This is a genomic window from Muricoccus roseus (assembly GCF_900141905.1).
In the GTDB taxonomy this organism is placed as follows: domain Bacteria; phylum Pseudomonadota; class Alphaproteobacteria; order Acetobacterales; family Acetobacteraceae; genus Roseomonas; species Roseomonas rosea.
On the sequence record NZ_FQZF01000015.1, the window covers coordinates 1 to 109,752 of the forward strand.

Sequence of the window (109,752 nt, forward strand, 5' to 3'; positions counted from 1 at the left end):
CGGCTCCGGCCCGCACCTACCTCGTCTTCTTCGACTTCGACCGCGCCGACCTGACGGACCGCGCCCGCCAGATCATCGCGGACGCCGCCCAGGCCGTGACGTCGACCGGCACGACCCGCATCGAGGTGGCCGGCCATGCCGACCGCTCGGGCACCCCGCAGTACAACCAGCGCCTCTCCATGCGCCGCGCCGAGGCGGTCGCCGCCGAGCTGTCGCGCCGTGGCATCGCCCGCAACCAGATGTCGATCCAGGCCTTCGGCGAGAGCCGTCCGCTGGTCCCGACCGCCGATGGCGTGCGTGAGCCGCAGAACCGCCGCGTCGAGATCGTCCTGCGCTAATCCCGCAGGGCCTCTCGCGAGGAACTTGAAGGGGCGGAGCCGCAGGGCTCCGCCCCTTCTTCTTTTCTTCACCGCAAGAAGTTTGACGGCAGCCCGCCTGCCGCGTTCTCCTCCCCGGCCAATGACGAGCCGAGAGGAGGGTCCGGCCCCTGCGCATCCTGATCGCCCTGCTCGCCCTGCTCGCCCTGGCCGGCTGCGCGGCTCCGGCCGCACCGCGAGAGCCGAGCCTGGCCGGCTATCTCCACATCTTCCAGGCCGCGCGCGACGCCCGCCAGGCCTGTGCCGGCCTCACCCCGGACTGCCCCGGCCCGGTCCAGGAGGATCTCGCCCGCGCCGAGGCCCAGACCCCGCCTGAACTCCTCCTTCCGCCGCAGCGTGCCGCCCCTGAGCGCCGCCTCGCCGAGGCCGCCCTCCAGGCCGCCCATGCGGATTGCCGCGCCCGCGGCATCCGCCCAGGCACCCTTCGGTGGGACAGCTGCCGGGTCGATCGCGGGATCGAGCGGCTGAACGAGGTCGCCGGCCTGCGCTGAACCCCACCCCTCCAAGCAGAACGGCTCCGGGGAGAGGTGGACCTCTCCCCGGAGCCGCGATCAGGCCCGGAAACAAAGAAGGGCGCCTTGCGGCGCCCTTCGTAAGCTCGAAACCCCGGCGGGTTCAGCGCGCGTTGGTCGAGACCCGGCGGATGGCCGTGCGGCGCTCCGTCCGCTCCGGCGCCGTGCGGGCGGCCGGGGTGGTGGCCGCGCCGCACTCGCTGCGGCCATGCGGGTTGGAGAGGTTGTTCGCCACGGCCAGATTGGCCAGCCCCTCGGTCGTCTTCGGGGCCGCCATGGCGGCGGTGAAGAGCGAGGAGACGTTCTGGCAGAAATGCGAGCCCTGGCGGCCGCTGTCCATCTGCTGGACATTGGCGAGCTCGGTCACGAAGTTGTCGCGCAGGCGCACGCCGACGGCGCCATTGGCGCGGCGGTAATGGGTGGACATGCCCTCCCAAGCCGAGGCGAGCGGGCTCTGGAACTGCCGCACGAAGGCGTTGTACTGCTCGTCCTGCTTGCAGAGCAGGGCGGCGACCATCAGCTGGCTCTGCAGCGAACGCACCTCGAAGGCGGCCTTCTCGGCCGGGCGAAGGCAGGTCTGGGCAATGGCGGGGGTCGCGGCAACGGCGGCCACGAGGCCGGCGGCAAAGAGGCGAATCGGCGACATCTGAACCGGGGTCTCCCGAGGCGTTAGGGGCGGCACCTCCGCCCTGGCGAACATCTATTCCTTCACTGCCCCGGATGCACGCGGCATTTTGTGGGCAGGAGGTCGAGCGCGGTCAGAGGCTTAGGGGGCGTGGCGGAAATGCCATGGCAAGGCCGCCGGGCGCCTTCGCCGCGCCCTGCCAGCCAGCCTGCGGAAGGCCGGGCTTGTGGGCTCAGGCCGCCGCGGGGCGCTTCCGGCGCTGCATCCGGGCAAGGCCCGCCAGCCGCCTGTCAAGGAAATCCAGCGCTGCCGGAACACCTCCCGGCTCCCGCAGCCAGTAGGCCAGGGTCGCGGCATAGATCCCGGCCAGCGTGGCGCGGCGCGTGTACCAGGAGAGATCGGCGGAGCTGTCCCCGGCCGCCGCCCAGATCGCATCCGCCGTGCGCGCCAGCGTCCGTGCGCCCACCGCGGCGTTCCAGGGCAGGGCGAGCACGGCCAGCGCCCGGCGCACCGCCTCCCGTTGCGGCTCCAGCCCCTCCAGCCGGAGGGCGATCAGCCGCCGGATGCGCTGCGGCGTGCGCAGGGCCGCCAGGTCCTCCCGCGCGGCCGCCTCCTCCATCCGCCGGTCGGAGAGGTCGATCCAGGCCTCAACGGCCCCCACGGGCCCGCGGGGAAAGAGCCAGCGATGGGCCGCCGGCTCCTCGCCGAGGCTCCGCAGCCCGGCCTCCATCGCCGCCACGGTCCAGCCCAGCCGTGCCACATGCGGCAGGGTCGCCAGGATGGCCGCGTCCCGCTCCGGGCTGCGCTCGATCACCGCGCCTCCTCCTTCCCGGCCTGGGCCTGGTGGCGCGCCAGCTCCTCGACAAAGCCCAGCCGCGAGAGATCCGTCATCCGCATGGGATAGAGCAGCCCTTCCAGGTGGTCGTATTCATGCTGCATCACCCGGGCCGCCATTCCCTCCGCCTCACCGGAGACGGCCCGCCCCTCGGCATCCAGCCCCTTCCAGGCGATCCGCGCCGCCCGCCCGACCTCGCCGCGCAGGCCGGGAATGGAGAGGCAGCCCTCCCAGCCCGCCTCGCGCTCCTCGCCAAGGGGCGTGATCTCCGGGTTGAACAGGGCGAAGACCTGCGGGCCGTCCCGCATGACGAAGATCCGCAGCGGCACATGCACCTGCGGCGCCGCCAGCCCCAGCCCATTCGCATCCAGCATCGTCTCGGCCATGTCGGTCGCCAGCCGGCGCATCTCGGGGGAAGTCGGGTCCGCCACGGGCTCTGCCCGGCGTAGCAGCACCGGATGGCCGAGCCGCGCGATCTTCAGAATGGCCATTCGGGTTCCAGCAAGGCATTAGGGGCAACCGCGCCCCGGCTGATATGTTGGGGCATGGGCCGGATTCGTCACCAGGCCCCGCCCCTCGGCGTTTCGGGCTTCCACGACGAGGCCCGTCCATGTTAAACGGCCGGGCTTTCGCTGGATGGATTCGTCCATCCGGCCGTTTACCCATCTCTAACCCCCACCCTTGGCAAGGAGGACGTTGCCGCGTGCAAGTCGTCGTTCGGGACAACAACATCGACCAGGCGCTGAAGGCGCTCAAGAAGAAGCTGCAGCGCGAAGGCGTCTTCCGCGAGATGAAGCTGCGCCGGCACTTTGAGAAGCCCTCCGAGCGCCGCGCCCGCGAGGCCGCCGAGGCCGTTCGCCGCGCCCGCAAGGTCGAGCGCAAGCGCCTGGAGCGCGAGGGCTTCTGAGCCCCGCCCTCCCCTTCACGGGGAGGCGCACCGAAGACGTCTGAGGCCGCGGCGCGGGGGCAAGCCCCTGCGAACCGCGGCTTTGGCGCGTCTTCAGCCCTGCTTGCTCAGGTTCCAGAAAGTCGCGAAGCTCGGAATCACGTCGCGCAACGTGTTCCGGTAGGCCGTCGCCTGGAAATACTGTCCCAGCGGCGCGAAGGGCACCGTCTCGAAGGCCCGGCGCTGCATCCGCCCCGCGACTGTCTTCTGCACCTGCAAGTCCGGCGCATCAAACCATTCGCCCCGCAGGGTCTCGATCTCTGGGTCATCCGGCCAGCCGAACCAGCCGGCCTGGCCATTGGCCCGAAGCTGCGTGTTGGCGGCGGGGGTCGCATTGTCCGCTCCCGCGCTGAAGGTCACGAAGGCGCTCCAGCCCCCCTGCCCCGGCGCCGCCTTGCTGCCCCGCCGGGTCAGCACCGTGCCCCAGTCCACCGCCTGGTAGTCCACGTTCATGCCCATTTTGCGAAGGGTGTCTGCCATGACCTCGCTCATGGCATTCACATGCGGCAGGTCGGTCGGCACGAGGAAGACGACCGGCTCGCCCCTGTAGCCCGCCGCCGCCAGCTCCCGCTTCGAGAGCTCCAGGTCGCGCGGCCCGGTCAGCACATCCATGGCGATGTCATTCGCCAGCGGGCTCCCTGGCGTGAACACCCCGGCGGGCACCCGCCACATCGCGGGGTCGTTGCCGGCGCAGGCGATCATCAGATCCGTCTGGTTCACCGCCCCCAGCACGGCCCGCCGCACCAGCGGGTTGTCGAAGGGCGGGTGCAGGTGGTTCATCCGGAAGCTGGCGCAGTATCCCGCCTTGTCCAGCACGCCCACTGTGAGGTTCCTGTTCCGCCGCAGCAGCGGCAGCAGGTCCGGCGTGGCGAAATCCCACCAGTCCACCTCCCCGGCCATCAGCGCATTGGCCGCGGTGGCGGGGTCCGGGGTGGTCAGCCACTCCACCCGGTCCAGATGCACCAGCTTCGGCCCGGCCGTGCCGCTCGGCGCGCCGCCCGGGGCCGGGACATAGCGCTCGTTCCGCGCATAGACGGCGCGTGCGCCGGAGATCCGCTCATCCGCCAGGAAGCGGAAGGGGCCGGAGCCCACCATTTCCGTCACCTGCGTCGTGCCGGGGGTGCGCGCCAGCCGCTCCGGCATCATCGCGGGCATGTAGACGCCGAACTTGCCCAGCGCGTTCGGCAGCATCGGGAAGGGCTTCTTCAGCCGGAAGAGGAGCCGCCGGTCATCCGGGGCGGAGAGTTCCTCGGTCGCCGCCATCAGCGTGGCCCCGAAGCCGTCCCGGCTGGCCCAGCGGCGGATGGAGGCCACGCAGTCCCGCGCCAGCACGGGCTCGCCATCATGCCAGCGCAGCCCCTCGCGCAGCGTCAGCGTCCAGCGCCGGCCGTCCTCCTCGACAACATGGCCCTCCACCATCTGCGGCCGGGGCGCATACTCCGCATCCGTGCCGTAGAGCGTGTCGAACACCATGAAGCCGTGGTTGCGGGTGACGTAGGCGGTGTTCCAATGGGGATCGAGGGTGGAGAGATCCGCCTGCGGGATGAACTTCAGTACCCGCGCGCCCGCCGCCCCCTGGGCGGCGCCGAGGCGCGGAGCCGCGAGCCCCGCCGCCGCCATTCCCGCGCCCGAGAGGAGTTGCCGTCTGCGCATCGCGTCCGCCCTGCCGATTCGCCCTCATCGCAGCACGCTCCATGCCAGCCGTCACGCAGGGATGGCACCGCAGCCCTCGCCCGGCCCACGCGTTCCTCCCCGTGATGCCCCGCCTCACCCATGATCTGATCGCTCAGGCCGTCCGCCCGCCCCCACCCGGCCCCGCCGCCCCCCAACCCGACGAACCGCGCCTGCGCGCCGAGATGCAGGTCTTCCTGCATGGCCGGGACCCGAAGCTTGGTGTCTGGGTCTTCGCCTATGGCGCCCTGATGTGGAACCACGATGCGGCCGGCCCGAACATCGTCACCCCTGCCCGCCTGCCCGGCTTCGCCCGCCGCTACACGCTGCGCGATGTCCAGGACCGCGGCACCCCCGCCTCGCCCGGCTTGACCCTGGGGTTGGAGGAGGCGCCCGCCCTGGCCTGCCCCGGGCTCCTCCTCCACCTGCCCGGACCCGACGTGGAGGAACGCCTGTGGCCCATCTGGAAGCAGGAGATGGGGCCGGGCTTCTACACACCCCACTGGGTCGAAGTGACCATGCACGCCAGCCGCGACCCGGGCGGCGCGCCCATCCGCGCCCTGTGCTTCGTCACCCGGCCGGACAGCCCGCACTGCTGCGGCGAGAAGCCGGTGCGGGAGGTGGCGGACTGCCTTGCCCGCAGCATCGGGCCCAATGGCGCGGCCGCGGCCTATCTGCTCGACGCGGCGGACACCCTGCGGAAGAACGGGATGCGGGACGCGACGCTGGAAAGCCTGGAGGCGGAGGTGGCACAGCGCCTTGCCGACGTGAGGCCTGTCTGAACGCCGTTTGATGGTGCGGGAAGCCGGTTCTGCGCTGACGGTCTGTCCCCCTCAGTCAGAGACCCCTTGGATCCGGGGTATCCACGGCAGTCAGACGGGATTCCAAGGGCCTCAGGCCCTTGGCGGGTGAGGGCGGAGCCCTCTCTCCGAAGCTCTGGTTCCTTCGAGGCGCCGGATCAGACCCGCTCATACACCGTGCAGATGAACTCGCCCTCGCGCTGCTGGTCCAGGACACGGAAGCCTGTCCGCTCCGCCAGCACCCGCGGGCTGTCGCCCATGGGGAAGAAGACGTGGAAGCGGGTATGGGCGTAGAGCCAGTCGTGGCAGGGCGAGGCGTGGGCCATGCGCGCGCCCGGGCGCAGCACGCTGTGGAAGAAACGGAAGTCGGCCAGCGGATCGACCATGTGCTCGATCACGTTGTTCGAGAACAGCGCCCCGAAGACGGGGGAGATCGCGCCCCGCGCGCCCACGATGAAGCTGCCGTCCTCCGGCGGCGCGGCCGGCTCGTAGCCCCAGGCGTCGTGCCCCCCTGCCCGCAAGGTGGGGATGCTGCGGCTCCAGCGGCCGCAACCCCAGTTCAGCACCGGGCCGGAGAAGGCGCCGAGCATCCCGAAGGCCCGCAGCTCGGATTGCGTCCCGTCGGATTCGCGGTAGTCCTCGTAGAGCAGGGTGTAGTCCGCGTTCAGCAGCGCCTCTGGCGCCTCCATCACCTTGGTCGGGCCGAAGCCGCAGCCGCACCCCGCGCAGATGTAGCGCTCCAGCCGCCCGCCGCCGAACATGTCCCGATCCACGCGGATCTCGAGGCTGTCGCGCGGCGCCACGCGCTCACAGACCGGGCAGCGCAGCGGCCGACCGGGCGGCAGCAGCGCCTCCACCCGGTCGAGCGAGGCCCAGTGCGCCGGCATCACCGCCGCCCGCAGGTCGCGCAGCTGCCGCTCCATCGCGGCGAGCCGCGCCTCCAAGGGATCGGCGAGCCGCGTCTGCGCCGTGGCGGCCGGGCCTTCGCCCGCCACGGGCTCTGTCGCGCCCAAGCTACTTCTGCAGCGCCTGGACGATCTGCTGGGTGACCTTCTTCGCGTCACCGAACAGCATCATCGTGTTGTCGCGGAAGAAGAGTTCGTTCTCCACGCCCGCATAGCCGGAGGACATGCCGCGCTTCACGAAGAAGACCGTCTTCGCCCTGTCCACGTCGAGGATGGGCATGCCGTAGATGGGGGAGGTCTTGTCAGTCTTCGCCGCCGGGTTCGTCACGTCGTTCGCGCCGATCACATAGGCCACGTCCGCCTCGGCGAATTCGGGGTTGATCTCCTCCAGCTCGTGCACGTCGTCATAGGGAACGTTGGCCTCGGCCAGCAGCACGTTCATATGGCCGGGCATGCGGCCAGCGACGGGGTGGATAGCGTATTCCACCGTCGCGCCTTCCTTCTTCAGCAGGTCCGCCATTTCCCGCACCACCTGCTGCGCCTGGGCCACCGCCATGCCGTAGCCGGGCACGATGATGACCTTGCCGGCATTCTTCATGATGTAGGCCGCATCCTCCGGGCTGCCGGACTTCACCGGCCGCGCGGGCTGCGCCGGGCCACCGGCCGCCGCCGCCCCGCCCGCCTCGGCCCCGAAGCCGCCGAGCAGCACGTTGAGGATGGAACGGTTCATCCCCTTGCACATGATGTAGGACAGGATGGCGCCCGAGGCGCCCACCAGCGCGCCGGTGACGATCAGCAGCAGGTTGCCGATGGTGAAGCCGATGCCCGCCGCCGCCCAGCCGGAGTAGCTGTTTAGCATCGAGACGACGACCGGCATGTCCGCGCCACCGATCGGGATGATGAGCAGGAAGCCGAGCGCGAAGGAGAGAATGGCGATCAGCCAGAACAGCCCGGTCGGCCCGCCGGTTGCCACGAAGATGCCGATCAGCACCAGCAGCAGCACGCCCAGGGCGGCGTTCAGCAGGTGCTGGCCCTTGAACAGGATCGGCGCGCCGGACATGCGGCCATCCAGCTTGGCGAAGGCGATGACCGAGCCCGAGAAGGTGATGGCGCCGATGGCCAGGCCCAGCGACATCTCCACCAGCGACTGCCCATGGATGTTGCCGGGCGTGCCGATGCCGAAGCTCTGCGGCGCATAGAGCGCCGCCGCCGCCACGAACACCGCGGCAAGCCCCACCAGCGAGTGGAAGGCCGCGACGAGCTGCGGCAGCGAGGTCATCTGGATCCGGTTGGCGATGACGGCGCCGATCCCGCCGCCGATCGCCAGCCCCGCGATGATCAGCCCGATCCCGCCGGCGCGCATGCCGGGCGTGGCCAGCGTCGCGAGGATCGCGATCGCCATGCCGATCATGCCCATGAGGTTGCCGCGCCGGCTGGTGGAGGGGTGGGAGAGCCCCTTCAGCGCCAGAATGAAAAGAACCGAGGAGACGAGATAGGCCAGTGTCGAAAGGGTATGGGACACGGTCTCAGCCCTTCCGCTGGAACATGGCGAGCATTCGCCGGGTCACGAGGAAGCCGCCGAAGATGTTCACCGCGGCCAGGGTCACGGCCAGGAAGCCGAAGGCCTGGGCCAGCCAGGACTCCCCGAGCCCCGTAGCAAGCATGGCGCCCACCACGATCACGGAGGAAATGGCGTTGGTCACGCCCATCAGCGGGGAGTGCAGCGCGGGCGTCACGCTCCACACCACGTGGTAGCCGACGAAGCAGGCCAGCAGGAAAATGGTGAGCAGCAGCAGGAAGGGCTCGGCCGCGGCCGCCCCGTGCTCGATGGCGGGCATGGCCTCTCCGGCCGCGGCGCGTGCCTCCATGGCCAGGGCCATGGCGCGTTCGGCCATGGCCTGGGCGCGGAGGGCGAGTTCCTCAGCATTCATCGGTTCGATTCCCTCAGCCGGCCACGAAATTCGGATGCACCACCTGGCCGCCGCGCGTCAGCATCACGCCGCGCACCAGCTCGTCCTCCGCCGGTAGCACCGGCTTCGAGGAATCCTTGTCCCAGAAGGTGGTCAGGAAGGTCAGGAGGTTGCGCGTATAGAGGCTGCTGGCCGCCGCCGGGATGCGCGCGGGCCAGTTGCGGTAGCCCAGGATGACCACGCCATTCGGGGTCACCACCTTCTCTCCGGGCTGCGTCAGCGCGCAGTTGCCGCCGGCGTCGGAGGCGATGTCCACGATCACCGAGCCCGGCTTCATGGAGGCCACCATGGCCTCCGTCACCAGCGTCGGCGCGCGCCGGCCCTGGACGAGCGCGGTGCAGACCACGATGTCCATCTTCGCGATCGCACCGGCCACCACCTCGGCCTGCTTGGCGAGGAATTCGGGGCTCATCGCCTTGGCGTAGCCGCCCGAGGTCTGGGCCGCCTTCGATTCCTCGTCCTCGTAGCCCACGAAGCTGGCGCCGAGGGACTTGATCTCCTCCTTCGCCGCCGGGCGCACGTCCGTCGCGGAGACACGCCCGCCCAGCCGGCGTGCCGTGGCAATGGCCTGCAGCCCGGCCACGCCCGCCCCCATCACGAGCACATTTGCGGCCGGGATGGTGCCGGCGGCCGTCATCAGCATGGGAAAGGCGCGGTCGAAGGCACCTGCCGCCTCCACCACCGCGCGGTAGCCGGCGAGATTGGCCTGGGAGGAGAGCACGTCCATGCTCTGCGCCCGCGTGATTCGCGGCAGCATCTCCATCGCGGCCGCATCGACGCCCGCCGCCGCGTACCGGCCGGCAGCATCCTTGTCGGCGCCCATCGTCCCGATCACCAGCGCACCGCGGGGGATCAGCGCCAGCTCGTCCAGGGTCCCCTCCCCGGCCGCCAGCGGCGCGCGGACCTTCAGCACGATGGCGGCGCCGGCCAGCGCCGCGCCCGCATCCGGCGCCAGCTCGGCGCCTGCCTCGGCATAGGCGGCGTCAGGATAGCCGGCGGACAGGCCGGCCCCGCTCTCTACCGCCACCTGGCAGCCCATCGCGATCAGCTTCTTAGCCGTCTCCGGCGTCGCGGCCACGCGGGCTTCATCCGCCCGGCGCTCCTTCAAAACGGCAAGCCGCATCATTGTTTCCGTCGTCCCTCGTCCGGGCGCGAGGATTGCGGCAGGTTCAGAATGGCGCAAGCCTCATCCGATTGCGTGCGCCGCGCGCCCGGCGCAATCCAGCCCTGCTCCGGCGCCGCCACCCGCAAGAAAATGGCGCAGGGCGAGACCGCCACCCACAGGGCACTTCCGCGTTATCCCGGCATGATCCTGCGCGACCCGGAGGATGGCGCGCGCCTCCTCATCCCCCAGCCCGCCCATGCGCTGCTCTCGGGCCAGATGCTGGCTGCCTGGGGCGCCCCGGGCTTCGCCGGCCCGGAGCCCGCGCCTGAGGTCATCCTCGCTGCGTCCCAGCACGACATCGCCTGGATGCCCTGGGAAGCCGCGCCAACCCTCGATCCGGAAACCGGCCTGCCCCACAGCTTCATGGCGCTCGGCGCGGCCACCCACGCGCCGATGTGGGCCCGCGGGGTCGAGCTCGCCCGTGCCGCCTGGGGCCACTGGCCGGCCCTGCTCATCTCCCGCCACGGCACGCTCATCTACACGCGCTACGCCAATCCCGACCGCGAAACCGCAGCCGACCGGACGGCCACGGAGCACTACCAGGCGGAGCAATCCACCCTGCAGACCGCCTGGGCCGAGGCGCTGGGTGCCGATCCGGCCCTGGTGGAGTCCAATTCCGCCCTCATCGCCGCAACGGACGCGCTCTCCCTCGCCCTCTGCTTCGGCCGCCCACTCTTCGCCCCGGAAGCTCCGACGATCGACGGCGGCCGGGCCCGGCTGGAGCTGGCCCGCAGCGGCGAAGGCCCGTGGTCCCTCTCTCCCTGGCCCTTCCGGGAGGACAGTCTCACCCTGCGCTGCGAGGCCATCCGTATTCCCGCGGCACAGCGCTGGACGGAGGAGGAAACCATGCGCCACGACCTCCGCAACGCGCCCCGAACCACTCTGACCGAAACCCTCCACCCCGGCTGAGATGCCTTGGCTGGGCGGGGCCTCCCGGAGAGGGCTCCGCCCTCTCCGGACCTCACCCGCCAAGGGCCTGAGGCCCTTGGAACCCCGTCTGACTGCCGTGGATACCGTTGACCGGCGGGGTCTTTGGTTTCGAGGTGCCCTTCCTGCCTTTGCAGTCGCCTGAGGTCTGAGACCTCAGGCGCACCGGCAGCCGAGTGATTCCAAACTTCCAAAAGAAGGTGATGGTCGAAGGCACTGCCTTCGACGGGTCCGGGGAGAGGAAGAATTCCTTCTTCCTCTCCCCGGGACAGACCACCAGCCCAGAACAAGCCCGGAAGGTATCAGACCGCCGGCGTCTCCGTCGGCGGCACGCCCGCATCGGCCAGCGCGGCCGCCTGGCGCGCGGCGAGGTCCGCCTCGCGGTAGTCGTCGATGAGTTCGTGGAACAGGTTGTGCCAGTTCATCTCGGCCTTGAGGCGGAGGAACACGCTGCCCAGCCCCACCGCCGCGCGGTCCATCAGCACGAATTCCCGCGGGGGCCGCACGCCTCCCACGCGCTTCAACCCGGCATGAACCTCCTCGGCCACCTTGCGCCCGAATTGCGGGTCGTTGGTCTCCTGCACAGGCCGCACCCGGTCTTCCAGCAACGGCTCGTAGAGGAAGCGTGCCCAGCGCAGCAGCACCTCCATCGTCTCGCGCTTGAGATCCTTGAAGCCCCAGAGCTCAAAGGCATGGGCCGCCTTGTCCCGGTCCTCGTCGCGCACCGCCTCGTAGAGGGTGAGCGTTCCGGTGATGAAGCGCGGCGGGAAGACGCGGATCGCGCCGAAGTCGAGGAGATTGATCCCGCCTTCCCCGTCAGGCCCGGGCTGGCGCACCTGGTAGTTCCCCAGATGCGGGTCGCCATGGATGACGCCGTAGCGATAGAGCGGGACGTACCAGGCGTGGAACAGCGCCTTGGCATAGGCGTTCCGCTCTTCCAGCGACGGGTTCTCCTCCAGCCGCGCGAGGATGGAGCGCCCCTCCAGCCAGGTCATGGTGAGCAGCCGCTTCGTCGTCAGCGCCTGGACCGGCGAGGGAACATGCACCTGCGCCACGTCGCGCAGCATGATGCCGTACATCCGCATCTGCGCGGCCTCGCGCTCGTAGTCCAGCTCCTCGCGCAGCCGCTCGCGCAGCTCCTCATAAACGTCGTCGTGCTGGATGGTGTTGTCCATCCGCGCATAGAGGCCCATCGCCATCCGGAGCTGGCGAAGGTCCGCTTCCACCACGCTTGGCATGTCCGGGTACTGCAGCTTGCAGGCCACGCGGGTGCCATCCGGCAGCAGGGCGCGATGCACCTGTCCCAGCGAGGCCGCGGCCGCCGCCTCGCGGCCGAACTCCTTGAAATTGGTTTCCCAGGCTGGGCCAAGCTCCGTGCCCATGCGCCGGCGCACGAAGGCCCAGCCCATGGGCGGCGCATTGGCCTGCAGCGAGGCGAGCTGCTGCGCATATTCCTCCGGCAGCGCGTTCGGCACGGTGGAGAGGAACTGCGCCACCTTCATCAGCGGGCCCTTCAGCCCGCCGAGGATGGATTTGAGGTCCTCCGCATGGGCCGCCTTGTCGGTCTTGATGCCGAGGAAACGCTCTCCCGCCACCCGCGCCGCGATCCCGCCCACCGCGCCCGAGGTGCGCGCCATCCGGCGGATCTCGCCGAACAGCGTGTTCTCCCGCTCAGCCATCGGCGCGCCCCGGTGCGGCTTCGAGCTCGTCGATGAAGCCCGCGATCACGTCCAGCCCGCGCTTCCAGAAGCGGGGGTCGGAGGCATCCAGGCCGAAGGGCGCCAGCAGCTCCTTGTGCCGCAGCGTCCCGCCCGCGCGCAGGAGGTCGAGATACTTGGCCTCGAAGTTCGGCACCTGCCCGTCCTGGTACACCCCGTACAGCGCGTTCACCAGGCAATCCCCGAAGGCATAGGCGTACACGTAGAAGGGCGTATGGATGAAATGCGGGATGTAGGACCAGTACACCCCGTAATCCGGCGTGAAGTCGAAGGCAGGGCCCAGGCTCTCGCGCTGCACCTGCATCCAGATCTCGGCGATCCGGTCGGAGGAGAGCTCGCCCTGCCGCCGCTCGTCATGCAGCAGCGTCTCAAAGCGGTAGAAGGCGATCTGCCGCACCACCGTGTTCAGCATGTCCTCCACCTTGGAGGCCAGCATCAGCCGCCGCCGCGCCGGGTCCGTCTCGGCGTTCAGCATCGCGCGGAAGGTCAGCATCTCGCCAAAGACGCTCGCCGTCTCCGCCAGGGTCAGCGGCGTGCCGGACATCAGGTAGCCCTGCTTCGCCGCCAGCCGCTGGTGCACGCCATGGCCCAGCTCATGCGCCAGCGTCATCACGTCCCGCGCCTTGCCGTGGTAGTTCACCAGCAGATACGGATGGGCCGAGGGCACCGTGGGGTGGGCGAAGGCGCCGCTCGCCTTGCCCGGGCGCAGCGCGGCGTCGATCCAGGGCTTCTCGAAGAAATCCCGCCCCAGCGCGGCCAGATCCGGGCTGAAAGCGTGATAGGCGGCCAGCACCTGCTCCCGCGCATCGCTCCAGGGGATGCTGCGGTCCACGTCACCCGGCAGCGGCGCGTTGCGGTCCCAGTGCTTCATGCGGTCCAGCCCGAGCCACTTGGCCTTCATGGCGTAGTAGCGGTGCGACAGGCGCGGGAAGCTCTCGACGACAGCCGAGACGAGCGCATCGACCACCTCGTCCTCGACCATGTTGGCGCGGTTGCGGGAGGTGCCGGGCCGCGGGTAGTTCCGCCAGCCGTCGATGATCTCCTTGTCCTTGGCCAGTGTGTTGGTGATGAGGGAGAAGAGCCGGACATTCTCGCCGAAGGCCTTCGAGATGCCTGCCGCCGCCGCTTCGCGAGTCGCTCGGTGGGGGTTCGAGAGGAGATTGAGCGCCGCGGAGACGGTCAGCTCCTCCGCCTTGCCCTCGCGCGCGACCGACACGCGCATATGGGCGATCGTCTCATCGAACAGCCGGTTCCAGGCCGAGCGGCCGGTCACCTCCTTCTCGTGCAGCAGCTTCTCCGCCTCGTCGGACAGCTGGTGCGGGCGGAACACCCGAAGGTCCCGCAGCCAGGGCCGCCAGCGCGCCAGGGCGGCGGAGGAGGCGATCCGCCCCTCCAGCAGCGTGTCGTCCAGCCGGTTCAGCTCCAGGGTGAAGAACAGCAGGTGGCTGCCGATGACCGTCACCCGCTCCTGCATGGTCTGGTAGAAGCGGCCGTTGTCGGCATTCTGCGCATCGCCGCTGAACAGCAGCTGCGCATAGGACATCACCCGCCCCAGCACCTCCTCGATCCGCTCGTATTCGCGGAGCGCCGCCTCCAGCGCGTCGCCGGAGAGGGAGGCGAGCTTGCCCGAATAGCTCCCCTCGAAGGCCCGAGCGGAGGCCTCGGCCGCATCCAGGTCGCCCAGCAGCTTCGGGTCGTCCGGGCGGGCATAGAGGTCCCGCAGATCCCATTCCGGAAGCGCCTCTCCCGCCGGGATGCCCCCGATCCGGGCCTCGGTGTCACGCAGGGGCAGCGGCTGGGTCAGTGTCATTCGGACGAAGTGCCTTGTGGAATCGGGATTCGCCCTCCCGATATAAGCCCCTGAGAGGGCGAGCCAAGGCCGCCCCGGGGCGGATGGCGCAAAGCGGGCGCAAGGGAGCGGAATGAACGAGGACACGGCACGCTGGAGCAGTCTGCCGGGGATGATGCTGGGCCTGGCGGCCCGCAACCCCGACCAGCCCATGATCCGCCACTGGCAGGGCGGTGCCTGGCGACGCACCACGTGGCGGGATTTCGCGCTGGCGGTCGCGAATGTCGCCGCCGGGCTGAGGGCCCAGGGCGTCTCCCCCGGGGACCGGGTGGTGCTGGTCAGCGACAGCCGGCCGGAATTCCTCGTCGCCGACACCGCCATCATGGCCGTCGGCGCCGTCACGGTGCCCACCTACACCACCAACACGGTCTCCGATCACGCCCATATCCTGCGCGACAGCGGCGCCCGCGCCGCGATCGCCAGCACGGCGCGGCTCGCCGAACGCCTGCACGAGGCCGCGGGCCCGGATGGCCTCGATCTACTGATCTGCATGGAGGAGGCCAAGGGAACCATCCCCTGGCCCAGCCTCGCCGCCACGCCCGGAGACCTCGCCATGCTGGTCGCCGAGGTGCAGCACATCCCGGAGGGGCGGCTCGCCTGCCTCATCTACACCTCGGGCACGGGCGGCCTGCCCAAGGGCGTGATGCTTCCGCATCGCGCCATGCTGGCGAATACGGAAGGGGTGCGCCCCTTCCTCCGCCGCCTCGGGCTGGAGTGGTCGGGGGCCTGCTATCTCTCCTTCCTGCCTCTCTCCCATGCCTATGAGCACACGGTCGGCGGCTTCCTCTTCCCGGCCTGCGGCATCGAGGTGGTCTTCTCCCGCGGCGCCGAGCGGCTGGCGGCGGAGTTCCAGGAGATCGGGCCTTCCATCATCACCGCGGTGCCCCGCCTGTTCGAGGTGCTGCGTGGCCGCATCCTGGCCGGGCTGGAGAAGGAGAAACCCTGGAAACGCAAGCTCTTCGAGCGCGCCGTCACGCTCGGCCTCCGCAAGATGGACGGCCCGCCCCTGGGCCTGCTGGAGCGCTTGGAGGATGCGGTGCTGGAGCGGCTGGTCCGCGCAAAGGTCCGCGCCCGCTTCGGCCCGAGGCTCGTCGCCATGGTCTCCGGCGGCGCGCGGCTGGATCCGGACCTCTCCGGCTTCTTCCTGGCGCTCGGGGTCACGGTGCTGCAGGGCTACGGGCAGACCGAGGCCGGGCCTGTGGTCTCGGTCAACCTGCCCTGGGACAATCACCGCCGCACGGTGGGCGCCCCGGTGAAGGGGGTGCAGGCCCGCATCGCCGAGGATGGCGAGCTCCTCCTCCGCGGCCCTCTGGTGATGGACGGCTACTGGGCCGATCCGGACTCCACCGCGCGCGCCCTCAGCACCCCACCCGGCGAGAGCGAGCCCTGGCTGCACACCGGCGATGTCGGCCGCATCGACGAAGCCGGCCGTATCACCATCACCGACCGGAAGAAGGACTTCATCAAGACCCTGGGCGGTGACATGGTCAGCCCCGCCCGGATCGAGACGCTCCTGATGGCGGAGCCCGAGATCGCTCAGGCCGTCGTGGCCGGAGAGGGCAGGCCGGGCATCGTCGCCCTGGTGGTACCCGCCGAGGGCGCCTCGGCCGAAAAGGCCGTCCAGCGCATCAACGGCAAGCTCTCCGGCCCGGAGCGCATCCGCAAATGGGCCACCGTGCCGCCCTTCACAGTAGAGGACGGCACCCTCACCCCCACGATGAAGGTCAAGCGCCGCATCGTCCTCGAGCGCAATGCGGCGGCGATCGACGACCTGTATTGAGCACGCCGCGTCCGATCGGGCGGCGGGGAAGGAGCCCCGCCGCGCCGGGCTGGACGCTAGCTCGCCTTCAGCCCGGAATTGGTGATGGTGATCGTGCTGGCGACGCAGACATTGATGCCGCGAAGCTCGGCGGCGCGGCCATTCCCCCAGACGACCCGGAAATCATAGGCGCCCTGGTTCGCGGCCTGATAGGAGGTCGCCCGGCCCGGCGGCAGCACGTTTCGCCCGAGCTGGTCGTTGCCCCAGCTCCCGAGCGAGGAGGAGCTGAAATAGAGCTGCTCGACCGTGTAGGAGGACTGGTTCACGACATTGAAGCGCGTGTCGCATCCGACGCGTGGAGCGGCCTGGACATACACGACCTGCGGCTCGGGCTGCACGCAGCCCCCGAGCGCGAGCAGGGCAACACACGGAAAGAGACGGCGAAGCATGGCATTCCTTCTCGACTGACGCCGAAAAAGCGCCACGCGGAAGGCTAGGGCGCGTGGGATTCAGCCACAACGCCCACGCCACCGATCATTCTATTCTGGAATCCGGCAATCGCGTCCGGCCCGTCACACCTCGCGGAGGCTCCAGGCGAGCCATGGGTGCACCGCAAGGGCGCATCATGGCCGGCACGGGATCCTAGCCGCGTGGCGGCGGCAGGGACGGATCCTCCTGGCAGCGCGAGAGCGGCAGCGGCTCGGCGGAGATGAGCCGCCGCACGCGCCGCCCGGTCCGGTCCGCCTCCACCACCAGGCAGGCGCAGCCATAGCCATAGGCGCCATTGGTCGCCACCCAGCCGCGGACGGTCATGTCGGGGATGCTGTCCATCCCCGGCACGGCCACCGCCCCCATCGCGGAGAGGACCCAGCGGCCGTCGCGGTCCTCCAGCCAGAAATTCCCGGGGGTCGGGTTCCACAGCCAGCCGCAGCGGCGCTCCGCCGCCCCGGCCGCCCCGGCCAGGATGACCAGGGCAGGCAGCGCCAACAGGGCCGCGCGGCCGGCCAAGCGCCTCACATCCCCAGGGCGCGGCGATAGAGGTCGAGCAGCGTCTCCTGCTCCTCCACCTCGGCCGGCTCCTGCTTGCGGATGCGGATGATCTGGCGGATCACCTTCACGTCGAAGCCGGCGCTCTTCCCCTCGGCGAAGATGTCCTTGATGTCGTCGGCCAAGGCCTTGCGCTCCTCTTCCAGACGCTCAACGCGCTCGATGATCGAGCGGAGGCGATCGGCCGCGATTCCGCCCACATCCGGGTCCGGATCGGCCTCTTGCCTGGCGCGGCTCGCGGCAGCCTCATCGTCGATGTCGAAGGGTACGTCGGACATGGATCTCTCGGTGCGTAGGGTCGGAAGTCGATGAAGGGGTGCGGCGGCGGGCATGCGGCACGGCAGGCCCGCGATGTCCCGGTCCTCCGCTCGTCACCCCTGCCCCCCTCGGGCGGAGCCGCGGGTCATACCCCTTCCGCCCTGCCCGCCTCAATGCCTTGACGCGTGAGGGGAGAACCCCTCAGGAACGGCGTGGCCGTCATGCCACGGGGCCGTCGGCGCCCCGATGCAGCAGATGGGTCATGGCCGCCGTGCCCAGCACGGGCACCAGCAGGTTGGCCAACGGCACCAGGGCGAGAAGCGCCATCACGCCCCCCACCGCGAGAACCGAGAACTCCCGCCGCTTCCGCAGCAGCCGGGCCTGGGCGACGCCCATCCGCCGCTGCGCCACCCCCTCGAACAGCCCATGCCCGAGGGAGACCGCGGCCACCATCCAGAGCAGCGCGCCGCCGAGAAGGGGCAGGAGCAGCGCCACCGGCAGCAGCACGAGATTCAGCCCCAGCACCTTCAGCGCCAGGGTGACGTTGAACACGCCCTGCGCGGCCAGCGAGGCGCCCTGAGCGGGCGGCAGGCCGGGATAATGCCGCCGCTCCACCGCCGCGGCCGTCTCGTCCAGGAACAGCCCAGCGATGGCCAGGGCGAAGGGTACGAAGAGCCAGAAGGCCGCGAAGAGCCCCGCGACGCCTCCCAGCACGCCAGCCGCGGTCGCCAGCCACCCCGTGCCCCCGGCCAGCGCGTCCATCGCCCAGCCGGCCAGCGCGATCAGCCCGGCAAGCGACAGCAGCGCCCCGAGCATCCCCTTGAGCAGCGGGCCCCGGAAGCCCCGGTCGAACACCTGGTCCAGCGGCAGGAACAGGCTGGCGATCACGGCGGACACGCGCGCTCAGTGCCCCGGATTGGCCGCGGCGAAGGCCGCCTTTTGCTCCGGCGCCGCCTCGCGCTGGTGCTTCGCCTGCCACTCCTTGTAGGGCATGCCATAGATGATCTCCCGCGCCTCCGCGTCCGGCAGCGCGATGCCCTGCGCCTCCGCCTCCTCGCGGTACCAGCGGCTCAGGCAGTTCCGGCAGAAGCCGGCCAGGTTCATCATGTCGATGTTCTGCACGTCGGTCCGCTCGCGCAGGTGCTGCACCAGCCGGCGGAAGGCCGCTGCCTCCAGCTCCGTGCGGGTCTTGTCGTCGATCTCGGTCATGGGGCCCCTTCCCTCAGCGGGTTGAACGAACGGATGCCCAAGATGGTGGCACCGGCCGCGCCGCGCCATCCCGGGGGGGGGCGGGCCGGTGTTCGAACCTGTCGGTCTGTCCCCGGGGAGAGGAAGAAGGAATTCTTCCTCTCCCCGGGACAAACCAGCAGATCAGAACCAAAGCGCCAGGGGATCACCGCCTAATCTGCATAGACTCCGGCGGACTGGATGATCGGCCGCCAGCGCGCGACCTCCGCCGCCAGGTGCCGGCGGTGCGCCGCCGGCGTCGCCTGCTCCGCCGTCGCCACCTCCGTCACCAGGTCGGCGAAGCGCGCCCGCAGCCGCTCCTCCCGCAGCGCCGCGCGGATCGCCGTCGCCAGCCGCTCCTGCACCGCCTCGGGTGTGCCGGCGGGGGCATAGACCCCGTGCCAGGTGCTCATCGCAATCCCCGGCGCGCCCGCCTCGGCGGTGGTCGGCAGGTTCAGCCCCTCCACCCGCCGGTCCAGCGTCACGGCATAGGCCTTGATGCGGTTGTCCCGGATGAAGGGCGCGGTGTTGGTGGCTTGGTCGCAGAACACGTCGATGCGGCCCGCCATCATCTCCTGGAGCGCGGGCGCCGAGCCGCGGAACACCACGGTGGTCAGTGCGCGGCCGGCCGCCTGTTGCACCAGCATGCCGCAGAGCTGGTTCGCGCCGCCCAGCCCCGAATGCGCCAGGTTCAGCCCGTCGCCCTGTGCCTTCAGCGCGGCGATGAAGGCGGGCAGGTCGGCCGCGGGAAAGTCCGGCCGCGCGACGATCGTCATCGCCGCGTCGGAGACGAGGCCGAGCGGCGCGAGGGAGGTCTCGACGTTGTACGGAAGCTGCCGGTACAGCGTGGCGGCGGTGGCATGGCCGATATGGTGCACGAGCAGCATATGCCCATCCGGCCGGGCCTGCGCCACGCGCGCGGCGGCGATGGTGCCGCCGGCGCCGGTGACGTTCTCCACCACCACGGGCTGGCCAAGGTCCTTCGCCATGCCCTCCGCGACCAGCCGCGCGATCACATCGGTCGGCCCGCCCGCCGCGAAGGGCACCACCACCGTCAAGGGGCGGCTCGGGAAGGGTTGCGCCATGGCGGGCGCGGCGGAGACGGCAAGGGCGGCCGCGAGGATCGCGCGGCGGAACAGCTTGGACATGGGACGTTTCCTCCTTTTGTTGGGTTCAGCCTCGCACGGAATTCAGGCCGGCGCGTTCGCTCCCTCGATCGCGGCGATCACCGCGCGCGTCACGGTTTCGGTATCGGCCGTGCCGCCGAGATCGGCGGTGAACACGCCATCCGCGCAAACCTGCTCCACCGCGCGCATCAGCGCCTTCGCCGCCGCGTCCTCGCCCAGCTGCTCCAGCATCATCGCCCCGGTCCAGAAGGTGGCCACCGGATTGGCGATGCCCTTGCCCATGATGTCGAAGGCCGAGCCATGGATCGGCTCGAACATGGAGGGCGCGCGGCGCGAGGGATCGAGATTGGCCGTCGGCGCGACACCGAGCGAGCCCGCCACCGCCCCGGCCAGGTCCGACAGGATGTCCGCGTGCAGGTTGGTCGCCACCACCGTGTCGATGCTCGCGGGCTTCCTCACCATCCGCGCGGCCATGGCATCGACCAGCTCCTTCTCCACGGTCACGTCCGGGTAGTTCTTCGCCACCTCGGCCGCGATGTCGTCCCACATGACCATGCCGTGCTTCTGCGCATTGGACTTCGTCACCACCGTCAGCAGCTTGCGCGGGCGGCTCCGTGCGATGTCGAAGGCCACCCGCATGATCCGCTCCACGCCGGCGCGGGTGAAGATGGAGGTCTCGGTCGCCACCTCCTCCGGATGGCCGCGATGGGCGCGGCCGCCATGACCGGCATACTCGCCCTCGGAGTTCTCGCGCACGATCACCCAGTCGATGTCGCCGGGCTCCACCTGCCGCAGCGGGCTCGTCAGCCCCGGCAGCACGCGCGTCGGGCGGATATTCGCGTACTGGTCGAAGCCCTGGCAGATCTTCAGCCGAAGGCCCCAGAGCGTGACGCTGTCGGGCAGGTCCGGGTCGCCCACCGCGCCGAAATAGATGGCGTCGAAGCCGCGCAGCGTCTCCAGCCCGTCCTCGGGCATCATCACGCCGGTCTGGCGGTAGTAGTCGCTGCCCCAGGGCAGCGTCTCGACATCCAGCGCGAAGCCCCCGTCGCGTCGGGCGAGCGCTTCCAGCACCCGCAGCCCGGCGGGAATGACCTCCTTGCCGACGCCGTCGGCGGGAATGGCGGCGATGCGATGGCGGCGCATGGTTGTAGGGACTCGTCCTTGCCTGTTGGAAAATCGGGCGCCGGCTGGCATGCCGGGCCCGATGAGTGACGACCCGGACGCGACCCCGCGCACGAGCCTCGGTGAATCCGCCTATCGTGCCCTGCGCGCGCGGCTGCTCGAGATGACCCTGCCGCCCGGCCACCAGGCCAGCGAAGGCGAGCTCGCGTCCCAGCTCGGCATGAGCCGCACGCCGGTGCATGAAGCCGTGCTGCGCCTGCAGTCCGAGGGGTTCCTGGAAGTGCAGCCGCGCCGCGGCGTCCGCGTGCGGCCCATCGACCCGACGGGGATGGCCGAGACCTATGAAATCCTGATCGCGCTGGAGGGCGCGGCCGCCGCGCGGCTCGCCCACCATCCCAACCCGGAAGCCGTCGCGGCTATGACGGAGGCGACAGAGGCCATGCGGGCCGCCCTCGGTGACGGCGACCGCCAGGCCTGGGCGGCCGCGGATGACCGGTTCCACCGTGCGCTGATCCAGGGCTGCGGCAATGCGCGCCTCTCCCGCTTGGCACAGGAGGCAGCCGACCTCGCCCAGCGCGCGCGTTTGGCCACGGCCGCGCTCCGGCCGGAGCCGAAGGGATCGGCGGAGGAGCATGCCCGCATCCTCGGCGCGATCGCCACGGGCGATGCGGAAGCCGCCCGCGCCGCTCTGTCGGCGCATCGCCAGCGGGCGAGCGCGGAAATCCTCCGCACCCTTGCCCTGCCCTTCATGCGCCTCGGCGGCTGAGAGCATGCGTCCCGCCTCCCCGGCTCCCTCCAGCTTATGTTCCATACCAGCTTCCATACCACAAGCCGGAAATGGCGCCGTCCCGTCTTGCCGGCCGGGGCGCAGCGGGCATGATGCGGCCGAACCGGGAGGGCCGAGATTGAGCCATTGGGATGATGCGCGTGCCCGCGCCGCGCTGCGCCGCCTGTTCGATGCCGCCGTCCGCAGCGCCGACCCGCGGGCCATCCTGGCCGACCACCTGCCCGAGCCCCCGGCCCCTTCCAGCGGGGGCCGCGTCGTCGTGGTCGGCGCGGGCAAGTCGGCCGCCGTCATGGCCGCGGCGGTGGAAGCCGCCTGGGCTGGGGTGCCGATGCAGGGGCTGGTCGTCACCCGCTACGGCCATGCCGTGCCGACCACACGGATCGAGGTGGTGGAGGCCTCCCATCCCGTCCCGGACGCCGCGGGCGAGCGTGCCGCCGCACGGATCCTCCAGGCGGTCCAGGGCCTGACGGAGCATGACCTCGTCCTCGCCCTCATCTCCGGCGGGGGCTCCGCCCTCATGCCCCTCGCCGCCCCCGGGCTGACGCTGGCCGACAAGCAGGCGGTCAACCGCGCGCTCCTCGCCTGCGGCGCCACCATCAACGAGATGAATGTCCTCCGGCGGCACCTCTCGGCCATCAAGGGCGGGCGCCTCGCGGCCGCGGCCCATCCGGCGCGCGTCGTCACCCTCGCCATCTCCGACGTGCCGGGGGACGACCCCGCCGCCATCGCCTCGGGCCCCACCGTGCCGGACCCGAGCAGCTTCCAGGAGGCACGCGCGATCGTGGCGCGCTACGGCATCGACCTGCCGCCCGCCGTGCGCGCCCATCTGGACGCCGCCGAGGACGAGTCCCCCAAGCCCGGGGACCCGCGCCTGGCCCGCGCGGAATACCGGATGATCGCCACCCCGCTGATGGCCCTGCGCGCGGCGGCGCGGGAAGCGGAGGCCATGGGTCTCACCCCCCTGATCCTGGGTGACGCGCTGGAGGGCGAGGCGCGGGAGGTGGGCACGCTGCTCGCGGGGATCGCCCGTTCGGTGGCCGCGCATGGCGTGCCGGTGCCCAGGCCCGCCGTGCTCCTCTCCGGCGGGGAAACCACGGTGACGCTGGGCGGGGCGCAGGGCGCGGGCGGGCGGAATGGCGAGTGTCTGCTCGGCCTGGCCGCGTCGCTGGCGGCCCATCCCGGGATCTGGGGCCTGATGGCGGATACGGACGGCATCGACGGTGCGGGCAGCAATGCCGGCGCCCTCGCCACCTCGGACACGCTGGCCAGCAGCCGCGACATGGGGGTGGACCCGATTGCGGCACTCGCAGGCCACCGAAGCCATGACGTGTTCCAGGCGTTGGGGGATCTGGTGATTACGGGCCCGACCCTGACCAATGTGAACGACTTCCGAGCCATCCTGATCGCTTAATAAATTTAAGTCAGAAATCCCTCGAAAGCTTAACTTAGATCTCCTAAGTAAGTGCCATGCGCGACAAGGCCCTCGAGACCCTCCTCACCCAACGCGGCGCCGTGACCCGGATCGCGACCGGGCTCGGCATCTCCACCGCCGCCGTCTCCCAATGGCGCCGCATCCCGCCCGAGCGCGTGGAGGAGGTGGCGCGCATCATGGACGTCCCGCCCGAGACGCTCTTCCAGCCCGATCCCAAGCCTGCAGGAGCGCCCCGCATGGCGAACCGCATCCCCATCCGCCGCCGCCGGCGCACGAAGATCATCGCAACCCTCGGCCCGGCCAGCGCGGACCCGCAGGTGATCGAGCGCCTGTTCCGCGGGGGTGCCGACATCTTCCGCCTCAACTTCTCCCACGGCTCCCATGAGGACCATGCGGCCCGGATCGTGACGATCCGCGAGATCGAGCGCCGCACGGGCCGCCCCATTGGCATCCTGGCGGATGTCCAGGGCCCGAAGCTGCGCGTCGGCAAGTTCGCGGGCGGCCGCGTGCAGCTCCAGTCCGGCCAGCCCTTCCGCCTGGACCTCTCCCCCGTCCCCGGCGATGTCCGCCGCGTCCAGCTGCCGCATCCCGAGATCATCCACGCCGCCCGCATCGGCACCACGCTGCTGCTGGATGACGGCAAGCTCCGCCTCGGCGTCACCCGCCAGCGGGACGACCACCTGGAGACCGAGGTCCTCGTCGGCGGCCCCCTTTCCGACCGCAAGGGCGTGAACGTGCCCGATGTCGCCCTTCCCATCCCGGCCCTGACCGAGAAGGACCGCGCCGACCTCGCCTTCGCCCTGGATCAGGGCGTCGAGTTCATCGGCCTCTCCTTCGTCCAGCGCCCGGAGGACGTGGCGGAGGCGAAGGCCATCGCCGATGGCCGCGCCTGGATCATGGTGAAGATGGAGAAGCCCCAGGCGGTCGAGCAGATGGACGCCATCCTCGACCTCGCCGATGCCGTCATGGTCGCGCGCGGCGACCTGGGCGTGGAATGCCCGCCCGAGGAGGTGCCGCTGATCCAGAAGCGCATCATCCGCGGTGCCCGCACCCGCGGCATCCCCGTGGTCGTGGCCACCCAGATGCTGGAGAGCATGATCTCCGCCCCCACCCCCACCCGCGCCGAGGCGTCGGACGTGGCCACGGCGGTCTTCGACGGCGCGGATGCCGTCATGCTCTCCGCCGAAACCGCCGCCGGGAGCTATCCCTTCGAGGCGGTGAACATCATGGACCGCATCGTCGCCCGCACGGAGCAGGATCCGGGCTGGCGCGCCATCACCGACAACAACCGGCCGGAGCCGCGCCACCGCGCCTCCGACGCCATCGCGACCGCCGCCCGCCAAGTCGCCACCACCATCGAGGCCGAGGCGATCGCCGCCTTCACCTCCACCGGCTCCACCGTGCTGCGCGTCGCGCGTGAGCGCCCCTCCGCGCCCATCATCGGCATGACCGCGAGCGAACGCACTGCCCGCCGGCTGGCCCTGGTCTGGGGCGTGCACCCGGTGCAGAGCAAGGAACCGGCGAGCATGACGGACATGGTGGCCAAGGGCGTCCGCGCCGCCGCCGCCGAGGGCTTCGCGACCTCGGGCGACGAGGTGGTCGTCGTCGCCGGCGTGCCCTTCGGCACGCCCGGCACCACCAACGCCCTCCGCGTCGCCGTCGTCGAGTAGAAACGCCAGGGGCTCGCGCCCATTCACAGCGGGCGCCACCGGGCGGAGAATGGGCCCGCGCGCGCCCCGGCGCAGCATGAGGACGCGGCATGAGGATGATGATGAAGCGTATCGCGATGGCCGCCCTGGCGGCGGCGGGCCTGGCCCTTTCCCACGCACCGGCCGAGGCCCAGCGCAACGGGCTCTATGAGGTCACCGGCACCAACCCCGACGGCTCGGCCTATACCGGGAACATGATCGTCCAGCAGGTCGGCCTCGCCTCCTGGCGCGTGGCCTGGCAGGTCGGCGAGAACCGGTTCGAGGGCTATGCCATGTCCGCGGGTCCCGTCTTCTCCGTCGGCTTCACCCTCGGCCAGGCTCCCGGCATCGCCATCTACCAGGTGAGCCCGGACGGCAGCATGACCGGCCAGTGGACCCTCATCGGCAGCAGCGCCATCGGCACCGAGAACCTGACCCCGCGCGAGCCCCCGGCGCGCGACGCCCCGGCCGCCCGGCCCACCCCGCCGCCCGCCGCGGCGCCCTCCCGGCCGCGCCCGTAGCGGGTTCGCGCCCGGCCCGGGGAAGGCGCCGCTACTTCGCGGCGGCCTCTTCCCGCGCCAGCAGCGCCGCCTTGCGCTCTATCCCCCAGCGATAGCCGCGCAGCCCACCATCGCGGCCGATCACACGGTGGCAGGGCACGGCCAGCGCCACGCCGTTGCCCGCGCAGGCCCGCGCCACCGCCCGGGCCCCACGCGGCAGGCCGAGCCGGGCGGCGAGGGCCGCGTAATCCACCGTGCCGCCAGCAGGGATGGCCCGCAGCGCCTCCCAGACCCGCTTCTGGAAGGCAGTGCCGCGCAGGTCCAACGGCAGGTCCAGCGCCCCGCGCGGCTCCTCCACCCAGGCCAGCACCCGGGCCACCGCCTCCCGCGCCGGCGCATCAGCCGGCTCGACCCGGGCCTGCGGGAAGCGCGCCTGGACCGCTCGCAGCAGTGCCGCCTCATCCGCACCGAATTCGATCGCGCAGACGCCGCGCGCCGTCATGCCCACCATCACCGGGCCCAGCGCGCTTTCTCCGAAGGCGGTGCGAATCACCTCCCCCGCCCCGCCTCGCCGGGCGGCACCAGGGGTCATGCCGAGCATCCGCGCCCCATCCTCGTAAACCCGGCTTTCGCTCGAAAAACCGGCCCCGGCCACCGCATCCGCCACGCGCTCGCCCTCCGCCAACGCTTCGCCCAATCGCCGCGCCCGCAGCGCCGCCGCATAGGCATGGGGCGTCACCCCCGCCACCTCCCGAAACAGGCGGAGGAAGTGATGGCGCGCATATCCCGCCCGCCCGGCCAGCGCCGCGAGGGAGGGCACCTCCTCACCCCGCGCCACCGCCGCCTCCATGGCGGCGCAGGCCTCCCGCACGGCCTCCGCATGAATCGCCGCCCTCGCGCCATCCGGGTCGCAGCGCCGGCAGGGCCGGAAGCCCGCCGCCACCGCCTGCGGCATGCCTGAGAAGAAGCGCACATGCCGCCGCAGCGGGGGCCGGGCCGGGCAGCCCAGCCGGCAGACAATGCCCTGGCTCGTCACGCCATAGAACCAGCCCGGCAAGGCCTCTCGCCCCAGCAGCGCCTGCCAGAGCGCCTCCTCGTCCAGGGTCGGCTCGGTGAGTTCAGCGGTATCTCGCATGCCGCCATCCTTGCCTGTCCGGGGCGGGGGCAGCCATCCGGCCGTTGCGGTGGAATGCTCGGTCCACCTTCTCCGCTGTCGGTCTGTCCCGGGGAGAGAAAGAAGGAATCCTTCCTCTCCGCGGACCCCTCTCCATTATCTTCTTTTAGCAGTTTGGAATCACTCGACGGACGGTGCGCCTGAGGTCCATGACCTCAGGCGACTGCAAAGGCAGGATCAATCGCATTCAACCAGAGACCCCGTCGATCAGGGTATCCACGGCAGTCAGACGGGGCTCCAAGGGCCTCAGGCCCTTGGCGGGGTGAGGGCGGAGCCCTCACCAGGAACGCATCAAGCCTTTCGCAAAACCCGGATGGGCCTTGGCGCTCAGGTCGCGTCACCCCGGGCCCGCCGCACCAGTTCTCGCCGTCGCTGCGCTCCCCCGGGGAGCCGCGGATGGATCTTCAGTGCCGCCTCGAGGCTCCGCAGGGCCCCGGCGGCATCGCCCGCATCCTCCTGCAACTCGGCGAGCGCGAGCAGCGCGCCGAAATGCCGGGGCTCCAGCCGCAGGGCCTCTCGCAGATCCGCCGCCGCCGCCTTGCGGTCCCCGGCCGCCGCCTGGGCCTGGGCTCGCAGCACCCACGATTCCGGGAAGTCGGGCTGCAGGGTGATGGCGGCGTCCAGATCCTCCACCGCCTCGTCCACGGCATTCGCTTCCATGGCGCGCAACCCCTTGCGGAGCAGCAGCCCCACGGCAGGCGTCCCACCCTCCGCCCAGAGCTGCTGGATGCGCGCCTGCACCGGGGCGGCCGCGGCCTCGTCCGGCGCCTGAGCGAGCGCATCGAGCAGCCGGTCCAGCTCCGCCCGCCGCTGCTCGGCGGCGCCGGCGCGTGGCAGGGGCACGGCGGGGGGCGGGATGGCCGGCGCCACGCCCCCTCCGCCCGGGATGGGCAGCACCTGCGCGAAGGCGGGGCCCGAGAGCATGAGCAGAAGCCCTGTCATCCCCGCCAAGCGCCGCATCGCGTCCTCCGTCCTCGAAGTGCCGATAAAACCGGGGCCTAACCCGCCGCCAGGGCCTCCTGCCGCGCGCGGGCCGCCATCACGGCCGCCGGCGCGGGGCCGCCCGCCATCCAGTCCAGCAACTCCACCGTATGCGCCACCGGCAGGCCGCCACCACCCAATTGCGTGAGGCAGCCGATATTGCCGGAGGCCACGATGTCCGCCCCGGTGCGGTGGAGGAAGCCGAGCTTCCTCTCCCGCAGCCGCCCGGCGATCTCGGGCTGGAGGATGTTGTAGGTGCCCGCGCTGCCGCAGCAGAGATGCGCCTCCGCCGGCACCCGCACCTCGAACCCGGCCTGCTCCAGCAGGGATTTCGGCACGGCCGTGATCTGCTGGCCGTGCTGCAGCGAACAGGCCGCGTGATAGGCGACGGCGATGCCGGGCGGCTCGCGCACCGGCTCGTAGCGGAAGGCGGCCAGCACCTCGGAGACGTCCTTCGCCAGCTCGGCCACGCGGGCGGCGCGGTCGCGCAGGCCCGGCTCGGCCTCGCGGAACATGTGGCCGTAATCCTTCACCGTGGTGCCACAGCCCGAGGCGTTGATGACGATCGCGTCCAGCCCCTCGCCCTCCGCCTCGCGCACCCAGGCCTCGATGTTGCGGCGGGCCAGGGCGTGGGAGGAATCCTGCCGCCCCATATGGTGCGTCAGCGCGCCGCAGCACCCCTGCCCCGCCGTCACCACCACCTCGATCCCCATGCGGGTGAGAAGCCGGATCGTTGCGTCGTTGATCGAGGGCGCCAGCACCGTCTGCGCGCAGCCCGTCAGCAGCGCGACGCGGCCGCGCCGGGCGCCCTCGGCGGGGTAGACCATCGGCCGCGCGGACTCGCCCGGCAGTGGTACGACCGGCGGCGCCAGTTCCAGCATGGCCCGCAGCCGCTTCACGGTCATCGAACTGCCCGTGAGCAGCGCCTTCACCGGCTGCGCCAGCCGCGCGCCGGCCAGCGCCGCGCGGAACAGCGCCGGGCGCGGCAGCACGAAGGCCAGCGTTGCGCGGATCAGGCGCTCCATCAGCGGGCGGCTGTAGGTCTCCTCGATGTGATGCCGAGCGTGATCGACGAGATGCATGTAGTGCACGCCGCTTGGGCAGGTGGTCATGCAGGAGAGGCAGGAGAGGCAGCGATCCACATGCACCACCTCCTCCTTCGAGGCGGCGCGGCCGGATTCCAGCATGTCCTTGATGAGGTAGATGCGCCCGCGCGGGCTATCCAACTCGTCGCCCAGCAGCACGAAGGTGGGGCATGTGGCGGTGCAGAAGCCGCAATGCACGCAGGTCCGCAGGATCTGGTTGGACTCGCGGATATCCGGATCGGCCAGCTGCGCTTCGGTAAATTCCGTCTTCATCCGCTTCCTCCGTTGCAAGGCAGCGTTGCAAGCGCAACCCGGAACAAGAACGCCCGTTCCCCTCCAGTAGACCACGCCCCCGGAGGGCCAGAAAGAACAACCCGAGGACACCGGAACGCGATGCCCATTCTTCCCATCCAGCACGCCAAGCCGCTACGGCCCGACGTCACGCGCCTGGGCCCGGAGGAGGCACGGCGCCAGGAGGCGCTTCTCGCCACCCCGGCGCAGCAGGGGCCGCGCTTCCCCGGAGATGGCGGGCGCAGCCTGCCCCGCGGCGGCAGCCCCGCCCTGCGCAGCGGCCACCGCATGGCCGCCCCGGTCTGGAACCGCGACGAGGGCTAGTGCCCCCGCTCGGAACCGATGCGATGGCCGGGGCCAGGCCCCGCGCCGTTCAGCCCGCGAACGGATCCGTCACCGTGATGGTGTCGTCCCGTTCCGGGCTCGTGGAAAGCAGCGTCACCGGTGCTTCCACCAGCTCCTCGATGCGGCGCACATACTTGATGGCCTGGGCCGGCAGTTCCGCCCAGCTCCGCGCCCCGCGCGTGCTGCCCGACCAGCCCTCGACGGTCTCATAGACCGGCTTCGCCGCAGCCTGCGCCGCCATGGCGGCGGGAAGGCGGCGCATCACCTCGCCGTTGATCTCGTAGCCCGTGCAGATCTTCAGCTCCGGCAGGCCGTCGAGCACGTCGAGCTTCGTCAGCACGAGGCCCTGCACGCCGCCGACCTTCACCGCCTGGCGCACAAGGCAGGCATCGAACCAGCCGCAGCGGCGCGGGCGGCCTGTGACGGTGCCGAACTCATGCCCGCGCTCGCCCAGCAGCTTGCCCGTGTCGTCGAACAGCTCGGTCGGGAAAGGGCCGGAGCCGACGCGGGTGGTGTAGGCCTTGGCGATGCCGAGCACGTTGCCCACCGCATGCGGCCCGACGCCGGCGCCCGCCGCCGCGTTGCCGGCCACCGTGTTGCTGCTGGTGACATAGGGGAAGGTGCCGTGGTCGACGTCGAGCATCACGGCCTGCGCCCCCTCGAACAGCACGCGCTTGCCTTCCAGCCGCGCGGCATCCAGGCGCTCCCACACCGCTTCCATGAAGGGCAGCAGCTTCGGCGCCCAGCCGAGCAGCTTGTCCATCAGGGCCTGCTTCTCGAACTCGGGCGCGCCGAGGCCGCGCAGCAGCGAGTTGTGGTGCAGCAGCAGCTCGTCGAGCTTCTTTGACAGCGTCTCGGGCTCGGCGAGGTCGCAGAGGCGGATGGAGCGGCGGCCGACCTTGTCCTCATAGGCCGGGCCGATGCCGCGGCCCGTCGTACCGATCTTGTCCCCGCCGCGCGCGGCCTCGCGCGCCTTGTCCAGCGCGGGGTGGAGCGGGAGGATCAGCGGCGTGTTCTCGGCGATGCGCAGGTTCTCGGGGCTGACCTTCAGCCCCTGCGCCGTCACCTTCGCGATCTCGGAGAGCAGCGCGTCGGGGTCGAGCACCACGCCGTTGCCGATGATGCCGAGCTTCCCGCGCACGACGCCCGAGGGCAGCAGGCTCAGCTTGTAGGTCTGGTTGCCCACCACCAGCGTGTGGCCGGCATTGTGGCCACCCTGGAAGCGCACGACGATATCGGCGCGGCTGGCGAGCCAGTCCACCACCTTGCCCTTGCCCTCGTCGCCCCACTGGGCGCCGATGATGGCGACATTGGCCATGAACTACTCCTTGCTCAGCGGCACGGCCTGCGTGCCGCGCAATTCATGGGTGCAGCCCAGCCCCTGCGCGTCGTCGGCGGGGGAAAGGGCGGCGATCGTGACGAAGCCCGCGCGCCGCAACGAGGCGGCGGCGGAGGGATCATGCCCAGCGGGCAGGAAGACGCGCCGGGGCTCGGCCGGGACCGGCGAAGCGCGCAGCGCCGCATCGGGGTAGAGGCTGAGACCTGTCGCCGCCTCCTCGCCGCTGCGGTAGCGCCCACCGCGGCCCAGCTCGCCTGTCCGGCCGGGGCCGTAGAGGGTGAAGGCGGCGCCCGTGTGGTAGCGGAAGCCACGGAACTCCACCGGGTCCAGCGTGATGCGCAGGCCCGGCAGACGGCGGCGCAACGCGGCCACCACCTCCGCCGCGTTGTCCGCGATGCGCCGCGGCTCCTCAGGCAGCGGCGCGGCGCGGAGCGCGGCGAGCGCGCCATCGGCCGGCCCGGCGGCGGCCAGCAGCTCGGTCAGGAAGATGGCGGGCGGGCCGGCCATCTCGGCCAGCCGGGCCACCTCGGCGGCATCCTTGCGGTCCAGCGCGCGGGCCAGGCGGTGGCGGGCGGCGCCTTCGAGCCCGGCGGCGTCCAGCAGGGCGGGCGACATGGCCGGCAGGGTGATGTCCAGCGCCACATCGGCGATGCCGACGGCGGCCAGGGCCTCCACGCCCAGCGCGGCCACCTCGGCATCCGCCTCGGCACTGTCCACGCCGATCAGCTCCACCCCGAGCTGGGGCAGCTGCCGCCCAGGGGCAATCTGCGTTCCGCGCACGCGCAGCACCTGGCCGGCATAGGAAAGCCGCAGCGGCCGGGGCGCGCCGCGCAACCGCGTGGCCGCGATGCGGGCCACCTGGGGCGTGGTGTCGGCGCGCAGGCCCATCATGCGCTGGCTGACGGGGTCCATCAGGCGGAAGGTCTGCTCCGCCAGGGCGGCGCCGGAGCCGGTGAGCAGCCCCTCCTCGAATTCCAGGAGCGGCGGCTTCACCCGCTCATAGCCATGGCTGGCAAACACGGCCATCATGGCCTCGACCAGCGCCGCTTCGCGTGCCGCCTCGGGCGGCAGCAGGTCGGACAGGCCGGCGGGCAGAAGGGCCGGGTTAGCCGGATCGAGGAGATCGTCGGTCATCGGGGGAAAGGGGGACGCTCGCGGCTTTTTCGCGGGGTGAATGGCAGCAGGGGCCCGGCACCGCAACCCCGCATGCCGAAATCAGCCGCCCCGTGCCGTCATGGCCGCCCCGCACCCTTCCCCGGCCTCCCCGCCTTGGCCCGCCCGCCCCATCAGTCACCCTACGGATCCCATGATGAAGCGCCTCCTCCTCACCCTTCCCCTGCTCCTCGCTGCCTGCGGCGGCGGCGCCACGAATTTCGGGGAGCTGTCCAGCCGCATCGGCCTCTCCGACCCGCTGCGCGACCCTGCCCGCACCGCGGCCTTCGAATTCGGCCAGACCGAACGCCTCGCCGGCCGCCCGCGCGAAGGCGCCCGCGCCGCGGCCGAGATCGAGGCCTTCGCCTATGCGGCCGAGACGGACCCGGCCTGGACCCATCCGCGCGACGCCGCCCTGCTGCCCAAGCTGCAGATCGCCCGGCGTGAGTTCCGCACGGTGCTCGGCCTGCCCGCCTCCCTGCCGCCGCAGGTGGCGATCCGCGCCTTCGCCACGGCGGTGGACGCGCTGGACCGGTACGACAACGCCGCCGCCGTCGCCGCCCTCGGCCCGGTCGGCGGCGCGGCCACGCTGGAAAGGCTGGGCAACCTGCCCCGCATGCCGCGGGTGGAGGATGCCGTGCAGGCCGTCGCCATCGAGGTGAACACGCCGCAGCTGGGCAACTGATACCGCCGGGCTCTTGTTCTGAGCTGTTGGGCTGTCCCGGGAGAGGAAGAAGGAATTCTTCCTCTCCCGGGACCCCTCACCATCATCTTTTTCTGGAAGTTTGGAATCACTCGGCTGCCGGTGCGCCTGAGGTCCAGGACCTCAGGCGACTGCAAACGCAGGAACGCCACCCTTGACCCGAGACCCGACCGAGCCGGGGTATCCACGGCAGTCAGACGGGGTTCCAAGGGCCTCAGGCCCCTGGCGGGTGGAGGGCAGAGCCCTCCCCGGAACCCCCTGCCAGAACTGTGACCCCATCGAGCGCCCGGCCGTCCCAGCCGCGCCTTCACCACCCCTTCACCCTTTCGACAGCAACATCCCCTTCCGCCAGGATGGTCGGAGGGATCGCCTTGCACGCCCAGAGTCACGCCATCACCCCGCCCCCTCCGACGGGGCTCGCCGAGGGCCCGGACGTCCTCACCGCTCGTGCGCTGGCGCTCCACCGGGCCGGGCAGTTGGGGGAGGCCGAGCCCCTTTACCGTGCCGTGCTGGCGGTCCAGCCGCGCCATTTCCAGGCCCTGCACCTGCTCGGCTTGCTCCGTGCCATGGCGGGCGACCCGGACGGCGCCGTGCCGCTGCTGCGCCGCGCCCTCGCGGAGGACCCGCGGCACGGCTTCGTCCACAACAACCTCGGCAACGCGCTGGTGGAACTCGGCCAGGCGGAGGAAGGGCTGGCCGCCTTCGAGCGCGCGATCGCACTGCAGCCCGAGCTGGTGGAGGCCCGGGTCGGCCGCGGCAACGCCCTGCACGCACTGGGCCGCTACGCCGAATCCATCATCGCCCACAATTCCGCCCGCGCCCTGGGCGCCGACATGCCGGAGCTGCACAACAACCGCGGCAACGCCCTGCGCGCGCTCAACCGCCCCGCCGAGGCGCTGGAAGCCTATGACGCCGCCCTGGCCCGCCAGCCCGGCTATGCCGCCGCCCATGCCAACCGCGCCACCGCTCTGCTCGACCTGAACCGGGGGCCGGAGGCGCTGGCCAGCATCGCCATCGGCCTGCTGCTGCGTGAGGACGATCCCGGCTTCCTCAACACACAGGGCATCATCCTCCGCGCCCTCGCCCGGCCGGAGGAGGCGCTGGCGAGTTTCGACCGTGCCATCGCCCTCGCCCCCGCCCTGCCGGACGCGCATCTGAACCGTGTCGCGGCGCTTTGCGACCTCAGCCGGCACGAGGAGGCGCTGGCCAGCGCCGATGCCGCGCTGGCCCTGGCCGAAAGCGCCGGTGGCCACCGGAACCGCGCGGCCACCCTCGCCTTGCTCGGCCGCCATGCGGAAGCCGAGGCGGCCGACGGCGCCGCCCTGCGCACCGACCCCGCCTCCTGCGAGGCCTGGAACGGCCGGGGCAACGCACTGGTCGAACTCGGCCGGTTCGAGGAGGCGCTGGAATGCTTCGCCCGAGCCGAGGCCCTGCATCCCGGTAACCGCAGCATCACCTATAACCGCGGCAACGCCTTCCGCGGCCTCGGCCGCCATGAGGAGGCCATCGCCGCCTTCCGCGAGGCCCTGGCGCTGGATCCGGGCTTCGCCGATGCCGAATGGAATGCCGCCCTCAGCCTGCTCGCCCTCGGCGATTTGGAGGCGGGCTTCGCCGGCTATGAGGCGCGCTGGCGGCGCCGCGCCCACCCGATCCCCCGCCATGCGGACAGCCCGCTCTGGCGCGGCGAGCCCCTCGCGGGCGGCACGCTGCTCCTCCATGCCGAGCAAGGGCTCGGCGACACGATCCAGATGGCCCGCTACGCGCCCCTCGCCGCCGCCCGGGGCGCGCGGGTGGTGATGGAAGCTCAGCGCCCCCTTCTGCCGCTGCTGCAGGGCCTCCCCGGCGTCCATCAACTCGTCGCCTGGGGCGAGCCCGTGCCGCCGCATGACGCGCAGTGCCCGCTGCTCAGCCTGCCGCTGGCCCTCGGCACGCGGCTGGACAGCATCCCGCCCCCCCTTGCCTTCCCCGGAATCGACCCCGCCCGGATCGCGGCCTGGGACCGTGACCTGCCGCGCGGGCCGCTCCGCCTCGGCGTGGCATGCTCGGGCAACCCCGCCCATCGGGGCGACCGCCACCGCTCGATCCCGCTGGAGCGTTTCGCGCCGCTCTTCGGGCCGGGCGTCGAAGCCTTCCTCATCCAGACCGAACTGCGCGCGGAGGACGAGGCCTTCCTGGCCGCGACGCCGAACCTCACCGACCTGCGCCCGCGCCTGAGCAGCTTTATCGAAACCGCCGCTGCACTCTGCGCCATGGATGCCGTGGTCTGCGTGGATACCAGCGTCGCGCATCTCGCCGGCACGCTGGGCCGGCCCACCCACCTGTTGCTGCCGCCGCTGCCGGATTGGCGCTGGATGCTCCACCGCCAGGACAGCCCTTGGTACCCCTCTCTGCGCTTGCACCGCCGCGCGCGGGAGGAGGACTGGGGCACGGTGATCCGCCGGGTGGCCGACCTGCTCAGCCACTGATGAGTCTGTTCTGATCTGTCGGTTTGTCCCGGGGAGAGAAAGAAGGAATTCTTCCTCTCCCCGGATCCCTCACCTTCTTCTTTTTCTTCGAGTTTGAAATCATGGGGCTGCCGGCGCACCTGAGGTCTCAGACCTCAGGCGACTGCAAAGGCGGAATCAGCACCCTCCAACCCGAGACCCCTTCGATCCGGGTTATCCACGGCAGTCAGACGGGGTTCCAAGGGCCTCAGGCCCTTGGCGGGTTGAGGGCGGAGCCCTCAACATCAAGAAGCCCCACCACAACGCGCCGATCCGGCCCCTGCCGAGGCGCGCTTGGTGCCGGAGCTAGAGCATCCGCACCGGCGGTGCCGGCAGGAACTCGTCCGTATAGGCCTGCTCGGGGGTCGGCCGGCTCGGCAGCTTGAAGGTGTCCACCGTCGCGTCGATCTGCCGCTTCATCCGCGCGGGCTCCACGAAGGAGAGTCCGTGCTGCCTCACCGTGTCGGAGAGGAGCATCTGGTCGAAGGCGAGCTTCTGCCGCTCGGCTTCAATCGCGGCATCCGTCAGCGCCTCGCGCGCCTTCAGATGCGTGACGGCCTCGGCGGGGTTGCGATAGGCCCAGACCATGCCCTCGGTCAGCGCGCCCACCGCGGCGCGGATGGCCTCCGGCTTGTCGCGCAGCACGGCGCGCGTGGTCACCAGCCCCGAGCCGTAGAAGTCGAGCCCGGCGTCCCGGTAGTAGAAGATCCGCTGCTGCGGCAGGTCCATCCCCAGGGCCTTCAGAGAGAGCGCGGTGGAGGTGACGAAGCCGGTGATGCCGTCGGCCCGGCGCTGGACCAGCATCGGCTCCCGCAGCTCGGGCGAGACGCTCATCCAATTGATGGAGCCGAGGTCGATCCCGACCGCCTGGGCAAAGACGGGGAAGATCTGCCGCCCGCCATCGAATTCCGGCGCGGCCAGGGTCTTGCCGGCCAGCTGCTTCGGCTCGCGGATCGGCCCATCGGCGCGAACGGTGGCCGAGAGGGGCGAGCGGTCATAGAGGATGGCGACGCAGACCAGCCCGCGATCGGGGTTCTCGGCCATGAAGCGCAGCTGGGGCGTCAGGTCGCCGAACCCCAGCTCATAGGTGCCGGCCGCGATGTCGATCGGCACGCGGCCGGAGCCGTAGCCGCGGTTGATCGGCATTTCGAGGTTGTACTTGCGGAACAGCCCGTTCCGCTCGGCGGCGATGGCGAAGGAGTAGCCGCCGTGGATCGCCCAATCGAGAGTGAACTTCACCCGGTGCGGCGCCTGCGCGAGGGAAAGACGGGGCGCGGCGAGAAGCCCGGCGCCGAGGCCCAGCGCCGCACGCCGGCCGATGGTCTGCGTCATGTTCCAACCCCTGGCTGAAGGGCGGGTCTCCGCCCGATCAGCCTGGGATCGCAAGAAACGGGCCGCCTCAGGCGGCCCGTTCCTCGCTCGCACTCAGCTTCCTGCCGTGGAGGCGCCCAAAAATGGGGCGCCCGCCTTCAGGGGAAGGTGACGTTCGCCACGCTGCAGAGATCGACCCCGCGCCGCTCCTCCGCCGCCCGGTCCTCGTACTCCACCCGGATGTCGTAGTTGCACTCGCCCGCCGGCAGGCGGATGGCGAAGGTGCCGCCCGGGGGAACGACGGCATTGCCCAGCCGGTCCTCGCCCCAGCTGCTGTCGGAGCTGGGCGAGGCGCGCAGGACCTGGATGGTCTTGTTGGTGCGATTCACCAGGTTGAAGGAGGGGTTGCCCGAGCGGCTGCCCTGCACGGCGCCCCGCTTGCCCGAGCCGCCCGGCGCGGCCTGCTGGTTGCCGAAGACCACCTCGTTCACCCGGCAGGTGTCGATGGCCCGCCGCTCCTCGGAGCGCCCGCCCTCATAGACCACGCGGATGTCGTTGGAGCACTGGCCCGTGGGCAGCCGGACCGCGAAGGAACGGCCATTGCCCAGCACGTTCTGCCCCAGCAGGTCCTGCCCCCAGGTGTTCACCTGGGCGGAGGAGACGTAGAGTTCCTGGATCGTCTGGCCGGAACGGTTGACCAGGTTGAAGCTTGGGTCGCCCTGCGCCAGCGCCGGCGCAAGCCCGGCCAGAAGGAGCGTCATTGCAAGCAGGCCTCGGCGCAACAAGGACAACCGCATATCTTTATCTCTCCGTGTGATTCGCGGGGGCGGAGTTTGGCCGCGCCGCCGCGGAGAAGACAAACAGCAATGCGTGATGATTGTGTTGAGCGCTACGCCTCAGCCGCCCGCCCGCATCCGGCCCGGATTCAGCCGCCCCGCGGGGTCCAGGGCGGCCTTGACCCGGGCGGAAAGCGCCGCCAGCGCCGGGGGCTCCGGCGGAATCACCGCCACCGCCGCCCGCAGCGGATCGGGCGCGCGGAACAGGGTGAAGGTGCCTCCCACCGCCCCGGCGGCGGCCATCACCGCCGCATGCGCCTCGGCGCTCGCCGGGCCCGCGACCCAGACTAGCCCGCCGCCCCAGTCCAGCATCACCCGCGCGCCGATCCCGTCGCGCAGGGCCGCCACCATGCCGGCCGCGCGCGAGGGTCGGACGGAAACCCGCCACACCGCCTCCTCCTGGCCTGGGGCCAGCGGCGCCACGTCGCGGATCGCGCGCCACAGCGCGCGGGAGGCCTCGGCCTCGATCACCCGGCCGGCCGGCAGGAGCTGCTGCAGCCGCGCCATGCGGTAGGTGACGGAGGCTTCCACATCTTCCAGCCGAAGCAGCGCGGCCGGGCCAGCCACGCCGCCGTCCACACCATTGGCCGAGGCGCCGGCGGGCAGCATCGCCGCGCCCGTCACCCCATAGGGGCTGGTCAGCGCCGCCGAGAGTGCCGCGACCCCGGCCGCCTCGTCGGCCACGGGCAGCACCAGCGTGGCGGTCCGCTCGGCGGCAGGGCCGACTTTCAGCGTCACCTCCGTGATCACGCCCAGCGTCCCATGGCTGCCCGCGAGCAGCTTGCAGAGGTCGAGGCCCGTGACGTTCTTGTGGACCCGGCCGCCGGAGCGCAGCACCTCGCCCGCGCCGTTGACGAAGCGGATGCCCAGCACCGCATCCCGCAGGGCGAAGCCGGTGATGCGCCGGGGGCCGGAGAGGTTGGCCGCGACCAGCCCGCCGATGGTGGGCGGCGGAGCGTCCGGCACGCCCATCAGCCCGCGCAAATCGGGCGGCTCGGGCACGAGGACCTGGTTGCCCTCCGCCAGCGCCGCATCGATCTCGGCCAGCGTGGTGCCCGCGCGGGCGGAGACCACCATTTCCTGCGGCCGCAGCAGGGTGATGCCGGTGAGGTTGCGGGTGGAGAGGGTGCGGGCCGCCTGCACCGGCCGCAGCATGCCCAGCAAGGTGCCGCTGCCCTCGATGGCGAGCGGCGCCGCCGCGTTGCGCAGCGCGGTCGCGACCTCTTCCTCCGTGCGTGGCGCGAGGTCCGGGACCGCGCTCATGCCGCGAGGAGGGGATTGTCGGTGAGCGGGAAGACCTTGGCGGGGTTCAGCAGCCAGTCCGGATCGAAGGCGGACTTCACCCGCCGCTGCTGCGCCAGCTCGGCCGGGTTGAACTGCACCGGCATCAGGTCCCGCTTCTCTACGCCCACCCCGTGCTCGCCCGTGAGGCAGCCGCCGACCTCGACGCAGAGCCTGAGGATATCGGCACCGAAGGCCTCAGCCTTGCGGAAGCTCTCGGGGTCGTTCGCGTCGAACATGATCAGCGGGTGCAGGTTGCCGTCGCCGGCATGGAACACATTGGCCACGCCCAGCCCATAGGCCTCACTCATCTCGCCGATCCGCCGCAGCACATGAGGCAGCTCGCCGGTGGGGATGGTGCCGTCCATGCAGAGGTAATCCGGGCTGATCCGCCCCACCGCGCCGAAGGCGCCCTTGCGGCCCTTCCAGATAGCGAGCGATTCCTCCGCGCTGGTGGCGACGCGCATGGAGATGGGGTCGAAGCGCGCGCAGATGTCGCGGATGCGCGCCAGCAGCGCGTCCTGCTCCTCCAGGCTGCCCTCCACCTCAATGATGAGCATCGCCTCCGCATCCAGCGGGTAGCCGGCCTTGGCGAAGGCCTCGCAGGCCTGGATGCAGGGGCGGTCCATGAATTCCAGCGCCACGGGAATCACGCCGCTGGCCATGATGGCATCCACCGCGGCGCCCGCCACCTCCGTGCTGCCAAAGGCCGCCAGCATCGCGCGCTGCCCTTCGGCCGCGCGCAGGATCCGAACCGTCACCTCAGTGACGATGCCGAGCTGGCCCTCGCTGCCCGTGATGATGCCGAGCCAGTCATAGCCCGCGGCATCCAGGTGCCCGCCGCCGATCTCGATCACCTCGCCGGTGATGGTGACGAACTTCACGCCGAGCAGGTTGTTCGCGGTGACGCCGTATTTGAGGCAATGCGCGCCGCCGGAATTCATCATCACGTTGCCGCCGATCATGCAGGCGAGCTGCGAGGACGGGTCGGGCGCGTAGAAGAACCCCTCCCCCTCCACGGCCTTGGTGATGCCAAGATTCGTCACCCCCGCCTCCACTACGGCCAGCCGGTCCGTGAAGGAGACGTCCAGGATGCGGTTCATCCGCATCAGTCCGATCACAACCGAATCGGCCAGGGGCAGCGCTCCGCCGGAAAGGCTCGTCCCGGCTCCGCGCGGCACCACCCGCACCCCGTTCTCGTGGCAGAAGCGCAGGGTGGCAGCCACCTGCTCGGTGGAGGTCGGCAGCACCACGGCCATGGGCGGCTGGCGATAGGCCGAGAGCCCGTCGGTCTCATAGGGGCGCAGCCGCAGGGGCTCGGTGATCACGCCATCCCCGGGCACCAGGGCGCGCAGCCCGGCCAGGATCTCGTCGCGCCGGGCGAGGACATCGGCTTTGGGCGCGGGAAGCGGGATCATCGGGCGGTCCTCCGGCTTTGCCGCGCAGGATGGGATCGCCGGCCCGGCGCGGCAAGCACGGGCTTCCCACGCGGTGCGAACGCGGAAAGCCGCCGGGGCGGAACCCTCGGCGGCTTCACGTCGCATCCGCGCCCATACGGGCGAACGGGCGGGGGCGGAGCCCCGCCCGCGCGATCAGCCCTGGCGGGCCTTCAGGCGCGGGTTCTTCTTGTTCAGCACGTACAGACGGCCACGGCGGCGCACCACCACGCAGTTCTTGTCGCGCGTCTTTGCGGTCTTGAGGGAGTTGCGGATCTTCATCGGTCAGCCTGGCCACACGTCGAGGGGCGGGGCGACGTGAGCCGTCCCCCGGGGAGGCGGCGGTATATGGGTCACAGGCCCCGGGGTCAACCTCGCTGCCCCCAAACCGCTGCGGATCGGTGACGTTCCGTTCACCAACCGCACCGCAACATGGCCCTATCCCGGCAGGAGCAAGCCCGCCATGGTCGCCCGAATCATTGCAAGACTGCGCCTCATCCTGGCCCGTTGGACGGCCCGCAACACCTACCGCCCGGAGCGCCGCTACATGCGGGGAAGCCGAAGCACCCGCTGAACCGCCGCCGGCCCTGGCGAGGCCGGGCCTACCCTGGCGGATGAGAGCGTCAACACCATCGCGCTGCTCCTTCTCGCCAGCGCCGTTCCCTCCTACCTCGCCATCTTCGCCTATGGGCTGGTCTGATCCCGCCCCATCAGCGCCAGTCCCTCGGCCACCGAGACGAATTCGCCACCGCCGAAGATCCGCTCCTCCCCGAAGCGCCGGGTGAAGATGCTCCGCACGGCGGGCACCAGGGAGGTGCCGCCGGTGAGGAAGACCCGGTCCACCCCGGCGGCCTCCAGCCCGGCATCCGCCAGCGCGGCCTCCACCGCCGCCTCCATCCGCGCCAGGTCCGGGGCGATCCAGGCCTCGAAATCGGCCCGCGCGATCGGGGCCTCGATCTCGAAATCCTCGTGCCGGAAGCGAAGGACCGCCGCCTCCTCGGCGGAGAGGGCGGCCTTGGCGGAGGAGACGGCGCGGTAGAGGGCGTAGCCCGCCTCGTCCTCGATCAGCCGGACCAGCTGGTGCAGCATTTCGGGATGGTCCGCCGTGCGGGCCACCTCGGCGATGTCGCGCAGCGTCTTCGGCCCGCGCATCAGCGGCAGCTGGTGCCAGCGGGCGAAGCTGGCATACCAGGCGGGCGGGATGGGCAGCGGCTTGCCCATCACCCTGTATTCCCCGCCCTTACCGAGCCGGGGCGAGACCACATGGTCGATGATCCGCGTGTCGAAGGCGTCCCCCGCCAGCCCCACGCCCGCATGGCCGAGCGCGGTCACCTTCAGGGGCGGCCCGGGGTCGAAGCGCAGCACGGAGAAGTCGCTCGTGCCGCCGCCGAAGTCCCCCACGAGCACGGTCGCGGGCCGGTCGATCTCGCCGGCGAATCGCTGCCCGGCCGCCGCGGGCTCCAGCGCCACGGAAACCTCGGGCAGGCCGGCCTGGGCGAAGGCGGCGCGGAGCCGCGCCTCGCCGAGGTCGTCCTCGGCCCGGTCTCCCACGAAGCGCACGGGGCGCCCCACCACCACCCGCGCGCCGGCCATCTCGGCCCCGAAGGGCGCCAGCAGCTCCCGCAGGAACAGCGCGATCAGCGCCTCCAGCGTCCAGCGGCGCCCGAAGATCCTTGTCTCCGTGAAGCTGCGCTGGGCCAGGTAGCTCTTCATCGACATGACGAGCCGGCTGGCCAGCGGTTCGTCCAGATAGGCCTCGATCCCCGCGGGCCCGGCGGCATGGCGCAGCGCGCCGCCCCTGGGGTCCGACCAGAAGCACAGGACGGAGCGGAACACCTCCCCCATCTCGTGCCGGAGCGTCACCGCCCGCCCATCCGGCCGCAGCGCCGTGACCACGCTGTTCGTGGTGCCGAAATCGATGCCGATGACAGGTTGCATGGCGCTGCTCCGCGGGGCCGCGGGTTCAAGCCCGGCCGCGCGGCGCTGGCAAGCCCCGGGCGGGCGGTGCCGCCCTCAGGTCACCAGCGAATAGATCATCCGCACCGCCGTGATCCCGAGGAACACGGCGAAGGCGCGCTTGAGCGCGAGCGGCGGGATGGTGTGCGCCAGATGCACCCCCCAGGGCGTCGCCAGCATGGAGGTGGGCACGATCAGCAGGCAGCCGATCAGGTTGACATAGCCGAGGCTGGCGGGCGGCAGCAGCGGATTGCCCCAGCCCGCATAGACGAAGCCGATGGCCGCCGGGATGGAGATGACGATGCCGAAGGCCGAGGCTGTGGCGACGGCGGAGCGGATCGGCGTGCCGAACATGTTCAGCAGGGGCACGCCCACCGTGCCACCCCCAATGCCCATCATGGCGGAGATGCCGCCGATAAAGACGCCGAGCAGCTGCCGCAGGATGCCGGTTGGGAAGGTCTCGCGCAGGCGCGCATCCACGCCGGTGAAGCCCATGTTCAGCGCCACCAGCAGCGCGATGGCGGCGAAGACGGCCGTCAGCGTCGCGCCCTTCACCCAAATGGCGATGACGGTACCGACCAGCACGCCCACGATCAGGGAGGGGATCATCGCCTTCAGCAGCGGCACGTCCATCGCGCCCTTCGCGCGGTGCTTGCGGGCGGACTGGATGGAGGTGGGAATGATGGTGGCGAGCGAGGTGCCCACCGCCAGCTTCATCTGCACTGCCTCGGGGATGCCAAGGAAGGGAAAGACGTTGAAGAGCACCGGGACGATCACGATGCCGCCACCGACGCCGAGCAACCCCGCCAGCGTGCCCGAAACCAGCCCCGTCGCCGCCATCACCGCGGCCAGCGCGGCGATCCAGACGGGGTCCTGCATATGCTCCATGGGTCGATCCTGGCCGGTTTGGCGGCCATTCCCGCCGCCCTCCAGGCTCTAGGCCGGAACGCCGCCCCTGTCAGGGGGGTGCTGGCGCGGGTCTGCCGCCCGGCGCATCATCGCCCCGTGCCGCTCATCGCCGACCCCTGGTTCTACGCCCTCGCCATCCCGGCCTTCCTCCTCAACGGGATCAGCAAGGGCAGTTTCGCCTCGGGGGCCGGCAATCTCTCCGTGCCCGTGATGGCGATGGTGATCCCGGCGCCCCAGGCGGTGGGGATCGCCCTGCCCGTTCTCTGCGTGATGGACGTGGCGGGGCTGCGGGCCTGGTGGGGGCGGTGGAGCACGCGGGAGATGCGGGCCATCCTTCCGGCCGGGCTGCTCGGCATCGTCATCGGCACCCTCACCTTCGGGCTGTTCTCCGCGCGCGGCATCAGCCTGATGTTAGGCATCCTCACCCTGGGCTTCCTGGCCCGCGCGCTCTGGCAGCGCGCCAGCGGCCGGGTGCCGCCGCCGGCCGCGCCGAACCGGCTCAAGGCCTGGTTCTTCGGCACGGCCTCGGGCTTCACCAGCACCCTCGCGCATACAGGGGGGCCGCCGCTGGCCATGTATCTCTATCCGCTGAAGCTGGACCGGCAGACGCTGGCGGCCACCACCACCGTCGTCTTCGGCGTGGTGAACTACGCGAAGATCCTGCCCTTCTGGGGGCTGGGGCTGCTGGACTGGACCAACATCCTCACCAGCCTCGTGCTGATGCCAGTCGCGCCCATCGGCGTGCATCTCGGCATCGCCCTGCAGAAGCGGATCAGCGACCGCAGCTTCTACAACTTCGTCTATGTGCTGCTCGGCATCACGGGCGCGAAGCTGGTGTGGGACGGGCTGGGCTGAGGGCGCGCGCGGCGCCTATACAAGGGCGTTCCGAGCGGAGAAGGGCGATGGAAGAGCGGATCCTGGGCGTCCTCGGCGGCATGGGCCCGCTGGCCAGCGCCGAGTTCATGCGCCAGCTCACCCTGCTGACGCCGGCCGAGCGGGACCAGGACCACATCCCCGCGATCCTCTGGTCCGACCCCCGCGTGCCGGACCGCACGGCCGCGCGCCAGGGGCGCGGGCCCGATCCCCTGCCCGCGCTGCTGCGGGGCATCCGTGGCCTGGAGGTCGCCGGCTGCGGCGCCATCGCTATCCCCTGCAACACGGCCCATGGCTGGATCGAGGGCATGCGCGCGGCGACGCGCCTTCCGATCCTTCATATCGTCGAGGCCGCCGCCGAGGCCCTGCGCGCGGCCGGCATCGGCCCGGGCCCGGTCGGCGTCATGGGCACCGCCGCCACCCTGGCCATGGGGCTGTACCAGGAGGGGCTGCGCGCCGGTGGCTGGGAGGTGCTGGTGCCGGACGAGGCCGAGATGGCCCGCTGGGTGAGCCCGGGAATCGCGCTGGTGAAGGCCAACCGCGTGGCCGAATCCCACGCGCCGCTGGCCGAGGCCGCCCGTGCCCTGGCGGCGCGCGGCGCGCGGGCGGTGGTGCTCGGCTGCACCGAGATCCCGCTGGGGATCGCGGCCGGGCCCGCCCTTCCCTTCCCGGTCATCGACACGATCGAGGCCCTGGCCCGCGCCTCCATCCGCTGGGCGCGGGGTGCGGCGGACGCGGCCAAGGCCGCCTGACGCCACTCGCCCTCAGACGGGCGGCAGCATCACGATTCCATGCCGCAGCCCGGCAGAGACGACGCGCGAGAAGTTGCAGGACGAGGCCGGCGGCACGGCCCAATAGGCCACGGGTTCGCCGGCATCGAGGAAGAAGCCCTCCTGCGCACGCCCCGGCATGGAGATGCTCAGCATCCGGCTCAGCCGCCCGCCTACCTGGCGGAAGCCATGGGGCGCGTCGGCCGGGATGGGGATGAAGTCGCCCTCGCCGCGCCGCAGCGTCTCGCGCCCGATGGTGAACTCCACCTCGCCCTCGAGGATGAGGAAGGACTCGGTATCGGCGTGCCGGTGCAGCGGCATGCCCGCGCCGCGGTTCATCGCCAGCTCGGAAAGGGAGAAGGCACCGCCCGTCTCGGCGGAGGTGGCCTTGAAGGTCACCAGCATGCCCAGCAGGTGAACCATCCGCCCGGGTTCCGCCCCGGTGGGGGCTAGGGGAACCCGGACAGAGGCCTGCGCCGGCTGAGGGAGGTCGGCGGTCCGGGCGGCCGACATGAGGGTCTCGATCACGTCACTCATGCGCATCTCCTCTCGGCCGCAGCGGGGGAACCGGCCGGATGATGGCGCCTTGGTCACGGATCGTGTCGGGCGCCTGGACGCAGGGCTTCTAGAGACCTCGCCGGGGCCCGCCCCCATCCATTTGGATGGGATGTGGAGATTTCCACATCAGCGATGCCGCTTGACCTGTTTATTTTATCCAATCTACGTTCCGCTTGCCGCGCAGGAGTGACCCATGGCGAAGAAGATCGGCTGGCAGGGCGTTTTCCCCGCCGTCACCACCCAGTTCCGCAAGGATTTCAGCCTGGACATCCAGGCCACCCACAAGGTGATCGAGAACCTGGTGCGCGACGGCGTCTCCGGCCTGATCGTCTGCGGCACCGTGGGCGAGAACACCGCCCTCTCCCTGAAGGAGAAGGTGCAGGTGATGGAGGCGGCCAAGGATGCCGCGCGCGGCCGCGTGCCCGTCATCGCCGGCATCGCCGAATTCACCACCGCCTTCGCCTGCGACACGGCGCGCGAGGCCGCGCGCATCGGCGTGGACGGGGTGATGGTGATGCCCGCCCTCGTCTATTCCGCGAAGCCGCACGAGACGGCCGCGCATTTCCGCGGCGTGGCCACCGCCACCGACCTGCCGGTGATGGTCTACAACAACCCGCCCATCTACAAGAACGACGTCACGCCCGACATCCTGGCGATGCTCGCCGATGTCGAGACGATCGTCTGCTTCAAGGAATCCTCGGGCGACACGCGCCGCTTCATTGATCTCCGCAACCTGGTCGGTGACCGCTTCACCTTGTTCGCGGGCCTGGACGACGTGGTGGTCGAGAGCGTGCTGATGGGCGCCGAGGGATGGGTGTCCGGCATGTCGAACGCGTTCCCCGTGGAGGGCGAGACGCTGTTCCGCCTGGCACGCCAGGGCCGGATGGCCGAGCTGATGCCGATCTACGAGTGGTTCATGCCGCTGCTGCACCTCGATGCGCGGCCGGACCTCGTTCAATGCATCAAGCTCTGCGAGGCCATCATGGGCCGCGGCTCCTCCATCACCCGTCCGCCCCGCCTGGCCCTTCCGGAAAAGGAGCGCGCGGAGGTGCAGGCCATGATGAAGGCCGCGCTCGCGAAGCGCCCCAAGCTGCCGGATGTCGGCCTGCCGCAGGCCGCCTGACCCGACGACAAGGAGCGGCCGGACACGGCCGCTCCCAAGCAAGCAAGACAGCATCGCTGGGGGCGCCATCCCCGCCGTTCCGGAGGGGCGCACGGCATCCAACGCGTAAGAGGATCGACCGATGAGCCTGACCCGCCGCCACCTTCTTGCCGGAGGCGCCGCCCTCGCGGCAGCCCCATCTCTTGGGGGGATGCCCTATATCGGCCCCGCCCGCGCGCAATCCGCGGCGCCGCTGCGCTTCATCCCCTCGACGCCCCTGCCCTCGCTCGATCCGATCGTCGCGACCAGCTACGTCATCCGCAACCATGGCTACCTCATCTACGACACGCTCTTTGCGACGGATGAGAACTTCCAGATCAAGCCGCAGATGGTGCAGCACTGGGAAAGCGCGCCGGACGGTCTGAAATGGACCTTCCAGCTGCGCGACGGTCTGATGTTCCACGACAACACCCCCGTCCGCGCGCAGGACTGCATCGCCTCCATCCGCCGCTGGTCCGCCCGCGACGCCTTCGGCCAGACCTTCGCCACCTTCGTGGACGGCTATGACGCGGTGGACGCCCGCACCTTCGCGGTGCGGCTGAAGAAGCCCTTCCCGCAGATCACCGCAGCCCTTGGCAAGCTCTCCTCCAACGTGCCCTTCATCATGCCCGAACGCGTGGCGATGACGGAGCCCACGCGCAACATCACCGAGGCCATCGGCTCCGGCCCCTGGCGCTTCCAGACGACGCAATGGGTGCCCGGCCAGAACGCGATCTACGAACGCTTCGCCGGCTACAAGCCGCGCGAGGAGGCGCCCTCCTGGGCCGCCGGCGGCAAGGTCGCGAAGATCGACCGGATCGAATGGGTCGGCCTCACCGAGCCCTCCGCCGCCGTGGGCGCGTTGATCCAGGGTGAGGTGGACTGGTACGAGCAGCCGCCGGTGGACCTGCTGCCCGTGCTGAAGCGGGACCGCAACATCACCATCCAGAACGTGCCGCTCGGCCTCATCCTGCTGATGCGCTTCAACCACACCCAGGCGCCCTTCAACAATCCGAAGATCCGCCAGGCCGTGATGATGGCAATGAAGCAGGAGGACTACATGCAGGCGGTGGTCGGCAGCCCCGACTACTACCAGGAGGCCAAGACCTTCTTCACGCCGGGCTCGCCCATGTCCACCGGCGCGGGCGGGGCCGAGGCGATGCGCGCGGACATCAACCGTGCGAAGGCGATGCTGCGCGAGGCGGGCTACGCGAACGAGAAGGTCGTCCTCCTCGCCCCGGCGGACCAGCCGATCGCCTACAACCAGTCGCTTGTCACGCAGCAGCTGCTGACCAATCTCGGGATGAATGTGGAGCTGATCTCCACGGACTGGGCGAGCTTCATCGGCCGCCGCGCCAATCGCGGGGCGCCCGACGCCGGTGGATGGTCTGTGTTCCACACGCTGTGGTCGGGTGCGGACGTGCTGAACCCCGCCCTGCACCCGCTGATCCGAAGCAACGGCGCCGCGGCCTGGTTCGGATGGCCGAACGATCCGCAGATCGAGACACTGCGCGATCAGTGGATCGCGAGCGACGACCTGAACACGCAGAAGACGCTGGCCGCCCAGATCGAGCGCCGCGCCTTCGAGACCGTGCCCTACGCCCCGGCGGGCAAGGTCGAGCAGCCCATGGCCTATCGCAAGAACCTCACGGGCATGGTGCTCTCCCCCGTTCAGTTCTTCTGGAACATGGAGAAGAAGTAGCCCTGGCCGGCGGGGCGGCACCGCATCGTGACGCCGCCCCATTTGCCGGGATGATCCGTCCGATCCTTGCAGGACCAAAGCGATGCATCGCCTCCTCGCCCTTCTCCTGCTTCTCGGCATGACCCCCGGCTGCTCGGCGCAGCTGGATTAGGAAGGCTTCGGCAAGTCGGTCGCGATCGCCGCGCTCAACGTCCTGGCGGCTCAGACGGGCGGCCAGACCTATGACTGCGCCTATCCCGACAAATGGGAAGCCCGGCGGGTCAGCCAATACTAGGACCTGGCGGAGGAGCGAAGGACGGAGCCGCGCATCTGCGCGGCCCCGCCCGGTTCCAAGATACCCGCTACTTCGCGCTCGCCGGCGCCCCCCGTTCGCCGCAGGCCCAACCATGCGAGTGGACCAATCCATCATCATGGTCGACCACCGCAGCAGGGCTTTCCGGCGCATCGTCATGGAACTGCGCGGCCTCGGTGGAATGGGCGAGCGCCGTGGTCGAGGAGCGGCCGCCGCTCGCGGCCGTGGCCACCGCGTCGAAATACCCCACCCCCACCTCGCGCTGGTGCCGCGTGGCCGTGTAGCCATCGGCTTCCGAGGCGAACTCGGCCTGTTGCAGCTCGGAATAGGCGGCCATGCCGCGCTCGCGGTAACCCTTGGCCAGGGTGAACATCGAATGGTTCAGGCTGTGGAAGCCGGCCAGGGTGATGAACTGGAACTTGTAGCCCATCGCCGCGATCTCGCGCTGAAACTGGGCCGCGGCCGCCTCGCCCATCTTGCGCTTCCAGTTGAAGCTGGGTGAGCAGTTGTAGGCCAGCAGCTTGCCCGGGAATTCCCGGTGGATCGCCTCGGCGAAGCGCCGCGCATCCTCCAGGTCCGGGTCGCTCGTCTCCCACCAGAGCAGGTCGGCATAGGGCGCATAGGCCAGGCCGCGGGCGATGGCGTAGTCCTTGCCGACACCGGGCTTGATGCGGAAGAAGCCCTCCGGCGTGCGCTCTCCGCTGATGAAGGGGTGGTCGCGCTCATCCACGTCGCTCGTCAGCAGCTGCGCGCTCTCGGCATCCGTCCGGCACAGCAGCACGGTCGACACGCCCTCCACATCGGCCGCCAGCCGCGCCGCGTTCAGCGTGCGGATGTGCTGGCTGATCGGCACCAGCACCTTGCCGCCGAGATGCCCGCACTTCTTCTCGCTCGCCAGCTGGTCCTCGAAATGCACGCCGGCGGCGCCGGCCTCGATCATGGCGCGCATCAGCTCATAGGCGTTCAGCGGCCCGCCGAACCCAGCCTCGGCATCGGCGACGATGGGCGCCATCCAACGCGTGCCGTCGCCGCCGCCTTCCTGCACCGCGATCTGGTCCGCGCGCCGCAGCGCGGCGTTGATGCGCCGGACCACCTTCGGCACGGAATCCACCGAGTAGAGGGACTGGTCCGGGTACATCTCGCCGTTCGAGTTGGCGTCAGCCGCCACCTGCCATCCGGAGAGGTAGATGGCCTTCAGCCCGGCCTTCACCTGCTGCAGCGCCTGGTTGCCCGTCAGCGCGCCCAGCGTGTTCACATAGTCCTCGCTGTGCAGCAGCCGCCACAGCCGATCCGCGCCCATTTCCGCCAGCGTGTGGCGGATGCGGAAGGAGCCGGAAAGCCGCGCCACGTCCTCCGACGTGTAGTCGCGGCGGATGCCGTCGAAGCGGCCGGGCGAGGCGGGAGCGCCACTGCCGGAGCCGTCGGGTGAGAAGTTCGGGGTGATCATCGGGTGCATCGCGCTGTCCTCCTGCGATGCGTAAAGGATTGACATCCACGCCGGAAAAGCGAGCCATATCAGGCGTTCAGAGCCCGCAAACCTGTGAAGCCCTTCACCGGACCGGGCGAAAATCCGTAAAGGTTGTCAATCATGGCGCGTCCCATGATCGGCCGGGTCGTCCGGCGCCTCCGCGTCGAACGCGGCATCACCCAGGCGGCGCTGGCCACGCGCCTGGGCATCTCCGCCAGCTACATGAACCTCATCGAGGCCGACCAGCGTGCCGTCACGGCCAGCCTCGTCTTCAAGCTCGCCGATGCGCTCGGCGTCGATCTCGCGCTGCTCTCGGGCCAGGCGGAGGGCCGGCTGGAAGCCGGGCTGCACGAGGTGTTCCGCGACCCGCTGCTCGGCGCGGAATCCGTGCCCGAGGGGCAGGCTGCCACCCTCGCCTCCGCCGCGCCGGATGCCGCCCGCGCCGTGCTCGCGCTCTGGCGCGCCTGGCGTGTCGCACGCGAGGATTCGGCCGGGCTTTCGCTTCCCTCCGGCCGTTTGCTGCGCCTGCCCAGCGAGGAGGCGCGGGACGCGTTCCACGACGCGGCCAACCACTTCCCCGCGCTGGAGAAGGCCGCGGAGGCCCTCCGCGCCGCGCTCGACGATCCCTCGCCCCATGCGCTCGACCATGCGCTCGCCCAGCGCCTGCGCGCGCATCACGGGCTGGCCGTCACCATCGGCCCGCTCGGCGGCACGGCGCTGCGCCGCTACGACGCGGCCGCCGCGCAGCTCGCGCTCAGCGAAACCCTGCCGCGCGAAAGCCGCACTTTCCACCTCGCCTTCACCCTCGCCCTGCTGGAAGCGCGCGACGCGGTGGAGCGCGCCATCGCCGTCATCGGGCCGAGCAGCGACGAAGCGGCCTCCATGCTCCGCATCGGCCTGCTCAACTACATCGCCGCCGCGGTGATGATGCCTTACGCGCCCTTCCAGGCCGCCGCCCGCGCGCTGCGCCACGACCTCGACGCCCTCTCCGCCCGCTTCGCCACCTCCTTCGAGCAGAGCTGCCACCGGCTCTCCACCCTGCAGCGCGAGGGCGCGCGCGGCGTGCCCTTCTTCTTCCTGCGCGTGGACCCCGCCGGCAACGTCTCGAAACGCTTCTCCGCGGCCGGCTTCCCCTTCGCGCGCGGCGGCGGCTCCTGCCCGCGCTGGATCCCGCACGCGGCTTTCGCGACGCCCGGACGCATCGCGGTGCAGATCGCGGAACTGCCGGACGGTGCCAGCTTCCTCTGCTTCGCCCGCACGGTCGAACGCCCGGCCCCGCGCTGGGGCGAACCCACGCCCGTGCAGGTCGTCGCCATGGGATGCGACCTCGGCCACGCGGCGGAGGTCTGCTACGCGGACGGACTCGACCTCGCTCAGGCGCGCATCGGCATCGGCCTCTCCTGCCGCCTCTGCGACCGGCCGGACTGCCGCTCCCGCGCCTTCCCGCCGCTCGAACACCGACTCATCCTCGACCCCGCCCAGGCCGGCGCGCCCTATCGCTTCGCCCCCGCATCTTGACATCCGGTGGCTTGCTTCGAGGGCTCCGCCCTCGCCCGCCAAGGGCCTGAAGCCCCTGGAACCCCGTCTGGCTGCCCTGGATACCCCGGATTGGTGGGTCTCTGGTTGCTCGGCGCCGGTTCTGCCTTTGCCGTCTCCTGAGGTCATCGACCTGAGGCGCACCGTCAGTGATTCCAAACTTGAAGAAAAAGATGATGGGTCGAAGGCACTGCCTTCGACGGGTCCGGGGAGAGGAAGAATTCCTTCTTCCTCTCCCCGGGCCAGACCGTCAGCAAGAACCGCAAGAGCATCGTCCCCGCGCGCTCCAGACCTCCGCCTCGGTCCAGCCCAGCTCGCCGAACTCGCCCGCCCGCAGCCCCGCTTCCTCCGCCGCGAAGAACTCGTCGAGTTGTGGCGGCGAAATCGAGGTGCCGCTCAGCATCGCATGTGCCTGGCCGCGGTGATGCACCTGGTGCTGGAAGAGATGCAGCAGCAACCGGTCCATCCGTTCCCGTTGCACGCGCGTGCCACGATGCACCGCCACGCTTCGCGCGAGCCCCGCGGCATCCAGTGCGGCCAAGAGCGAGATTAAGCGGCGGTCCACGGCCGCTTGTGCTTCCCGCAGGGCCGGCACGGTGGCGCAGGGCTCGGGGTCGGCCCAGGCGACGGGGCCGAGCGTGCCGCCTTCCATGGCGTCCACGTAGAAGTGGTCGATGACCAGGATATAGTTCAGCGTAGCGCGCAGGCTGGGGAAGAAGCCGGTTCGGTGGGCCGTGAACTCCTCCGGCCCGAGGCCCGCGCAGGCGGTGAGCAGCCGGTGGTTCGCCCAGGCATTGTTGTAGGCCATGGCGCGAAAGGGAAGCAGCGCGTCCATCCTGGAACCGGGCGCGAGCGGCGCCGCGGCCTCCTCCTGTTCCCCGCCGAGGCTAGCGGAGCGGAGGAGGCGACTGCCAGCCTAACTGCCGGAGCTGAGCTTCAGCCCGACAAGCCCGGCGAGGATCAAGGCCGCGCTGAACAGCCGCATCGGGGTCGCCGCCTCACCCAGAACCAGGATGCCGACGAGGAAGGCGCCCAGCGCCCCGATTCCCGTCCAGATGGCATAGGCCGTCCCGAGCGGCAGGCTTCGCATGGCGAGGGCAAGCAGCCCGACGCTCGCCAGCATGGCGATGAGCGTGACGACGCTCCATCCCAGGCGCGAGAAACCGTCCGAGGCCTTCATGCCAAAGGCCCAGACGACCTCGAGCAGCCCCGCGAGAAGGAGAAGAATCCAGGCCATGTCACGGCCCCCATAACCGGGGCCGGGTCGTCCCGGCATAAGGGGATCAGGCCGGGGTCGTCCCCGGCCAGTCAGGGCGCTGAAGCGTCAGTCGCAGTCGCAGCCCGGAGTCGGGCCGGGATCGACGCGCACCACATGGTGGTCGATCCACTCCGCGACGAGCCGCCGCGCCTCGGTGACCGTCGCTTCCGGATGGTGGATCCGGTAGAGCGAGGTGCAGGCTCCGAAGGCGCTGAAATCATTGGTGCCGACGTCGCGCAACTCGCGATAGGCGGTCACCACGGCGCGCTCGCAATTGCGGGCGATGTAGCTGTAGTCGTGCCCCATCCGGTCGAACCCCATGTCCCGTGTTGCGATGTTGTTGAGAATAACTCGCAACACCTGATCGTTTTATACCGACACATGAACAAGCGTTCAAGTGTTGATTGATGCACCGCATCCCCGCCCGCGGCGCCGTCGCCCCGGCCATCACAGGCCGGGCGTGGGACGCGCGAATGCTAACCCCGCGCCACCACCTCGGCCAGCGCCTTGCCGACATCGACCGTGCCGGCATTGCCGCCCAGGTCGCGCGTGCGCGGTCCACCCTCGGCGAGCAGCGATTCGATCGCCTGGGTCACGGCGGCAGCCGCCTCCGCCTCGCCCAGATGCTCCAGCATCAGCGCGCCGGACCAGATCTGCGCGATGGGATTCGCGATCCCCTTCCCCGCGATATCCGGCGCGCTGCCATGCACCGGCTCGAACATGGAGGGGTGGTTCCGCTCCGGGTTGATGTTGGCGGAGGGCGCGATGCCGATGGAGCCGGCCACCGCCGGGCCGAGGTCGCTCAGGATGTCGCCGAACAGGTTGGAGGCCACCACCACGTCGAACCAGTCCGGGTGCTGCACGAAATGCGCGCAGAGGATGTCGACGTGGAACTGGTCGGTTTTGATGTCCGGGTAGCCCTTCGCCATCTCCGCGAAGCGCTCGTCCCAGAAGGGCATGGTGAAGGTGATGCCGTTCGACTTGGTGGCGGAGGTCAGCTTCTTCCGTGGCCGCTTCATGGCCAGTTCGAACGCATACTTCATCACACGGTCGCAGCCCTGGCGCGTGAAGACGCTTTCCTGCGTCACGAATTCCCGCTCGGTGCCGCGGAACATCCGCCCGCCCGAGGAGGAATACTCGCCCTCCGTGTTCTCGCGCACCACGACGAAGTCGATGTCCTCCGGCATGCGGTCCGCCAGCGGCGAGCGCACGCCCGGCATCAGCCGGCAGGGGCGGAGGGAGATGTACTGGTCGAAATCCCGGCGCATCGGGATCAGCAGGCCCCAGAGGGAGACGTTGTCCGGCACGCCCGGCCAGCCCACGGCGCCGAGGAACACGCTGTCATGTGCGCGCAGCTGCTCCAGCCCATCGTCGGGCATCATCTTGCCCGTCTGCGCATAGGTCTCGCAGGACCAGCCGTAATGCGTCAGCTCCAGCTCGAAGCCGAAGCGCCGCGCCGCGGCGTCCAGCACGCGTAGCCCCTCCGGCGTCGTCTCCTTGCCGATCCCGTCGCCGGGGATCACCGCGATCCGATGCTTGCGCGCCATGGGGGCTTCCTTCCGCGTTCCGCCCGCGGTGGTGCCTCCGAAGACCGCGCCCCGCAAGCCCCGCCCTGCGAGCCGCCGCCTTCAACCTTGGGCCGCTCAGCGCTCCAGCCCGGCCCGCGGCACCTCCAGCTGCATCACGAGGCCCTCCGGGCGCCAGTCATGCACCATTCGGCCCTGCACCTGCCCGGCCAGGCTGCGCGCGGCCAGCATGGTGCCGAAGCCGCGGCGGGTCGGTGGCCCGCCCAGGCGCGGCCCGCCCGTCTCCCGCCACTCCAGCCGCAGCACCCCATCCTCCAGCCGGGTGGTGATCCTCACCCGCCCGGCGGGTGCGGAAAGCGCTCCGTATTTCACGGCATTGGTCGCCTGCTCGTGCAGCACCAGGGCCAGCGCATTGGCGGCCGCATAGCCCACAGGGCAGTCCGCTCCCTCCACCCCTACGCGCTCTCCATCGGCATAGGGCTCCAGCAGCGCCTGCAGCAGCCCATGCAAGGTCAGCCCCCGAAGGCTCAGCGGCCCGCCCCCGGCCTCCGGAACCTCGGGCCGCACGAGGTCATGCGCCAGGGAGAGTGCCCGCAGCCGTGCCTGCAGCCGCGCCGCGAAGGCCTCCGCCGCCGCGTCCCCGCGCGCGCTCAGCGCGGCCAGCCCCCCGGTCACCATGAAGATGTTCTTGATCCGGTGCGACAGCTCGCGCGCGAGAAGGTCCCGCGCCTCCTCGGCCCGCCGCCGGTCGCCGATGTCGAGCACCGAGCCGATGAAGCCGGCGAAGCGCCCCTCCTCGCCCAGGCGCGGCGCGGCCGCGTCGATCATCCAGACATAGGCGCCATCGGCCCGCCGCAGCCGGTACTCGATCTGAAACTCCGAAGCCGTCGCCGTGGCCCGCGCGAAGACCGCCTTCGCATGCGCCCGGTCCTCCGGATGCACCGCATCCAGCCAGCCATCGCCCAGCCCCGTCTCCGGCGTCTGGCCCGTGAAGGCGTACCAGCGCTGGCTGAGATAGACGCAGCGCCCGTCCGGCTCCGTCATCCACACCAGCACCGGGGCATGGTCGGCCATGTTGCGGAACCGGGCCTCGCTCTCGCGCAGCCGCGCCGCCGCGCGACGCTCCTCCTCCTGTTGCCGCAGCCGGGTGATCGCCAGGGAGATCTGCCCCGCCACGAGGCCGAGATAGCTGCCGTACTCCCCCTCGACGCGAAGGTTCGGGTTCAGCCCGGCCAGGAACACGCCGGCCACCTCGGCGCCTGCCATGAGCGGCAGGGCGAGCCCGCCAGGGACCACGCGCGCCACGCCCGCCCGCAGCACCGCCGCTTGCACGTCGGCCAGGTCGCCCTCCGGCGCGGCCCCGTGGGAGGCGACGGTGGAAAGCCCGGCTTCCCCGTCCAGCAGGATGCGGCCCCAGGGCAGGTCCGCAGGGTTTTCCGCCGCCATGGCGGATAGGGCGGCCGCGCAGGCCTCCTCCACCCGCCCCGCATTCGCCAGGCTCAGCCCGGTGGCCCGCAGCCCGCGCAGCCGCCGGTCCGCCAGAACCCGCCCCGTCGTCTCGGCAACTACGCAGACGATGCCGGCGACGGCGCCATCCTCATGCACCGCCGAATAGGAGATGTCGAAGAACACCTCCTCCAGATATCCGTGCCGGTCGATGAGGAAGCGGGCATCATGCGCATGCAGCGTCTCGCCCGTCTCGCGCACCCCGTCGAGCAGTGGGCCCAGCACGTCCCAGAGCTCGCCCCAGCTCTCCCGCGCCGGCCGCCCCATGGCGCGCGGATGCTTGGTCCCGATGGAGGGCGCGTAGGCTTCGTTGTAGAGGGCCACATAGTCCAGCCCCCAGAACACCGCGATCTGCGCCCTTGAGGGCAGGACGATGCCCATCACGCAGCGCAGCGTCGCCGACCACCCTTCCGCCAGCCCCAGTGGGCTGTTCGTCCCGTCCAGCGCCTGGATCAGCGCCCCGGCTTCCCCGGCCCCATGGAGAAAGCCGAGGCCGGGGGCGGTCGGTCCGCTGGGCGGGCTGGAGGACGGGTCTTGTCTTTCGCCCCGCAAGGCAGCGTCCCTCCGCAGGCATCGTGGGCGCGGTGCGATATCACAACTCGCAGAGGCGGGAACAAAAATGTTTTTTCCGCCGGAACGCCACTGGAAACGGCGCAGGGGCGATGAGGCGTTAGCGAGGCATCGCCGCCGATCCGCCGGGCAGGACGTGGCGCCGCAAACCCGCCCGGCGGGCGCTCTATGATACCCCCCTGTCCCGCAGCGCCGCCGAGGCCGCCGCCCTACCCTCCCCAGGCCGCCGCGACGGCCGCGCCGACCTCCGCCAGCGCCGCGTCGCGCACGGCGCCATCCGCCGCGCCCTCGGTCAGATAAGCAGCCACCAGCACTGGCGCCGCGTCGCCGGGCGGCCAGAGCAGCCCCACATCGTTGCTCGTCCCATGGGCGCTCGTCCCGGTCTTCTCGCCTGCTTGCCAGCCCGCAGGCAGCCGCGCCCGCAGGCGCGCATCCCCCGTCCGGTTGCCCCGGAGCCAACCGATCAGCTGCGCCCGCGCCGCCTCCGACAGGGCATTCCCGACCGTCACCGCCCGCAGGCTCGCCAGCATGGCGGCGGGGCTGGTCGTGTCGCGCTCGTCCCCCGGCCGCGCCTCGTTCAGCGCCGTCTCCCACCGGTCCAGCCGCGTCACCCCGTCGCCCAACCCGCGCAGCCAGGCGGTCAGCCCCTCGGGGCCGCCCACCACCCGCAGCAGCAGGTTCCCGGCCGTGTTGTCGCTCGTCACCATCGTGGCCTCGCACAGGGCGGCCAGCGTCATCCCCTCCCCGCCGACGGCCCTTTGCGTCACCGGCGAATAGGTCACGAGATCCTCGCGCGTGAAGCGGATGCGACGCTCCATGCTCTCCCGCCCCGCATCCGCGCGGGCCAGCACCGCGGCCGCGACCAGCAGCTTGAAAGTGCTGCCGAGCGGGAAGCGCTCCGCCGCCCGGTACCCCGCGCCGCGCCCGCTCCCCGCGTCCAGCACGGCGACGCCCAGCCGCCCGCCCCGCGCCGCCTCGATCCGGCGGAAAGCCTCCGGCAGGTTGCCGAAGCCGCCCTGCGCCCGCGCCGGGCCGCTGGCCCCCAGGGCCGCCACGGCCCCGCCCATCACCCCACGCCGTCCGATCATCGATGCCTCCCCTTGCTGGCCGGCCGAAACTGGCCTCCGCACGGGCCGGGAGACAAACGATCATCCTTCGCGAGAGCCCCGAGAAAAACTAATCCGACCGCATGGCCCTATCGAACCTTCCCCTGAACGCCCTCCGCGCCTTCGAAGCGGCCGCGCGCCATCTGAGCTTCACCCGTGCGGGGCTGGAGCTGCGCGTCACCCAGGCGGCCGTCAGCCACCAGGTGAAGGCGCTTGAGGAAATCTTGGGCACGCCGCTCTTCCGCCGCCTTCCCCGCGGCTTGGCGCTGACGGAGGAGGGCGAGGCCCTCCTCCCCGTCCTGAGCGATGCCTTCCGGCGGATCGCCGGCACGCTGGACCGGTTCGAGGGCGGCCGCCTGCGCGAGGTCCTCACCCTGGGCGCGGTGGGCACCTTCGTCACGGGCTGGCTCCTGCCGCGCCTGCCGGATTTCCGCGCGAACCACCCCTTCGTGGACCTGCGCCTGATGACCAACAACAACCGCGTGGACCTGGCGGGCGAAGGGCTGGACCTGGCCATCCGCTTCGGCGACGGCGCCTGGCACGGCACGGAGGCCACCCCCCTCCTCACCGCCCCGCTCTCCCCCCTCTGCGCCCCGGCCCTCGGCCGCCGCCTGCGACAGCCGGCGGACCTGCTGCGGGAAACCCTCCTCCGCTCCTATCGGGCCGATGAATGGCCACGCTGGTTCGCCAGCGCCGAACTCCCCGCCCCGGCCATCCGCGGCTTCGTCTTCGATTCCTCCCTCGCCATGGCCGAGGCGGCGGAGCAGGGTGCCGGCATCGCCCTGCTCCCTGCCCGGATGTTCGAGCAGCACCTCCGGCAGGGCCGCCTCGCCCGCCCCTTCGCCGCCGAGGTCACGCTCGGCGCCTATTGGCTCACCCGCCTGAAGTCCCGGCAGGAAAGCGGCGCGATGGCCGCCTTCCGCCGCTGGCTGGTCGCCCAGGCCGAAAGCGGCGGGGAGCGGGGCTGAGGCGCGGGCGAACGGGCGGGAAGCCTACCCGCCCCCGAGAAAGCGCGCCCGCACCGCCGCCGCCACGCGCCCGCTCTCATCCAGCACCGCGCGCGGCGGCGCCTCGGGGAAGTCGTCGAGCGGCCTGGCCAGCCCCGCGGCGAAAAGCGAGTCCCGCAGGGCCCGGTGGCGCGGGGCATCGGGGGGCGCACCGGCGACGAAGACCGACGCGGAGGTCGCCAGCGCCTCGGACAGCATTGAGACGGAATCCCCCGTCACCACCACGGCATCCGCCGCCGCCAGGAAGCCGAGATAGGGGTTCGGCCCGCCAGCCCCCCAGCGATGCACCGCGCCCGGCAGCCCCTGCATCCGGGCCGCCAGCGCCGCCCCGGCCGCATCGCCCGTGCGCCGGCTGGTCGTCGCCAGCACGCTGCCGGCCCGTGGCTGCACCCTCTCCAGGATCGCCAGCGCCTCGGCCGGCGCCATGCCCTCGCCGCGCACGGCACCGCCCAGCATCACCGCCACACGCGGGCGAGGCAGGTCCAGCAGCGCCGCCCATTCCGCCCGCGCGGCGGCCAGGGCGGCGGGCGAAACCCGGTGCGTCGCCCCGGTGATGGTTATCAGGTTCGGTGCCGGGTCAGGGCGGTCGTGCCGCCCCACCACCAGCAGGTCGAAGTCCCGGGCGCCGAAGCCCGGCCGCATGCAGTGAACCAGACGCGCCCCGCGCCGCCCGAGCCAGCGTGCCACCGGCGCCGATCTCCGCCCCGCCGAGATCACCAGCCCCGGCCAGTTCCCCGCCAGGCGCGGCTTCACCCCGGGCGGGAAGCGTGACCAGCCCGGCTCCAGCGCCGCGCACCGCAGCGCCTCGCGCGAGGCAGGGCGGAGCCCCATCAGGCTCGGCCAGGGGATGGGCCAGCCCGCCGCGGGGCCCCATTCCAGGGGAAGGGTCCGGAAGGGCTCGCTCAGCCGCTCCGCGATGCCCAGCGCCTGGGCGGCCGTCCCCGCCCGCGGGTCGGCCAGCACCCAGATTCGCGGCGTCCCCGTCATGGCCCCGCCCATGCGGCGGCCCGTGCGCCGGCCCACGCCCCGACCCCGGCGCCAGCCACGCATTTACGCCGCCGCGCCGTGCGGCTAGGGAAACGCCATCCTTCCGCGCCGCCGCCAAGCATCGAGAGAAAGATCATGGCCCTCCAGCACGCCTCCGAATGGGACCGCGACGCGGCGCTCACCACGGCCCGCATCCTTCTCGAGATCAAGGCGGTGAACTTCCGTCCGGAAGAGCCCTACACCTTCACCTCGGGCTGGAAGAGCCCCGTCTATATCGATTGCCGGCGGATCATCTACTTCCCCCGCGCCCGCAAGACGATCTGCGACCTGGCGGCGGAGAAGATCGGCCGCCACATCGGCTATGAGACGATCGAGGCCGTGGTCGGCGGCGAGACGGCGGGCATTCCCTTCGCCGCCTGGATCGCGGACCGGATGATGGCGCCCATGGCCTATGTCCGGAAGAAGCCCAAGGGCTTCGGCCGCAACGCGCAGATCGAGGGCGACGTGCCCGAGGGCAAGCGCACCCTGCTGGTGGAGGACCTGACCACCGATGGCGGCTCCAAGATCCGCTTCGCCCAGGTGCTGCGCGATGCGGGCGCGATCTGCGACGACACCTTCGTCGTCTTCTTCTACGGCGTCTTCCCCGGCGCCTTCGACACGATGAAGACGATGAACCTCAACCTGCTCCATCTCTGCACCTGGTGGGACGTGCTCGAAGTCTGCCGCGAACGCCCCTACTTCTCCGAGGAGGCGCTGCGCGAGGTGCGCCGCTTCCTGGAGGACCCGATGAGCTGGTCCAAGGCACGCGGCGGGATCGGCAGCGCCGAGGAGGCGATCAGCAAGGGTATCACGGCGGGTTAGAGCCGACCGGAGCCGGGCCGGGCGGGCCGAGGCCCGCCCGGCCAACCCATCAACGCGCTGGTGCCCCGCCCGGAGCGGCACCCGGTGCCCCACCCGGCGCCCCCGGCATGCCGGCCGGCGCCTGCATGGTCTGGTAGCCCTGCGGCACGGTGAAGCGCGACGCCTCCGGCGCGCCGTAGCGCACCTCGGTCGCCTCCATGCGCATCGTCCCGCCCTGCGGAAGGCCGGGGCGCGCCGCCATCTCGGTCAGCGCGCGCAGCAGCACGCCGTCCCCGGTCAGGCAGACCGTGCTCTTACCCTGCGGGGTCGTCGTCTCCCACAGGTTGCAGGCCTGGCCCGCCACGCGGTCCGTGCCCTTGGCGGTGAAGGCCGTCCCGGCCGGCGGGTCCTGCGTCATCGCTCCCACCGTGGCGGGCGGCATCTGCATCACCATGCGCTGCGCATCCATCACCATCACGGCGGTGTTGGCCTTGCGGTCCACCAGCATCCAGCCCTGGCCACCCGGCGGATCCACGCGCTGGCGATTGTTCGACACGTCCCACGCCATCCGCATCTCCTGCGGCTGCGGCATGCCGCCGCCTTCCATGCGATAGGTGACGGAAACGTCCCGGGTCGGCCGCAGATGGGCCGGCGCGTTCTGCGCCAACGCATCGGGGACCAGGGCAGGCAGAGCGATTATCGCGGCGGCGGCGGTCAGGATCGGCTTGAGCATAGGCATTCCTTGTCCGTGTGACGCCTAAGGTCTGGGGCTGCGAAGGCGAGGATGCATCCGGGAACATCACACGTTCACGCGATTCCGAGACGCGGAACAGAAGCCGCTTGCGGCGCGGCAACCCCTCCGCTACCTACGAACAAGTGATTGAAAAATCAAAACAATACGTCGACACGTCACGATGTGAACAGCTGTTCATGCGTCGTGCGTGTCGGGACCGGAAAGGATAACGATGCCGCGCGACGAGGTTCTCGCCCCTCCGCTCGACCAAACCCCCAGCCTGCCCGAGGTCAATCGCAGCATCGCGGTGCCGAATGCCGGCAGCTGGCTGCGCCGCCTCATGGCGTTCATCGGCCCCGGCTATCTCGTGGCGGTGGGCTACATGGACCCGGGCAACTGGGCCACCGCCCTCGCCGGCGGATCGGCCTTCGGCTACACGCTGCTGACCGTCGCGTTGCTCTCCTCGCTCATGGCCATCCTGCTCCAGGCCCTCTGCGCGCGCATCGGCCTCGCGACGGGGCGGGACCTCGCCCAGCTCTGCCGGGACCGATTCCCGCGCTGGGTCGGCATCCCCCTCTGGTTCCTCGCCGAGATCGCGATCTGCGCGACGGACCTGGCCGAGCTCATCGGGACGGCCATCGCGCTCCAGCTCCTGTTCGGCATCCCGCTGCTCCTCGGCGTGCTGCTCACCGCGCTCGACGCCTTCCTCATCCTTTGGCTGCAGAACAAGGGAATGCGCTGGCTCGAAGCCTTCATCATGGGGATGATCGCGCTCATCGCCGGCTGCTTCGTCGTGCAGCTCGTGATGGCGGACCCCAACTGGGGCGAGGTGCTGCGCGGCTATCTTCCCTCCAGCTCGGTCGTGACGAACCAGACCCAGCTCTACATCGCGCTCGGCATCCTCGGCGCCACGGTGATGCCGCACAACCTCTACCTGCACACCGCCGTCATCCAGTCCCGCGACATCCGCCGCGACGAGGAGGGCAAGCGCGAGGCCATCCGCTTCGCCACCATCGACAGCACGGTCGCCCTCGGCCTCGCCCTGCTGATCAACTCCTCCATCCTCATCCTCGCCGCCGCCGCCTTCCACGCGAACGGTCAGACCGAGGTGGCGGAAATCCAGGACGCGCATGAGCTGCTGGCGCCGCTGCTCGGCACCTCCGCGCCCTATCTCTTCGCCATCGCGCTGCTGGCCTGCGGCCTCAACTCCACCGTCACCGCCACCCTCGCGGGCCAGGTGGTGATGGAGGGCTTCCTGCATATCCGCCTCAGCCCCGTGGTGCGGCGCCTGCTCACGCGCCTCGTCGCCATCATCCCCGCGGTCGCCGTCACCGCGCTTTATGGCGAGAGCGGCACGGCGCAGATGCTCGTGCTCTCCCAGGTGATCCTCTCGCTGCAGCTTCCCTTCGCGGTCATTCCGCTGATGCTCTTCGCGGGGGACCGCAAGCGCCTGGGCAGCCTTTCCGCCCCGGCCTGGCAGCTCACCCTGGGCTGGGCCTCGGCGGCGCTGATCGTGGTGCTCAACATGAAGCTGCTGCTGGACTTCGCGCTGGGCGACTGAAGGCCACACCCGGCCGGGGCCGCTGTCGGAAATACTGACAGCCCACCGGCCCCGGCCGGGAAACTTTTTGCAAGTTGTTGAATCGAAACGTCTTTACGGCTGGCACACCGATTGCGCTTAGCCCTCCGCCACACGCGGAGACGTCCCATGTTCCAACACATGAAGCCCCTGGTCGCGGGCGCGTTCATCGCCACCTCCCTGGCAGCAGCCGGCGGCCCGGCCTCGGCGGCGCCGAGCCTCCAGTTCGATATCGCCGGCGCCCCCACCTCCTCGGTCTCGGCCAATGTCACCCCGGTCGCCTGCCTCGGCTGCAGCGTGCAGACCACGCTCTCCGCCGGGCTGGACAGCGAGGTGTTCTCGCTCGAGGAAGGCGAGAGCCGCAGCTTCGACTTCTTCACCATCAAGGTAGCCGGCCTTGGCGTCGCGACGGCCACCGTGGCCGCCACCCTCGCCTTCGACCTGCCCACCGGCCTTTCCGTGCCGGGCAGCGGCGACGGCGGCTATGTCACCGTCCTCGGGGTCGTAAGCGCCGGCTACCTCCTTTGGAACAACCTGCCGACCACCGTGATCCTCTCGGACGGCTCGGTCCTCGGTATCGCCTTCTCCGACATCCTCTCCTTCGGCCTCGGCAACAGCGCCACGGTCCAGGCCACCATCAGCGCCCTGGAGGTGGTGGCCGTGCCGGAGCCCGCGAGCCTCGCCCTGCTGGGCGCCGGCCTGCTCGGCCTCGGCTTCATCCGGCGGCGGAACCCGGCCCTGCCCGCCATGGCATGAGGCGGGGCTGAACCGCCCCACCCCAACCGCGGCGCCGCTCCCCCCTTAGGCGGCGTCGCGGCGTCCCCGGCGGGTTCGTGCACCCCCGCGAACCCGCCGGGGCTACCCCCCAGGGGGGAAGCCCCCCATGATCGGGCGGATGATCGAAGCGATGCCCTGGCGCGCGGCCACCCTGGCCCTCGCCCTCCTCGCCGCTCCTGCCGGCGGCGCCGCGGCCCAGGGCCACGACACCCTCACCATCGGCCTCTCCCAGGCCACGGGCACCTTCCACCCGAATATCGAGAGCATGCTGGCGAAGTCCTACATCCTGGGCTTCGCGCGCCGCCCCCTCACCGGCCATGGCCCGGACTGGCGCCCCACCTGCTTCGCCTGCGAGAGCATCCCCACGCTGGAGAACGGGCAGGTCGCGCTGGAGAACACGCCGGACGGCAAGCCCGGGATGCGCGTCACCTGGCGCCTGCGGGCAGACCTCCGCTGGGGCGACGGCCGGCCCGTGACCGCCGAGGACCTGCGCTTCGCCTGGGAAGCCGGACGCGCCTTCGAGACCGGCTTTGGCGGCGCCGAGTTCTACCGCCAAGCCTATGAGTTCCTCTCCGACGGCCCGCGCAGCGTCACCCTCCGCTTCGACCGCGTGAGCTTCGACGCGGGCAGCGCGGGCGGCTTCGAGCCCCTGCCCGCGCATATCGACCGCGCCATCTGGGAGGCCGATCGCCGCAACTACCGCTCCCGCACCGCCTATGACACGAACACGACGAATCCGGGCCTCTGGAACGGCCCCTATCGCATCACCGCCGTCCAGCCCGGCGCGGGCGTGACGCTGGAGCGCAACGACGCCTGGGCCGGCCCCGCCCCGGCCTTCCGCCGCATCAACATCCGCGTGGTGGAGAATTCCGCCGCCCTGGAAGCCCAGCTCCTCGCGGGGCAGCTGGACATGATCGCGGGCGAGCTTGGCCTCTCCCTCGACCAGGCCATCGCGCTGGAGCGCCGCGCGCGGGGGCGCTTCCGCTTCGAATACCGTCCTGGCCTCGTCTGGGAACATCTCGACCTCAGGCTGGACAACCCGGTCCTGCGGGATGTCCGTGTCCGCCAGGCGCTGATGCTCGCCATCGACCGCCCGCGCATCGTGCAGAGCCTGTTCGACAACCGCCAGCCCGTGGCCGCCACCGCGATCCATCCGGACGACCCGATGCTCGACCGGTCGCTCGCTCCCTGGCCGCACGACCCCGCCCGCGCCGCCGCCCTGCTGGAGGAAGCCGGCTGGCGCCCGGGCCCTGACGGCATCCGCCGCAACGCCACCGGCGAACGCCTGGCGATCGACCTGCAGACCACCGCCGGCAACCGCTCCCGCGAGACGGTGCTGCAGGTCATCCAGGGGCAGTGGCGCGCGGCAGGCATCGAGGGCCGCATCGCCAACCAGCCGCCGCGCGTCCTCTTCGGCGAAACCCTCTCGAAGCGGCAGTTCAACGGCGCGGTCCTCTTCGCCTGGATCAGCAGCCCGGAGAACGTGCCCCGCACCACCCTGCATTCCGACGAGATCCCCCGCGCCGCCCGCAACTGGTCCGGCCAGAACTATCCCGGCTATTCCAACCCGGAGATGGACGCCCTGCTCGAAGCCCTGCCCCAGGAGCTGGACGCGGAGAAGCGCCGCCCCCTCTGGGCGCGCCTGCAGGCCATGACCCATCGGGACCTCCCCGCCCTTCCCCTGTGGCACCGGGCGGAGCCGCATGTCTGGCCGCAATGGCTGGAGGGCATCCGCCCCACCGGCAACATGTCCCCCTCCTCCCTCTGGGTGACGGACTGGCGGGTGCGGTGATGCTCCGCATCGTCGCCTGGCGCATTCCCCAGATCGCGGCCACGCTGCTGCTGCTCTCGCTCGCCGCCTATCTCGCCATCGGCGCCATGCCGGGCGATCCGATCGCCCTGGCGATGATGGCCGATCCCCGCCTGGGCCCGGCGGATATCGAGCGGATGCGGGCCCTGCATGGGCTCGACCAGCCGCTTCTCGCGCGTTGGTGGGCCTGGCTCAGCGGCGTGCTGCGCGGGGAGTTCGGCTATTCCCGCCTTTTCGCCCGCCCTGCCGCCGAGATCCTCTGGCCCGCCCTGCGCGGCAGCCTCGTCCTCCTCGGCACGGCGCTCGGCCTCGCCGCCCTCCTCGGTATCGCGGCCGGCAGCCTCGCCGCCCTGCGCCCGCGCTGGCGCGGCGCGGTGGACGCCCTCGCCCTCGTCTCCCAGGCGCTGCCCGCCTTCTGGCTCGGCATCCTCATGATCATCCTCTTCGCCGTCACCCTGGGGTGGCTGCCGGCCGGCGGCGCGCCGGATGCGCCCGGCATGCTGGAGGCGCTGCGCTATATCATCCTTCCCGTCGCCACCCTCGCCATCGCGCATCTCGCCGCCTATGCGCGCCATACCGCCGCCAGCATGGCCGAGGTGCTGCGCGCCCCCTGGATCACCGCTGCCCGCGCCCGTGGCGCGCCCGAGCGCCGGATCGCCCTCGTCCACGCCCTGCCCAACGCCGCCGTGCCGCTCCTCTCCCTGCTCGCGCTCGATGCCGGCGCCCTCGTCTCCGGCGCGCTGATCACCGAGACGGTCTTCGCGCGCCCCGGCATGGGCAAGCTGCTGACCGATGCCGTGATGGGCAACGACCACAACCTCGCCCTGCTGGCGCTGCTGCTCGTCGCCACCACCACCCTCCTCGCCACCCTGGCCGCCGACCTCGCCCAGCGCGCGCTGGACCCGCGGCTGGCGGAGCGGCGCGCATGACCCGCCTGCGCCTCGGCTTGGCCATCCTCGCCTGCCTCGCGCTGGGCGCCCTCGCCGCGCCCTGGGTGGCGGGCTGGCTCGGCCTGGACCCGGATGTCCCCGACCTCCTGGCCCGCCAGGCCGGCCCCAGCCCCGAGCACCCGCTGGGCACCGACGAACTCGGCCGCGACATCCTTCTCCGGCTGCTCTACGGCGCCCGCATCTCCCTCGCGGTCGGCCTCGCCGCCGCCATCGCCTCCAGCCTCATCGGCCTCGCCGCGGGCCTCCTCTCGGCTTGGCGCGGGGGGTGGGTGGATGCGCTGCTCATGCGGCTAGCGGACTTCCTCCTCGCCCTGCCGGCCCTGCCGCTGCTCGTCCTGCTCGCGGCCATGGACCCCGCCGCCATCGGCCTGCCCCGCGGCAGCGCCTGGGGCGATGTCGGGCGCATCACCCTCATCCTCGCCCTCTTCGGCTGGGTGGGCGTCGCCCGCCTCTGCCGCGCCGCCGCCCTCTCCACCCTCGCGCGGGACCATATCCGCGCCGCGCGCGCCCTGGGCGTCAGCGAGGCCCGCCTCCTCCGCCGCCACGTCGCCCCGGCGCTGGCCGCGCCGCTCACCGTGGCGGGCTCCCTCGCCGTCGCAGGCGCCATCCTGGCTGAGAGCACGCTCTCCTTCCTCGGCCTCGGCATCCAGCCGCCGGCCTCCTCCTGGGGGAACATGCTCGCCAACGCGCAGGACCTGGTCTTCAGCGCCCCCATGGCGGCGCTCTGGCCCGGCCTCGCCATCGCCCTCGCGGTCGCGGGGGCCATGCTGGTGGCGGATGGGCTGCGGGGACAGGACAGGTGACGGCGCAATGCCCCGCGGAGGTTCTGGCCTGTTCAGGGCTTCCCACTGAGGGCTCCGCCCTCGACCCGCCAAGGGCCTGAGGCCCTTGGAACCCCGTCTGACTGCCGTGGATACCGTTGACCGGCGGGGTCTCTGGTTTCGAGGTGCCCTTCCTGCCTTTGCAGTCGCCTGAGGTCTGAGACCTCAGGCGCACCGGCAGCCGAGTGATTCCAAACTTCTAAAAGAAGGTGATGGTCGAAGGCACTGCCTTCGACGGGTCCGGGGAGAGGAAGAATTCCTTCTTCCTCTCCCCGGGACAAACCGACAGACCAGAACGGAGCCCTACCCCCCGATCATCCCGCCATCCTTCTTCACGATGGCGATCACCGCAGGCCGCGGCGGCATCCCCTCCTCGAAATCCGGCCAGCGGGTGGAGGGGGCGTCGAAGCGGCTGCCCGCCTCTTCGCCCGGGTGCTGGATGGCCAGGAACACGGTGCGGTCCCCTGGACCGATCAGCGGGCCGCAGACCTCCGCCCCGCTCGGCGCCGCGTAGAAGCGCCGGGTGAGCGCGCGGCCCTCGCCATCCGTGTCCGCGGCATAGAGCCCATCGGCCACCTTGGCCGCGGTCGGCGCGCCATCGGTCGAGATCCAGATCCGGCCCTTGCTGTCGAAGGCGCAGTTGTCCGGGCAGGAGAGCCAGCCGGCTTCGGCACCCACGGCGCGGTGGTAGGAGGCACCCGGCGCCGTGCCGGGCTGCCCGGCCATCAGGAACACCTCCCAGCGGCCGGTCAGCGCGGCATGGTCCACACCGCCCGCGACGCGCGGCGGGATCATCTCGATCACATGGCCATGCGCGTTGCTCGCGCGCGGGTTGGCGGCATCGGTCCGGCCATCGCGCCGGCTCGTGTTGTTGGTGAGCATGACATAGACGCGCCCGTTCACCGGGTTGGCTTCCACGTCCTCCGGCCGGTCCATCGGCGTGGCGCCCAGCAGGTCCGCCGCGCGCCGCGCCTCGATCAGTACGTCGCCCTGCGAATGGAACCCGTTGGCCGCGTTCAGCGGCCCTTGCCCATGCACCAGCGGCAGCCATTCCATGCTGCCGTCGTCGTGGAAGCGCGCGGCATACAGCGTGCCCTCGTCCAGCAGGTCCCGGTTCGCCGCCGGATCCTGCCGGTTCCAGGCCCGCGCGGTGACGAACTTGTAGACATAGTCGAACCGCTCGTCATCGCCCATGTAGAGCACCACGCGCCCATCGGCGGACACCGCATGGGTGCAGCCCTCATGCTTGAAGCGGCCGAGCGCGGTGCGCTTCACCGGCACGCTCTGCGGGTCGTAGGGGTCGAACTCCACCACCCAGCCGAAGCGGTTCGGCTCGTTCGGCTCGCGCGCCACGTCGAAGCGCGGATCGAAGCGGTACCAGGTGTATTGCGCGTCCCGCACGAAGCCATAGCGCTTGAAGGCGGCGGCCTGCGGCCCCGTCTCCACGCCCGCGCCGCCGAAATAGTAGTTGAAGTTCTCCTCGGCGATGAGAACCGTGCCCCAGGGCGTGTTGCCGCCCGCGCAGTTGTTCAGCGTGCCGCGCACCCGCGTGCCGCTCGGGTCCGCGCTCGTGCGAAGCCGCTCATGTCCCGCTGCGGGGCCGCTGATGCGCATCTCGGTCTCGCCGGTGATGCGCCGGTTCATCGCGCTTCCCGCCACCGGCTTCCAGCGCCCGTCCTCGCGGCGGATCTCCACCACGCTCGCGCCATGCGCCATCAGCTCCACGCGGAACTGCGCCTCGCTCGTCCCGCGCCGCGCCGCGCGCGCATCGCCGAGCCCTGCGAACATCAGCTCCGGGTTCGTGTATTCGTGGTTCACCACCAGCAGCCCGTGCTCGCTCGCGGCATCGCCCCGGGGCAGCGGGAAGAAATCCAGGTAGTCGTTGTTGTAGCCGAATTGCAGCGCCTGGGCCTCCGCGGTCTGGCGCGCGGGGTCGAAGGCGGGCGCGCCGGGCAGCACCGGGTCGCCCCAGCGCATCACCACCTGCACCTCATGGCCCTCGGCCACCGCCTCGCCATCCCCGGTGCCATGCGGCAGGCCCCGGAAGCCCAGCGTCGAGGCGGCCTCCTGCGCACCGGCTGGCAAGGGCAGCGCGGCGGCAGCGGCCGCGCCGAACAGGCCACGCAGCGCCGCGCGCCGCGCGAGCCGCCGGCCCATCACGGCGCCGATCGGATCGAGCGGCGCCGGATTGCTGCCGATATCCTCCAACGCCTGCTGCGTCAGCACGTCGCGGTCCAGATCATCCACGGTCATCGCATGCCCCCCGGCTCGACGGCGCGCTCATAGGCGGGTGCGGCGTAGCGGGGATGACGGTGGGGTGACAGATCGGTGACGGGCCCCTGCTGGCCTGTCCCGGGGAGAGGAAGAAGGAATTCTTCCTCTCCCCGGCCCCGTCGAAGGCAGTGCCTTCGACCCATCATCTTTTTCTTCAAGTCTGGAGTCACTCGGCTGCCGGTGTGCCTGAGGTCTCAGACCTCAGCCGACTGCAGAGGCAGGAAGGGCACCTCGAAGCCAGAGACCCCGCCGGTCAACGGTATCCACGGCAGTCAGACGGGGTTCCAAGGGCCTCAGGCCCTTGGCGGGTCGAGGGCGGAGCCCTCCTCTACCCTCACACCACCTCCACGATCTCCGGCGGCTGGTGCACCCGCACATCCGGCAGCGGCCCGGTCCAGGCTTCCACCTGCACGAGGCAGGATTGTGCCGCGCATCCCTGGCCCAGGGGCGAGGTGCCGACATCCTGGGTCAGCACGTTCGGGTTGCCGTGCACGCAGAGCGGTCCGGCCTCGGTTTCCTGCGGGTCCCACCACGCGCCGGTGGACATTGCGACGACGCCGGGCCGCAGCGCCTCCGTCACCACCAGCCCGCCCAGGCAGGCGCCGCGGTCGTTGAACACGCGCACGACCTGACCGTCGCGCAGCCCGCGCGCCGCGGCATCGGCGGGGTTCATGCGGATCGGCTCGCGCCCCTGGATCTTGCTGGCCTTTGCCACGCGCGCGGGGTCGAGCTGACCGTGCAGGCGCGTCGCCGGCTGGTCCGAGAGGAGGTGCAGCGGGTGCCGCGAGAGGTCCCCGCCCAGCCATTCGCGCGGCGTCTTCCACACCGCATGGCCCGGCACGCCCTCGTCGCCGAAGCCGGCGATGGTCTCCGAATACAGTTCCACCTTGCCCGAGGGCGTGGCGAGCGGCGCGGCGGCGGGGTCGCGCGCGAAATCCTGGAAGGAGACGAAGTCGCTCTCCGGCGGCGCGAACTCGATATGGCCCTCCGCCCAGAAGCGATCGAAATCGGGGACATCCTCGCCGAGGCTCGCGCAGGCCCGGCGGAAGCGGTCGTAGAGGTGGCGCAGCCAGGCGCCTTCGTCCCGCTGCTCGGTGAAGCGCTCGCGATAGCCCAGCGCGTCCGCCATGTCGGCGAAGATGTCGTGGTCGTTGCGCGCCTGGCCCTGCGGTGGCACGGCCTGGTGCATGGCGCGCACGAAGCGGTCGCGCGAGGAGCTGGCGATGTCGTTGCGCTCCAGCGTCGTCGTCGCCGGCAGCACGATATCGGCCTGCCGCGCGACCGCGGTCCACCATGGCTCGGAGACGACGATCGTCTCCATGCGGGAGAAGGCGCGCGCCAGCCGGTTCAGGTCCTGGTGATGGTGGAAGGGGTTGCCGCCGGTCCAGAACACCATGCGCGTGTCCGGCAGGGGGATGTCCCGCCCGTTATAGCGCATCACCTCCCCCGGCCGCTCCAGCAGCTCCGTCACGCGCGCGACGGGGATGGCGGTGCGCACGGGGTTGCGCGTGGCGGGCAGGTTCACGCTGGGCAGCTCGCGGCGGGAGGTGCCCATGCCGTTGATGCTGCCATAGCCGAAGGCGACGCCGAGGCCGGGCTTGCCGATCCCGCCGAGCGCGCTCGCCAGCCCCACCAGCGCCCACCAGGGCTGCTCGCCATGCTCCGCCCGCTGCACGGACCAGGTGGCGGTCAGCATGGTCGGCATCGCCGCCGCCTCCAGCGCCAGCGCGCGGATGGTGTCCGCCGGCACGTCGCAGAGCGGCGCCGCCCATTCCGGCGTCTTCGCCACGCCGTCCTCCGCCTCGCCCATCACATAGGCGCGCAGCCGCTCCCAGCCGACGGTGCAGCGGGCGAGGAAGTCCCGGTCCTCCAGCCCCGCCGCGACGATCGCCTGGATCATCGCCAGGATCATCGCCGCATCGCCGCCGGGCCGGATCGGCACCCATTGCGCGCCGAGGAAATCCGCCGCCGCCCCGCGATCCGGGCCGATATTCACGAAGCGCAGCCCGGCCTCGACGGCGGCCTTCATCATCGGCACGTATTCATGGGCGCCGCCGCCGCCCGCCGTCACCAGCCCGTTCTTCAGCGGCAGCCCGCCGAAGCACAGCATCAGCCGCGCATGCTTCACGATGCTGCGCCAGTGCGTCGCCGGCCCGGTAACGGGGTCGTTGGTGCCGAGCACATGCGGCATCAGCGTCATGCCCGCGCCGTAGGAATAGTTCGTCGCCTGCGCGGTGAAGCCGCCGCCCAGCGCGAGGAAACGCTGCAGCTGGCTGCGCGCATGGTGGAACCGCCCCGCGGAGGACCAGCCATAGGACCCGCCGAGGATGGAGGCGTCGCCATGCTCCGCCCGCACCCGCGCCAGCTCCTCGGCCACCAGCCGCGTCGCCCGGTCCCAGGATACCGGCACGAAGCGGTCCTGCCCGCGCGCGGCGCCCATCCGGCGCCCCTGCAGCCATCCTTGGCGCACATAGGGGCGGTCGATCCGGCAGGGCGCGTGAACGAGGTCCGGCACCCCCTGGGTCAGGGAGCCGGGGAACGGGTCCCGCGCGAAGGGCCGCGTGCCGACCACGCGCCCGTCTTCCACCACGGCATCGAAATAGCCCCAATGGGCGGCGTGCGGCTTGATCTCGACCATCCCGCCACCATGGCCCGGCTGCGGGCCGAGGGGAACGGTGAAGCCTCCGGGAGCAAGCGAAACCAAGCGCCGCCGCGCCGTGTTCCAGCCCCGCCGGGTTCCAGCCCCGCCGGCTTGGTGCCGAGGCGCCCCCGGCACAGCGCGCCACCCCCTTCGGCGCCGGCCGGCACCAGGCCGCCGCCCCCCGAACCGCCCCAAGCTTGCCGGGCGCCACGCGGCGCCCCACCGGATACAGGAGACCCCGCATGGACGAGACGCAGCACGGCGCGCCCTCACGCCGCCAGATCATGGGCGGCGTGACCGCCGGCGCCGCCGCCATGGCGGCCGCGGCCCCCGCCTTCGCCCAAGGGGGCGCCCAGGGCAGCAGCCAGGCCGGCAGCAGCGCCACCGCCACCGCGACGCCCGGCCCGCTGGTGCAGCCGCGCGACCCGCGCGGCGTGTATCCCAAGCCCCCCTTCATCCGGCAGCCGCAGGACTGGCCCGGCCTCGCCGGCCAGATGAACCCGCGCCCGGACCATGGGGAAACGAGCTATCGCGGCTCCGGCCGCCTCGCCGGGCGCAAGGCGCTGGTCACGGGCGGCGATTCCGGCATCGGCCGGGCGGCCGCGATCGCCTTCGCGCGGGAAGGCGCGGATGTCGCCATCGGCTACCTGCCGCAGGAGCAGCCGGATGCCGAGGAGGTGCTGGACCTCATCCGCAAGGAGGGCCGCAAGGCCGTCGCCCTGCCCGGTGACATCCGGGACGAGGCCTTCTGCCGCCAGATGGTGGATAATGCGGTGCGCGAGCTCGGCGGCCTCGACATCCTGGTGAACAATGCCGGGCGCCAGCACACCCTGCCCTCGCTCGACGAACTCACCACCGAATTCTTCGACTGGACCTTCAAGACCAATGTCTACGCGCCCTTCTGGATCACCAAGGCAGCGCTGCCGCATCTAAAGCCTGGCGCCTCGATCATCATCACCGCCTCGGTCCAGGCCTATGAGCCCTCGGCCGCGCTGTTCGACTATGCGCAGACCAAGGCCTGCAACGTCGTCTTCGCCAAGTCGCTCGCCAAGCAGCTCGCGCCGAAGGGCATCCGCGTGAACGCCGTCGCGCCAGGGCCGTATTGGACCGCGCTGCAGCCCTCCGGCGGGCAGACGCAGGAGAATCTGGAACAGTTCGGCGGGGACACGCCCATGGGCCGCCCCGGGCAGCCTGTGGAGATCGCGCCCATCTATGTCCTGCTGGCCAGCCAGGAATCCAGCTTCACCACCGGCCAGGTCCTCGGCGCCTCCGGCGGTTCCGGGAATCCCTGACCACCCTGGCCCGGCCCCCGCCCGGGGGCCTGGTCAACCCGGCAGCGCCGCCTGCCAGTCCCGGATGGCCGGCACGGGCCACAGCAGCATGAGCACGTTGAGCGTCAGGTTGTCCCGGATGGCGGCCAGGGCGAGCAGTTCCAGCCCGAGCCCGAACAGCACCGTGCCCCACCAGGGCAGCCGCGCCGCCAGGGCGAAGCCCGCCAGCATGAAGCCGAGATCGGCGAGCGAGTTCACCACGCTGTCGCCGGTGTAGCCCAGCGCCGCCGTCGCCTCCCGGTAGCGGTCGATCACCATCGGCGTGTTCTCGGCGATCTCCCAGGCCGCCTCCAGCAGCGCGGCCAGGGCGGCCCGTGCGCCCAGCGAGGCCCCCGGCGCCGCCCAGCGGAACAAGCCGTAGAAGAGCAGCCCGTGAACCACATGCGAGGGCGCGTACCAGTCCGCGAGGTGCTGGGAGTTCCCCGCGCTGTTCACCGCCCCATGCCACAACTCCACCATGCCGCAGGCGCAGATCGGCAGCCGGCCCATCGCCAGCAGCACCGCCCCCATCGCGAGCGCGATCGCCACCAGAACCAGCGCCCAGCGCCCCCCGTATCGCGTCCTCTCGGTCATGACGCCGGCTTGCCACGGAAATCGCATGCACGCACGGTCTTGGGCCCGCTCCCCGGCAGGGGTAGAAGCCGCCCCCGGAACAGAACTCCAACCGAAACCGCCGAGGACCCGCATGGCGCCCCGCGCCGCCTCTCCCGACATCCGGCCACGCGCCGCCGCGGGCGACCATCGCGCCAGCGAGTTCGACGACCGCCCCGGCCCCGGCGCCCTGCATCGCGGGCCGCCCCGGCGCTGGTACATGGCGGCCACCCTGCCGCTTCAGGTCGCGGCCGCCGTCGCGCCCGGCGCGGCCGTGCTGCAATCCAAGGCCATGGCGCCCATCGCCATCGTCGCCCTGCTGCTCGCCGTGATCGCGCACCGTCGGGAAAGGGGGCACTGGCCTATCCCCGGCGGCCCGGCCCTGCTGCCCCTGCTGGCCCTGGCCGCCTGGGGCGCCCTTTCCGCGCTCTGGGCGCCCGATACGCGCTGGGCCCTGTCCTCTGCCGGCACCCTCGCCGCCCTCGCCCTGCTCGGCACGGCCGGCGCGGTGATCGTGGAGGAGGAAACCCTCACGGCGCGCCGGACCCTCACCTGGTGCATCCTCGGCGGCCTCGCCTTCGGCCTCGCCCTGGCGCTGCTCGACCACGCGACGGGCCAATGGGTCCGCGCCACCGTCCGCGGCCTGCCCGAGACCCGCCCTGGCCTCGAATTCGGCCTCAAGCCCGCCGCCTCGGTCATGGCGCTCTTCCTGCCGCTGCTCCTGCGGCTCCGCCTGCCCGCGCCCTGGCGCTGGCTGCTGCTGGCCGCCGGCACGGGGGCCATCCTGCTCCTGCCCGGCGACACGCCCAAGCTCGCCGCGCTCGCCGGCTTCGCGGCCGCCGCCCTGGCCAGCCTCGGCGGGCGGCCGGTCGCCTGCCTCATCGCGCTCCTCCTGGCCGGCGGCCTGCTCGCCGCCCCCTTCCTGATTCCCCAGACCCTGCGGCCGGAGATCGCGGCCCGCGCGCCGCTTTCCGCCCTGCATCGCATGCTGATCTGGGACTTCGCCCTGGAACGCGCGGCCGAGAGGCCCGTGCTCGGCTGGGGCATGGAGGCCAGCCGCAACCTGCCCGGCGGGCGCGACAACCCCTCCCGTGAATCCATGGCCCGGCTGGGCGTGACGCCGGAGGGCCACCGCGCCTGGCTCCTCACCCCCGGCGTCGAGCGCCTTTCCCTGCACCCGCATAACGGCGCGTTGCAGATCTGGCTCGAACTGGGCTGGATCGGCCTCGCCCTCGCAGCCCTCGCGGTGCTGGGGATGGGCTGGGGCGCGGCGCCGGTGGCCATCGGCGTCCTCGCCTCCGCCGCCGTCACCTTCACCGCCTCCTTCGGCGTCTGGCAGGCCTGGTGGATGGCCAGCCAGGCCCTGGCGGCCGCGCTGGCCGCCGGGCTGGCCGCGCGGCGCGGCTAGCTGGGAGGCCGCCGCTTGCCCTCGCGCCCGGGGCTAGTCCCCGGATTGCGAGAGGGGCCGCGCCACATCCTCCAGCGACTTGCCCTCGGCCGCGAAACCGAGCTTCCACTCCGTCCCCGCCGCCACCAGCATCAGCGCGGCGCCGAGCAGATAGCCCCACATGATGTCCGTGCGCTGCCCGCCCTCGATCAGCGCACCGAACAGGGCCGGCCCCACCACCCCGCCGACCAGCGTGCCGAAGGCGTAGAACAGCGCGATGCCCATGGCCCGCATCTCCAGCGGAAAGCTCTCGCCCACCGTGAGATAGGCGGCGGAGGCGGCGGCGGAGGCGAAGAAGAAGATCACCGTCCAGGCCGCCGTCTGCTCCCAGGCGGAAAGCCAGCCCTGCGCGAAGGCGAAGCCGGTGGCCGCCATCAGCACGCCGGCGATGCCGTAGGTGGCGGTGATCATGATGCGCCGCCCGATCGTGTCGAAGAAATGCCCGAGGATGAGGGGGCCCGCGAGGTTGCCCAGCGCGAAGGGCAGCATGAACCAGCCGATATGCGCCGAAGGGATGCCGTAGAAGCGCGTCAGCACCAGCGCGTAGGTGAAGAACACGGCGTTGTAGCAGAAGGCCTGGCAGGCCATGAGGACGATGCCCAGCACGGAGCGGCGGGGATAGGTGCGGAACATCGTCACCGCCACCTCGCCCAGCGTGGTGTGGGTGCGCGGGTCGATGGTGATGGGGCGGCCCTGCACGGGCGGCAGCGGTCCCTTCTCGCGCTCCACCCAGGCCTCGATGTCGCCCACGATCCGCTCCGCCTCCTCGCGGCGCCCATGGGTCATCAGCCAGCGCGGGCTTTCCGGGATGAAGCGGCGGAGGAAGAGCACGGAGATCGAGAGCGCCCCGCCTACGCCGAAGGCCAAGCGCCAGCCCAGCTCAGGGTCGATCACCGCGGGGTCCAGCAGCAGCAGGGAGGAGGCCGCGCCGATCGCCGCCCCGCCCCAAAAGGTGCCGTTCACCGCCAGGTCCGTCGTGCCCCGCCGGCGCGCCGGGATCAGTTCCTGGATGGCGGAGTTCACCGCCGAATACTCGCCGCCGATCCCCGCCCCGGTGAAGAAGCGGAAGACCGCGAAGGACCAGAAGTCCCAGGAGAAGCCCGTGGCGATGGTGGCGACCAGATAGACCAGCACCGTCAGGGTGAAGAGCTTCTTCCGCCCCAGCCGGTCCGTCAGCCAGCCGAAGAACAGAGCGCCGAATACGGCGCCGAGAAGATAGGCCGAGGCCGTCAGGCCGACCTCGGTCTCGGTCAGCCGCAGCCGCGGGCTGTCCTTGATGGCGCCGGCGAGGGAGCCAACCAGCGTCACCTCCAGCCCGTCCAGCACCCAGGTCACGCCGAGCGCGATGACCACCAGCCAGTGGAATCGTGACCAGGGCAGCCGATCCAGGCGGTTCGGCACATCGGTGCTGAAGCTGGCGGCCAAGGTCATCCTCCCGGTTGGAACCGGGAGCGGAACCCTCCGGAAGCCGGAAGGTTCCAGCAGCTCAGCCCGCCGGGCTCGCCTCCTGATGCGCCAGCTCGAGCGCCAGTTCCGCGAAGGCCCAGTCCAGCCAGGGCAGGAGGGCCTGGATATCGGAGGTCTCCACCGTCGCGCCGCCCCAGATCCGCAGGCCCGGCGGGGCATCGCGGTAGGAGGCGATGTCGAGCGCGACTCCCTCCTCCTCGAGGATGGCCGCCAGCCGCTTCGCCGCGCGGGCCTGGCCTGCGGCATCCATGGCGGTGAACCATGGCACGGTGATCTTCAGGCAGATGGAGGTGCAGGAGCGCGTGGCGGGATCCTCGGCAAGGAAATCCGCCCAGCCGCTGCCCGAGACCCAGTCGGCGACGGCGGCGAGATTGGCCTCGGAACGGGCGATCAGCGCATCCAGCCCGCCGATGGATTCCGCCCAGCGCAGCCCGTCCAGCGCATCCTCCACGCAGAGCATGGAGGGGGTGTTGATCGTGTCGCCCTGGAAGATTCCCTCGATCAGCCTGCCGCCCTTGGTCAGGCGCATAATCTTGGGCAGAGGCCGCCCGGCGTCGAAGGATTCCAGCCGCGCGACCGCGCGCGGCGAGAGCGCGAGCATCCCATGCGCAGCCTCGCCGCCCAGCACCTTCTGCCAGGACCAGGTGACGACATCGAGCTTGTCCCAGGGCAGGCGCATGGCGAAGGCGGCCGAGGTCGCGTCGCAGATGGCGAGCCCCTCCCGCGCATCGCTGATGAAATCCGCATGCGCCAGCCGCACGCCGCTGGTCGTGCCGTTCCAGACGAAGACCACGTCCCGATCCGGTGCCACGGGGTCGAGCGGCGGGAGCTTGCCGTAATCGGCCTCGCGGATCCGCACATCCGCCAGCTTCAGCTGGGTCGCGATGTCCTGCGCCCATTCCTTGGAGAAGCTTTCCCAGACCAGCACATCCACGCCCCGCGCGCCCAGCGCGGACCACAGCACCATCTCCACCGCGCCGGTGTCGGAAGCCGGAACGACGCCCAGCCGCCAATCCGCCGGCATGCTCAGCAGGGCGCGCGAACGCTCGATCACCTCGGCGATGCGCGCCTTCGGCTCCTTCGCGCGATGGCTGCGCCCGAGCATGGCGCCCTCCAGCGCGGCGAGCGACCAGCCCGGCCGCTTGGCGCAGGGGCCGGAGGAGAAATGCGGGTTGGCGGGGCGCGCCTGCGGCCGGGCCGCGTTCAGGTCGGTGGTCGCTGCGGCCATGGGCACACCTCTCGCCGAAAGCCCGCGCCGCGGATCCGGCAGAGGCTCAGCGGCCCTAGCCCCCGCCCGGCGCCGCGGTCAAGCGAAGCGGGATCCATGCCGTTCTGCGGGAATTCCGGCTTATCCTGGCATCCCTTGAGGGCTCCTCCCTCCACCCGCCAAGGGCCTGAGGCCCTTGGAACCCCGTCTGACTGCCGTGGATACCCTGGATCAGCGGGGTCTCTTGTTGAAGGGTGGCATTCCTGCCTTTGCAGTCGCCTGAGGTCGATGACCTCCGGCGCACCGTCAGCCCCGTGATTCCAAACTTCCAGAAAAAGATGATGGGTCGAAGGCACTGCCTTCGACGGGTCCGGGGAGAGGAAGAATTCCTTCTTCCTCTCCCCGGGGCAGACCAACAAATCAGAACAAAAGCCCGGCTGCATCAGGGAGCGCCCGGCAACTCACCCTACGCCGCCTCGTTGCGCCGGGGATGCGACACGACACCGCCACCCTTCTCATCCTCTTGGCGGCCGTCGCGCTGCTCGGCTGGTTTGCGCCCGATGTGGTGCTCATCGTCTTCGCCGGCTGCCTGCTGGCCGTGGCTCTGCGCGCGGCCGGCGTGCCGCTGGCGCGGTATTTCGGCATGGCCCCGCATTGGGGCGTGATGATCGTCGCCTTCGTCGCGCTGCTCGTCATCGGCTTGCTCGCCTGGCTCGGCTTCAACACCATCGCGAACCAGGCGCGGGAATTCGTGCAGGCCGCGCCCCGCGTGTTGCAAAGCGTGGCCAGCCTACTGGAGGGGCTTCCGGGCGGGGACTGGCTAAAGCAGCACGCCTCGCCCGAGGCGATGACGCCCAATGCCCAGGCGGCGGCCAATGTCGCGCTCCAGGGCGCCTGGGGCACGTTGGGCGCGCTCGGCAACATCGTGCTCGTCCTGCTGCTCGGCCTCTATATCGGCGCCGATCCCACCCTGTACCGCAGCGGCGCGCTCGCCCTGCTCTCTCCCGGGATGCGGCCGCGGGCGGAGGCGACGCTCAACGCCATGGCGAATTCCCTGCGCGGCTGGCTGCTGGGGCAGATGTTCGCCATGGTGGTCAGCGGCGTGCTGACCTTCATCGGCCTCTGGGCACTGGGCGTGCCGCTGGCCGGTTTTCTCTCGATCCTCACCGCGATCTTCGGCTTCATGCCCTATATCGGGCCGGTGATTGGCTGCGTCCCCGCGATGCTGATCGCGGCCTCGGCGGACCCCTCGCTCGTGCCCTGGGTGATCGCCCTGTTCCTCGCGGTCCAGAACATCGAGGGCAATTTCCTGACGCCGATGGTGCAGAAGCAGTCCTCGGACGTGCCGCCCGCCGTGCTGCTGGGCGCCCAGGCGCTGTTCGGCACCGGGCTCGGCTTCCTCGGCGTGCTGCTCGCGGCGCCGATCGCGGCCGCGGCGATGGCCGCGATCCGCGTCTCCTATGTGGAGGGCTGGGTGGAGGACCCGGCGGATGCGGACGAGAAGCGCCTCATCCGCCCCTGACTGCCCTCACCCCAGGGCGGCGACCCGTGCCGGATCCACCGTGACGCCGTGGTCCAGCGGCCCGTGGCCCCGGCCGAAGCCCGGGGCGGCGCGGATCGCGGCCGCCACATAGGCCCGCCCCCGCGCCACTGCATCCCGCAGCGCCATCCCCTGCGCGAGGCCCGTCGCGATGGCCGAGGCCAGGGTGCAGCCCGTCCCATGCGTGTGCCGCGTCTCGATCCGGGGGCTTTCGAAGATCTCGATCCCCTCCTCGGTCGCCAGCACGTCCCGCAGCACCGGCCCCTCAAAATGGCCGCCCTTCAGCAGCACGGCCGGGACGCCCAGCGTCATCAGCAGCTCGGCCGCATGGGTCATCGTCTCGAAATCCGGAATCCTCATGCCGGAGAGCACCTCCGCCTCCGGCAGATTCGGTGTCAGGATCGTCGCCAGCGGCATCAGCCGCCGCTTCAGCGTCTCCACCGCCTCCGGCGCCAGCAGCGGCGCGCCGCCCTTGGCGACCATGACGGGATCGGCGACCAGCGGAATGCCGCAGCCGGCCAGTGCATCGCAGACCGTGTCGATGGTCGCGGCATCGGCCAGCATGCCGGTCTTGATGCAATCCGCCCCGATATCCTCGAGCGACATGCGGATCTGCAGCCGCAGGAAGTCGAGCGGCACGGGATGCACCGCGCGCACGCCCTGGGTGTCCTGCGCGGTCAGCGCCGTGACGGCGGTCGCGGCATAGCCACCCAGGGCCGTGACCGCCTTGATATCGGCCTGGATTCCCGCCCCGCCGCCGGAATCGGACCCGGCGACGATCAGCACCCGACCCTTCATTCGGCGGCCGCCCGGGCTGGGACGGCGGAGGCGGTGCGGATCACCTCAGCCAGCCGTGCGGTGAGCGATTGCACCAGCGCCTCCTCCTCCGCCTCCACCATCACGCGGATCAGCGGCTCGGTGCCGCTCGGGCGGATCAGCACGCGCCCGCGCGCGCCCAGCTCCGCCTCGGCCGCGGCGATCGCCTCCACCACGCGCTCATCCTTCAGCGGCGCCCCTCCGGCGAAGCGGACATTCACCAACTTCTGCGGCAGGGGCGCGAAGCGGCGCAGCATCTCGCTCGCCGGCCGCTTCTCCTCCACGAGCACGGAAAGCACCTGCAGGGCAGCCACCAGCCCGTCTCCCGTCGTACCGTGGTCCGAAAGGATCACATGCCCCGATTGCTCGCCGCCGAGGTTGCAGCCCCGCTCCCGCATCGCCTCACCCACGTAGCGGTCCCCCACCTTCGTCCGGTGCAGGGTAAGGCCTTTCGTCTGAAGAAAGCGTTCCAGGCCGAGATTGGACATGACGGTGGCCACCACCCCGCCCCCTCGCAGCTTGCCCTCCGCCGCCCAGGAGGAAGCGATCAGCGCGAGGATCTGGTCGCCATCCACCACCGCCCCGGTCTCGTCCACCAGCACCAGCCGGTCCGCGTCGCCATCCAGGGCAATGCCCAGATCGGCCCGCCGCTCCCGCACCAGCGCCGCGAGCGCGCCCGGCGCGGTGCTGCCGCAACCCTCGTTGATGTTGAAGCCGTCTGGCGCCACGCCGATCGAAACCACTTCGGCGCCAAGCTCCCACAGCACAGTCGGCGCCACCTTGTAGGCCGCGCCATGCGCGCAATCGACGACGATGCGCAGCCCCTCCAGGCTCCGCCCGCGCGAGAAGCTCGCCTTCACCGCCTCGATGTAGCGGCCCGGCGCGTCCTCCAGCCGGGAGGCGCGGCCGAGGCGGCGCGGCATGGCCAGGGCGCCCGCGAGGTCGCCCCCCATCAGCGCCTCGATCTCCCCTTCCTGCGCATCGGACAGCTTCAGCCCGTCCGGCCCGAAAAGCTTGATGCCGTTATCCTCGAAGGGATTGTGGGAGGCGCTGATCATCACCCCGAGATCGGCGCGCAGGCTCCGCGTCAGCAGCGCGATCGCCGGCGTCGGCAGCGGCCCGACCAGCACGACATCCATCCCCGCGCCCACGAAGCCCGCCGTCAGCGCCGGCTCCAGCATGTAGCCGGACAGCCGCGTGTCCTTGCCGATCACCACGCGGTGGCGGTGCTGCCCCCGGTTGAAGAAGCGGCCGGCCGCCTGGCCCAGCCGCAGCGCCGTGGCCGCATCCATCGGCGCGCGGTTCGCCACTCCCCGAATGCCGTCCGTGCCGAAGAGACGCCTCGCGCCGTCACTCATCCTGGCCTCCCCGCTCATCCGGACTGTCTAGCGCAACCATGCCGCCTGCGGCAGAGGTCCGCCAAGCGCTACCGTTGCGGCCCCGAATTCGCCCCTCCAACGCGGCAGCCCCACCGGAAGCCCCGCATGTCCCTCGCCGAGCCCTTGCCGCCTACGCCGCGCGGCTGCTTCAGGCGGGCCTGACGCGGCGCTGGAGGTAGCATTCCAGAGAGGGCTCAGCCCCTCGCCCGCCAAGGGCCTGAGGCCCTTGGAACCCGTCTGACTGCCGTGGATGCCCCGGATCGAAGGGGTCTCTGGTGGGCGGGTGCTTTCCTGCCCTTGCAGTCGCCTGAGGTCATCGACCTCAGGCGCACCGTCAGCCGAGTTCCTCCCAACTTCCAGAAAAAGATGATGGTCGAAGGCACTGCCTTCGACGGGTCCGGGGAGAGGAAGAATTCCTCCTTCCTCTCCCCGGGACAGACCACCAGCCCAGAACAAGAGCGCGGCGCTAAGAGGCCCGTTCCGGACGCCCGCCCGCCAGCGCATCGCGCTCACCCACCAGGCTCTCGTCGGGGATGAGCGCCGTCAGGTCCATCGCCTTTGGCAGGAACCGGCGCATCCGCAGCAATTCCGGCTTCCTTCGGATGACGAAGCCGGCCAGGGCTAGGCTTGGCTGCTCATCGGGCCGGAGCGGCGATGACTTGCGCGAGGCGTTCGTCTCCACCGGCCCGTCCCGGAAGAGGTCGAGCCGCACCACGCCGTCCTGTGGGCCGATCCCGCGCGCGAGAGGCCAGATGCCCAGGGTGGGCTTACCCTCTCGGGTGCCGCCATCCTTGAGGGAGAGGAAGATGCGGGTCTCCTCCGTCCCGCTGACGCCGAGGATGCCCCGGCAGAGGGTGAAGTCGGCGACCACCGAGATCACCTCCCACCCCTCCTCCACCCGCATCCGGAGCGTGCCCTCGCCTTCCATGAGCACGACGGGCGCCTCGATCAGCGCAGTCTGGCGCGTCGTCACCCGCACCGGTCCTTCCGCTGCCCGGGCCAGCTCCAGGAAGGCGAGGCGCGCGCCATTCTCCCATTCCATCGGGCCCGGCTGGGCCGCCGCCCAGGCCTGCGGAAGCGTTCCGGCGAGGCGACGTCCGAGCACGGCGGCCACGGCGGGCTCCAGATGCATGTTGTCGCGAAACAGGCGGAAGGGCGGGGCCTCGCGCCCGGCAAGGCGGTTGAGGAAGTCGTAGCCGTCGAGGAAGGGCAGCGCATGCCGCTTGGCCAGGTCACGATAGAGCGCGCGAATGGCGCCGCCCCGGGGCCGCAGATTCTCCATCGGCAGGATGACCAGCACCGGCAGGCACCCGGCGGCGGAAAGCTCCGAGACGGCCCAGCCGACCGCATCGGCGATGCGCGCCTCATCCGTCATCCGCCCACCCAGCAGCGCCCCGTCGTTGCAGGCGAAGTCGAGCAGGGCGATGTCGAAATCCTGCGGGTCGAAGCTGGGGCGGCGATAGGCGTAGAGGTCGCTCGGGCACATGCCCAGGCAGGCGGTGTGGACGCTGTCGAAGCCGGGATCATCGACCAGCGCCTTCACATACCCGCTGGTCGCCACGCTGTTGGAGGTTCCGACGACGAGGAGGCGCGGGCCCTCCCCCATCTCAGGTCTCCGCCCCCTGCGGCGCGCCGGCAATGCAGGCACGCCAGAGCCGCAGCGCGGCCACCGTCTCCGCCACGTCATGCACCCGCACCATCGCGGCCCCGCGGGACGCCGCGGCCACGGCGACCCCGACGCTGCCCGCCATCCGGTCCCTTGGTGAGGAGACGCCGGAGAGGGTGCCGATGAAGCGCTTGCGCGACGCCCCAACGAGGACCGGGCAGCCCAGGCCGAGCAGGATCGGGAGGCGGTCCAGCAGTTCCAGGTTATGGTCCATGGTCTTGCCGAAGCCGATGCCGGGATCCACCGCGATCCGGTGGCGCGGGATGCCGGCCGCCTCGCAGGCGGCGATGCGGCCGGCCAGGAAGGCCGCCACCTCCACCGCCACGTCGCCGTATTCGGCGTGCTGCTGCATGGTCGCCGGGTCCGTGCCGGGCATGTGCATCAGCACCACGGGGCAGCCGGCCTCGGCCACCACGGCAAGCGCCTCGGGATCGTGGCGGAGGGCGGTCACGTCGTTCACCACCTCCGCCCCGGCCTCGAGGGCGGCGCGCATGGTTGCGGCGTGGCGCGTGTCCACGCTCACCGGCGCGTCCTTCGCGATCTCGCGAATCACGGGCAGGATGCGCGCGGTCTCGGTCTCCGGATCGACGGGCGGCGCGCCGGGGCGGGTGCTCTCCCCGCCCACATCGATCATGTCGGCCCCCGCCTCCAGCATGGCATGGGCCGCCATCAGCGCGGCGCGGGGGTCGAAATGCCGCCCCCCATCCGAGAAGCTGTCGGGCGTGACGTTCAGCACGCCCATCACCAGCGGGCGGCCCAGGCTCGCGGCATCGGGCAGCCCGGCGAAGGGCTGGGGCTGGCGGGTCAGGGCCAGCACGGCCTCCTGCCAGTCCTCCGGCGTCTCCACCGCCGGCATGAGCCCCAGGATCCGCCCGTCCTCGATCAGCCGCACCAGGGTGAAGGCGGCCCCTCCGCCTTCCAGCGGCAGGGCGGCGCCGGCGGCAACGGCAGCGAAAGCGCCGCGCCCATGCAGCAGCCCCATCGGTTCGACCCAGCGCGCCATCAAGCCTCCCCTCGCCCGGTTTTCCAGGGCCCCGGACGGAAACGGGGGCCACTGAGGGCCCCCGTTCCATTCAAGCGTCTCGTCACGCCCCGCGAAAGGGGGCGGGGCTTCATAATCAGGACAGCGGATCAGGCCCCGGAAGGCGCCGGCTGCATCCCGCCCGTATCCGGGCGGGGATTGGGCCGGCCGGAGGTCGGCACGCTGCCGCGGCCCTGGTTCACCGGCTCGTCCGGCCGGTCCCGCACGATCGGGTCGCCCCGCAGCACCTGCCGGATTTCGTCGCCCGAGAGGGTCTCGTACTCCAGCAGCCCCTTGGCCAGGGCGTGCAGGTCCTCGATCCGCTCCGTCAGGGTCTTCTTCGCCCGCTGGTAGGCCGCATCGATGATCGAGCGGATCTCGCCGTCGATCGCCTGGGCGGTCGCCTCGGAGAGGTTCTTGGACTGCGTCACCGAATGCCCCAGGAACACCTCCTGGTCGTTCGAGCCATAGGCCACCATGCCGATCTTCTCGGACATGCCCCATTCCGTGACCATCCGCCGCGCCAGGTCGGTCGCCATCTTGATGTCGCCCGAGGCGCCGTTGGACACCTTGTCCGGGCCGAAGATGATCTCCTCGGCGACGCGGCCGCCCATGGCCATCGCCAGCTCGGCCTTCATCTTGGACTTGTGCTTGGAGTAGCGGTCGCCCTCCGGCAGGGACATCACCAGGCCCAGCGCGCGGCCGCGCGGGATGATGGTCGCCTTGTGGACGGGGTCGCACTCCTCCTCGCTCATGGCCATCAGGGCATGGCCGGCCTCGTGATAGGCTGTCATGCGCTTCTCGGCCTCGCTCATCACGAGGGAGCGGCGCTCGGCGCCCATCAGCACCTTGTCCTTCGCCTGCTCGAACTCATGCATGCCCACGGTGCGGCGCCCGGTGCGGGCGGCCAGCAGCGCGGCCTCGTTGACGAGGTTGGCGAGGTCGGCGCCCGAGAAGCCCGGGGTGCCGCGCGCGATGACCTTCGGCTCCACGTCGGAGGCCAGCGGGACCTTCCGCATATGAACGCGCAGGATCTTCTCCCGCCCGTTCACGTCGGGGTTGGGCACCACGACCTGCCGGTCGAAGCGGCCGGGGCGCAGCAGGGCGGGGTCGAGCACGTCCGGCCGGTTCGTGGCCGCGATGAGGATCACGCCCTCATTCGATTCGAAGCCGTCCATCTCCACGAGCATCTGATTCAGCGTCTGCTCGCGCTCGTCATTGCCGCCGCCGAGGCCTGCGCCACGGTGGCGGCCCACCGCGTCGATCTCGTCGATGAAGATGATGCAGGGGGCGTTCTTCTTGCCCTGCTCGAACATGTCGCGCACGCGGCTGGCGCCGACGCCGACGAACATCTCCACGAAGTCGGAGCCGGAGATGGTGAAGAAGGGCACGTTCGCCTCGCCCGCGACGGAGCGCGCGAGAAGCGTCTTGCCGGTGCCCGGGGGGCCGACGAGCAGCACGCCCTTGGGGATCTTGCCGCCGAGGCGCTGGTACTTCTGCGGGTCGCGCAGGAACTCGACGATCTCCTCGAGCTCGCCCTTGGCCTCCTCGATGCCGGCCACGTCCTCGAAGGTCACGCGGCCCTGCTTCTCCGTCAGCAGCTTCGCCTTGGACTTGCCAAAGCCCATGGCGCGACCGCCGCCGCCCTGCATCTGGCGCATGAAGAAGACCCAGACGCCGATCAGCAGCAGCATCGGGAACCAGGAGATGAGGATCTGGAAGAGCGGGTTGACATCGCTCTCCTCCGGGCGGGCCACCACGCGCACGCCCTTTTCCGTCAGCCGCTGGATGAGCTGCGGGTCCTCGGGGGTGTAGGTGCTGAAGGTCCGGCCATCCTGCAGGGAGCCGGAGACGATCCGCCCCTGGATGGTCGCGTCCCGCACATGCCCCTGCTGGACCTCGTTCAGGAAGTCCGAATAGGCGACCTGCATGCCCCGGCTCGACTGGCCACCCGAGGGCTGGAACAGGTTGAACAGCGCCACGAGCAGCAGGGCGACGATCACCCAGAGCGCGAGGTTGCGGCCGAAATTGTTCACTTGACGGTCCCGATCCTTGGCCGGCCCTACCGGCTCAGAGAACAAGATAGGGAGCCGGTGGCTAACAGGGAACCACCGGACACCATGGCTTTCACGCGATTGGCCCGGAAACGGGCCGGAATTCCAGCACTGCCCCGCCATCCCGCACCGGGAGCGAGAGAAGACGGCCCGAACCGTCCCGCAGGGCGGGAAGGCCGGCGGCGACGAAGGCGGGGAGAGTGCCCCGCCCGCCCCCCCGTTCCCCCTCCTGCCCCCCCCAGGCGCCGACCCAGGCGCCATCCGGCGCCGAGATCACACGCCAGCGCCCGTCCCAGAGGGTTCCTGGCCGCGCGGGAAGCGGGCCGGCGCAGCGCGCGGGCTCCCGCCCGATGAGGCCGCCGCGCCAGAGGACGCCCCCGAGGCTGCCCGCGCCCCGGGCCAGCAGCGCCGCCACGGCGGCGCGGCCGGGCGGGTGAACGGCGCCACCCAGCGTCCGCAGCAGGGCGGAAAGCGCCGCCTCCGCCACCCCGTCCTGCCCCAGGGCCCTGCGGTCCAGCCGCGCCCAGCCCTCCGGCTCGAAGCGCGCCGCCTCGGCCAGGCGCGCGGCGACGGCGCCGCGCAGGCGCTTCCGCCGCAGGGCGAAGGCTTCGGCCGCCTCCGCCAGTGCGGCCTGGCCCGGCCCGTCCGGGTCCCCAAGCGCCCGGCGCAGGCGCGCCCGGGCAAAGCGCGGATCGTCGTTCGAGGGATCGCGCAACGGCTCCAGCCCGCGGGCGGCCAGGAAGGCCTCGATGGCGCCTGGCAGCGCGCGCAGCAGCGGGCGCAGGATGAGCACCCCGCCCGCCGGGCGCGCCGGCGCCATGCCGGCCAGCCCCGCCTCGCCCGAGCCCCTCAGGGCCCGGAAGGCCAGGGTCTCGGCCTGGTCTGCCCTGTGGTGACCGAGGAGAAGCCAGGGCGTCCCCTCCGCCTCGGCTGCCTGGGCCAGGGCGGAAAGCCGCGCCTCCCGCGCCCGCTCATGCAATGCCGGCCCGGCCAGCAGGCCGAGCGACAGAAGCCGCGCCGGGATTCCGAGGGCGCCAAGCCGGGCGATGACGCCCTGTGCCTCGGCGTCGCTGCCCGCCCGCAGCCCGTGATCGGCCACCAGGGCGAGTACGCGCCCACCCCGGGCGGCGGTCCATTCCGCGGCAAGGAGGGACAGGGCGAGGCTATGTGGCCCGCCCGAAACACCGATGGCCAGCGACGGGGCCGGGCCGAAGGGCCCCAGCCCGGCCATGGCGGCCGCGAATTCCGCCGCCAGCCCCGCCCCGTGGGGCAGCGGCGTCAGCGGCAGCCCGCGCGCTGCCGCGCCTGGTTTGCCCGGTCGGAGAGATTGCCGGCGAGGCGCGGGAACTTCGCGCGCAGGTCATCCAGCGTCTGGCAGGCTTCCCGCTTCGCGTTGAAGCCGTTGAAGGCGTTGGCCAGCCCGATCATCGCCTCCGGCGCGCGGCTGGAGCCCTGCGACTTCCGGAAGGCGTCGTCATAGGCCAGCGCGGCGCTCTGGAAGTCGCGCTTCCCCATGAGGGAATCGCCCAGGAGGATGCCGGCATCCTGCCCGCGCGGGGTGTTGCGCGCCGCCAGGACCTCGCGCGCCGCGGCCTCGGCCGCCGCATAGTCACGGCGCCCCAGGGCGGCCTGGCCCTCGCGCAGCGCCACTTCCGGCGTGCGCGGCGGCGGCGCCGAGGGCTGGCCCGGCGGGGCGGCCGGAGTGTTGGGCTGGTTACCCGGGGGGGTCAGCGCGCCCTGCTGCTGCCCGCCCGCGGGTCGCCCCGTCGGAGGTGTCGTCCCGGCCGGGGCGGCGCCCCGGCTCTCCAGCGCATTGAAGCGGTATTCCATGTCGCCCTGCAGCTTCTCCACCTGCTGCTGCAGCGTGCGGTTCGCGTATTCCGCCTGCTCGGCCCGGCCGCGCTGGCGGCGCACCTCCTCCTCCAGCAGGCCCACGCGCTCCAGCAACTGGGCGACGATCTCGCCGCCCGCGGCCGGCGCGCCGCCACGGCCCGGCGGCGCCATCTGCGGAGCGACCGCCGCGCCGCCGCTCCGGCGCACCATCTCCAGCTCCTGGCGGAGCTGGAGGATCTGGTTCTGGAGATAGATGCCCTCGCGGCTCTCAGCCTGCGCGAGCGCGGCGCCCGACGGCGCCAGCGCGGCCATGGCGGCCCCCGCCAGCAGCAGGGCTCCCAGGCGCAGCGTGGTTCGAGACCCGGTTCGCAGCATTCTCACCCCCAGTTGGACGGCGCGCCCATGCCGCGCCGATCATGCCGTGCCGCCCGGAGGGCGGCAAAACCCGGCATGGCCGAGGCCATGCCGGGCCGTTTCATCCGCCGAAGCCGATCAGCGGACCGTGGTCACCGCACGGCGGTTCTGCGCCCAGGACGCCTCGTCCGAGCCGAGGGCCGCCGGGCGGTCCTTGCCGTAGGAGATGGTCTGGATGCGCTGGCCGGAGACGCCGCTGGCGACCAGCAGGTCGCGCGCGGAGTTGGCGCGGCGCTGGCCGAGGGCCAGGTTGTACTCGCGGGTGCCGCGCTCGTCGGCATGGCCCTCCATGTACACCGTCACCTGCGGGTAGCGGGCGAGCCAGGCGGCCTGCCGCTCCAGCGTCGCACGGCCATCGCCGCGGACCTGGCTGCTGTCGGTGTCGAAGAAGACGCGGTCGCCGACATTGGCCACCAGGTCCTCCTGGCTGCCGGGACGCGCCGCGCCCATGCCGGCGCCGGCCAGGCCGCCCGAGCCGCCCGCGCCGGTCGCCGCCGCGTTGGTGGCTTCATCCGACGAGCAGGCCGCCAGCAGGGCGAGGGCGCCGAGCGCGCCGAGGATCTTCACGTTCACTTTGATACTCCTTCGTTCAGGTTTCAGGGATGGCGTTTCAGGCGAGAAGCGGCGACCAGGACGGATCGGTTGCATCCGTCGGGGTCACGATCTGCCTTTCGTTGAATCCGGCAATGTCGATCTGGGCGAGGCGGGCGGAGTAGCCTTGCCCGCGCGAGCCGCTCGCCCGGGTCTCCCGATAGAAGGCCAGCACACGGCCGTTCGGCGCGAAGGTCGGCGCCTCCATGCCCCAGCCCTCGGTCAGGATCCGCTCGCCCGAGCCGTCCGGCCGCATCACGCCGATGCCGAACTGCCCGCCCGAGATGCGGGTGAAGGCGATCAGGTCCCCGCGCGGCGACCAGACCGGGGTGGCGTAGCGCCCGCGCCCGAAGGAGATGCGCCGCGCCCCGCCGCCGCCCGCGCCCATGACATAGAGCTGCTGGTCGCCGCCGCGGTCGGAGTTGAAGACGATCTGCGAGCCATCCGGGCTGTAGCAGGGCGAGACGTCCAGCCCGCCGCCCGAGGTGAGCTGGCGCTGGCTGCGCGAGCCGACATCGACCGCGAAGATATTCGCATCCCCGCCCTGGGCGAAGGAGAGTACCACCGTGCGCCCGTCCGGCGAGAAGCGCGGCGAAAGGGTCATGCCCGGGAACTGGCCCAGCACCTCCGAACGGCCGCTGTTCAGGTCGAACAGGTACACGCGCGGCTGGTTCTGGAAGTAGGACATGAACACGATCTGCTGCGCGTTCGGATGGAAGCGCGGCGACAGCACCTGGAAGGAACCATCCGTCAGGAAGCGGTTGTTCTCGCCATCCTGGTCCATGATGGCCAGGCGGCGGGTGCGGCGGTCCCGCGGGCCGCTCTCGGCCACATAGACGATGCGCGTGTCGAAATAGCCCTTCTCGCCCAGCAGCCGCTCATAGATCACGTCGGAGATTAGGTGCGCGATTCGGCGCCACTGGGCGGCGGGGGCGGTGAAGGCGGTGCCCTGGATCTGCTGCTCCGGCAGCACGTCCCACAGGCGGAACTCCACCCGCAGGCGCCCGCCCTGGTCTTCCACGCGGCCGGTCACCAGCGCATTGGCGCCGATCACGCGCCAGTCCTGGAAGCGCGGCGTCGCGGCCGCGGCCTCGGCGCTCTGGATGAAGGCGGCGTTGTCCACGGGGCGGAACAGGCCGGAATTGCGGAGATTGGCCTGGATCACGCGCGAGATGTCGGCCCCGCGCCCGCCGCCGGCCAGTGCCGGCACCGCGATCGGGATCGGGTCGGTGCGCGCGCGGGTGATGTCGATCACGGCACCTTGGGTGGTGCCCTGGGTGGTACCCTGGGCACGCGCGGTCGCCGGCACGGTGAGCAGCGCGGCGCCACCCAGGATCAGGCCACGCCGGTCGGTCGTCATCATGGATGCAGAACCTCGGTGTTGCGGGACGGGGAAAGAGCCGAAGCGGGGCGCGCGCGCAACCCGCCCCGGCCGCAAATGGGGCCGATCCCGCGTAAGTTGATCGCCATGGCGCCCGCCATCAACGCGCCAATCCACGCGGATTGAAACGGAACGTCGCGTTGTTGATCGCGGCCAGCTTGTCACGAGGGAAGGGCAGCGGGGAGCATTTCGGGTCCATCAGCGCGCGCCGGGCCGCCTCGAACACCGCCCGCGCGCGCGGCTCGGAGGGGATGCTGCCGGCCGGGCGCACCACGCGCACCACGCCATTGGCATCCGCCTCCACCCGCAGCTCGACCACGATGCTCTCCAGCCCCGGCGCCCCGGCATCCACCGACCAGCACTCGCTGATCTTGTCCGCGACGCCACGGATCTCGCCCGAGGTCAGCGCCGCCGTGCCGGTCGGCGCCCCGCCGCCGCGGGAGGGGCTGCCGGCGGCCGGGTTCACCCGGGAGGTCGGCGCCTGGTTCTGCGCCTGGGCGGCGCGCAGCCTCTCTAGCGTGTTCTGCACCGAATTGCTGCGCTCGGCCGGGTTCTGCACCGGCGGGGTCTGCCCCGTGCCGGGGCGGCTGTTGCTCTCCCGCGCCGGCGGCACGGGGGGCTGGTTCGGCACCGGATTCGGCCGCGCGGGCGCGGGCGGGGCCGGCGGAGAGGCGGCGGCCTGCTGCTGTGGCGGCGTGGGGGTCGGGCGCGGCGGCGTGGGGGGCGCGGGCGGCGTCGGGGCCGGGCGCGCGGCGGGCGGCGCGGGGGTGGCGGGCGCCGGCGGCGCGATCCCTTCCGGCGCCGGGGGCGCGGGCGGCGGCGGCAGGGGCAGCGGCGGCGCAGGGGGCGCGGGCGGCTGCGGAGCCTGGGCCTGCTGCTGCGGCGGGGTGGGCGCGGGGCGCGGCGGCGCCGGGGCGGGCGGCGCCGGGGTCGGCATGGGCGGCGTGGGCAGCGGCGGGGTTGCCACCGGCGGCGTGGGGGTGGGCGGCGCCGGCATCGGGGCCGCGGCCGGGTTCGGCGGCGGCGGGGGCGGCAGCGGGGTCGGCGGCTCGTTGCGCGGCGGCTCAGGCGGGGCCGGGTTCGGGCTGGGCACGGGCGGTGCATCCGGCGCCGGGGGCGCGGGCAGCGGCAGCGGCTCCGGCGCCTGGGCGAGCTGCGGCGCCTCGGGCGTGACGATCTCCACCGGAACCGCCGTCTCCATCGGCTCCGGGATGTCGCGCCCCGGCATATCGATGAGCATCATCAGCCCCACCAGCGCGTGCAGCGCCAGGGAGGCGATGAGCCAGGGACGGAGCCGGTCCTCCGTCGTCCCGTTGGTGCCTGCGAGCGCCGCCATCTCGTCTACCGCTGGGGCGTGGCCGGGCGGGCGGGCTGGGGCGCGGGGCGGGCAGCACCCCCAGCCGCAGCGCCGGCGGGCTGGGCGCCACGGGCGGGCTGGCCGGCCGGCTGCTCGGCGAGCAGCGCGACGCGCGAGAAGCCGGCGGAGGAGACGATGCCCATCACCTCCATGATCCGGCCATAGGCGATGCTGCGGTCTCCGCGCACGAAGATGCGGCGCTCCGGCTGGCCCTGCGGCTGGTTCTGCATGATGGCCTGGAGCTGCGGCACGAGGTTCTCCGCCTGCACCTCGGTCTCCTGGAGGAAGATGCGGCCCTCCGGGTTCACCGTGATGGTCAGCGGCTCCTGCTCCTGGTTCAGCGCGGCGGCCTGGGTCTTGGGCAGGTCCACGGGCACGCCCACCGTCATCAGCGGCGCCGCCACCATGAAGATGATGAGCAGCACGAGCATCACGTCCACCAGCGGGGTGACGTTGATCTCGGCCATTGGCCGGCGGCGGCGCCCGGCACCCCGGCCGCCCGGCTGAAGGGAAGCGGCCACGGGCTCAGACCTGGGCCGGCTGGCGCGGCTGCGGCACCGGCGCCTCGTCCGCCTGGCGGGAGAGGATCGCGCCGAACTCGGCCGCGAAGCCCTCCAGCCGCCCGGTGAAGCGCGCGAGGTCGGTGTTGATCTTGTTGTAGGCGAGCACGGCCGGAATGGCAGCCACGAGGCCGATGGCGGTGGCGAAGAGCGCCTCAGCGATGCCCGGCGCCACCACGGCGAGGTTGGTGTTGTTCATTCCCGCGATGGCCGAGAAGGAGTTCATGATGCCCCAGACCGTGCCGAACAGGCCGATGAAGGGGCCGACCGAGCCGACCGAGGCCAGGAAGGTCATCCACTTCTCCAGCCCGTCCAGCTCACGCCCTATGGCCACGTTCATGGCCCGCTCCGCGCGGTCCTTCATGCCGGTCAGCGCCAGCGCCCCGGTCATGCCGAGATCGGCGGCGCGCTGCCATTCCCGCATGCCCGCGCCGAAGACGGCGGCCATGGGGTGGGTGGGGCGCTCGCCCTCGGAGCGGTAGAGGTCCTCCAGGCTGCCGCCGGACCAGAACTTGTCCTCGAAGGCATCCGCCGCGCGGTTCACGCGGCGCATGGTGTTCCACTTCTCGAAGACGATCGCCCAGACCCAGATGCTGGCGAGCAGCAGCCCGATCATGACGAGCTTCACCACCCAGTCCGCCTGGAGGAAGAGCCCCCAGAGCGAAAGGTCGTGCCCGGCCGCGGCCAGGTTCTGCGTCGTCACACCACCCGTACCACCCATGGGCGGTCTCCTCCTCTATTGCTCCCCGGCATCCAAGCCCGGGCGCCCCCATGCCAAGCGCCCCGGCGGGCGCACCCCCGCACCCATGCCCGGGTGCCGTGCCCTTACGGGCGAATCCCGTGGCCGAGGCTGGCCCGCCGCGCGGTCGGCAATGGGGCAGCCCTGCCACCCTGCCGCCACGAAGCGTTCAGCCCCCGGCCTCCATCCCCGCAGCCGGAGCGGGCCGCAGCGCGGAGCGCCAGGGCTCCGGCAGCGGCACCGGCCGCAGGCTCTGCTGCGAGACGCAGACCAGCCCGACCTTCAGCCGCGCCAGCATGCCCCCGTCCTCGGCCACCACGTCCTGCCCCACATCCAGCGAGGCTGCCCCCGCTTTCAGCACCCGTGTTTCGATGAACACGAGGTCATCCAGCCGGGCGGGCCGCAGATACGCCACTTCGATGCGGCGCACCACAAGCAACGAACCGTGACGTTCCATCAAAAGATGATGGGGCAAGCCTATGTCGCGCAAGGATTCCGTCCGAGCCCTCTCGGCCCAGCGCAGATAGTTGGCGTGATAGGCCACCCCGCCCGCATCGGTGTCCTCGAAATAGACGCGGATGGGATAGCGGTGGACCGGCATGGAGCGGGCCTAGCGCCGATCCCCCCGCCCCGCCAGGGGGCGAGTCCGGGCCGATGCGGGGAGCTGCCGAACGTCTTCGGCATGGCAACGAGCCGACCGGGCCGCCTTCGCGTCAGCCGAGGCTCGTCCAGTAGGCGCCCTCATAGGGCACGGCGGCGAAGCGGGCATTGATCTCCGCCAGCGTAGCGGCGGGATCCAGCTCGCCGAACAATTCGGGCCGGATCCACCGCGCCAGCGCCTCGAGCTGGACGATGTTGATGGCGGCCCCGTTGAAGGCGTTCCAGAGACCATGCGCCCGCCGGGCGCCCACCGCCGGGAGGGTGGCGAATTCGGCGGCGCGCAGCACCGCCTCCAGGCTCGCCCGCGCCGCATCGGCCGGGGCGCCAGGGCCGACCTGGATGCCCGTCCCCTCGCCGGGCAGGTAGATGCCGGTTCCGACGAAGACCTCCGCCCCCGAGAGCAGCACCTGCTCGGCCGCCAGGGTTCCGCCGCGGGGGTTGTTGATCAGCCCCTCCGCGACGTTGCGCGCGCCCAGCATGGCCAGGAACTCCCCGCCCCCGCCCCCCGTGCCCGGCGACCAGCAGCAGGGCCAGCGCCCGGCGAAGGCGGAGAACAGCACGCGCGGGCCGGGCCGGCCGCTTTCCGCCACCCGGCGGAGGATGCGGTCACGCCGCTCCTCGTAGAAGCGCGCATAGGCCTCCGCCCGCTCCTCCTGCCCCAGCGCGGCACCGAGCAGCCGGACGGTCGGCACGGTGTTGCGGCCGGGCTGCTGGAAGATGTCGATGTAGATGACGGGCACGCCGCTGCCCTCCAGCAGCGCGACGACGCGGCGCATCTCCTCCGAATTCGCCTGCCAGGCGCTGAGGATGACGAGGTCCGGCCGCAGGGCGAGGGCACGCTCGGCCGAGAAGCCCTGCCCGACCGCCGCCGTCAGCTCCGGCACGCGGCTGAGGGCGGGGAAGGCGCGGCGGTAGTCGGCGTCGAGGATGGGCGCCACCCGCTTCAGCTCGCCGCCCATGCCGATCAGGATGGAGGCGGGGTCGGGGTGCACCAGGGCGAGGTTCAGGAGCTGGAACCCCTCCCCGAGCAGCACCGCCCGGGGCTGGGCCGGGATGGTCACCTGCCGGCCCAGCAGGTCGGTCACCTGCCGGGACCAGCCCCGGGGCTGCGCGGCCGATCGGCCCGCGCCCAGCCCGGCCGCCAACCCGGCGAAGGAAGCCAGGGCGCTGCGCCGGTGCAGGAGCAAGGAAGCGCGCCGCATCTTCACCATCCCGAAAACCTGCGAGGCGTTCGCAATAGACCCCGCCCTGCCGCCGGGGCAAGGCGGCGCTACAGCCCCGGTTCGTCCAGCAGATCGCCCTGGGAAGCCAGGGCGTGGCGCGGCGGGGTCATGCCCAGGTGCTTCCAGCCGGGCAGGCCCAGCACGCGCCCGCGCTGGGTGCGCAGGATCAGCCCTTCCTGGATGAGGAAGGGCTCGATCACCTCCTCCAGCGTGTCGCGGCTCTCGGCCAGCGCCGCGGCGAGGGTTTCCACCCCCACCGGCCCGCCGCCGTGATGGTCGGCCAGGCGGCGCAGGTAGCGCCGGTCCATGGCGTCCAGCCCGAGGCGGTCCACCTCCAGCCGCTCCAGCGCGGCATCGGCCAGCTTGCGGTCGGCATCCCGCCCCGCCACCGCGGCGAAGTCCCTCACGCGGCGCAGCAGGCGGCCGGCGATGCGCGGCGTGCCCCGGCTCCGCGTCGCGATCTCCCGCGCGCCATCGGGGGTGAGCACGAAGCCCAGCTTCTGCGCCCCGCGCGCCACGATCCGCTCCAGCTCCTCCGGCGAATAGAATTGCAGGCGCAGCGGGATGCCGAAGCGGTCCCGCAGCGGCGTGGCGAGCAGGCCCGCGCGGGTGGTGGCGCCCACCAGGGTGAAGGGCGGCAGGTCGATCCGCACCGTCCGCGCCGCCGGCCCCTCCCCGATGATGAGGTCGAGCTGGAAGTCCTCCATCGCGGGATAGAGGGTTTCCTCAATCGCGGGCTGGAGGCGGTGGATCTCATCGACGAACAGCACGTCGCGCGGCTGCAGGTTGGTGAGGATGGCCGCGAGATCGCCCGCGCGCTGCAGCACCGGGCCGGAGGTGGCGCGGAAGCCCACCCCCAGCTCCCTCGCCACGATCTGCGCGAGGGTCGTCTTGCCCAGGCCCGGCGGGCCGAAGAGCAGGACATGGTCCAGCGCATCCCCGCGCGCCCGCGCCGCCTGGACGAAGACCGACAGGTTCTCCCGCAGGGCCGGCTGCCCGGTGAAGTCGGCCAGGGTCTGCGGGCGCAGCGTGGCCTCCGCCGCGTCCTCCTCCTGCCGGGTGCCGGCGGTGATGCGATCCGTGTTCATGGGCGGAACATAGCGTGATCGCCGCCCCCTGTCGCCGCCCCTGCCCGGCCGGTCAACTTTCGATTCATCGGCGCCGGGCCAGGATATCCGCGCCGCCCCGGCGCCAGGCGCAGGGGAGACGGAAAGAAGTTCCGCGCGCCGGCCGCACAGCACCCGAGGCCCGCATGCTCCCCTCCCTCACCAGCACCGCCCTCTATGTCCTGCTCCTGCCCGTCTTCGCCGTGGTCGCGAGCATCGCCCTCGGCGTGCTCTCCCTGCTGGTCCGCGCGCGCTGGACCCCGGCCGAGAGCAGGACGGCGGAGCGCGCCGCGGCGGCGCCTATCGCGGCGCCATCTCCTTGAGGCTCTCGCGGATGAGGGTGTTGAGGTCCGCCCCCTCCCCCAGACGGTCCTGAACCCGCGCCACCACCGAAGCCGCCTCCGGCCGGCGCCAGCCAAGGTTGAGCAGGGCCGAGACGGCATCCGCCGCCACACCGCGCTCCGGCACCAGCGCCGCCGGCACGACGAAGGCGGCATCGCCGGTCGGCATGCCGCCCACCTTCTCCCGCAGCTCGGACAGCAGCCGCACGGCGAGCTTGGGCCCGACGCCGGGCGCGCGGGTCAGGCTGCCGCGGTCCCCCGCCAGGATCGCCGCCGCGAGGTCCCGCGGCGAAAGGGCGGAGAGCAGGCCGAGCGCCACCTTCGGCCCCACGCCCTGGATGCCCGTGAGCAGCCGGAACCAGTCCCGCTCCGCCGCATCGGCGAAGCCATAGAGGGTGATGGCGTCCTCGCGCACCACCGTCTCGATCCACAGCGTGCCCTTCGCGTCCTGCGGCAGGGCGGAGACGGCGCGGGAGGAGGCGGCGACGAGATAGCCCACCCCGTTCACGTCCAGGATGCAGCCGCCCTCATGCACGGAATCCAGGCGGCCCGTCAGCTTTCCGATCATGCGGTCTGGTAGCCCCCGGTCTGGTAGCCACGGGCGAGCGCGTTGCGGGTGGAGCGGTGGTTGGCGTGGCAGATGGCGATGGCCAGCGCATCCGCCGCATCCGCGCGCTTGATCGCGGCCCCCGGCAGCAGACGGCGCACCATGTCCTGCACCTGGATCTTGTCCGCATGGCCGGTGCCGACCACGGCGCGCTTGATCTCCATCGCCTGGTATTCGGCCACCACCACGCCCAGCATCGCCGGCGCCAGCAGCACCACGCCGCGCGCCTGGCCCAGCTTCAGCGCGGCGCCCGGGTTTTTGTTGACATAGGTGTGCTCCACCGCCGCCTCGTCCGGGCGGTGAAGCTCGATCAGCGCGGTCAGCGCGCGATGGATGATGCAGAGGCGGTCCGCCAGCGGCAGGTCCGCCTTCGTGCTCACCACCCCGTCGCCCAGGTGCCGCAGCCGCGACCCGCTGCTCTCCACCAGCCCCCAGCCCGTGTGCTGGAGGCCGGGATCGAGCCCGAGGATGCGGACGGAGCCGCTCAAGCCGTCAACCGGTCGAGCACGTCGTCCGGCACGTCGAAATTCGCATAGACCGACTGCACGTCGTCATGGTCGTCCAGCGCATCGACCAGCTTCAGCACGCCGCGCGCGGCCTCCTCGTCCAGCGGCACGGTGGCGTTGGGGCGCCATTCCAGCTTCGCGCTCTCGGCCGGGCCCAGCTTCGCTTCCAGCGCGTCGCGCACGGCGAACAGGTCCTCGATCGCGGTGCGGATGGCGTGGCCGTCCTCGTCGCTCTCCACGTCCTGCGCCCCGGCCTCGATCGCGGCCTCCAGCACGGTGTCGGCATCGCCCGCCGCCGGCGGGTAGCGCACCACGCCCTCCCGCTCGAACTGGAAAGCGACCGAATTGCTCTCGCCCAGCGCCCCGCCGTTCTTCGAGAACATCGAGCGCAGGTCGGAGGCGGTGCGGTTGCGGTTGTCGGTCAGCGCCTCGACGATGATGGCGACGCCATTCGGGCCGTAACCCTCGTAGCGCACCTCGTCGTAATTCTCGGTATCGGTGCCCTGGGCCACGCGCTTGATGGCGCGCTCCACCGTGTCGCGCGGCATGTTGGCGGTCAGCGCCGCCTTCACCGCCGCGCGCAGGCGGGGGTTGTGCGCCGGGTCCGGCAGGCCGGACTTGGCCGAAACGGTCACCTCGCGGATCAGCTTGCCCCAGGCCTGGGCCCGCTTGGCGCTCTGCGCCGCCTTGCGGTGCGCGATGTTCTTGGCATGCGAATGGCCGGCCATGGCGGCGTCCTGTTCCTCTCTCGGGCGGCGGCGCGCCAGCCCCGGCCCTCCGCCGGGGGAACCGGGAACCACGCGCCGGCCCGCCGGGGCCAGGCCCTCCACTCGGAAAGGCGGCCCGCACGGCGGGGCTGGGGAGGTGCATGATAACCGCCGCGGGGGAACGGCGCCACCCGCGGGCGGGGGCCTTCATCCCGCTGGGGCCTTGCTCCGGGCTCTCGGTTTGTCCCGGGAGCAGGAACGGCCGGGCCGCCTCGAATGGTCTCTGAATCCACGGGACGCGTTCCGTTCCAGGAAACGCCCCTCCCTCTCCGTGCCGTGCGCCCGGTCCGGCGCACCGAACGCCGACGGAGACGCCGGGCCGGGGGCCGGTGTAGAAAAAACCCCATGGACGCAAACCCCGCCCCCCACCCCTTCGACATCACGACGCATGAGGCGCTGGCGACGCTCTACGCGGCCCCATCCCCGGTCGTGCTGGCGAAGGCGACGGACCGGATCGAGGGGCGGAGCGCGGCCTTCATCGCCAACTCCCCCTTCTGCGTGCTCAGCACCATCGGCCGGCACGGCCCCCACGCCACGCCGCGCGGCGACGCGCCGGGCTTTGTCACCCTGCTGGACGAGAAGACCCTCGCCCTGCCCGACCGCCGCGGGAACAACCGGTTGGATGCCCTGCGCGACGTGCTGGACGACCCCCGCGTGGCCCTGCTCTTCCTCGTGCCCGGCATGGGCGAGACGCTGCGCGTCCACGGCACCGCCCGCATCACGACGGACCCCGCGCTGCGGGAGCGGCTGGTGATGGGCCGCGCCAAGCCGGCGACCGTGCTGCTCATCTCCGTCACCGAGGTCTACATGCAGTGCCCCCGCGCGCTGCTGCGGGCGGAACTCTGGGCCGGGCGCGCCAAGCCCGAGGGCACGCCGAGCGGCGGCGAGCTGATCGCCGAGCACACCAAGGGCGCCTATGCGGCGGAGACCTATGACACGGTGACCGCCCCGCATTGCGCCGAGAACCTGTACTAGCTTGGAGCCGCTTCGCGTCACGAACCGGCTGACCATCCCCGCCGAGGCGCTGGAGGAGAGCTTCATCGCCGCCTCCGGCCCGGGCGGGCAGAACGTCAACAAGGTGGCCACGGCCGTGCAGCTGCGCCTGCACACCGCCCGCGTGCCGGACCTGTCGGAGCGGGTGATGACCCGGCTGCGCGAGTTGGCGGGGCGGCGCATGACGGAGGAGGGCATGCTCCTCCTCACCTCCCGCGAGCACCGCACGCAGGACCGGAACCGGGAGGCGGCGCGGGCCCGGCTTCTGGCCCTGCTGCAGGAAGCCGCGGCGCCCCCGCCGCCCACCCGGCGTCCCACCCGCCCCACCCGCGCGAGCAAGGAGCGCCGCCTGACCGCCAAGGGCGTGCGCGCCGGCATCAAGCAGGGCCGCGGACGGGTGCGGGACGAATAAGCGCCAGGCGGAACCCCGGGCGCGACCCGTCGCCCCCGCTGCGCTAGGCTCCCCTCACCCGCCCCGAAGCGGCGGGATCAGCCCAGGGGGAACAGCCATGGCCCGGTACCGCGACGCCCTGCCGCAGCTCGGCGAGGCCACCTTCCTCACCGATGGCGGGCTGGAAACGACGCTCATCTTCCACCAGGGCGTCGAGCTCCCCCATTTCGCCTCCTTCGTGCTGCTCGAGACCGAGGAAGGGCGGCAGCGCCTGCGCCGGTACTACGAGCCCTATCTCACCCTCGCGCGGGAGCGGGGCCTGGGCTTCGTGCTGGACTCCCCGACCTGGCGCGCCAATCCCGATTGGGGCGCGCGGCTGGGCTATGACGCCGAGGGGCTTCGGCGCATCAACATGGCGGGCATCGCCCTGCTGCACGCCCTGCGCGACGAATGGGAGACGCCGCAAACGCCCTGCGTCGTCAGCGGCGTCGTCGGCCCGCGTGGCGATGGCTACCGGCCGGGCCGAATCGCCATCGGGGAGGCGGAGCGCTACCACGCGCCGCAGATTGCCGCCTTCGCCGAGGCGGGTGCCGACATGGTCGGCGCCTTCACCCTCACGGAATTGCACGAGGCGACCGGCATCGCGCGCGCCGCCGCCGCCCAGGGCCTGCCCTGCGCCCTCTCCTTCACCGTGGAGACGAACGGCCGGCTGGTGAGCGGACCGAGCCTGCGCGAGGCAGTCGAGGCGGTGGATGCCGAGACCGGCGGAAGCCCCGCCTACTACATGGTCAACTGCGCCCACCCCACGCATTTCGAGCAGGCGCTGGCGGCGGGCGAGGGCTGGGTGGGGCGCCTCCGCGGCATCCGCGCGAATGCCTCCGCGAAGAGCCATGCCGAGCTGGACGAATCCACGACCCTGGACGATGGCGACCCACGGGATCTCGGCCGCCGCTACCGCGCCCTGCGGCAGCGCTTCCCGGGGCTTCGCCTCCTGGGCGGCTGCTGTGGCACGGATGAACGGCATGTCCGGGCCATCTGCGAGGCCTGTGTCGCGGCCTGAGGAGGCCACTTCACAGAATCGAGAGCCGGTGGCATCCCCTGCGCCACCACGAAGGGGAGCATCCACCATGGCCGGCCACGGGCATGTCGAGCATTCCGGCGAGAACAAGCGTGTCGCGCTGCTGATCGCGGTGCTGGCGCTCTGCCTCGCCATCGCCGAGACAGGCGCGAAAAGCGCGCAGACCGAGGCGCTCTCCCGCAACGTCGAGGCCTCCAACCTCTGGGCCTTCTTCCAGGCCCGCACCATCCGCCAGACCACCGTCCGCACGGCCGCCGAGGCCCAGGCGCTCCAGCCCGAAGCGGCGGAGGAAGCCCGCCGCGCCGCCACCACCCGGCAGGTCCAGGCCTGGCTTGCCAGCGCCCAGCGCTGGGAGAGCGAGCCCGCCACCGGCGAGGGCCGGCGCGAGTTGGCCGACCGCGCCAAGGCGGCGGAACGCGTCCGCGACCGCTCCATGGCCGCCTACCACATGCATGAATACGGCTCGGCCGCCTTCCAGGTCGCGATCGTCGTCGCCTCGGCCAGCATCGTCACGGGCGTGCCGCTGCTGGCGCTGGGCGGGGCCATCCTGGGAGTGATCGGGATCGCGCTCACCGGCCTCGGCTTCTTCGCGCCGGAGCTGATCCACTTCTGATCTCCGCGCGTTCCGGGCGCTTTCGTTTGAGGGCTCCGCCCTCGACCCGCCAAGGGCCTGAGGCCCTTGGAACCCCATCTGACTGCCGTGGATACCCTGATCGAAGGGGTCTCCCGGTGAGGGTGCTTTGTTCTGCCTTTGCAGTCGCCTGAGGTCATCGACCTCAGGCGCACCGTCAGCCGAATGATTCCAAACTTCCAAAACAAGATGATGGTGAGGGGTCCGGGGAGAGGAAGAATTCCTTCTTCCTCTCCCCGGGAGAGACCAACGTCTCAGAACGAGGGATAGCGCCCCCGCACTCCTACTGCGTATTCCCCAGAGCCGCCGGCGGCGGCGAGTGCTTTTCCGCCGTCCCGTCCGCTTCGGCCGGTTCCGGGCGCCGTTCCTCCCGGGTTACGCCTGCCGCCTCCGCCTCGGCCGGCGTACGCGCGAAACGGGAGAGGATGACGGACTGCGCCGGCACGGCGATGGCGATTCCCAGTTCCTCGAAGCGCTGCTTGATGCGGCGGTTGAACTCGCGCTGCACGCCCCAGCGGCCCGTGTCCTTGCACTTCATCTGGCCGAGCACGGTGAAGGTGGCGCCATCCACCTTGTCCACGCCCCACAGCGCGAAGTCGTCCAGGATCTGGTCCTTGAAGGTGGGGTCCTTCCGCATCTCGGCGCCGATCTCCTTCAGCACCTGACCCACCCGGTCCGTATCCTCTGAGAAGGCGACGGTGACGGAGACCGCGGCATTGCCGATGCCCTTGTTCGTGTTGGTCACGGTGGTGACGGAGCTGAACGGGATGACATGCACCGAGCCATCGCCCGCGCGCAGGCGGATGGTGCGGATGGAGAGGTTCTCCACCGAGCCGGACAGGCCCGAGACCGTCACCCAGTCGCCCACCTGCATCGTGTTCTCCAGCAGCAGGAAGATGCCGGTGATCACGTCCTGCACCAGCTTCTGCGAGCCGAAGCCGACCGCGACGCCGAGGATGCCGGCGCCCGCGAGGAGCGGCGCGATGTTCACGCCGAGCTGCGACAGCGCGGTGAAGCCCACGATGGCGACGATCAGCACCAGGAGGGTGCTGTGCAGCAGCGGCAGCAGCGTCCGCAGCCGGGCGGAGCGCGCATAGTCGCCTCGGGCGGACATGTCCGCCATCTTGCGGTCGATCCAGGCATTCACGCCCTCCCAGATCACGATCGCGAGCACGCCGGCGATCAGCAGAACGAGGGCCGAGCCGGCCAACCGCTGCCCCAGCCGCCCGTTGCGGAAGGATTCGGTAACGTCCAGGCCCCAGACCTGCAGCAGCGCCAGGACCGTCACCACGCCCATGCCGATGGAGATGCCCTTGCGGAGCACGGGCACGTAGCGGTTGGCCCGCCCCTCCAGGAAGGGCAGCCGCTGCGCGGTCTCCGCCTTGATCTTGAACAGCCGGTCCAGCAGCCCGAGCAACGCGACCGCGACGAGCCGTGCGACGACGAGCACCACCACCGTCGCGCCGACATAGCGCAGCAGCAGGCCGTAGCCGTTCTCGATCTGCAGGGCCCAGATGAACCAGAGCGCCAGCAGCAGGAAGATCGCCGCGATGTGCCACACCCGCGCAAGCCAATGCCGGGCCAGCGCCAGCGCGCCCCGGGATTCCGCCGGCGCGTCGATCATCACCGCCACGCCGCGCCGGCATTGCAGCACGACGACGATCAGCAGCAGGTGGTTGAGCAGCACGATCAGCTTGGCGGCCGAGGCATAGGCCGCCGGATAAAGGCCGAGGATGCGCGCCATCTCCAGCACCGCCATGCCGTAGATCGCGATCCCGGTGACGCGGCCCAGCCAGACCTCCGCATAGGCCGCCGTCTCGTCCGACATGCGGAACAGGCGCAGGAAGCGCGAATGCGGCGAGACCACCGCGCAGCCCGTCACCATGATGACGTGCTGCACCACGAAGGCGTTCACCGCCGCCAGGATGATGAGCGGGGTCACCCCGCCATCGCCGAGCGGGGTGGCCAGCAGCAGGTTCCCGACCAGCGCGAAGGCGCCGATCGGGACGAGTTCGAGCACCAGGCGCAGAAGCGCGAGGGGGGCGCGCTGGATCAGGCGCAGCTCGGCCTGGCTCGCCACCTGCGGGGTCCCCTGGCTGGCTCCCTGGGCCGCGGAGACCTTGCGCGCCACGGCCTTGTCCACCGCGCGACGCTCCAGCGTCGCCATCGGCCGCCGCATGGCGCGGCGCAGCAGCCATCGCACGCCCCAGGCGCAGGCCAGCACCACAGCCATTCGCCAGGCCACATCGAGGATGGCGGATTGCGCGAAGGGGTTGCTCGCCGTCCGGACCAGCCACATCCAGACCAGCGGCACGCTGGCGATGGTGTTGCCCGCCGCCGCGAGATGGCCGGACAGGGAGGAAAGCCAGCCCGAAAGCGCCGCGATGATCTCCGCCAGCAGGCTGTCCGAGGTGAGCGAGACCGGCTCCTCGGCCGCGGCGGGGGAGGCTGGGGCCGGGGCCGGAGGGGCCGCTGCTGTGGCTGGCGCGGCTGCCGTGGCTGGCGCCGGGCCGGGCCGGACGGCCGCCCCGGGCGCCACCCCCGCCACCGCCCGCAGGGCGTCCAGCACCTGCTGGCGCCGCGCGTCGTCCTCCAGAAGCGTGAGCGCGTTGCGCGCCTGCTCCGGCGTCAGCGCCGCCGGGGCGGGGACGGCGGTCCCTTCCGGTGACTGCGCGCGGACGGGCGCCGAGGCCAGGAAGAGCGCCGCGAAGAGGCCGAGGAAGAGGAAGCGAAAGCGCCGGATCCACGCCTCGTCCGTCGAACCCCCGGCGTCGTCCGGCCGGGGAAAAGGTCGCTCGCACGGGTTCAGGGCGCGGGTACGGTTCTGCATTCCTTGGAAGACTCCAGGGATCATCCGGTTCATCAGGCGGGCCGTGGCCCGTGGGCGGGCGCGGGCACGAGGTCCCCGCGCGCGTCATGGCAGGCCGGGCGCGGTGCCTCGCGGGCGCCGCGCATCATCCGGACTGGCATGCATCCCCGGCCCCGCGATCGGCGTGGCGGAGGGCGCAACTCCGGCTAAAGCGGGCGGAGCGGGTCCCGAGTTGCACCTGCGGAGGCGGGAAAGGCGCCCAATCCGCCTCCGGAACAGGCCGGCGGCGGCATCGGCAGGGCGCGGATCAGAAGCCCGGCATCACCTGGGAAAGGCGCCCGCCGAGGCGGAGCGCCCCGATACGGCGCGCCAGGCCGGTCGCGTCGTCGGTCTCGACCAGCACGCCGCAGAGGGTCGCCTCGCCCTCCGCCGGAGCCAGCCGCTCGGACGGGTATTTGCGCCAGAAGCGAAGGGAGGCGCCGCCCTTCTGCATGCCGATCACGCTGTCATAGTCGCCGCACATGCCGGCATCCGTGACATAGGCCGTGCCGCCCTCCAGCACCTGGTGGTCGGCCGTGGGGACATGGGTGTGGGTGCCGGCCACCAGGCTGACCCGCCCGTCGAAGGAATGGCCGAAGCCCAGCTTCTCGCTCGTCGCCTCCGCATGGATGTCCACCACCACGGCCTGCACCGAGCCGTTCGCCCCCAGGCTGTGCCGCGCCAGCTCCGCCTGGGCGGCGCGGAAGGGGTCGTCCAGCGGCTCCATGAAGAGCCGGCCCATCACCTGCATCACCAGGGCGCGGCCGCGGCCGGGCACATCCACCACGGTGGCGCCGCGCCCGGGCGTGCCGGGCGGGTAGTTCATCGGGCGGATCAGCCGGGGCTCGGCCTCGATGAAGGGCACGATCTCCTTGCGGTCCCAGGCATGGTTGCCCAGCGTCAGCACATCCGCCCCGGCATCGAGGAAGGCGCGCGCCATGTCGGGGGCGAGGCCGAAGCCATGGGAGGCGTTCTCGGCGTTCAGCACCACCAGATCGGCGGCCAGGTCGCGCCGCAGCACGGGCAGGCGCGATGTCACCGCATCGCGCCCCGCGCGGCCGACCACATCGCCCAGGAACAGGATTCTCAACCGGGGGAACCTTCTCGAAACCGCATCACCCCGGCCTCGGTCGCCACCGCGTCCAGCGGGGCGTCATGAGGGCCGGAGGGCACCACATCCATTTCCTGGCAGGCGAAGGCCACGCCCAGGGTTCCCGCCCCGGGCAGCGCGGCCAGGGTGCGGTCGTAATAGCCGCCGCCATAGCCCAGGCGGCGCCCGGCGCGGTCGAAGGCCAGGAGGGGGACAATCAGCCAGTCCGGCACCAGCCGCGGCGCATCCTCCGGCGGCTGCTGCGTGCCCACCGGGCCCTTCGCCAGCACGTCCCCGAACGCGAACGCGCGGAAATCCAGCGGCAGGCCGCGCCTGGGCGTGCGCGGCAGGCACAGCCGGTGCCCGCGCGCGGCCAGGGCCCGCATCAGCGGCCGGATGTCGATCTCATGCCCCATGGGCCAGAAGCCGGCCACCACGGCACCCGCGGGCGGCGGGGCCTCCCGCAGAACATGGGCGGCCAGGGCCGGGCCGGCGCCGGCCGCATAGGCACGCGCGCGGCGCGCCTGCGCCTCCTCCCGCGCCACGGTCTTGGCCGCGCGCAGAAGGGCGTCATCGCCCGGAGGGAAATGGGGAAACAAGTGCGGAGCCGCCATGACCGCTGGCGATTCGTCCTCCCAAGGCCTGCTAGCGCAGGTGGGCGCCAGATACCCGGACCAGGGTCCGGACAGAGCCAGCTCCCGGAGGATGCTTATTGGCCCTGGGGATGATTTGCCTGGCGCGAAAGGCAGCCCCGCCCACCCTATCTAGGCCTTCGGGCCGCCCCGCGCCAGGGCCCCGCGCGCAACGGATCAGGACTTTCCGAGATCCGCCGCGATGCCCTCGATCCGCTCCGCCACGCGCGCCAGCCGCTCGGCCAGGCGCGGGTCGGTCGGTGGGGTGGGCGGCAGGATGCCGGCGCGCGCCTGGGCCAGCTCCACCTTCAAGTCATGCACCTCGTCGGCCAGCAGCAGGGAGGCCAGCAGCAGCAGCCGGGGTTCCCCGTAGCAGCCGCCCATGGTTCTCACTGAGGCAACGCGGCGGTCCACCTCCGCCGCCAGGGCGATGAGATGCGCCTCCTGCCCGTCCTCGCACGAAACCGGATGGCTGTACCCGCCGACGCGAACCGTGACCTGTCCCAATGCTTAGCCCTCCTCGGCGCGGCGCGGGACATCGCCCGGCTCCTCGCCCTCTTCCGGCAGTCCAGTCTCGTCGCCCTCGGGGCCATCCGGCAAATCGGCCCCGTCGGGCAGGGCCGCGCGCAGCCGGGCGATGGTCGCCTCCAGCCGTGCCGAAAGCGCGGCAACCTCTTCCATGGGTACGCCAGCCGCCTGCACCGGCGGGCGGGCCGCGACCCCGGCGGCCACCCGCGCCAGCCGCTCCACCGCCGCTTCCAGCCGTGCGGCCGCCTCTGCCAGGCTGTCCGACATGCCGCCCCCAATCTCTTCACGCCCGCGCGCAACCACGGGCCACCATCGCCCCACGCCCGTTGCCGGGTGTCACACAGGAGCGTGAGGGCTTTACGCACCCGCCCGCAAGGGGGTCAACCCGCCAGGACCCCAGGAACACCATGACACACGCGCCCGTCACCACCCCCCCGGCCGTTCGTTTCCGCTCCGCGGCGGAAGCCGCGGCCGCCCTGTCCCTGGCCACCCCGGCCGGCGTGGTGCTGCTCTCCGTCCGTGGCGCCGCGGCCTGGCCCGGCGCCGCCGTGGTGGCGGCCATGGTCGCCTGCGCGGCCTCCGCCCATCCCGGTACGCCCTATCAGGCGGCGCTGGACTGCGGCAGCGCCCCCGGCCTGGCCCTGGAGGCGCTGCGCCAGGGCTGGCGCCTGCTGGCGCTCGATGCCGGCCACCCCGCCTTCCCCGCCGTGCGGGGGGCGGCGGAGGAAGCCGGCGCCACCCTCCTGCCCCAGGCCCCGCCGGCGCTGGACCTGTCCGGCCTGGATCTCCGCAGGCCTGGCGGCCGCGCCATCCTCGCCCGCCACCTCGCGGGCGGCTGACCTCTCCGGCCGCCTTGGGAACGTTCTGGCCCGTCGGGCTTCCCGGAGAGGGCGCCGCCCTCTCCGGACCTCGCCCGCCAAGGGCCTGAGGCCCTTGGAACCCCGTCTGACTGCCGTGGATATCCCGTGCCGATCCTGCCTTTGCAGTCGCCTGAGGTCGTGGACCTCAGGCGCACCGTCAGCCAACCGATTCCAGACTTGAAGAAAAAAGATGATGGGTCGAAGGCACTGCCTTCGACGGGTCCGGGGAGAGGAAGAATTCCTTCTTCCTCTCCCCGGGAAAGACCGACAGATCAGGACAGAAGCGCGACCGGATCAGGGATGCAGCACCGCCCCCTTCGTCGCCTTGTCCACCTCCTTGCGCGGCCCCCGCAGGGCCAGGCCGACGAGATCCGGCGCATCCGCCGGCTCCGCCCGGAAGGCGTCGCGGTTGGCCGCGTCATGGCCCGTGCCGAACATCGCGCGGACATAGGCGGCCCGGATCAGCCCTCGCTCATTCGCCTGGGTCCAGGCGCGGCGCAGCACCTCGGGGGACGCCGCGAAGATGAGCATAGGCTGGCCGAGCAGGCGCGCGTGACGCCGGCCCGAAGCATCCTCATAGGGCTCGCCCAGCGCCTCCGGCGCCTCCGCCGCGATGCCGGTGGCCAGGAAGGCCGTCACGTTCAGCTTCTGCCAGGTGGCCAGATCCTCTAGCACCAGGATCGCCACCTTCGTCTCGAACACCATCTGCCCCGCCCCTTCGTCGTCAGACCGGGCGGATGTCAGCGGCGCGGCCACTCCCCGTCTGGAACGCCCGTGCGGAGGGCGCGATAGGCGCCGGGGGCCAGCCCATAGGCGCGGCGGAAGCGGCGGCCGAGATGGCTCTGGTCGGAGAAGCCGCAGGCCGCCGCCACCTCGGCCGGGCGCGCCCCGGCAGCGAGCATCCGCCGCGCGCGCAGCAGCCGGATCTGCACGAGATAGGCATGGGGCGAGGTGCCATAGGCCGCGCGGAAGGCGCGGGCGAGCTGGAACCGGTCGGCCGCCCCGGCCGCGCGGGCCAGATCATCCGCCCCGGGGTCGCTCTCCATCGCATCCTGCAGCCGTTCCCGCGCGCGGCGGGCCACCCCGGCATCGCGCCCGGTTGGCGCCGCGCCTTCCTCGCGCCCGAGATGCGGGCGGAGGCGGCGCAGCACCGCATCCAGCGCCGCATCGCGCAGCAGCCGCTCCGACGGCGCCTCCAGCGCGCGGCAGGCGCGGCGGATGGCCTCGCCCAGCGCCGCATCATCGCAGAGGCTGGCCCGGAAGCCGGGATCGGTGCCCGGCGCTTCGGGCATTCCGGCGCGCAGCCAGGGGCGCGGCAGGTAGAGCATGCGATAGGCGAAGCCGCCCTCCGCCCCGGCCTGCCCGTCATGCGCCTCCTGCGGCTCGATCAGGATCACGCGCCCCGGCGTGCTGCGGCGGCGCGCGCCACGGCAGAGGAAGTCCTGCACGCCGCGATCCGTCACCCCCACCAGCCAGTCGTCATGCCGGTGCAGGTCATAGGCATGGGCGGCGAAGCGGGCGCGGATCGCCTCGATCCCAGTCGGGGCGTCATGCACCAGCCGAACCTCGTCGGGCGGCGCGGTCATGGCAGGCGGATGGCTGCGGGCATCACAGTGGCGAGCATAACGACCCCGCCCCCCGCCGTGACAATCCGCCGCCCCTGCGGCTTACTCCCAGCCGCCCGAAGAATGACCGAGGAGGAACCACCATGCAGATCACGCCGAAGGTCCGCGAGATCCTTTCCTGGTATGAGAGCGACAATCCCGGCACCAAGACGAATCTCGCCCGCATCCTGATGGAGGGGAAGCTCGGCGGCACCGGCCGCATGGTTATCCTGCCCGTGGACCAGGGCTTCGAGCATGGCCCGGCACGTTCCTTCGCGCCCAACCCCGCCGCCTACGACCCGCGCTACCATTTCGAGCTGGCCATCGAGGCCGGGCTGAACGCCTATGCCGCCCCGCTCGGCATGATCGAGGCGGGCGCAGCCAGCTTCGCCGGCGCCATCCCGACGATCCTGAAGGTGAACAGCAGCAACTCCCTGTCCACCACCAAGGACCAGGCCGTGACCGGCTCGGTGGCGGATGCGCTGCGGCTGGGCTGCTCGGCCATCGGCTTCACCATCTATCCCGGCTCCGAATACCAGTTCGAGATGATGGAGGAGTTGCGCGAGATGGCGGAGGAGGCGAAGGCCGCCGGCCTCGCCGTCGTCGTCTGGAGCTATCCGCGAGGCCCGATGCTGGACAAGGTGGGCGAGACGGCCCTCGATATCTGCGCCTATGCCGCGCATATGGCCGCGCTGCTGGGCGCCCATATCATCAAGGTGAAGCCGCCCACCGAGGCCATCTCGCTGGATGCGGCGAAGAAGACCTACGAGAAGTCGCCCGTGCCGGAGATCGGCACCCTCGCCGGCCGCATCCGCCATGTCGTGCAGTCCTGCTTCGGCGGGCGCCGCCTCGTCGTCTTCTCCGGCGGCGAGTCCGGCACGAGCGAGGCGATGGTCGAGATGGCGCGCGGCATCCATGCGGGCGGGGGCAACGGCTCCATCATCGGCCGCAACACCTTCCAGCGCCCGAAGGAGGAGGCGCTGCGGCTACTGTCGGACATCATCGAGGTGTACCGGCGCTAGAGGCGGCGCGCGGCGACACACCAGGCGGGCGGGCCGCGGAGGCCCGCCCTTTCCCGGAACGGGGCGCATCGGGCGAAGGCATGGTATCAGCGCGCCGAAGCCGCTCACCGGACCACCCGCCGCCCATGCCCGATTGCCGCCTCTACCTCATCACCCCGCCGCGCATCGACCTCGCGCGCTTCCCCGAGGACCTCGCCCGCGCGCTCGATGCCGGCGA

The 109,752-nt window shown here is 71.6% G+C and carries 105 protein-coding genes and 1 other RNA gene (1 of these 106 only partly in view); 35 read left to right on the top strand and 71 right to left on the bottom strand.

Features of this window, described 5'->3' with window-relative positions:
- Positions 1-338, top strand: a 338-nt coding sequence (locus BUB97_RS13445; RefSeq protein WP_139281343.1) for an OmpA family protein, incomplete at its 5' end; no start/stop codon positions are given.
- Positions 339-406: 68 nt separating this feature from the next.
- On the opposite strand, the gene BUB97_RS26220 is transcribed toward BUB97_RS13445, so the two are convergent.
- From BUB97_RS26220 to def, 4 genes are all read right to left on the bottom strand, one after another.
- Positions 407-883 carry a hypothetical protein gene (locus tag BUB97_RS26220; RefSeq protein WP_073135555.1) on the bottom strand — a complete coding sequence of 159 codons (477 nt, stop codon included), beginning with the start codon at positions 881-883 and terminating at the stop codon, positions 407-409.
- 109 nt (positions 884-992) lie between these two features.
- A complete protein-coding gene (locus tag BUB97_RS13455; RefSeq protein ID WP_073135557.1) occupies positions 993-1,535 on the bottom strand; it encodes a hypothetical protein in 543 nt (180 codons plus the stop codon).
- A gap of 211 nt (positions 1,536-1,746) precedes the next feature.
- A complete protein-coding gene (locus tag BUB97_RS13460; RefSeq protein ID WP_073135559.1) occupies positions 1,747-2,328 on the bottom strand; it encodes a COQ9 family protein in 582 nt (193 codons plus the stop codon).
- Complete coding sequence (gene def, locus BUB97_RS13465; RefSeq protein ID WP_073135561.1) at positions 2,325-2,840, bottom strand: peptide deformylase; 516 nt, start codon at positions 2,838-2,840, stop codon at positions 2,325-2,327. Before def ends, BUB97_RS13460 begins: the two co-directional genes overlap by 4 nt.
- A 212-nt stretch (positions 2,841-3,052) precedes the next feature.
- On the opposite strand from def, the gene rpsU reads away from it, so the two are divergent.
- The gene (gene rpsU / locus BUB97_RS13470; protein ID WP_043829268.1) at positions 3,053-3,256 is read left to right on the top strand and encodes a 30S ribosomal protein S21; all 204 of its coding nucleotides are present in this window, start codon (positions 3,053-3,055) and stop codon (positions 3,254-3,256) included.
- 93 nt (positions 3,257-3,349) lie between these two features.
- Here rpsU and BUB97_RS13475 read toward each other — a convergent pair whose 3' ends face one another.
- Positions 3,350-4,948, bottom strand: a complete 1,599-nt coding sequence (locus BUB97_RS13475; protein WP_073135563.1) for an ABC transporter substrate-binding protein — start codon at positions 4,946-4,948, stop codon at positions 3,350-3,352.
- A 41-nt stretch (positions 4,949-4,989) separates the two neighbouring features.
- On the opposite strand from BUB97_RS13475, the gene BUB97_RS13480 reads away from it, so the two are divergent.
- A complete protein-coding gene (locus BUB97_RS13480; RefSeq protein ID WP_086062181.1) occupies positions 4,990-5,748 on the top strand; it encodes a gamma-glutamylcyclotransferase in 759 nt (252 codons plus the stop codon).
- 176 nt (positions 5,749-5,924) lie between these two features.
- Here BUB97_RS13480 and BUB97_RS13485 read toward each other — a convergent pair whose 3' ends face one another.
- The 4 genes from BUB97_RS13485 to BUB97_RS13500 are packed head-to-tail and all read right to left on the bottom strand — an operon-like array spanning position 5,925 to position 9,764.
- Positions 5,925-6,779 (bottom strand): class I SAM-dependent methyltransferase, encoded by an 855-nt coding sequence (locus BUB97_RS13485; protein ID WP_217659673.1) that lies wholly within the window; start codon positions 6,777-6,779, stop codon positions 5,925-5,927.
- 1 nt (position 6,780) lies between these two features.
- Entirely contained in the window at positions 6,781-8,193 is a 1,413-nt protein-coding gene (locus tag BUB97_RS13490) for an NAD(P)(+) transhydrogenase (Re/Si-specific) subunit beta (protein WP_073135567.1), read from the bottom strand.
- Positions 8,194-8,197: 4 nt separating this feature from the next.
- Positions 8,198-8,602 (bottom strand): NAD(P) transhydrogenase subunit alpha part 2, encoded by a 405-nt coding sequence (locus BUB97_RS13495; protein ID WP_073135569.1) that lies wholly within the window; start codon positions 8,600-8,602, stop codon positions 8,198-8,200.
- Positions 8,603-8,615: 13 nt separating this feature from the next.
- The gene (locus tag BUB97_RS13500; protein WP_175562629.1) at positions 8,616-9,764 is read right to left on the bottom strand and encodes a Re/Si-specific NAD(P)(+) transhydrogenase subunit alpha; all 1,149 of its coding nucleotides are present in this window, start codon (positions 9,762-9,764) and stop codon (positions 8,616-8,618) included.
- 51 nt (positions 9,765-9,815) lie between these two features.
- On the opposite strand from BUB97_RS13500, the gene BUB97_RS13505 reads away from it, so the two are divergent.
- Positions 9,816-10,715: a DUF3891 family protein gene (locus tag BUB97_RS13505; RefSeq protein WP_073135574.1), complete on the top strand. Its 900-nt coding sequence runs from the start codon at positions 9,816-9,818 to the stop codon at positions 10,713-10,715.
- A 320-nt stretch (positions 10,716-11,035) separates the two neighbouring features.
- Here BUB97_RS13505 and BUB97_RS13510 read toward each other — a convergent pair whose 3' ends face one another.
- Together BUB97_RS13510 and BUB97_RS13515 are read right to left on the bottom strand one after the other, a co-directional pair.
- A complete protein-coding gene (locus tag BUB97_RS13510) occupies positions 11,036-12,412 on the bottom strand; it encodes an ABC1 kinase family protein (RefSeq protein ID WP_073135577.1) in 1,377 nt (458 codons plus the stop codon).
- A complete protein-coding gene (locus BUB97_RS13515) occupies positions 12,405-14,261 on the bottom strand; it encodes a M3 family oligoendopeptidase (RefSeq protein ID WP_073135579.1) in 1,857 nt (618 codons plus the stop codon). Before BUB97_RS13515 ends, BUB97_RS13510 begins: the two co-directional genes overlap by 8 nt.
- Positions 14,262-14,373: 112 nt before the next feature.
- Here BUB97_RS13515 and BUB97_RS13520 point away from each other — a divergent pair, with 112 nt between their 5' ends.
- The gene (locus tag BUB97_RS13520; protein ID WP_073135583.1) at positions 14,374-16,080 is read left to right on the top strand and encodes an AMP-dependent synthetase/ligase; all 1,707 of its coding nucleotides are present in this window, start codon (positions 14,374-14,376) and stop codon (positions 16,078-16,080) included.
- A 56-nt stretch (positions 16,081-16,136) separates the two neighbouring features.
- Here BUB97_RS13520 and BUB97_RS13525 read toward each other — a convergent pair whose 3' ends face one another.
- From BUB97_RS13525 to BUB97_RS13555, 7 genes are all read right to left on the bottom strand, one after another.
- On the bottom strand, positions 16,137-16,508 hold the full coding sequence (locus BUB97_RS13525) for a hypothetical protein (RefSeq protein ID WP_073135586.1): 372 nt from the start codon (positions 16,506-16,508) through the stop codon (positions 16,137-16,139).
- A gap of 193 nt (positions 16,509-16,701) precedes the next feature.
- Positions 16,702-17,067, bottom strand: coding sequence for a DUF4087 domain-containing protein (locus BUB97_RS13530; protein WP_073135588.1), 366 nt, complete (start codon positions 17,065-17,067; stop codon positions 16,702-16,704).
- Positions 17,068-17,072: 5 nt separating this feature from the next.
- Positions 17,073-17,384, bottom strand: coding sequence for a DUF2312 domain-containing protein (locus BUB97_RS13535; RefSeq protein WP_073135590.1), 312 nt, complete (start codon positions 17,382-17,384; stop codon positions 17,073-17,075).
- 199 nt (positions 17,385-17,583) lie between these two features.
- Positions 17,584-18,261: an EI24 domain-containing protein gene (locus BUB97_RS13540; protein WP_073135592.1), complete on the bottom strand. Its 678-nt coding sequence runs from the start codon at positions 18,259-18,261 to the stop codon at positions 17,584-17,586.
- A 6-nt stretch (positions 18,262-18,267) separates the two neighbouring features.
- Positions 18,268-18,573, bottom strand: a complete 306-nt coding sequence (locus BUB97_RS13545; protein WP_073135594.1) for a DUF1244 domain-containing protein — start codon at positions 18,571-18,573, stop codon at positions 18,268-18,270.
- Between the two features lie 191 nt (positions 18,574-18,764).
- Positions 18,765-19,739 (bottom strand): tripartite tricarboxylate transporter substrate-binding protein, encoded by a 975-nt coding sequence (locus tag BUB97_RS13550; protein ID WP_073135596.1) that lies wholly within the window; start codon positions 19,737-19,739, stop codon positions 18,765-18,767.
- A gap of 42 nt (positions 19,740-19,781) precedes the next feature.
- Complete coding sequence (locus BUB97_RS13555) at positions 19,782-20,861, bottom strand: tartrate dehydrogenase (protein WP_073135598.1); 1,080 nt, start codon at positions 20,859-20,861, stop codon at positions 19,782-19,784.
- Between the two features lie 61 nt (positions 20,862-20,922).
- Here BUB97_RS13555 and BUB97_RS13560 point away from each other — a divergent pair, with 61 nt between their 5' ends.
- From BUB97_RS13560 to BUB97_RS13575, 4 genes are all read left to right on the top strand, one after another.
- Positions 20,923-21,606 (top strand): GntR family transcriptional regulator, encoded by a 684-nt coding sequence (locus BUB97_RS13560; RefSeq protein ID WP_073135787.1) that lies wholly within the window; start codon positions 20,923-20,925, stop codon positions 21,604-21,606.
- 139 nt (positions 21,607-21,745) lie between these two features.
- On the top strand, positions 21,746-23,038 hold the full coding sequence (locus BUB97_RS13565) for a glycerate kinase type-2 family protein (RefSeq protein ID WP_073135600.1): 1,293 nt from the start codon (positions 21,746-21,748) through the stop codon (positions 23,036-23,038).
- A gap of 257 nt (positions 23,039-23,295) precedes the next feature.
- Entirely contained in the window at positions 23,296-24,729 is a 1,434-nt protein-coding gene (gene pyk / locus BUB97_RS13570) for a pyruvate kinase (RefSeq protein ID WP_073135789.1), read from the top strand.
- Between the two features lie 89 nt (positions 24,730-24,818).
- Positions 24,819-25,268 (top strand): hypothetical protein, encoded by a 450-nt coding sequence (locus BUB97_RS13575; RefSeq protein ID WP_073135602.1) that lies wholly within the window; start codon positions 24,819-24,821, stop codon positions 25,266-25,268.
- A 31-nt stretch (positions 25,269-25,299) separates the two neighbouring features.
- Here the strand turns inward: BUB97_RS13575 and BUB97_RS13580 are convergent, their stop codons facing one another.
- The 3 genes from BUB97_RS13580 to glcF form a co-directional block, all read right to left on the bottom strand.
- Complete coding sequence (locus BUB97_RS13580; RefSeq protein WP_073135604.1) at positions 25,300-26,382, bottom strand: methylated-DNA--[protein]-cysteine S-methyltransferase; 1,083 nt, start codon at positions 26,380-26,382, stop codon at positions 25,300-25,302.
- A gap of 366 nt (positions 26,383-26,748) precedes the next feature.
- Positions 26,749-27,381 (bottom strand): tetratricopeptide repeat protein, encoded by a 633-nt coding sequence (locus BUB97_RS13585; RefSeq protein ID WP_073135606.1) that lies wholly within the window; start codon positions 27,379-27,381, stop codon positions 26,749-26,751.
- A 38-nt stretch (positions 27,382-27,419) separates the two neighbouring features.
- The gene (gene glcF, locus BUB97_RS13590) at positions 27,420-28,760 is read right to left on the bottom strand and encodes a glycolate oxidase subunit GlcF (protein ID WP_073135608.1); all 1,341 of its coding nucleotides are present in this window, start codon (positions 28,758-28,760) and stop codon (positions 27,420-27,422) included.
- Positions 28,761-28,880: 120 nt separating this feature from the next.
- Here glcF and BUB97_RS13595 point away from each other — a divergent pair, with 120 nt between their 5' ends.
- Positions 28,881-29,102, top strand: coding sequence for a hypothetical protein (locus tag BUB97_RS13595; protein WP_073135612.1), 222 nt, complete (start codon positions 28,881-28,883; stop codon positions 29,100-29,102).
- Positions 29,103-29,151: 49 nt separating this feature from the next.
- Here BUB97_RS13595 and BUB97_RS13600 read toward each other — a convergent pair whose 3' ends face one another.
- Together BUB97_RS13600 and BUB97_RS13605 are read right to left on the bottom strand one after the other, a co-directional pair.
- The gene (locus tag BUB97_RS13600) at positions 29,152-30,441 is read right to left on the bottom strand and encodes an adenylosuccinate synthase (protein WP_073135613.1); all 1,290 of its coding nucleotides are present in this window, start codon (positions 30,439-30,441) and stop codon (positions 29,152-29,154) included.
- A gap of 3 nt (positions 30,442-30,444) precedes the next feature.
- A complete protein-coding gene (locus tag BUB97_RS13605) occupies positions 30,445-31,596 on the bottom strand; it encodes an ATP phosphoribosyltransferase regulatory subunit (protein WP_073135615.1) in 1,152 nt (383 codons plus the stop codon).
- 172 nt (positions 31,597-31,768) lie between these two features.
- On the opposite strand from BUB97_RS13605, the gene BUB97_RS13610 reads away from it, so the two are divergent.
- On the top strand, positions 31,769-32,299 hold the full coding sequence (locus BUB97_RS13610) for a hypothetical protein (RefSeq protein WP_073135619.1): 531 nt from the start codon (positions 31,769-31,771) through the stop codon (positions 32,297-32,299).
- A 389-nt stretch (positions 32,300-32,688) separates the two neighbouring features.
- Entirely contained in the window at positions 32,689-34,782 is a 2,094-nt protein-coding gene (locus tag BUB97_RS13615; RefSeq protein WP_175562630.1) for a tetratricopeptide repeat protein, read from the top strand.
- 324 nt (positions 34,783-35,106) lie between these two features.
- On the opposite strand, the gene BUB97_RS13620 is transcribed toward BUB97_RS13615, so the two are convergent.
- From BUB97_RS13620 to BUB97_RS13650, 7 genes are all read right to left on the bottom strand, one after another.
- A complete protein-coding gene (locus tag BUB97_RS13620) occupies positions 35,107-36,132 on the bottom strand; it encodes an ABC transporter substrate-binding protein (RefSeq protein WP_073135621.1) in 1,026 nt (341 codons plus the stop codon).
- Positions 36,133-36,269: 137 nt separating this feature from the next.
- Positions 36,270-36,872, bottom strand: a complete 603-nt coding sequence (locus BUB97_RS13625) for a hypothetical protein (protein WP_086062186.1) — start codon at positions 36,870-36,872, stop codon at positions 36,270-36,272.
- A gap of 135 nt (positions 36,873-37,007) precedes the next feature.
- Complete coding sequence (locus BUB97_RS13630; protein WP_073135626.1) at positions 37,008-38,210, bottom strand: FAD-binding protein; 1,203 nt, start codon at positions 38,208-38,210, stop codon at positions 37,008-37,010.
- A complete protein-coding gene (locus BUB97_RS13635) occupies positions 38,207-39,646 on the bottom strand; it encodes an FAD-linked oxidase C-terminal domain-containing protein (protein ID WP_073135628.1) in 1,440 nt (479 codons plus the stop codon). The genes BUB97_RS13630 and BUB97_RS13635 overlap by 4 nt, the downstream gene beginning before the upstream one ends.
- A gap of 174 nt (positions 39,647-39,820) precedes the next feature.
- A complete protein-coding gene (ykgO, locus tag BUB97_RS13640; RefSeq protein ID WP_043337704.1) occupies positions 39,821-39,946 on the bottom strand; it encodes a type B 50S ribosomal protein L36 in 126 nt (41 codons plus the stop codon).
- 402 nt (positions 39,947-40,348) lie between these two features.
- Positions 40,349-41,602, bottom strand: a complete 1,254-nt coding sequence (locus BUB97_RS13645; protein WP_073135630.1) for an Hsp70 family protein — start codon at positions 41,600-41,602, stop codon at positions 40,349-40,351.
- Positions 41,603-41,677: 75 nt separating this feature from the next.
- A complete protein-coding gene (locus BUB97_RS13650; protein WP_073135632.1) occupies positions 41,678-42,508 on the bottom strand; it encodes a sulfite exporter TauE/SafE family protein in 831 nt (276 codons plus the stop codon).
- Here BUB97_RS13650 and BUB97_RS13655 point away from each other — a divergent pair.
- Complete coding sequence (locus BUB97_RS13655) at positions 42,500-43,384, top strand: sulfite exporter TauE/SafE family protein (protein ID WP_245818301.1); 885 nt, start codon at positions 42,500-42,502, stop codon at positions 43,382-43,384. The two genes, BUB97_RS13650 and BUB97_RS13655, sit on opposite strands and share 9 nt — an antisense overlap.
- A 47-nt stretch (positions 43,385-43,431) precedes the next feature.
- Positions 43,432-44,154 (top strand): cysteate racemase, encoded by a 723-nt coding sequence (gene cuyB / locus BUB97_RS13660; RefSeq protein WP_073135634.1) that lies wholly within the window; start codon positions 43,432-43,434, stop codon positions 44,152-44,154.
- 12 nt (positions 44,155-44,166) lie between these two features.
- Here cuyB and BUB97_RS13665 read toward each other — a convergent pair whose 3' ends face one another.
- On the bottom strand, positions 44,167-44,709 hold the full coding sequence (locus BUB97_RS13665) for a cupin domain-containing protein (protein ID WP_175562631.1): 543 nt from the start codon (positions 44,707-44,709) through the stop codon (positions 44,167-44,169).
- A gap of 214 nt (positions 44,710-44,923) precedes the next feature.
- Between BUB97_RS13665 and BUB97_RS13670 the strand changes: the two genes are divergently transcribed.
- Both BUB97_RS13670 and BUB97_RS13675 read left to right on the top strand, forming a co-directional pair.
- Complete coding sequence (locus BUB97_RS13670) at positions 44,924-45,853, top strand: dihydrodipicolinate synthase family protein (RefSeq protein ID WP_073135636.1); 930 nt, start codon at positions 44,924-44,926, stop codon at positions 45,851-45,853.
- A 121-nt stretch (positions 45,854-45,974) separates the two neighbouring features.
- Positions 45,975-47,573 carry an ABC transporter substrate-binding protein gene (locus tag BUB97_RS13675; protein WP_073135638.1) on the top strand — a complete coding sequence of 533 codons (1,599 nt, stop codon included), beginning with the start codon at positions 45,975-45,977 and terminating at the stop codon, positions 47,571-47,573.
- 341 nt (positions 47,574-47,914) lie between these two features.
- On the opposite strand, the gene aceA is transcribed toward BUB97_RS13675, so the two are convergent.
- Complete coding sequence (gene aceA / locus BUB97_RS13680) at positions 47,915-49,312, bottom strand: isocitrate lyase (protein ID WP_086062196.1); 1,398 nt, start codon at positions 49,310-49,312, stop codon at positions 47,915-47,917.
- A 141-nt stretch (positions 49,313-49,453) separates the two neighbouring features.
- Between aceA and BUB97_RS13685 the strand changes: the two genes are divergently transcribed.
- A complete protein-coding gene (locus tag BUB97_RS13685; protein ID WP_073135642.1) occupies positions 49,454-50,851 on the top strand; it encodes a helix-turn-helix domain-containing protein in 1,398 nt (465 codons plus the stop codon).
- 268 nt (positions 50,852-51,119) lie between these two features.
- On the opposite strand, the gene BUB97_RS13690 is transcribed toward BUB97_RS13685, so the two are convergent.
- The 6 genes from BUB97_RS13690 to bla all read right to left on the bottom strand — a co-directional run bounded on the left by BUB97_RS13690 (position 51,120) and on the right by bla (position 56,817).
- Positions 51,120-51,704, bottom strand: coding sequence for a DinB family protein (locus tag BUB97_RS13690; RefSeq protein ID WP_073135644.1), 585 nt, complete (start codon positions 51,702-51,704; stop codon positions 51,120-51,122).
- 81 nt (positions 51,705-51,785) lie between these two features.
- Complete coding sequence (gene sugE / locus BUB97_RS13695) at positions 51,786-52,106, bottom strand: quaternary ammonium compound efflux SMR transporter SugE (RefSeq protein WP_073135646.1); 321 nt, start codon at positions 52,104-52,106, stop codon at positions 51,786-51,788.
- An 87-nt stretch (positions 52,107-52,193) separates the two neighbouring features.
- Positions 52,194-52,433: a hypothetical protein gene (locus tag BUB97_RS13700; RefSeq protein ID WP_073135797.1), complete on the bottom strand. Its 240-nt coding sequence runs from the start codon at positions 52,431-52,433 to the stop codon at positions 52,194-52,196.
- Positions 52,434-52,603: 170 nt separating this feature from the next.
- Complete coding sequence (locus BUB97_RS13705) at positions 52,604-53,674, bottom strand: tartrate dehydrogenase (RefSeq protein ID WP_073135648.1); 1,071 nt, start codon at positions 53,672-53,674, stop codon at positions 52,604-52,606.
- Between the two features lie 96 nt (positions 53,675-53,770).
- Positions 53,771-55,711, bottom strand: coding sequence for a PAS domain S-box protein (locus BUB97_RS13710; RefSeq protein ID WP_139281344.1), 1,941 nt, complete (start codon positions 55,709-55,711; stop codon positions 53,771-53,773).
- 227 nt (positions 55,712-55,938) lie between these two features.
- The gene (bla, locus tag BUB97_RS13715; RefSeq protein ID WP_073135652.1) at positions 55,939-56,817 is read right to left on the bottom strand and encodes a class A beta-lactamase; all 879 of its coding nucleotides are present in this window, start codon (positions 56,815-56,817) and stop codon (positions 55,939-55,941) included.
- Between the two features lie 101 nt (positions 56,818-56,918).
- Between bla and BUB97_RS13720 the strand changes: the two genes are divergently transcribed.
- Complete coding sequence (locus tag BUB97_RS13720; protein ID WP_073135654.1) at positions 56,919-57,803, top strand: LysR family transcriptional regulator; 885 nt, start codon at positions 56,919-56,921, stop codon at positions 57,801-57,803.
- Positions 57,804-57,827: 24 nt separating this feature from the next.
- On the opposite strand, the gene BUB97_RS13725 is transcribed toward BUB97_RS13720, so the two are convergent.
- Positions 57,828-58,829, bottom strand: a complete 1,002-nt coding sequence (locus tag BUB97_RS13725) for a mitochondrial fission ELM1 family protein (protein WP_073135799.1) — start codon at positions 58,827-58,829, stop codon at positions 57,828-57,830.
- A 135-nt stretch (positions 58,830-58,964) separates the two neighbouring features.
- On the opposite strand from BUB97_RS13725, the gene BUB97_RS13730 reads away from it, so the two are divergent.
- Positions 58,965-59,690, top strand: coding sequence for an orotate phosphoribosyltransferase (locus BUB97_RS13730; protein WP_073135656.1), 726 nt, complete (start codon positions 58,965-58,967; stop codon positions 59,688-59,690).
- Between the two features lie 49 nt (positions 59,691-59,739).
- Here BUB97_RS13730 and BUB97_RS13735 read toward each other — a convergent pair whose 3' ends face one another.
- Entirely contained in the window at positions 59,740-60,402 is a 663-nt protein-coding gene (locus BUB97_RS13735; protein ID WP_073135658.1) for a DUF4412 domain-containing protein, read from the bottom strand.
- A gap of 232 nt (positions 60,403-60,634) precedes the next feature.
- On the opposite strand from BUB97_RS13735, the gene BUB97_RS13740 reads away from it, so the two are divergent.
- From BUB97_RS13740 to BUB97_RS13760, 5 genes are all read left to right on the top strand, one after another.
- A complete protein-coding gene (locus BUB97_RS13740) occupies positions 60,635-61,963 on the top strand; it encodes an Nramp family divalent metal transporter (RefSeq protein WP_073135660.1) in 1,329 nt (442 codons plus the stop codon).
- Positions 61,964-62,110: 147 nt separating this feature from the next.
- On the top strand, positions 62,111-62,737 hold the full coding sequence (locus tag BUB97_RS13745) for a PEP-CTERM sorting domain-containing protein (RefSeq protein ID WP_073135661.1): 627 nt from the start codon (positions 62,111-62,113) through the stop codon (positions 62,735-62,737).
- Positions 62,738-62,864: 127 nt separating this feature from the next.
- Positions 62,865-64,550 (top strand): peptide ABC transporter substrate-binding protein, encoded by a 1,686-nt coding sequence (locus BUB97_RS13750; RefSeq protein WP_245818302.1) that lies wholly within the window; start codon positions 62,865-62,867, stop codon positions 64,548-64,550.
- Positions 64,550-65,497 carry an ABC transporter permease gene (locus BUB97_RS13755; RefSeq protein WP_073135664.1) on the top strand — a complete coding sequence of 316 codons (948 nt, stop codon included), beginning with the start codon at positions 64,550-64,552 and terminating at the stop codon, positions 65,495-65,497. Before BUB97_RS13750 ends, BUB97_RS13755 begins: the two co-directional genes overlap by 1 nt.
- Positions 65,494-66,321, top strand: a complete 828-nt coding sequence (locus BUB97_RS13760; RefSeq protein ID WP_073135666.1) for an ABC transporter permease — start codon at positions 65,494-65,496, stop codon at positions 66,319-66,321. Before BUB97_RS13755 ends, BUB97_RS13760 begins: the two co-directional genes overlap by 4 nt.
- Positions 66,322-66,642: 321 nt before the next feature.
- Here the strand turns inward: BUB97_RS13760 and BUB97_RS13765 are convergent, their stop codons facing one another.
- Together BUB97_RS13765 and BUB97_RS13770 are read right to left on the bottom strand one after the other, a co-directional pair.
- Complete coding sequence (locus BUB97_RS13765; RefSeq protein ID WP_073135668.1) at positions 66,643-68,592, bottom strand: PhoX family protein; 1,950 nt, start codon at positions 68,590-68,592, stop codon at positions 66,643-66,645.
- Positions 68,593-68,947: 355 nt separating this feature from the next.
- A complete protein-coding gene (locus tag BUB97_RS13770) occupies positions 68,948-71,251 on the bottom strand; it encodes a molybdopterin-dependent oxidoreductase (protein ID WP_073135803.1) in 2,304 nt (767 codons plus the stop codon).
- 245 nt (positions 71,252-71,496) lie between these two features.
- Here BUB97_RS13770 and BUB97_RS13775 point away from each other — a divergent pair, with 245 nt between their 5' ends.
- Positions 71,497-72,546, top strand: a complete 1,050-nt coding sequence (locus tag BUB97_RS13775; protein ID WP_086062189.1) for an SDR family oxidoreductase — start codon at positions 71,497-71,499, stop codon at positions 72,544-72,546.
- A 33-nt stretch (positions 72,547-72,579) separates the two neighbouring features.
- On the opposite strand, the gene BUB97_RS13780 is transcribed toward BUB97_RS13775, so the two are convergent.
- Positions 72,580-73,158 (bottom strand): DUF2585 family protein, encoded by a 579-nt coding sequence (locus BUB97_RS13780; RefSeq protein WP_073135670.1) that lies wholly within the window; start codon positions 73,156-73,158, stop codon positions 72,580-72,582.
- A 112-nt stretch (positions 73,159-73,270) separates the two neighbouring features.
- On the opposite strand from BUB97_RS13780, the gene BUB97_RS13785 reads away from it, so the two are divergent.
- Positions 73,271-74,584, top strand: a complete 1,314-nt coding sequence (locus BUB97_RS13785; RefSeq protein ID WP_073135672.1) for an O-antigen ligase family protein — start codon at positions 73,271-73,273, stop codon at positions 74,582-74,584.
- Positions 74,585-74,617: 33 nt separating this feature from the next.
- Here the strand turns inward: BUB97_RS13785 and BUB97_RS13790 are convergent, their stop codons facing one another.
- Both BUB97_RS13790 and BUB97_RS13795 read right to left on the bottom strand, forming a co-directional pair.
- The gene (locus BUB97_RS13790; RefSeq protein WP_073135675.1) at positions 74,618-76,054 is read right to left on the bottom strand and encodes an MFS transporter; all 1,437 of its coding nucleotides are present in this window, start codon (positions 76,052-76,054) and stop codon (positions 74,618-74,620) included.
- 55 nt (positions 76,055-76,109) lie between these two features.
- Entirely contained in the window at positions 76,110-77,318 is a 1,209-nt protein-coding gene (locus tag BUB97_RS13795; RefSeq protein ID WP_073135677.1) for a phosphoserine transaminase, read from the bottom strand.
- Between the two features lie 469 nt (positions 77,319-77,787).
- Here BUB97_RS13795 and BUB97_RS13800 point away from each other — a divergent pair, with 469 nt between their 5' ends.
- The gene (locus BUB97_RS13800; RefSeq protein WP_073135679.1) at positions 77,788-78,819 is read left to right on the top strand and encodes an AI-2E family transporter; all 1,032 of its coding nucleotides are present in this window, start codon (positions 77,788-77,790) and stop codon (positions 78,817-78,819) included.
- A 6-nt stretch (positions 78,820-78,825) separates the two neighbouring features.
- Here the strand turns inward: BUB97_RS13800 and thiD are convergent, their stop codons facing one another.
- The 15 genes from thiD to ruvB all read right to left on the bottom strand — a co-directional run bounded on the left by thiD (position 78,826) and on the right by ruvB (position 95,619).
- Positions 78,826-79,635 carry a bifunctional hydroxymethylpyrimidine kinase/phosphomethylpyrimidine kinase gene (gene thiD / locus BUB97_RS13805; RefSeq protein ID WP_073135681.1) on the bottom strand — a complete coding sequence of 270 codons (810 nt, stop codon included), beginning with the start codon at positions 79,633-79,635 and terminating at the stop codon, positions 78,826-78,828.
- On the bottom strand, positions 79,632-81,011 hold the full coding sequence (gene glmM / locus BUB97_RS13810; protein ID WP_073135682.1) for a phosphoglucosamine mutase: 1,380 nt from the start codon (positions 81,009-81,011) through the stop codon (positions 79,632-79,634). Before glmM ends, thiD begins: the two co-directional genes overlap by 4 nt.
- 487 nt (positions 81,012-81,498) lie before the next feature.
- Positions 81,499-82,638, bottom strand: coding sequence for an SGNH/GDSL hydrolase family protein (locus BUB97_RS13815; protein ID WP_073135683.1), 1,140 nt, complete (start codon positions 82,636-82,638; stop codon positions 81,499-81,501).
- Position 82,639: 1 nt separating this feature from the next.
- Complete coding sequence (folP, locus tag BUB97_RS13820; protein ID WP_073135684.1) at positions 82,640-83,701, bottom strand: dihydropteroate synthase; 1,062 nt, start codon at positions 83,699-83,701, stop codon at positions 82,640-82,642.
- 128 nt (positions 83,702-83,829) lie between these two features.
- Positions 83,830-85,755 carry an ATP-dependent zinc metalloprotease FtsH gene (gene ftsH / locus BUB97_RS13825; RefSeq protein ID WP_073135685.1) on the bottom strand — a complete coding sequence of 642 codons (1,926 nt, stop codon included), beginning with the start codon at positions 85,753-85,755 and terminating at the stop codon, positions 83,830-83,832.
- Positions 85,756-85,846: 91 nt separating this feature from the next.
- The gene (gene tilS / locus BUB97_RS13830; RefSeq protein WP_073135687.1) at positions 85,847-87,004 is read right to left on the bottom strand and encodes a tRNA lysidine(34) synthetase TilS; all 1,158 of its coding nucleotides are present in this window, start codon (positions 87,002-87,004) and stop codon (positions 85,847-85,849) included.
- A 47-nt stretch (positions 87,005-87,051) separates the two neighbouring features.
- Positions 87,052-87,981: a tol-pal system YbgF family protein gene (locus BUB97_RS13835; RefSeq protein ID WP_073135689.1), complete on the bottom strand. Its 930-nt coding sequence runs from the start codon at positions 87,979-87,981 to the stop codon at positions 87,052-87,054.
- 117 nt (positions 87,982-88,098) lie between these two features.
- Entirely contained in the window at positions 88,099-88,593 is a 495-nt protein-coding gene (gene pal / locus BUB97_RS13840; RefSeq protein WP_073135691.1) for a peptidoglycan-associated lipoprotein Pal, read from the bottom strand.
- Between the two features lie 37 nt (positions 88,594-88,630).
- Positions 88,631-89,974, bottom strand: a complete 1,344-nt coding sequence (gene tolB, locus BUB97_RS13845) for a Tol-Pal system beta propeller repeat protein TolB (RefSeq protein WP_073135693.1) — start codon at positions 89,972-89,974, stop codon at positions 88,631-88,633.
- Positions 89,975-90,092: 118 nt separating this feature from the next.
- A complete protein-coding gene (locus BUB97_RS26225) occupies positions 90,093-91,328 on the bottom strand; it encodes a hypothetical protein (protein ID WP_073135695.1) in 1,236 nt (411 codons plus the stop codon).
- A 5-nt stretch (positions 91,329-91,333) separates the two neighbouring features.
- Positions 91,334-91,870: a protein TolR gene (gene tolR / locus BUB97_RS13855; protein ID WP_073135697.1), complete on the bottom strand. Its 537-nt coding sequence runs from the start codon at positions 91,868-91,870 to the stop codon at positions 91,334-91,336.
- 4 nt (positions 91,871-91,874) lie between these two features.
- The gene (gene tolQ, locus BUB97_RS13860; RefSeq protein ID WP_073135699.1) at positions 91,875-92,630 is read right to left on the bottom strand and encodes a protein TolQ; all 756 of its coding nucleotides are present in this window, start codon (positions 92,628-92,630) and stop codon (positions 91,875-91,877) included.
- Positions 92,631-92,817: 187 nt separating this feature from the next.
- Positions 92,818-93,249 (bottom strand): YbgC/FadM family acyl-CoA thioesterase, encoded by a 432-nt coding sequence (locus BUB97_RS13865; RefSeq protein WP_073135701.1) that lies wholly within the window; start codon positions 93,247-93,249, stop codon positions 92,818-92,820.
- A 112-nt stretch (positions 93,250-93,361) separates the two neighbouring features.
- Positions 93,362-94,510: an ABC transporter substrate-binding protein gene (locus tag BUB97_RS13870; protein ID WP_073135703.1), complete on the bottom strand. Its 1,149-nt coding sequence runs from the start codon at positions 94,508-94,510 to the stop codon at positions 93,362-93,364.
- 68 nt (positions 94,511-94,578) lie between these two features.
- Positions 94,579-95,619 (bottom strand): Holliday junction branch migration DNA helicase RuvB, encoded by a 1,041-nt coding sequence (gene ruvB / locus BUB97_RS13875; protein ID WP_073135705.1) that lies wholly within the window; start codon positions 95,617-95,619, stop codon positions 94,579-94,581.
- Between the two features lie 164 nt (positions 95,620-95,783).
- On the opposite strand from ruvB, the gene BUB97_RS26230 reads away from it, so the two are divergent.
- Positions 95,784-95,960 carry a hypothetical protein gene (locus tag BUB97_RS26230; RefSeq protein ID WP_175562633.1) on the top strand — a complete coding sequence of 59 codons (177 nt, stop codon included), beginning with the start codon at positions 95,784-95,786 and terminating at the stop codon, positions 95,958-95,960.
- On the opposite strand, the gene ruvA is transcribed toward BUB97_RS26230, so the two are convergent.
- From ruvA to BUB97_RS13890, 3 genes are read right to left on the bottom strand one after another with little or no spacing between them, the layout of a single operon-like run.
- Positions 95,938-96,546: a Holliday junction branch migration protein RuvA gene (ruvA, locus tag BUB97_RS13880; RefSeq protein ID WP_073135707.1), complete on the bottom strand. Its 609-nt coding sequence runs from the start codon at positions 96,544-96,546 to the stop codon at positions 95,938-95,940. The genes BUB97_RS26230 and ruvA overlap by 23 nt on opposite strands.
- Positions 96,543-97,073 carry a crossover junction endodeoxyribonuclease RuvC gene (gene ruvC, locus BUB97_RS13885; RefSeq protein WP_073135709.1) on the bottom strand — a complete coding sequence of 177 codons (531 nt, stop codon included), beginning with the start codon at positions 97,071-97,073 and terminating at the stop codon, positions 96,543-96,545. The genes ruvA and ruvC overlap by 4 nt, the downstream gene beginning before the upstream one ends.
- Positions 97,070-97,819, bottom strand: a complete 750-nt coding sequence (locus BUB97_RS13890; RefSeq protein WP_073135711.1) for a YebC/PmpR family DNA-binding transcriptional regulator — start codon at positions 97,817-97,819, stop codon at positions 97,070-97,072. Before BUB97_RS13890 ends, ruvC begins: the two co-directional genes overlap by 4 nt.
- A 384-nt stretch (positions 97,820-98,203) precedes the next feature.
- On the opposite strand from BUB97_RS13890, the gene BUB97_RS13895 reads away from it, so the two are divergent.
- The 4 genes from BUB97_RS13895 (at position 98,204) to BUB97_RS13910 (ending at position 100,933) form a co-directional block, all read left to right on the top strand.
- The gene (locus BUB97_RS13895; protein ID WP_073135713.1) at positions 98,204-98,833 is read left to right on the top strand and encodes an MSMEG_1061 family FMN-dependent PPOX-type flavoprotein; all 630 of its coding nucleotides are present in this window, start codon (positions 98,204-98,206) and stop codon (positions 98,831-98,833) included.
- 1 nt (position 98,834) lies between these two features.
- Entirely contained in the window at positions 98,835-99,263 is a 429-nt protein-coding gene (gene arfB, locus BUB97_RS13900) for an alternative ribosome rescue aminoacyl-tRNA hydrolase ArfB (protein ID WP_073135715.1), read from the top strand.
- 97 nt (positions 99,264-99,360) lie between these two features.
- Positions 99,361-100,302: a homocysteine S-methyltransferase family protein gene (locus BUB97_RS13905; protein WP_073135717.1), complete on the top strand. Its 942-nt coding sequence runs from the start codon at positions 99,361-99,363 to the stop codon at positions 100,300-100,302.
- 67 nt (positions 100,303-100,369) lie between these two features.
- Positions 100,370-100,933: a DUF4337 domain-containing protein gene (locus BUB97_RS13910; protein WP_073135719.1), complete on the top strand. Its 564-nt coding sequence runs from the start codon at positions 100,370-100,372 to the stop codon at positions 100,931-100,933.
- Between the two features lie 301 nt (positions 100,934-101,234).
- On the opposite strand, the gene BUB97_RS13915 is transcribed toward BUB97_RS13910, so the two are convergent.
- The 6 genes from BUB97_RS13915 to BUB97_RS13940 all read right to left on the bottom strand — a co-directional run bounded on the left by BUB97_RS13915 (position 101,235) and on the right by BUB97_RS13940 (position 106,316).
- The gene (locus BUB97_RS13915) at positions 101,235-103,781 is read right to left on the bottom strand and encodes a mechanosensitive ion channel domain-containing protein (RefSeq protein ID WP_073135722.1); all 2,547 of its coding nucleotides are present in this window, start codon (positions 103,779-103,781) and stop codon (positions 101,235-101,237) included.
- A gap of 286 nt (positions 103,782-104,067) precedes the next feature.
- Entirely contained in the window at positions 104,068-104,889 is an 822-nt protein-coding gene (locus BUB97_RS13920; protein WP_073135724.1) for a TIGR00282 family metallophosphoesterase, read from the bottom strand.
- On the bottom strand, positions 104,886-105,503 hold the full coding sequence (locus BUB97_RS13925) for a 5-formyltetrahydrofolate cyclo-ligase (protein ID WP_073135726.1): 618 nt from the start codon (positions 105,501-105,503) through the stop codon (positions 104,886-104,888). Before BUB97_RS13925 ends, BUB97_RS13920 begins: the two co-directional genes overlap by 4 nt.
- Positions 105,490-105,644, bottom strand: a non-coding RNA gene (gene ssrS / locus BUB97_RS13930) — 6S RNA. Before ssrS ends, BUB97_RS13925 begins: the two co-directional genes overlap by 14 nt.
- 54 nt (positions 105,645-105,698) lie before the next feature.
- Positions 105,699-106,028: a cell division protein ZapA gene (locus tag BUB97_RS13935; RefSeq protein WP_073135728.1), complete on the bottom strand. Its 330-nt coding sequence runs from the start codon at positions 106,026-106,028 to the stop codon at positions 105,699-105,701.
- A gap of 3 nt (positions 106,029-106,031) precedes the next feature.
- A complete protein-coding gene (locus BUB97_RS13940) occupies positions 106,032-106,316 on the bottom strand; it encodes a hypothetical protein (RefSeq protein WP_073135730.1) in 285 nt (94 codons plus the stop codon).
- Positions 106,317-106,456: 140 nt separating this feature from the next.
- Here BUB97_RS13940 and BUB97_RS26235 point away from each other — a divergent pair, with 140 nt between their 5' ends.
- Positions 106,457-106,888 carry a hypothetical protein gene (locus tag BUB97_RS26235; protein WP_073135732.1) on the top strand — a complete coding sequence of 144 codons (432 nt, stop codon included), beginning with the start codon at positions 106,457-106,459 and terminating at the stop codon, positions 106,886-106,888.
- A 315-nt stretch (positions 106,889-107,203) separates the two neighbouring features.
- On the opposite strand, the gene BUB97_RS13950 is transcribed toward BUB97_RS26235, so the two are convergent.
- Entirely contained in the window at positions 107,204-107,614 is a 411-nt protein-coding gene (locus tag BUB97_RS13950) for a DUF2000 domain-containing protein (protein WP_073135734.1), read from the bottom strand.
- A gap of 35 nt (positions 107,615-107,649) precedes the next feature.
- The gene (locus BUB97_RS13955) at positions 107,650-108,495 is read right to left on the bottom strand and encodes an AraC family transcriptional regulator (RefSeq protein WP_073135736.1); all 846 of its coding nucleotides are present in this window, start codon (positions 108,493-108,495) and stop codon (positions 107,650-107,652) included.
- Positions 108,496-108,617: 122 nt separating this feature from the next.
- Between BUB97_RS13955 and BUB97_RS13960 the strand changes: the two genes are divergently transcribed.
- Both BUB97_RS13960 and thiE read left to right on the top strand, forming a co-directional pair.
- Entirely contained in the window at positions 108,618-109,535 is a 918-nt protein-coding gene (locus BUB97_RS13960) for a class I fructose-bisphosphate aldolase (protein ID WP_073135738.1), read from the top strand.
- 125 nt (positions 109,536-109,660) lie between these two features.
- On the top strand, positions 109,661-109,752 hold the beginning of the coding sequence (gene thiE, locus BUB97_RS13965; protein WP_073135740.1) for a thiamine phosphate synthase. Its footprint extends 535 nt past the window's final position; only the first 92 of its 627 coding nucleotides appear in the window; the start codon lies at positions 109,661-109,663; its stop codon lies off the right edge, out of view.

What these genes read in the sequence shown, in the direction of transcription:
- BUB97_RS13455 (WP_073135557.1), bottom strand. Translation starts at nt 1,535, where the DNA reads ATGTCGCCGATTCGCCTCTTTGCCGCCGGCCTCGTGGCCGCCGTTGCC.
- def (WP_073135561.1), bottom strand. Translation starts at nt 2,840, where the DNA reads ATGGCCATTCTGAAGATCGCGCGGCTCGGCCATCCGGTGCTGCTACGC.
- BUB97_RS13475 (WP_073135563.1), bottom strand. Translation starts at nt 4,948, where the DNA reads ATGCGCAGACGGCAACTCCTCTCGGGCGCGGGAATGGCGGCGGCGGGG.
- BUB97_RS13480 (WP_086062181.1), top strand. Translation starts at nt 4,990, where the DNA reads ATGCCAGCCGTCACGCAGGGATGGCACCGCAGCCCTCGCCCGGCCCAC.
- BUB97_RS13495 (WP_073135569.1), bottom strand. Translation starts at nt 8,602, where the DNA reads ATGAATGCTGAGGAACTCGCCCTCCGCGCCCAGGCCATGGCCGAACGC.
- BUB97_RS13500 (WP_175562629.1), bottom strand. Translation starts at nt 9,764, where the DNA reads ATGCGGCTTGCCGTTTTGAAGGAGCGCCGGGCGGATGAAGCCCGCGTG.
- BUB97_RS13505 (WP_073135574.1), top strand. Translation starts at nt 9,816, where the DNA reads ATGGCGCAAGCCTCATCCGATTGCGTGCGCCGCGCGCCCGGCGCAATC.
- BUB97_RS13510 (WP_073135577.1), bottom strand. Translation starts at nt 12,412, where the DNA reads ATGGCTGAGCGGGAGAACACGCTGTTCGGCGAGATCCGCCGGATGGCG.
- BUB97_RS13515 (WP_073135579.1), bottom strand. Translation starts at nt 14,261, where the DNA reads ATGACACTGACCCAGCCGCTGCCCCTGCGTGACACCGAGGCCCGGATC.
- BUB97_RS13520 (WP_073135583.1), top strand. Translation starts at nt 14,374, where the DNA reads ATGAACGAGGACACGGCACGCTGGAGCAGTCTGCCGGGGATGATGCTG.
- BUB97_RS13525 (WP_073135586.1), bottom strand. Translation starts at nt 16,508, where the DNA reads ATGCTTCGCCGTCTCTTTCCGTGTGTTGCCCTGCTCGCGCTCGGGGGC.
- BUB97_RS13535 (WP_073135590.1), bottom strand. Translation starts at nt 17,384, where the DNA reads ATGTCCGACGTACCCTTCGACATCGACGATGAGGCTGCCGCGAGCCGC.
- BUB97_RS13545 (WP_073135594.1), bottom strand. Translation starts at nt 18,573, where the DNA reads ATGACCGAGATCGACGACAAGACCCGCACGGAGCTGGAGGCAGCGGCC.
- BUB97_RS13550 (WP_073135596.1), bottom strand. Translation starts at nt 19,739, where the DNA reads ATGTCCAAGCTGTTCCGCCGCGCGATCCTCGCGGCCGCCCTTGCCGTC.
- BUB97_RS13555 (WP_073135598.1), bottom strand. Translation starts at nt 20,861, where the DNA reads ATGCGCCGCCATCGCATCGCCGCCATTCCCGCCGACGGCGTCGGCAAG.
- BUB97_RS13560 (WP_073135787.1), top strand. Translation starts at nt 20,923, where the DNA reads ATGAGTGACGACCCGGACGCGACCCCGCGCACGAGCCTCGGTGAATCC.
- pyk (WP_073135789.1), top strand. Translation starts at nt 23,296, where the DNA reads ATGGCGAACCGCATCCCCATCCGCCGCCGCCGGCGCACGAAGATCATC.
- BUB97_RS13575 (WP_073135602.1), top strand. Translation starts at nt 24,819, where the DNA reads ATGAGGATGATGATGAAGCGTATCGCGATGGCCGCCCTGGCGGCGGCG.
- BUB97_RS13580 (WP_073135604.1), bottom strand. Translation starts at nt 26,382, where the DNA reads ATGCGAGATACCGCTGAACTCACCGAGCCGACCCTGGACGAGGAGGCG.
- BUB97_RS13585 (WP_073135606.1), bottom strand. Translation starts at nt 27,381, where the DNA reads ATGCGGCGCTTGGCGGGGATGACAGGGCTTCTGCTCATGCTCTCGGGC.
- glcF (WP_073135608.1), bottom strand. Translation starts at nt 28,760, where the DNA reads ATGAAGACGGAATTTACCGAAGCGCAGCTGGCCGATCCGGATATCCGC.
- BUB97_RS13595 (WP_073135612.1), top strand. Translation starts at nt 28,881, where the DNA reads ATGCCCATTCTTCCCATCCAGCACGCCAAGCCGCTACGGCCCGACGTC.
- BUB97_RS13600 (WP_073135613.1), bottom strand. Translation starts at nt 30,441, where the DNA reads ATGGCCAATGTCGCCATCATCGGCGCCCAGTGGGGCGACGAGGGCAAG.
- BUB97_RS13605 (WP_073135615.1), bottom strand. Translation starts at nt 31,596, where the DNA reads ATGACCGACGATCTCCTCGATCCGGCTAACCCGGCCCTTCTGCCCGCC.
- BUB97_RS13610 (WP_073135619.1), top strand. Translation starts at nt 31,769, where the DNA reads ATGATGAAGCGCCTCCTCCTCACCCTTCCCCTGCTCCTCGCTGCCTGC.
- BUB97_RS13620 (WP_073135621.1), bottom strand. Translation starts at nt 36,132, where the DNA reads ATGACGCAGACCATCGGCCGGCGTGCGGCGCTGGGCCTCGGCGCCGGG.
- BUB97_RS13625 (WP_086062186.1), bottom strand. Translation starts at nt 36,872, where the DNA reads ATGACGCTCCTTCTGGCCGGGCTTGCGCCGGCGCTGGCGCAGGGCGAC.
- BUB97_RS13630 (WP_073135626.1), bottom strand. Translation starts at nt 38,210, where the DNA reads ATGAGCGCGGTCCCGGACCTCGCGCCACGCACGGAGGAAGAGGTCGCG.
- BUB97_RS13635 (WP_073135628.1), bottom strand. Translation starts at nt 39,646, where the DNA reads ATGATCCCGCTTCCCGCGCCCAAAGCCGATGTCCTCGCCCGGCGCGAC.
- ykgO (WP_043337704.1), bottom strand. Translation starts at nt 39,946, where the DNA reads ATGAAGATCCGCAACTCCCTCAAGACCGCAAAGACGCGCGACAAGAAC.
- BUB97_RS13645 (WP_073135630.1), bottom strand. Translation starts at nt 41,602, where the DNA reads ATGCAACCTGTCATCGGCATCGATTTCGGCACCACGAACAGCGTGGTC.
- BUB97_RS13655 (WP_245818301.1), top strand. Translation starts at nt 42,500, where the DNA reads ATGCTCCATGGGTCGATCCTGGCCGGTTTGGCGGCCATTCCCGCCGCC.
- BUB97_RS13650 (WP_073135632.1), bottom strand. Translation starts at nt 42,508, where the DNA reads ATGGAGCATATGCAGGACCCCGTCTGGATCGCCGCGCTGGCCGCGGTG.
- cuyB (WP_073135634.1), top strand. Translation starts at nt 43,432, where the DNA reads ATGGAAGAGCGGATCCTGGGCGTCCTCGGCGGCATGGGCCCGCTGGCC.
- BUB97_RS13665 (WP_175562631.1), bottom strand. Translation starts at nt 44,709, where the DNA reads ATGAGTGACGTGATCGAGACCCTCATGTCGGCCGCCCGGACCGCCGAC.
- BUB97_RS13670 (WP_073135636.1), top strand. Translation starts at nt 44,924, where the DNA reads ATGGCGAAGAAGATCGGCTGGCAGGGCGTTTTCCCCGCCGTCACCACC.
- BUB97_RS13675 (WP_073135638.1), top strand. Translation starts at nt 45,975, where the DNA reads ATGAGCCTGACCCGCCGCCACCTTCTTGCCGGAGGCGCCGCCCTCGCG.
- aceA (WP_086062196.1), bottom strand. Translation starts at nt 49,312, where the DNA reads ATGATCACCCCGAACTTCTCACCCGACGGCTCCGGCAGTGGCGCTCCC.
- BUB97_RS13685 (WP_073135642.1), top strand. Translation starts at nt 49,454, where the DNA reads ATGGCGCGTCCCATGATCGGCCGGGTCGTCCGGCGCCTCCGCGTCGAA.
- BUB97_RS13690 (WP_073135644.1), bottom strand. Translation starts at nt 51,704, where the DNA reads ATGGACGCGCTGCTTCCCTTTCGCGCCATGGCCTACAACAATGCCTGG.
- sugE (WP_073135646.1), bottom strand. Translation starts at nt 52,106, where the DNA reads ATGGCCTGGATTCTTCTCCTTCTCGCGGGGCTGCTCGAGGTCGTCTGG.
- BUB97_RS13700 (WP_073135797.1), bottom strand. Translation starts at nt 52,433, where the DNA reads ATGGGGCACGACTACAGCTACATCGCCCGCAATTGCGAGCGCGCCGTG.
- BUB97_RS13705 (WP_073135648.1), bottom strand. Translation starts at nt 53,674, where the DNA reads ATGGCGCGCAAGCATCGGATCGCGGTGATCCCCGGCGACGGGATCGGC.
- bla (WP_073135652.1), bottom strand. Translation starts at nt 56,817, where the DNA reads ATGATCGGACGGCGTGGGGTGATGGGCGGGGCCGTGGCGGCCCTGGGG.
- BUB97_RS13720 (WP_073135654.1), top strand. Translation starts at nt 56,919, where the DNA reads ATGGCCCTATCGAACCTTCCCCTGAACGCCCTCCGCGCCTTCGAAGCG.
- BUB97_RS13725 (WP_073135799.1), bottom strand. Translation starts at nt 58,829, where the DNA reads ATGACGGGGACGCCGCGAATCTGGGTGCTGGCCGACCCGCGGGCGGGG.
- BUB97_RS13730 (WP_073135656.1), top strand. Translation starts at nt 58,965, where the DNA reads ATGGCCCTCCAGCACGCCTCCGAATGGGACCGCGACGCGGCGCTCACC.
- BUB97_RS13735 (WP_073135658.1), bottom strand. Translation starts at nt 60,402, where the DNA reads ATGCTCAAGCCGATCCTGACCGCCGCCGCCGCGATAATCGCTCTGCCT.
- BUB97_RS13740 (WP_073135660.1), top strand. Translation starts at nt 60,635, where the DNA reads ATGCCGCGCGACGAGGTTCTCGCCCCTCCGCTCGACCAAACCCCCAGC.
- BUB97_RS13745 (WP_073135661.1), top strand. Translation starts at nt 62,111, where the DNA reads ATGTTCCAACACATGAAGCCCCTGGTCGCGGGCGCGTTCATCGCCACC.
- BUB97_RS13750 (WP_245818302.1), top strand. Translation starts at nt 62,865, where the DNA reads ATGATCGGGCGGATGATCGAAGCGATGCCCTGGCGCGCGGCCACCCTG.
- BUB97_RS13755 (WP_073135664.1), top strand. Translation starts at nt 64,550, where the DNA reads ATGCTCCGCATCGTCGCCTGGCGCATTCCCCAGATCGCGGCCACGCTG.
- BUB97_RS13760 (WP_073135666.1), top strand. Translation starts at nt 65,494, where the DNA reads ATGACCCGCCTGCGCCTCGGCTTGGCCATCCTCGCCTGCCTCGCGCTG.
- BUB97_RS13765 (WP_073135668.1), bottom strand. Translation starts at nt 68,592, where the DNA reads ATGACCGTGGATGATCTGGACCGCGACGTGCTGACGCAGCAGGCGTTG.
- BUB97_RS13770 (WP_073135803.1), bottom strand. Translation starts at nt 71,251, where the DNA reads ATGGTCGAGATCAAGCCGCACGCCGCCCATTGGGGCTATTTCGATGCC.
- BUB97_RS13775 (WP_086062189.1), top strand. Translation starts at nt 71,497, where the DNA reads ATGGACGAGACGCAGCACGGCGCGCCCTCACGCCGCCAGATCATGGGC.
- BUB97_RS13780 (WP_073135670.1), bottom strand. Translation starts at nt 73,158, where the DNA reads ATGACCGAGAGGACGCGATACGGGGGGCGCTGGGCGCTGGTTCTGGTG.
- BUB97_RS13785 (WP_073135672.1), top strand. Translation starts at nt 73,271, where the DNA reads ATGGCGCCCCGCGCCGCCTCTCCCGACATCCGGCCACGCGCCGCCGCG.
- BUB97_RS13790 (WP_073135675.1), bottom strand. Translation starts at nt 76,054, where the DNA reads ATGACCTTGGCCGCCAGCTTCAGCACCGATGTGCCGAACCGCCTGGAT.
- BUB97_RS13795 (WP_073135677.1), bottom strand. Translation starts at nt 77,318, where the DNA reads ATGGCCGCAGCGACCACCGACCTGAACGCGGCCCGGCCGCAGGCGCGC.
- BUB97_RS13800 (WP_073135679.1), top strand. Translation starts at nt 77,788, where the DNA reads ATGCGACACGACACCGCCACCCTTCTCATCCTCTTGGCGGCCGTCGCG.
- thiD (WP_073135681.1), bottom strand. Translation starts at nt 79,635, where the DNA reads ATGAAGGGTCGGGTGCTGATCGTCGCCGGGTCCGATTCCGGCGGCGGG.
- glmM (WP_073135682.1), bottom strand. Translation starts at nt 81,011, where the DNA reads ATGAGTGACGGCGCGAGGCGTCTCTTCGGCACGGACGGCATTCGGGGA.
- BUB97_RS13815 (WP_073135683.1), bottom strand. Translation starts at nt 82,638, where the DNA reads ATGGGGGAGGGCCCGCGCCTCCTCGTCGTCGGAACCTCCAACAGCGTG.
- folP (WP_073135684.1), bottom strand. Translation starts at nt 83,701, where the DNA reads ATGGCGCGCTGGGTCGAACCGATGGGGCTGCTGCATGGGCGCGGCGCT.
- tilS (WP_073135687.1), bottom strand. Translation starts at nt 87,004, where the DNA reads ATGGCCGGGCTGGGGCCCTTCGGCCCGGCCCCGTCGCTGGCCATCGGT.
- BUB97_RS13835 (WP_073135689.1), bottom strand. Translation starts at nt 87,981, where the DNA reads ATGCTGCGAACCGGGTCTCGAACCACGCTGCGCCTGGGAGCCCTGCTG.
- tolB (WP_073135693.1), bottom strand. Translation starts at nt 89,974, where the DNA reads ATGATGACGACCGACCGGCGTGGCCTGATCCTGGGTGGCGCCGCGCTG.
- BUB97_RS26225 (WP_073135695.1), bottom strand. Translation starts at nt 91,328, where the DNA reads ATGGCGGCGCTCGCAGGCACCAACGGGACGACGGAGGACCGGCTCCGT.
- tolQ (WP_073135699.1), bottom strand. Translation starts at nt 92,630, where the DNA reads ATGGGTGGTACGGGTGGTGTGACGACGCAGAACCTGGCCGCGGCCGGG.
- BUB97_RS13865 (WP_073135701.1), bottom strand. Translation starts at nt 93,249, where the DNA reads ATGCCGGTCCACCGCTATCCCATCCGCGTCTATTTCGAGGACACCGAT.
- BUB97_RS13870 (WP_073135703.1), bottom strand. Translation starts at nt 94,510, where the DNA reads ATGCGGCGCGCTTCCTTGCTCCTGCACCGGCGCAGCGCCCTGGCTTCC.
- ruvB (WP_073135705.1), bottom strand. Translation starts at nt 95,619, where the DNA reads ATGAACACGGATCGCATCACCGCCGGCACCCGGCAGGAGGAGGACGCG.
- BUB97_RS26230 (WP_175562633.1), top strand. Translation starts at nt 95,784, where the DNA reads ATGCTCCCCTCCCTCACCAGCACCGCCCTCTATGTCCTGCTCCTGCCC.
- ruvA (WP_073135707.1), bottom strand. Translation starts at nt 96,546, where the DNA reads ATGATCGGAAAGCTGACGGGCCGCCTGGATTCCGTGCATGAGGGCGGC.
- BUB97_RS13890 (WP_073135711.1), bottom strand. Translation starts at nt 97,819, where the DNA reads ATGGCCGGCCATTCGCATGCCAAGAACATCGCGCACCGCAAGGCGGCG.
- BUB97_RS13895 (WP_073135713.1), top strand. Translation starts at nt 98,204, where the DNA reads ATGGACGCAAACCCCGCCCCCCACCCCTTCGACATCACGACGCATGAG.
- BUB97_RS13905 (WP_073135717.1), top strand. Translation starts at nt 99,361, where the DNA reads ATGGCCCGGTACCGCGACGCCCTGCCGCAGCTCGGCGAGGCCACCTTC.
- BUB97_RS13910 (WP_073135719.1), top strand. Translation starts at nt 100,370, where the DNA reads ATGGCCGGCCACGGGCATGTCGAGCATTCCGGCGAGAACAAGCGTGTC.
- BUB97_RS13915 (WP_073135722.1), bottom strand. Translation starts at nt 103,781, where the DNA reads ATGCAGAACCGTACCCGCGCCCTGAACCCGTGCGAGCGACCTTTTCCC.
- BUB97_RS13925 (WP_073135726.1), bottom strand. Translation starts at nt 105,503, where the DNA reads ATGGCGGCTCCGCACTTGTTTCCCCATTTCCCTCCGGGCGATGACGCC.
- BUB97_RS13940 (WP_073135730.1), bottom strand. Translation starts at nt 106,316, where the DNA reads ATGTCGGACAGCCTGGCAGAGGCGGCCGCACGGCTGGAAGCGGCGGTG.
- BUB97_RS26235 (WP_073135732.1), top strand. Translation starts at nt 106,457, where the DNA reads ATGACACACGCGCCCGTCACCACCCCCCCGGCCGTTCGTTTCCGCTCC.
- BUB97_RS13950 (WP_073135734.1), bottom strand. Translation starts at nt 107,614, where the DNA reads ATGGTGTTCGAGACGAAGGTGGCGATCCTGGTGCTAGAGGATCTGGCC.
- BUB97_RS13955 (WP_073135736.1), bottom strand. Translation starts at nt 108,495, where the DNA reads ATGACCGCGCCGCCCGACGAGGTTCGGCTGGTGCATGACGCCCCGACT.
- BUB97_RS13960 (WP_073135738.1), top strand. Translation starts at nt 108,618, where the DNA reads ATGCAGATCACGCCGAAGGTCCGCGAGATCCTTTCCTGGTATGAGAGC.